Source organism: Clostridioides sp. ZZV15-6388 (genome assembly GCF_020657755.1).
Lineage (GTDB): Bacteria > Bacillota > Clostridia > Peptostreptococcales > Peptostreptococcaceae > Clostridioides.
The window spans coordinates 230,686-346,028 of the sequence record NZ_JAGWCU010000001.1 but is presented as its reverse complement, the minus strand read 5'-3'; the positions used below and the strand labels follow the sequence as shown (position 1 = coordinate 346,028).

Annotated in this window: 105 protein-coding genes, 2 pseudogenes, 1 riboswitch and 2 other annotated features (2 of these 110 only partly in view); of the genes and pseudogenes, 24 read left to right on the top strand and 83 right to left on the bottom strand. The window is 27.3% G+C overall.

The genetic code is table 11. The features are described 5' to 3' along the window. From ilvB to KGF48_RS01545, 10 genes are all read right to left on the bottom strand, one after another. Window positions 1–1,242: the 5' portion of a biosynthetic-type acetolactate synthase large subunit gene (ilvB, locus tag KGF48_RS01590; protein ID WP_227840611.1), read on the bottom strand. 447 nt of this gene lie to the left of the window's left edge; 1,242 of the gene's 1,689 nt are visible here — the first part of the coding sequence; the start codon lies at window positions 1,240–1,242; the stop codon falls past the left edge of the window. Between the two features lie 50 nt (window positions 1,243–1,292). Then, complete coding sequence (gene ilvC / locus KGF48_RS01585; protein ID WP_413840692.1) at window positions 1,293–2,312, bottom strand: ketol-acid reductoisomerase; 1,020 nt, start codon at window positions 2,310–2,312, stop codon at window positions 1,293–1,295. 296 nt (window positions 2,313–2,608) lie between these two features. Further along, complete coding sequence (locus KGF48_RS01580) at window positions 2,609–2,848, bottom strand: ACT domain-containing protein (protein ID WP_227432962.1); 240 nt, start codon at window positions 2,846–2,848, stop codon at window positions 2,609–2,611. A gap of 104 nt (window positions 2,849–2,952) precedes the next feature. Next, window positions 2,953–3,211, bottom strand: a binding site (T-box leader). Between the two features lie 154 nt (window positions 3,212–3,365). Continuing rightward, window positions 3,366–4,127, bottom strand: coding sequence for a SprT family zinc-dependent metalloprotease (locus tag KGF48_RS01575; RefSeq protein WP_227867681.1), 762 nt, complete (start codon window positions 4,125–4,127; stop codon window positions 3,366–3,368). Beyond that, window positions 4,127–4,954, bottom strand: a complete 828-nt coding sequence (locus KGF48_RS01570; RefSeq protein WP_227827415.1) for an XdhC family protein — start codon at window positions 4,952–4,954, stop codon at window positions 4,127–4,129. Before KGF48_RS01570 ends, KGF48_RS01575 begins: the two co-directional genes overlap by 1 nt. A gap of 41 nt (window positions 4,955–4,995) precedes the next feature. Next, on the bottom strand, window positions 4,996–5,751 hold the full coding sequence (locus tag KGF48_RS01565) for a DUF3298 and DUF4163 domain-containing protein (RefSeq protein ID WP_227867680.1): 756 nt from the start codon (window positions 5,749–5,751) through the stop codon (window positions 4,996–4,998). A 42-nt stretch (window positions 5,752–5,793) separates the two neighbouring features. Continuing rightward, window positions 5,794–6,663, bottom strand: coding sequence for an anti-sigma-V factor rsiV (locus KGF48_RS01560; protein ID WP_227840599.1), 870 nt, complete (start codon window positions 6,661–6,663; stop codon window positions 5,794–5,796). Window positions 6,664–6,674: 11 nt separating this feature from the next. Then, on the bottom strand, window positions 6,675–7,157 hold the full coding sequence (locus tag KGF48_RS01555; protein WP_227827412.1) for an RNA polymerase sigma factor: 483 nt from the start codon (window positions 7,155–7,157) through the stop codon (window positions 6,675–6,677). 51 nt (window positions 7,158–7,208) lie between these two features. Then, complete coding sequence (locus tag KGF48_RS01550) at window positions 7,209–8,165, bottom strand: peptidylprolyl isomerase (protein ID WP_227867679.1); 957 nt, start codon at window positions 8,163–8,165, stop codon at window positions 7,209–7,211. Between the two features lie 69 nt (window positions 8,166–8,234). Continuing rightward, window positions 8,235–9,068, bottom strand: coding sequence for a polysaccharide deacetylase family protein (locus KGF48_RS01545; RefSeq protein ID WP_227827410.1), 834 nt, complete (start codon window positions 9,066–9,068; stop codon window positions 8,235–8,237). A 502-nt stretch (window positions 9,069–9,570) separates the two neighbouring features. On the opposite strand from KGF48_RS01545, the gene KGF48_RS01540 reads away from it, so the two are divergent. Next, entirely contained in the window at window positions 9,571–10,419 is an 849-nt protein-coding gene (locus KGF48_RS01540) for an MBL fold metallo-hydrolase (protein WP_227841479.1), read from the top strand. 92 nt (window positions 10,420–10,511) lie between these two features. Here KGF48_RS01540 and KGF48_RS01535 read toward each other — a convergent pair whose 3' ends face one another. From KGF48_RS01535 to KGF48_RS01495, 9 genes are all read right to left on the bottom strand, one after another. Beyond that, on the bottom strand, window positions 10,512–11,849 hold the full coding sequence (locus KGF48_RS01535) for an amino acid permease (protein ID WP_227841480.1): 1,338 nt from the start codon (window positions 11,847–11,849) through the stop codon (window positions 10,512–10,514). An 807-nt stretch (window positions 11,850–12,656) separates the two neighbouring features. Beyond that, a complete protein-coding gene (gene hisIE / locus KGF48_RS01530; protein ID WP_227867678.1) occupies window positions 12,657–13,325 on the bottom strand; it encodes a bifunctional phosphoribosyl-AMP cyclohydrolase/phosphoribosyl-ATP diphosphatase HisIE in 669 nt (222 codons plus the stop codon). A gap of 28 nt (window positions 13,326–13,353) precedes the next feature. Continuing rightward, complete coding sequence (hisF, locus tag KGF48_RS01525) at window positions 13,354–14,112, bottom strand: imidazole glycerol phosphate synthase subunit HisF (RefSeq protein WP_227841363.1); 759 nt, start codon at window positions 14,110–14,112, stop codon at window positions 13,354–13,356. Beyond that, window positions 14,094–14,816 carry a 1-(5-phosphoribosyl)-5-[(5-phosphoribosylamino)methylideneamino]imidazole-4-carboxamide isomerase gene (hisA, locus tag KGF48_RS01520; RefSeq protein ID WP_227867677.1) on the bottom strand — a complete coding sequence of 241 codons (723 nt, stop codon included), beginning with the start codon at window positions 14,814–14,816 and terminating at the stop codon, window positions 14,094–14,096. The genes hisF and hisA overlap by 19 nt, the downstream gene beginning before the upstream one ends. After that, complete coding sequence (gene hisH, locus KGF48_RS01515; protein ID WP_227827404.1) at window positions 14,813–15,418, bottom strand: imidazole glycerol phosphate synthase subunit HisH; 606 nt, start codon at window positions 15,416–15,418, stop codon at window positions 14,813–14,815. Before hisH ends, hisA begins: the two co-directional genes overlap by 4 nt. A 1-nt stretch (window position 15,419) precedes the next feature. Then, window positions 15,420–15,998 carry an imidazoleglycerol-phosphate dehydratase HisB gene (gene hisB, locus KGF48_RS01510; RefSeq protein WP_227827403.1) on the bottom strand — a complete coding sequence of 193 codons (579 nt, stop codon included), beginning with the start codon at window positions 15,996–15,998 and terminating at the stop codon, window positions 15,420–15,422. A gap of 2 nt (window positions 15,999–16,000) precedes the next feature. Then, window positions 16,001–17,050: a histidinol-phosphate transaminase gene (gene hisC / locus KGF48_RS01505; protein WP_227841365.1), complete on the bottom strand. Its 1,050-nt coding sequence runs from the start codon at window positions 17,048–17,050 to the stop codon at window positions 16,001–16,003. A gap of 33 nt (window positions 17,051–17,083) precedes the next feature. After that, window positions 17,084–17,710: an ATP phosphoribosyltransferase gene (gene hisG, locus KGF48_RS01500; RefSeq protein WP_227432938.1), complete on the bottom strand. Its 627-nt coding sequence runs from the start codon at window positions 17,708–17,710 to the stop codon at window positions 17,084–17,086. Window positions 17,711–17,731: 21 nt separating this feature from the next. Next, window positions 17,732–18,676 carry an ATP phosphoribosyltransferase regulatory subunit gene (locus tag KGF48_RS01495; RefSeq protein ID WP_227841366.1) on the bottom strand — a complete coding sequence of 315 codons (945 nt, stop codon included), beginning with the start codon at window positions 18,674–18,676 and terminating at the stop codon, window positions 17,732–17,734. A 527-nt stretch (window positions 18,677–19,203) separates the two neighbouring features. Here KGF48_RS01495 and KGF48_RS01490 point away from each other — a divergent pair. After that, on the top strand, window positions 19,204–19,380 hold the full coding sequence (locus tag KGF48_RS01490) for a hypothetical protein (RefSeq protein WP_003420092.1): 177 nt from the start codon (window positions 19,204–19,206) through the stop codon (window positions 19,378–19,380). 160 nt (window positions 19,381–19,540) lie between these two features. Here the strand turns inward: KGF48_RS01490 and trhA are convergent, their stop codons facing one another. Then, the gene (trhA, locus tag KGF48_RS01485; protein ID WP_227432934.1) at window positions 19,541–20,194 is read right to left on the bottom strand and encodes a PAQR family membrane homeostasis protein TrhA; all 654 of its coding nucleotides are present in this window, start codon (window positions 20,192–20,194) and stop codon (window positions 19,541–19,543) included. A gap of 159 nt (window positions 20,195–20,353) precedes the next feature. Between trhA and KGF48_RS01480 the strand changes: the two genes are divergently transcribed. Then, complete coding sequence (locus tag KGF48_RS01480; RefSeq protein ID WP_413894777.1) at window positions 20,354–20,920, top strand: DUF1836 domain-containing protein; 567 nt, start codon at window positions 20,354–20,356, stop codon at window positions 20,918–20,920. A gap of 139 nt (window positions 20,921–21,059) precedes the next feature. Here the strand turns inward: KGF48_RS01480 and KGF48_RS01475 are convergent, their stop codons facing one another. The 10 genes from KGF48_RS01475 to KGF48_RS01430 all read right to left on the bottom strand — a co-directional run bounded on the left by KGF48_RS01475 (window position 21,060) and on the right by KGF48_RS01430 (window position 32,771). Next, window positions 21,060–21,269, bottom strand: coding sequence for a hypothetical protein (locus KGF48_RS01475; RefSeq protein ID WP_227432931.1), 210 nt, complete (start codon window positions 21,267–21,269; stop codon window positions 21,060–21,062). 80 nt (window positions 21,270–21,349) lie between these two features. Beyond that, on the bottom strand, window positions 21,350–22,003 hold the full coding sequence (locus tag KGF48_RS01470) for an FMN-dependent NADH-azoreductase (protein ID WP_227827399.1): 654 nt from the start codon (window positions 22,001–22,003) through the stop codon (window positions 21,350–21,352). 319 nt (window positions 22,004–22,322) lie between these two features. Further along, entirely contained in the window at window positions 22,323–23,363 is a 1,041-nt protein-coding gene (locus KGF48_RS01465; RefSeq protein ID WP_227827398.1) for a Fic family protein, read from the bottom strand. A 107-nt stretch (window positions 23,364–23,470) separates the two neighbouring features. Further along, complete coding sequence (locus tag KGF48_RS01460) at window positions 23,471–24,844, bottom strand: MATE family efflux transporter (RefSeq protein WP_227827397.1); 1,374 nt, start codon at window positions 24,842–24,844, stop codon at window positions 23,471–23,473. 122 nt (window positions 24,845–24,966) lie between these two features. Then, window positions 24,967–26,847: an FtsX-like permease family protein gene (locus tag KGF48_RS01455; RefSeq protein ID WP_227867676.1), complete on the bottom strand. Its 1,881-nt coding sequence runs from the start codon at window positions 26,845–26,847 to the stop codon at window positions 24,967–24,969. Continuing rightward, window positions 26,847–27,593 (bottom strand): ABC transporter ATP-binding protein, encoded by a 747-nt coding sequence (locus tag KGF48_RS01450; protein ID WP_227827395.1) that lies wholly within the window; start codon window positions 27,591–27,593, stop codon window positions 26,847–26,849. Before KGF48_RS01450 ends, KGF48_RS01455 begins: the two co-directional genes overlap by 1 nt. Window positions 27,594–27,748: 155 nt before the next feature. Then, the gene (locus tag KGF48_RS01445) at window positions 27,749–29,959 is read right to left on the bottom strand and encodes an EAL domain-containing protein (RefSeq protein WP_227867675.1); all 2,211 of its coding nucleotides are present in this window, start codon (window positions 29,957–29,959) and stop codon (window positions 27,749–27,751) included. A gap of 21 nt (window positions 29,960–29,980) precedes the next feature. Beyond that, the gene (locus KGF48_RS01440; RefSeq protein WP_227841035.1) at window positions 29,981–30,313 is read right to left on the bottom strand and encodes a hypothetical protein; all 333 of its coding nucleotides are present in this window, start codon (window positions 30,311–30,313) and stop codon (window positions 29,981–29,983) included. A gap of 170 nt (window positions 30,314–30,483) precedes the next feature. Further along, complete coding sequence (gene gltA, locus KGF48_RS01435) at window positions 30,484–31,878, bottom strand: NADPH-dependent glutamate synthase (RefSeq protein WP_227827392.1); 1,395 nt, start codon at window positions 31,876–31,878, stop codon at window positions 30,484–30,486. After that, window positions 31,878–32,771, bottom strand: coding sequence for a sulfide/dihydroorotate dehydrogenase-like FAD/NAD-binding protein (locus KGF48_RS01430; RefSeq protein WP_227432921.1), 894 nt, complete (start codon window positions 32,769–32,771; stop codon window positions 31,878–31,880). The genes gltA and KGF48_RS01430 overlap by 1 nt, the downstream gene beginning before the upstream one ends. Window positions 32,772–33,399: 628 nt before the next feature. Between KGF48_RS01430 and KGF48_RS01425 the strand changes: the two genes are divergently transcribed. Then, complete coding sequence (locus KGF48_RS01425; protein WP_227841038.1) at window positions 33,400–34,251, top strand: sulfurtransferase; 852 nt, start codon at window positions 33,400–33,402, stop codon at window positions 34,249–34,251. 155 nt (window positions 34,252–34,406) lie between these two features. On the opposite strand, the gene ggt is transcribed toward KGF48_RS01425, so the two are convergent. The 3 genes from ggt to KGF48_RS01410 form a co-directional block, all read right to left on the bottom strand. Next, window positions 34,407–36,020 (bottom strand): gamma-glutamyltransferase, encoded by a 1,614-nt coding sequence (ggt, locus tag KGF48_RS01420; RefSeq protein ID WP_227841039.1) that lies wholly within the window; start codon window positions 36,018–36,020, stop codon window positions 34,407–34,409. A 198-nt stretch (window positions 36,021–36,218) separates the two neighbouring features. Beyond that, window positions 36,219–38,150 (bottom strand): ABC transporter permease, encoded by a 1,932-nt coding sequence (locus KGF48_RS01415; protein ID WP_227841040.1) that lies wholly within the window; start codon window positions 38,148–38,150, stop codon window positions 36,219–36,221. Continuing rightward, window positions 38,137–38,904, bottom strand: coding sequence for an ABC transporter ATP-binding protein (locus KGF48_RS01410; protein ID WP_227841041.1), 768 nt, complete (start codon window positions 38,902–38,904; stop codon window positions 38,137–38,139). Before KGF48_RS01410 ends, KGF48_RS01415 begins: the two co-directional genes overlap by 14 nt. Before the next feature lie 287 nt (window positions 38,905–39,191). On the opposite strand from KGF48_RS01410, the gene KGF48_RS01405 reads away from it, so the two are divergent. From KGF48_RS01405 to KGF48_RS01385, 5 genes are all read left to right on the top strand, one after another. Beyond that, window positions 39,192–39,866 carry a response regulator transcription factor gene (locus tag KGF48_RS01405; protein ID WP_227827387.1) on the top strand — a complete coding sequence of 225 codons (675 nt, stop codon included), beginning with the start codon at window positions 39,192–39,194 and terminating at the stop codon, window positions 39,864–39,866. 23 nt (window positions 39,867–39,889) lie between these two features. Continuing rightward, window positions 39,890–40,894 carry a sensor histidine kinase gene (locus tag KGF48_RS01400; protein WP_227827386.1) on the top strand — a complete coding sequence of 335 codons (1,005 nt, stop codon included), beginning with the start codon at window positions 39,890–39,892 and terminating at the stop codon, window positions 40,892–40,894. A gap of 116 nt (window positions 40,895–41,010) precedes the next feature. Then, window positions 41,011–42,243, top strand: coding sequence for an efflux RND transporter periplasmic adaptor subunit (locus tag KGF48_RS01395; RefSeq protein ID WP_227867674.1), 1,233 nt, complete (start codon window positions 41,011–41,013; stop codon window positions 42,241–42,243). A gap of 7 nt (window positions 42,244–42,250) precedes the next feature. Beyond that, entirely contained in the window at window positions 42,251–42,925 is a 675-nt protein-coding gene (locus KGF48_RS01390) for an ABC transporter ATP-binding protein (RefSeq protein ID WP_227867673.1), read from the top strand. A 2-nt stretch (window positions 42,926–42,927) separates the two neighbouring features. Further along, complete coding sequence (locus KGF48_RS01385) at window positions 42,928–44,163, top strand: ABC transporter permease (protein ID WP_227827383.1); 1,236 nt, start codon at window positions 42,928–42,930, stop codon at window positions 44,161–44,163. 161 nt (window positions 44,164–44,324) lie between these two features. Here the strand turns inward: KGF48_RS01385 and KGF48_RS01380 are convergent, their stop codons facing one another. From KGF48_RS01380 to KGF48_RS01360, 5 genes are all read right to left on the bottom strand, one after another. Then, complete coding sequence (locus KGF48_RS01380; protein ID WP_227841043.1) at window positions 44,325–44,921, bottom strand: GNAT family N-acetyltransferase; 597 nt, start codon at window positions 44,919–44,921, stop codon at window positions 44,325–44,327. Window positions 44,922–44,948: 27 nt separating this feature from the next. Continuing rightward, a complete protein-coding gene (locus KGF48_RS01375; protein ID WP_227867672.1) occupies window positions 44,949–46,214 on the bottom strand; it encodes a dihydroorotase in 1,266 nt (421 codons plus the stop codon). Window positions 46,215–46,266: 52 nt separating this feature from the next. Then, complete coding sequence (locus KGF48_RS01370; protein WP_227841044.1) at window positions 46,267–47,415, bottom strand: DUF362 domain-containing protein; 1,149 nt, start codon at window positions 47,413–47,415, stop codon at window positions 46,267–46,269. Between the two features lie 100 nt (window positions 47,416–47,515). Further along, on the bottom strand, window positions 47,516–48,061 hold the full coding sequence (locus KGF48_RS01365) for an NADH peroxidase (RefSeq protein WP_003420048.1): 546 nt from the start codon (window positions 48,059–48,061) through the stop codon (window positions 47,516–47,518). A gap of 224 nt (window positions 48,062–48,285) precedes the next feature. Further along, a complete protein-coding gene (locus KGF48_RS01360; RefSeq protein ID WP_227841284.1) occupies window positions 48,286–49,230 on the bottom strand; it encodes a DMT family transporter in 945 nt (314 codons plus the stop codon). A 370-nt stretch (window positions 49,231–49,600) separates the two neighbouring features. Here KGF48_RS01360 and KGF48_RS01355 point away from each other — a divergent pair, with 370 nt between their 5' ends. Next, window positions 49,601–50,482 (top strand): polysaccharide deacetylase family protein, encoded by an 882-nt coding sequence (locus KGF48_RS01355; RefSeq protein ID WP_227867671.1) that lies wholly within the window; start codon window positions 49,601–49,603, stop codon window positions 50,480–50,482. A gap of 61 nt (window positions 50,483–50,543) precedes the next feature. Here KGF48_RS01355 and tyrS read toward each other — a convergent pair whose 3' ends face one another. Further along, window positions 50,544–51,752 (bottom strand): tyrosine--tRNA ligase, encoded by a 1,209-nt coding sequence (gene tyrS / locus KGF48_RS01350; RefSeq protein WP_227827377.1) that lies wholly within the window; start codon window positions 51,750–51,752, stop codon window positions 50,544–50,546. 71 nt (window positions 51,753–51,823) lie between these two features. Continuing rightward, window positions 51,824–52,076: a binding site (T-box leader), on the bottom strand. Between the two features lie 151 nt (window positions 52,077–52,227). Next, complete coding sequence (locus tag KGF48_RS01345) at window positions 52,228–53,196, bottom strand: DUF2232 domain-containing protein (protein ID WP_227841282.1); 969 nt, start codon at window positions 53,194–53,196, stop codon at window positions 52,228–52,230. 180 nt (window positions 53,197–53,376) lie between these two features. Here KGF48_RS01345 and KGF48_RS01340 point away from each other — a divergent pair, with 180 nt between their 5' ends. From KGF48_RS01340 to feoB (KGF48_RS01330), 3 genes are all read left to right on the top strand, one after another. After that, window positions 53,377–53,817 carry a GNAT family N-acetyltransferase gene (locus KGF48_RS01340; RefSeq protein WP_227827375.1) on the top strand — a complete coding sequence of 147 codons (441 nt, stop codon included), beginning with the start codon at window positions 53,377–53,379 and terminating at the stop codon, window positions 53,815–53,817. A 326-nt stretch (window positions 53,818–54,143) separates the two neighbouring features. Next, complete coding sequence (locus KGF48_RS01335; protein WP_227827374.1) at window positions 54,144–54,371, top strand: FeoA family protein; 228 nt, start codon at window positions 54,144–54,146, stop codon at window positions 54,369–54,371. A 25-nt stretch (window positions 54,372–54,396) separates the two neighbouring features. Next, window positions 54,397–56,517, top strand: coding sequence for a ferrous iron transport protein B (gene feoB / locus KGF48_RS01330; RefSeq protein WP_227827373.1), 2,121 nt, complete (start codon window positions 54,397–54,399; stop codon window positions 56,515–56,517). 142 nt (window positions 56,518–56,659) lie between these two features. Here feoB (KGF48_RS01330) and KGF48_RS01325 read toward each other — a convergent pair whose 3' ends face one another. Together KGF48_RS01325 and KGF48_RS01320 are read right to left on the bottom strand one after the other, a co-directional pair. Continuing rightward, the gene (locus KGF48_RS01325) at window positions 56,660–57,478 is read right to left on the bottom strand and encodes a MerR family transcriptional regulator (protein WP_227841420.1); all 819 of its coding nucleotides are present in this window, start codon (window positions 57,476–57,478) and stop codon (window positions 56,660–56,662) included. A 190-nt stretch (window positions 57,479–57,668) separates the two neighbouring features. Next, window positions 57,669–59,771, bottom strand: a complete 2,103-nt coding sequence (locus KGF48_RS01320) for a GGDEF and EAL domain-containing protein (protein ID WP_227841419.1) — start codon at window positions 59,769–59,771, stop codon at window positions 57,669–57,671. 420 nt (window positions 59,772–60,191) lie between these two features. On the opposite strand from KGF48_RS01320, the gene KGF48_RS01315 reads away from it, so the two are divergent. From KGF48_RS01315 to KGF48_RS01300, 4 genes are all read left to right on the top strand, one after another. Next, window positions 60,192–60,374: a hypothetical protein gene (locus KGF48_RS01315; protein WP_227432883.1), complete on the top strand. Its 183-nt coding sequence runs from the start codon at window positions 60,192–60,194 to the stop codon at window positions 60,372–60,374. Between the two features lie 233 nt (window positions 60,375–60,607). Further along, window positions 60,608–61,522: a DUF2935 domain-containing protein gene (locus KGF48_RS01310; protein ID WP_227841418.1), complete on the top strand. Its 915-nt coding sequence runs from the start codon at window positions 60,608–60,610 to the stop codon at window positions 61,520–61,522. 576 nt (window positions 61,523–62,098) lie between these two features. Beyond that, window positions 62,099–62,746 (top strand): lactate utilization protein, encoded by a 648-nt coding sequence (locus KGF48_RS01305; RefSeq protein WP_227841440.1) that lies wholly within the window; start codon window positions 62,099–62,101, stop codon window positions 62,744–62,746. A gap of 371 nt (window positions 62,747–63,117) precedes the next feature. After that, entirely contained in the window at window positions 63,118–63,960 is an 843-nt protein-coding gene (locus KGF48_RS01300) for a creatininase family protein (RefSeq protein ID WP_227841439.1), read from the top strand. A gap of 317 nt (window positions 63,961–64,277) precedes the next feature. On the opposite strand, the gene KGF48_RS01295 is transcribed toward KGF48_RS01300, so the two are convergent. Genes KGF48_RS01295 through KGF48_RS01280 form a run of 4 tightly spaced genes read right to left on the bottom strand, consistent with a single transcriptional unit; the run spans window position 64,278 to window position 66,469 of the window. After that, window positions 64,278–64,829, bottom strand: coding sequence for a hypothetical protein (locus tag KGF48_RS01295; protein WP_227867670.1), 552 nt, complete (start codon window positions 64,827–64,829; stop codon window positions 64,278–64,280). 24 nt (window positions 64,830–64,853) lie between these two features. Then, entirely contained in the window at window positions 64,854–65,732 is an 879-nt protein-coding gene (locus KGF48_RS01290) for a 4Fe-4S binding protein (protein ID WP_227867669.1), read from the bottom strand. A 10-nt stretch (window positions 65,733–65,742) separates the two neighbouring features. Then, on the bottom strand, window positions 65,743–65,892 hold the full coding sequence (locus tag KGF48_RS01285; protein WP_227827366.1) for a CD1871A family CXXC motif-containing protein: 150 nt from the start codon (window positions 65,890–65,892) through the stop codon (window positions 65,743–65,745). Then, window positions 65,885–66,469, bottom strand: coding sequence for a TlpA disulfide reductase family protein (locus KGF48_RS01280; protein WP_227867668.1), 585 nt, complete (start codon window positions 66,467–66,469; stop codon window positions 65,885–65,887). The genes KGF48_RS01285 and KGF48_RS01280 overlap by 8 nt, the downstream gene beginning before the upstream one ends. Window positions 66,470–66,889: 420 nt before the next feature. Here KGF48_RS01280 and KGF48_RS01275 point away from each other — a divergent pair, with 420 nt between their 5' ends. Then, window positions 66,890–68,215 carry an MATE family efflux transporter gene (locus KGF48_RS01275; RefSeq protein WP_227841302.1) on the top strand — a complete coding sequence of 442 codons (1,326 nt, stop codon included), beginning with the start codon at window positions 66,890–66,892 and terminating at the stop codon, window positions 68,213–68,215. Window positions 68,216–68,390: 175 nt separating this feature from the next. Here KGF48_RS01275 and KGF48_RS01270 read toward each other — a convergent pair whose 3' ends face one another. The 7 genes from KGF48_RS01270 to KGF48_RS01240 all read right to left on the bottom strand — a co-directional run bounded on the left by KGF48_RS01270 (window position 68,391) and on the right by KGF48_RS01240 (window position 75,205). Continuing rightward, complete coding sequence (locus tag KGF48_RS01270; RefSeq protein ID WP_227841303.1) at window positions 68,391–69,182, bottom strand: ABC transporter permease; 792 nt, start codon at window positions 69,180–69,182, stop codon at window positions 68,391–68,393. After that, window positions 69,183–70,058, bottom strand: a complete 876-nt coding sequence (locus KGF48_RS01265; protein ID WP_227827362.1) for an ATP-binding cassette domain-containing protein — start codon at window positions 70,056–70,058, stop codon at window positions 69,183–69,185. A gap of 3 nt (window positions 70,059–70,061) precedes the next feature. After that, the gene (locus KGF48_RS01260; protein ID WP_227432872.1) at window positions 70,062–70,430 is read right to left on the bottom strand and encodes a GntR family transcriptional regulator; all 369 of its coding nucleotides are present in this window, start codon (window positions 70,428–70,430) and stop codon (window positions 70,062–70,064) included. A gap of 187 nt (window positions 70,431–70,617) precedes the next feature. Continuing rightward, window positions 70,618–71,277 (bottom strand): deoxyribose-phosphate aldolase, encoded by a 660-nt coding sequence (gene deoC, locus KGF48_RS01255; RefSeq protein ID WP_227841304.1) that lies wholly within the window; start codon window positions 71,275–71,277, stop codon window positions 70,618–70,620. 35 nt (window positions 71,278–71,312) lie between these two features. After that, window positions 71,313–72,857 (bottom strand): murein biosynthesis integral membrane protein MurJ, encoded by a 1,545-nt coding sequence (gene murJ / locus KGF48_RS01250; protein ID WP_227827360.1) that lies wholly within the window; start codon window positions 72,855–72,857, stop codon window positions 71,313–71,315. 696 nt (window positions 72,858–73,553) lie between these two features. Further along, window positions 73,554–74,438 (bottom strand): sigma-70 family RNA polymerase sigma factor, encoded by an 885-nt coding sequence (locus tag KGF48_RS01245; RefSeq protein ID WP_227841305.1) that lies wholly within the window; start codon window positions 74,436–74,438, stop codon window positions 73,554–73,556. Between the two features lie 290 nt (window positions 74,439–74,728). Next, the gene (locus tag KGF48_RS01240; protein WP_227827359.1) at window positions 74,729–75,205 is read right to left on the bottom strand and encodes a type I restriction enzyme HsdR N-terminal domain-containing protein; all 477 of its coding nucleotides are present in this window, start codon (window positions 75,203–75,205) and stop codon (window positions 74,729–74,731) included. A 266-nt stretch (window positions 75,206–75,471) separates the two neighbouring features. Here KGF48_RS01240 and KGF48_RS01235 point away from each other — a divergent pair, with 266 nt between their 5' ends. Next, window positions 75,472–76,635 carry a DUF1002 domain-containing protein gene (locus KGF48_RS01235; protein ID WP_227841465.1) on the top strand — a complete coding sequence of 388 codons (1,164 nt, stop codon included), beginning with the start codon at window positions 75,472–75,474 and terminating at the stop codon, window positions 76,633–76,635. A gap of 69 nt (window positions 76,636–76,704) precedes the next feature. On the opposite strand, the gene proC is transcribed toward KGF48_RS01235, so the two are convergent. From proC to KGF48_RS01195, 8 genes are all read right to left on the bottom strand, one after another. Further along, the gene (gene proC / locus KGF48_RS01230; RefSeq protein ID WP_227827357.1) at window positions 76,705–77,508 is read right to left on the bottom strand and encodes a pyrroline-5-carboxylate reductase; all 804 of its coding nucleotides are present in this window, start codon (window positions 77,506–77,508) and stop codon (window positions 76,705–76,707) included. Window positions 77,509–77,544: 36 nt separating this feature from the next. Next, window positions 77,545–78,135: a helix-turn-helix domain-containing protein gene (locus tag KGF48_RS01225; RefSeq protein WP_413840640.1), complete on the bottom strand. Its 591-nt coding sequence runs from the start codon at window positions 78,133–78,135 to the stop codon at window positions 77,545–77,547. Window positions 78,136–79,212: 1,077 nt separating this feature from the next. Further along, window positions 79,213–79,821, bottom strand: coding sequence for a DNA-3-methyladenine glycosylase (locus tag KGF48_RS01220; protein ID WP_227840998.1), 609 nt, complete (start codon window positions 79,819–79,821; stop codon window positions 79,213–79,215). Window positions 79,822–79,935: 114 nt separating this feature from the next. Further along, the gene (locus KGF48_RS01215) at window positions 79,936–82,674 is read right to left on the bottom strand and encodes a PAS domain-containing sensor histidine kinase (RefSeq protein ID WP_227840997.1); all 2,739 of its coding nucleotides are present in this window, start codon (window positions 82,672–82,674) and stop codon (window positions 79,936–79,938) included. A gap of 148 nt (window positions 82,675–82,822) precedes the next feature. Further along, the gene (locus KGF48_RS01210; protein ID WP_227827354.1) at window positions 82,823–83,614 is read right to left on the bottom strand and encodes a MetQ/NlpA family ABC transporter substrate-binding protein; all 792 of its coding nucleotides are present in this window, start codon (window positions 83,612–83,614) and stop codon (window positions 82,823–82,825) included. Between the two features lie 37 nt (window positions 83,615–83,651). Next, window positions 83,652–84,308: a methionine ABC transporter permease gene (locus KGF48_RS01205; protein WP_227432857.1), complete on the bottom strand. Its 657-nt coding sequence runs from the start codon at window positions 84,306–84,308 to the stop codon at window positions 83,652–83,654. Then, the gene (locus KGF48_RS01200) at window positions 84,301–85,266 is read right to left on the bottom strand and encodes a methionine ABC transporter ATP-binding protein (protein ID WP_227827353.1); all 966 of its coding nucleotides are present in this window, start codon (window positions 85,264–85,266) and stop codon (window positions 84,301–84,303) included. Before KGF48_RS01200 ends, KGF48_RS01205 begins: the two co-directional genes overlap by 8 nt. Window positions 85,267–85,384: 118 nt before the next feature. After that, a riboswitch (SAM riboswitch) is annotated at window positions 85,385–85,491 on the bottom strand. Between the two features lie 124 nt (window positions 85,492–85,615). Next, window positions 85,616–86,215 carry a hypothetical protein gene (locus tag KGF48_RS01195; RefSeq protein ID WP_227840996.1) on the bottom strand — a complete coding sequence of 200 codons (600 nt, stop codon included), beginning with the start codon at window positions 86,213–86,215 and terminating at the stop codon, window positions 85,616–85,618. 245 nt (window positions 86,216–86,460) lie between these two features. On the opposite strand from KGF48_RS01195, the gene KGF48_RS01190 reads away from it, so the two are divergent. Further along, window positions 86,461–87,057, top strand: coding sequence for a DUF3793 family protein (locus KGF48_RS01190; RefSeq protein ID WP_227840995.1), 597 nt, complete (start codon window positions 86,461–86,463; stop codon window positions 87,055–87,057). 99 nt (window positions 87,058–87,156) lie between these two features. Here KGF48_RS01190 and KGF48_RS01185 read toward each other — a convergent pair whose 3' ends face one another. The 14 genes and pseudogenes from KGF48_RS01185 to KGF48_RS01120 all read right to left on the bottom strand — a co-directional run bounded on the left by KGF48_RS01185 (window position 87,157) and on the right by KGF48_RS01120 (window position 97,898). Then, complete coding sequence (locus KGF48_RS01185; protein WP_255611362.1) at window positions 87,157–88,119, bottom strand: NrtA/SsuA/CpmA family ABC transporter substrate-binding protein; 963 nt, start codon at window positions 88,117–88,119, stop codon at window positions 87,157–87,159. Window positions 88,120–88,152: 33 nt separating this feature from the next. Then, on the bottom strand, window positions 88,153–88,884 hold the full coding sequence (locus tag KGF48_RS01180; protein ID WP_227840994.1) for an ABC transporter ATP-binding protein: 732 nt from the start codon (window positions 88,882–88,884) through the stop codon (window positions 88,153–88,155). Beyond that, a complete protein-coding gene (locus KGF48_RS01175; protein WP_227827348.1) occupies window positions 88,877–89,647 on the bottom strand; it encodes an ABC transporter permease in 771 nt (256 codons plus the stop codon). The genes KGF48_RS01180 and KGF48_RS01175 overlap by 8 nt, the downstream gene beginning before the upstream one ends. A gap of 88 nt (window positions 89,648–89,735) precedes the next feature. Beyond that, window positions 89,736–90,446 (bottom strand): AIM24 family protein, encoded by a 711-nt coding sequence (locus tag KGF48_RS01170; RefSeq protein ID WP_227827347.1) that lies wholly within the window; start codon window positions 90,444–90,446, stop codon window positions 89,736–89,738. A 180-nt stretch (window positions 90,447–90,626) separates the two neighbouring features. Next, a complete protein-coding gene (locus KGF48_RS01165; RefSeq protein WP_227827346.1) occupies window positions 90,627–90,779 on the bottom strand; it encodes a FeoB-associated Cys-rich membrane protein in 153 nt (50 codons plus the stop codon). A gap of 25 nt (window positions 90,780–90,804) precedes the next feature. Then, window positions 90,805–92,961: a ferrous iron transport protein B gene (gene feoB, locus KGF48_RS01160; RefSeq protein ID WP_227827345.1), complete on the bottom strand. Its 2,157-nt coding sequence runs from the start codon at window positions 92,959–92,961 to the stop codon at window positions 90,805–90,807. 98 nt (window positions 92,962–93,059) lie between these two features. Then, window positions 93,060–93,281 carry a FeoA family protein gene (locus KGF48_RS01155; protein ID WP_227432844.1) on the bottom strand — a complete coding sequence of 74 codons (222 nt, stop codon included), beginning with the start codon at window positions 93,279–93,281 and terminating at the stop codon, window positions 93,060–93,062. 12 nt (window positions 93,282–93,293) lie between these two features. Next, window positions 93,294–93,503: a FeoA family protein gene (locus KGF48_RS01150; RefSeq protein WP_227840993.1), complete on the bottom strand. Its 210-nt coding sequence runs from the start codon at window positions 93,501–93,503 to the stop codon at window positions 93,294–93,296. A gap of 519 nt (window positions 93,504–94,022) precedes the next feature. Then, window positions 94,023–94,631, bottom strand: a complete 609-nt coding sequence (locus KGF48_RS01145) for a dienelactone hydrolase family protein (RefSeq protein WP_227841240.1) — start codon at window positions 94,629–94,631, stop codon at window positions 94,023–94,025. A gap of 335 nt (window positions 94,632–94,966) precedes the next feature. Continuing rightward, a pseudogene (locus tag KGF48_RS01140) lies at window positions 94,967–95,115 on the bottom strand (helix-turn-helix domain-containing protein). A gap of 415 nt (window positions 95,116–95,530) precedes the next feature. Further along, complete coding sequence (locus KGF48_RS01135) at window positions 95,531–96,136, bottom strand: ABC-2 transporter permease (protein ID WP_227867667.1); 606 nt, start codon at window positions 96,134–96,136, stop codon at window positions 95,531–95,533. A gap of 1 nt (window position 96,137) precedes the next feature. Next, window positions 96,138–96,992 (bottom strand): ABC transporter ATP-binding protein, encoded by an 855-nt coding sequence (locus KGF48_RS01130; RefSeq protein ID WP_227841243.1) that lies wholly within the window; start codon window positions 96,990–96,992, stop codon window positions 96,138–96,140. 4 nt (window positions 96,993–96,996) lie between these two features. Further along, window positions 96,997–97,371, bottom strand: coding sequence for a GntR family transcriptional regulator (locus tag KGF48_RS01125; protein WP_227841244.1), 375 nt, complete (start codon window positions 97,369–97,371; stop codon window positions 96,997–96,999). Between the two features lie 212 nt (window positions 97,372–97,583). Further along, on the bottom strand, window positions 97,584–97,898 hold the full coding sequence (locus tag KGF48_RS01120) for a hypothetical protein (protein ID WP_227867666.1): 315 nt from the start codon (window positions 97,896–97,898) through the stop codon (window positions 97,584–97,586). A 436-nt stretch (window positions 97,899–98,334) separates the two neighbouring features. Here KGF48_RS01120 and KGF48_RS01115 point away from each other — a divergent pair. After that, window positions 98,335–98,668: pseudogene (locus KGF48_RS01115) on the top strand (tyrosine-type recombinase/integrase); the annotation flags it as partial. A gap of 174 nt (window positions 98,669–98,842) precedes the next feature. Here the strand turns inward: KGF48_RS01115 and KGF48_RS01110 are convergent. The 3 genes from KGF48_RS01110 to KGF48_RS01100 all read right to left on the bottom strand — a co-directional run bounded on the left by KGF48_RS01110 (window position 98,843) and on the right by KGF48_RS01100 (window position 103,118). Continuing rightward, window positions 98,843–99,388, bottom strand: coding sequence for an NADH peroxidase (locus KGF48_RS01110; RefSeq protein ID WP_107594844.1), 546 nt, complete (start codon window positions 99,386–99,388; stop codon window positions 98,843–98,845). Window positions 99,389–99,506: 118 nt separating this feature from the next. Next, complete coding sequence (locus KGF48_RS01105) at window positions 99,507–101,330, bottom strand: ABC transporter ATP-binding protein (RefSeq protein WP_227841246.1); 1,824 nt, start codon at window positions 101,328–101,330, stop codon at window positions 99,507–99,509. A 12-nt stretch (window positions 101,331–101,342) separates the two neighbouring features. After that, window positions 101,343–103,118: an ABC transporter ATP-binding protein gene (locus KGF48_RS01100; RefSeq protein WP_227841247.1), complete on the bottom strand. Its 1,776-nt coding sequence runs from the start codon at window positions 103,116–103,118 to the stop codon at window positions 101,343–101,345. A 291-nt stretch (window positions 103,119–103,409) separates the two neighbouring features. Between KGF48_RS01100 and KGF48_RS01095 the strand changes: the two genes are divergently transcribed. Both KGF48_RS01095 and KGF48_RS01090 read left to right on the top strand, forming a co-directional pair. After that, entirely contained in the window at window positions 103,410–105,638 is a 2,229-nt protein-coding gene (locus KGF48_RS01095) for a YhgE/Pip domain-containing protein (RefSeq protein ID WP_227840154.1), read from the top strand. Between the two features lie 207 nt (window positions 105,639–105,845). Continuing rightward, window positions 105,846–106,415 (top strand): TetR/AcrR family transcriptional regulator, encoded by a 570-nt coding sequence (locus tag KGF48_RS01090; protein WP_227840153.1) that lies wholly within the window; start codon window positions 105,846–105,848, stop codon window positions 106,413–106,415. A 284-nt stretch (window positions 106,416–106,699) separates the two neighbouring features. Here the strand turns inward: KGF48_RS01090 and KGF48_RS01085 are convergent, their stop codons facing one another. Beyond that, window positions 106,700–106,999 (bottom strand): rhodanese-like domain-containing protein, encoded by a 300-nt coding sequence (locus tag KGF48_RS01085; RefSeq protein WP_227827333.1) that lies wholly within the window; start codon window positions 106,997–106,999, stop codon window positions 106,700–106,702. A gap of 207 nt (window positions 107,000–107,206) precedes the next feature. Between KGF48_RS01085 and KGF48_RS01080 the strand changes: the two genes are divergently transcribed. After that, window positions 107,207–110,251, top strand: a complete 3,045-nt coding sequence (locus tag KGF48_RS01080) for a serine hydrolase (protein ID WP_227840152.1) — start codon at window positions 107,207–107,209, stop codon at window positions 110,249–110,251. 189 nt (window positions 110,252–110,440) lie between these two features. Here the strand turns inward: KGF48_RS01080 and KGF48_RS01075 are convergent, their stop codons facing one another. The 4 genes from KGF48_RS01075 to KGF48_RS01060 all read right to left on the bottom strand — a co-directional run. Then, the gene (locus KGF48_RS01075) at window positions 110,441–111,715 is read right to left on the bottom strand and encodes a 4Fe-4S dicluster-binding protein (protein ID WP_227840151.1); all 1,275 of its coding nucleotides are present in this window, start codon (window positions 111,713–111,715) and stop codon (window positions 110,441–110,443) included. Between the two features lie 224 nt (window positions 111,716–111,939). Continuing rightward, window positions 111,940–114,504 carry an ABC transporter permease gene (locus tag KGF48_RS01070; protein WP_227840150.1) on the bottom strand — a complete coding sequence of 855 codons (2,565 nt, stop codon included), beginning with the start codon at window positions 114,502–114,504 and terminating at the stop codon, window positions 111,940–111,942. After that, window positions 114,505–115,182 carry an ABC transporter ATP-binding protein gene (locus tag KGF48_RS01065; protein WP_227840149.1) on the bottom strand — a complete coding sequence of 226 codons (678 nt, stop codon included), beginning with the start codon at window positions 115,180–115,182 and terminating at the stop codon, window positions 114,505–114,507. Window positions 115,183–115,261: 79 nt separating this feature from the next. Beyond that, window positions 115,262–115,343, bottom strand: partial view of a sensor histidine kinase gene (locus KGF48_RS01060; protein ID WP_227840148.1) — the final stretch only. The gene runs 1,169 nt beyond the window's last position; only the last 82 of its 1,251 coding nucleotides appear in the window; its start codon lies off the right edge, out of view; its stop codon occupies window positions 115,262–115,264.

Sequence of the window (115,343 nt, the reverse complement as noted above, 5' to 3'; positions counted from 1 at the left end):
TGATGTTATAAAACTTTTATTTCCTTTAAAGTCCCAATACTTAGCAGACCACATTTGATGCTGACCAACATCAGTAACAACTACAGTTGGATTTCCCAATTGTTCATATTTCTCGTTTATTTTTCTAAGTATATTTTGTGGATGGAACTCTTTTTCCTCTACACCCTCACCTTTTCTAAAGGTCTTTATTTCCTCTTTCCAATTGCTATTGTCCTTACTTTCAACCCTTTCTAGTAGTAAACTAAGAACCATCTTTACATCTCCAACTAAAGATACATTGGACTTTATATTTTTACTTATTTCAGATGGGTCTATATCTATGTGTATTATTTTTGCATTTTTAGCAAATTCAGAACTTTTACTTATTACTCTATCACTAAATCTTGCACCTATTGCTATCACTAAATCTGAATTAGAAAGTGCCAAATTACTTTCTCTACTTCCATGCATTCCAACCATACCAAGAGATAGTTCATTTTTTCTATCTATATTTCCAAGCCCCATAAGTGTATTTAATACAGGTGTATCTATCTTCGTTGCAAATTTTACAAGAACTTCTTCACTATCTGAAGATTTAACTCCCCCACCAGCATAGATTATAGGTTTTTTGGACTCTTTTATTATATCTACTGCATCTTTTAAAAGCTTAAGGTTGTTTTCATCATCTAAGTCAAAATCATCCTTATAATCCATATACTCATCTATTTGACATAAATCATAATCCTCATCATTAAAATCCATCTCTGCTAAAAATAAATCCTTTGGAACATCTACAAGTACAGGTCCTTTTCTTCCTGAGTTTGCAACTCTAAAAGCTTCTTTTATTGTAGATACTAACTCTTTAGTATTTCTAACTAGATAATTGTGCTTTGTCATAGATAGGGTTGCTCCAGTTATATCAATTTCTTGAAAAGAATCTTTACCCAATAAACTAGTTGGAACTTGACCTGAAATTACAACCATAGGAGAAGAATCCATAAAAGCTGTTGCTATACCAGTTATAGCATTCGTTGCTCCTGGCCCAGACGTTGTAAAACAAACCCCCACTGTATTAGTACTTCTTGCATATCCATCTGCTGCATGAACCAAACCTTGTTCATGTGAAGTCCTTATATGTTTAAAATCATCTAGATAATCATATAGAGCATCATAAAGAGGTATTACTGCTCCACCAGGATATCCAAATATTGTGTCAACGCCCTCTTTCTTCAAACATTCTAAAATTACCTTTGCTCCATTAATACGCACTACTATGCACCACTCTTTCCCTCAAACTAATCCATTTAATATATTTATTTCAAGAATGACATCATACTTCTTAGATTTCTACCAACTTCAGCTATTTCTGTAGTATATTCTGCTTCTCTAGTTTTTAGGAAGTTCTCACGCCCTTCTTCATTTTCTTTAATCCATGCCTTAGCAAATTTTCCATTTTGTATATCTTCTAATACATCTTGCATACCTTGTTTTGCTGCATCAGTTATTACTCTTTTACCAGATACATAATCTCCATATTCTGCTGTATCACTTATACTGTATCTCATTCTTTCAAATCCACCTTCATATATAAGGTCAACTATTAGTTTCATTTCATGTAGACATTCAAAATATGCTACTTCTTTTTGATACCCTGCATCTACAAGTGTCTTATATCCTAACTTTATAAGTTCACTTATACCACCACAAAGTACTGATTGCTCTCCAAATAAGTCAGTTTCTGTTTCTTCTTTAAAAGTAGTTTCTAAAACGCCTGCTCTTGTAGCTCCTATTCCTTTTGCATATGCCAAAACTGTCTCTGTGGCTTTTTTAGTGTAATCTTGATATACTGCAAACAATGCTGGAACTCCACTTCCTTTAGTAAATACATTTCTAACTAGGTGACCAGGTCCTTTAGGAGCTACCATTACAACATCAACAAATTCTGGTGGTTGTACTTGATTATAGTGTATATTGAATCCATGAGCAAATGCTAGTGTCTGACCTTCTTTTAAATTATCTCTAACACTTTCTTCATAAACTTTCTTTTGCTTTTCATCAGGCATTAACAACATTGTTAAATCACTTTCTCTCGTAGCTTCTGCCACACTCTTTACTTCAAATCCATCCTCTTTTGCTTTTTGCGCTGACTTGCTTCCATCATAAAGCCCTATCACTACATCCACACCATTATCTCTAAGGTTTTGTGCATGTGCATGACCTTGACTACCATATCCTAAAACTGCAACCTTTTTATTTTTTAAAACCTCTAAATTTACATCATTTTCATAATACATCTTTGCCATCTTTACTTCCTCCCAATATTTTCTCTTAATTATTTTATGATATTTATTTTTATTAGAAATTTATACTCATTATCATTAGTTCTATATTACTTAACAAACTTTATTTTCTAATTTATAGAATTTTAATCTTTAGAATCTCAATACTTATAATTTTTAATAATCTTAATATTTATAATTTTCAGTTTTTAAAATTTGTAATTACTTTATAATTTCAATGATAATCGTATTTTCAATCTAAGATTTTTCTCATTTAATATTTATCTTTAGTTTTTATTTAAACATTAGTTTCTTCATATTTGTTTTTAATTTTTATAAGTCATGTTTGATTAGTGTCTCACCTGTTCAACAGTTATTTCTCTTATATCATGTAGTTTCTTCATATGATTTAAGACACTATCTAGAGATGTCTTTTCTTCGTTTACTATCAATTTTATACCTGAATTATTCATATTATCTACAGTCATACTTATTGATTGTATATCAACTTCTCTTCTTCTCAGTGTCATTGCCACTCTTAAAAAAGAATCTATCCCTTGGTTTAATTTAGCATATACAGTATTTTCCATAAAAAACTCCTCCTTATTTTTTTATTATTATTTTATATGGATTAATCTTTTATATTGCTTAAATTAAAAAAACTTTCGTCTTTATAAGCAATATAAATATTACTTATAAGGACGAAAGTTAAATTCCGCGGTACCACCTTATTTGTAGATATAAAAAATACATCTACCTCTCTTTTTTCAGGTCGGGTAATTGATTACCTTAACCTTAGCCATATAACGTTGGCAGACGTTTGTACTTACTAAAATATATTCAGTACAAAAGCTCCAGAGTGATCATTATACTACTGTTAACACCAATTCTCAGCAACATTGGTTCTCTGTGGATAACTCCATTAGTATTGTTGTCTCTGTCATTGCTTTTATTTATTTTATTTTTTAACTTTGTTTTGCTGTTAATATAGATTATATTATCTATCTTTTATAATGTCAACGACTTTTTTAAAATTTTCAGATTATTTATTTTCTTCAAAATAATCATTTTTCTATATTTTAAATCCATATTTTGAAATAATCGTTTTCATATTGTTATCTTATACCCATTTTTTTTAAGCCAATTTTCTTTATCTTTATAATCTGGCATAATATTTTTTACCAAATCATAAAATTTTTTTGAGTGATTCATATGTAATAAATGACTAAATTCATGTATTATTATATAATCAATGACATCTAACCTCGCCATAGATATTTTTGAATTTATATAAATATTTTTTTGAGATGTACAACTCCCCCACCTACTTTTTTGTTCTTTTACTTTTACATTAACTGGTGTTAGTTGCTTCATTATATCACAATTCGATTTAAGATAATCTATTCTTTCTGAGACGATTCTTTGACTTTCTTTTTTGTACCAGTACTTCAAAGATTTTTTAATAAAGTCTTTACTTGTATCATTGGTTTGAACAATTATTTTAGATTCATCAATATTTATTTTACAATTACTTTTTTTAACACAAGTCTCCAAAGTTTCATTTATAATTAAACAATACTCTTCACCAAGATAGAGAAATTTATCCCCTGTCATGAATGTTCTTTCTCTATATACTTCTTCTCTATCTTTATATTCAGAAGATTTTTTAAGTATCCAATCTCCTTTTTTAAGTATTATGTCTCTTATTGTTTTTTTAGAAACTTTAGGAGGACTTATTACAATTACTTTACCAAATGAGTCTATTTTTATACAAATATTTTTTCTGTTCTTATAAAATAAAGCTGCTTCTATTTCTTTATTTTTAAAACTAACATTTAGAATCTCATAATCTTTACTTATCATGTTCATTAATTTCTTTTTTCCTTATTTGCCCTGCAATTTATAAGTTCAGCTGCTATACATACAGCTATTTCTGCTGGTGTCTGAGCATCTAATTTTATTCCTATTGGCGCATGTACTTTATTTAGTTCTTCCTTACTGAACCCATTTTTCATAAGTTTTTCATACGTCAATCCAATTTTTGTTCTACTTCCAATCATACCTATATAACAAGGATTCGTTTTAAGAGCCCATTCCAGTGAACTTGAATCATACAAGTGACCTCTTGTTAAAATAATTATATAGCTATTTTCATCAATTGGAAAATCTGGTATATTTTCAAAAGAATCTAAAACTACTACCTCTGAATCTGGAAATCTTTCAGAATTAGCAAATTCCTCTCTATCGTCTATTACTACTGTCCTAAATTCTAAAAGTGATAATATTACTGCTACATCTTTTGAAATATGACCTGCCCCAAATATATATGCTTTACTTATATTTTCTTTTAAGTTTTTATTAAATCTTTCTAAATTACTCTTCAATTTACTATCAATAAAATCTATCTGTATTTCTCCAGTACCACCACATATCATTCCAAGCTTTGCTATATCAGTTTTATTTAGAGTAAATTTATACAACATTGACTCTCTATTTTTTATAACATTAATTGAATGTTTTATGCATGTTGCTTCTACACTTCCTCCACCTACAGAACCAAATATAGAACCATCACTTTTTACAATCATCATTGCTCCAGTTTCACGTGGTGTTGAACCTGAGTGAGAAGTTATTGTAGCAAATGCAAAGTCCTCGTTATTTTCTATTAACTTTATCGCTTGTTCATATATATTCATATATTTCTCCTTACCTGTCTATTTAAAAATCTTCTATATGTCTACTTTAAATTTTTTATTACTTTGTCTGGTATTACAAACTCAACTGGCCCCATATAACCAGGAGCCACTTCATATTCATCAAAACTAATTACAAGGTTTACATCTTTATTAAAATAGAAATCTTGATACTTATTTATAGACTCAAAATTTTTTACTGGGGAATCTTTTTCTTGGTCTATAAAATATGATTTTGTATTGTCTTTCTTAATTTGATTTTTCATCTGTTCTTTTATATTATCACTTATAGCATCTATATATCTACTATCTTTAAAAAATATTGGTAAATTTAGTAGTATTTCTCTATTTTTATCAATAGTATAATGCGTTTTACTTACATATGAAGAAGCTTCTATCTCTTCTTTTTTAACTTCTATAGATAAAAAGTCCTTAGAATTATTTTTTACACTATAACTTACATTTAAGTATCTATGACCTTTATTATTTTCTTTTTTCATTTTATTCTGAAATTCACTATAAAGCTTTTTCCCATTTTCCATAAATTCATTGTTTAATTTATTCTCTAAATCTTTATCTTTTAAACCTTCTATCTTAGGAACTCTAATATTAACTTCATAATTATCCTGTTTTAGACTATAATTTTTAGCATTTATTACTTTTATCTGATTATTTTTTACAAGTTTATTAGAAGAACTTCCTGCAAATATAGGATTTACATTTACTAATGCTACAAGTAGGCACACTGAAATCACAGCAATTTTAAATATAGATTCTTTAAGTTTTTTATATGTATTCATATTAACCTCCTTAATATATTTATATATAAATTACTATTCTATTTACAAATCTTTTATTACTTTATATGGGATTACAAATTCTACTGAACCCATATAACCAGGTGCTACTTCAAACTGGTCAAAACAAATTACAAGGTCTTCATTCTTATTAAGATAGAAATCTTGATATTTATTTATTATTTTAAAATCTTTAACAGGAGAATCTTTTCCTTGGTCTATAAAATATGATTTTGTACTGTCATTTTTCATTTGATTTCGCATTTGTTCTTTTATATTATCACTAATAACTTTTATATATTTATCATCCTTAAAAAGCATAGGTAAAGTTAAAACTATTTGTCTTTTTTTATCAACATTATAATGTATTTTACTCACATATGATGATGCTTCTATTTCATTTTTTGTCATTTCTATTGATAGAAAATCTTTAGAATTATTTTTAACACTGTAACTTAAACTTAAGTATTTATGCCCCTTATTTTTTGATAATTCTATTTTTTCCATTCTATTTTGAAATTCATCATAAAGCCTCTTTCCATCTTCCATAAAACTATTATTTAATCTCTTCTCTAAATTTTTATCTTTTAAACCTTGTATTTTAGGAATATCAATTTTAGCTTCATAGTTTTCGTTCTTTAAACTATAATTTTTTATAGTTACTACTTCTACTAATCCTCCGATTATAGGTAATTTAGAAAAGTTATCTGCAAATACAGGACTTATATTTACTAATACTATAAACATACAGGCTGAAGCCATAATAACTTTAAATCTCCAGCTATTTATCTTTTTATTTTGTTCGCAATATATATCTTTTATTTTCTTATGATTTATTATAGTATCTAGTTTCTTTGGTATTGGAATTTTATGATACTCATCTCTTAACTTATCTAACCTTTCTTTGTTTGTCATTCTTTTTATCCCTACTCTTCAATTTTTAATTTTAATTTTTTTAAAGCAGTATATAACCTAGTTTTAACAGTATTCACATTTTCATCCAATATTATTGCTACTTCTTCAATCTTTAAATCTTCAAAAAATCTCAATATTATAATAGATTTATATTCAATAGGTAATTCTTCTAACGCTTTTTTTAGGTCTAAATCAGTATACTTGTCATATTCTCCTGTCTCATCTATAAGAGTGATATCTGTCATGTTGTTATATTTACGGTTTTTTCTAATAAAATCTATACTCGTTCTAACTAGAATTTTATAAAACCATGTTTTTATATAATTTACTTCTTTAAGGTTTTCTACTGAATATAAAGCCTTATACATGGCTTCTTGAACCACATCTAAGGCGTCTTCCTCATTTTTTGTATAGCTATATGCAATTCTATAAAAAGAGTCTTTATTATCGATAATGTATCTCTCAACTTTCCTTCTCTTTAAACTCTTAAACATTCCTGTAAAATCTCCCTCCGGCTACAGGCTAGGATTGAGTTTTTATAGATTCTATCTCTCTACTTTTGCACTTTCGTTCAATTTTTTTATGTGCTCAATATATTTTTCGTTTAAAATAGATTCTCTTACTAAACTCTGACACTCATTAAGACTTTTTTGTCTTTCTCTTTTATCAGTAACTTTGACTATATGATATCCATAACTAGTTTCAAAAACACCTGAAACCTCATTTTTCTTTAATTTGAATACTTCTTTTGTAAATTCAGCATTTTTATCATTTTTTGAAAAATATCCTAGCTGCCCTCCATTTTTTCCAGTCGCTTTGTCATCGGAATATTTTTTAGCTAATGCTTCAAAACTTTCTCCATTTTTGATTTTAGTCAATATACTCTCGACCTCTTTTTTTAAAGCTTCTTTTTTATCCTTACTTACTTCTTTTTTATTTTTATCTAAAGTTGATATCAATATTTGAGAAGCACTTACTTCTTCTACATTAAAATCTTTTTTATGATTTACATAATAAGATTCCATCTCGGCATCACTTATATTTATTTTATTTTCAAAGGCTTTTTTACTTTTGTCTATGGCTAAATCTCTAGATATTATTTGTTTTAAATATTCCTTATCTACACCTGCTTTGTCCATTTTTTCTTTATAGCTTGTATTCAAATTAATTTCATTTTCTAGTTCTTGATATTTTGAGTCTATATCACTTTTACTTGGAGTTAATCCTTTATCCTTAGCCTCTTGATATAAAAGTTCATTATCCACCATAAACGATATTATAACATTTTCTAGTTTATTTCTACCTTTTTTATCCAAACTTTTTTCCATTTCATCCAAAGATTGACCATTTATATAACTATTAGTAGCAGATAAGACTGCCTTTGTTTTTTCATATTGCGCCTTTGTGATTTCTACATCATTCACTTTAGCTAAACTTTTATTACAACCAACCATCATTAAAGATAGTATTCCGACCATTCCTATACAAAGTTTTTTATTCAAAACACTTACACCTCACTCATTTTTTATTTTCAATTTTTAAAACTCTTAATCAACATTTTTTTATTTTTACTATTCTAAATTGCGTAACCAATAATTTTTTGGTATTTGATTTTGCTCTACTGCTGCAAATTCATAGCCTTCATCTGATAAAAATTTTAAAATTGAATCTAAAGCTTCTGCACTTTGTTTTTTCTCATGCATTAAAACTACAAGTTGATCCTTATCTTCACCTTTTCTATTCTTAATATGAGTTTTTACATTTTGTACAATTTGTGCAGAATTAGATTTCCAGTCTTCAGTATCTAAATCCCAATCCCAAATTTTATACCCTGCATCAACTAAGGCTTGATATGAAGCTTGTGGAGTATATGGTTTACTTCCATAAGGAATTCTTATTACTTTTGAATGTTTACCAGTTATACTATAAAGAGTCTGATCATTCGTATCAAATTCATCTTTTGCTGATGTACTAGTAACATAAAGTTTATGAATATCATGAGATACACTATGAAAACCTGCTGTGTTCCCATTTTTAATTATATTTTTAACTTGCTGTGGATATTCCTTCATATTTCCATCTATCATAAAAAAAGTTGCTTTAACATTATATTTATTTAAAGTTTTTATCATTTGGTCAGTAAATTTAGATGGACCATCATCTATAGTTATGTATGCTACTTTTCCAGAACTTTTACTAGGCCCTTTACTAACTTCTGCTGATGTATTAGATATTATATCTGTAATAGTAGAACTTGATAGTTTAGCATTTCTACTAATTTCATCTTCTTTTATATTCATATAACTAACTCGTATACCAATTATTATAAATGCTAAACAAACTACTATGGCACTTAAAAGCAAATATAATTTCTTTCTATTTATTTTTTTCTTTTTATTTCTCATCGTTCGACCTCCAATATTACTATATTTTTACATTTATATTTTTGTAGTATTTTAGAATCATAATCTTCACTACATATATATAGACGTTGAACTTCGACAAAAAGTTTTACCTAATTTTTAAAATTTGTTATTTTGATGATTATTATGCTGTATAATTTCTGTATAATTGTATAGAATGTTGAAAATTGAGTATTATATAGTGTTTTTTACAATTAATACTAGTTAAAATGTCGTTTCTAATTTTTAAAATTTATAATTTTTTTTCTATAAAATAGAAATTTTAAATAAGAAATATATTACGAAAACACTATTGTTTCTTGTTTTGACTTCATATGTTATATATTCATATACAACTGTTTTTGTTATTAAATAAAAATTTATAAACTTGTCTACAAAGTGTTATACTTTATAGGCAAATTTTTACATTACAACATAATAATTTGTTACAATGTAATTATTAGTTGTATAAAAATTCTAAAAATATTATTGGGAGGTATTGTTTATGAAGGTAATTTCTTTAATTGAAAATATTTCTGGCTCCAAAAACTTAAAATCTGAACATGGTTTATCTTTGTTCTTAGAAATTAATGATAAAAGATATATATTAGATACAGGAAAAAGTGGAGATTTTATAGAAAATGCTAAAAATTTAAATATTGATTTATTAAATTTAGATGCACTTGTAATATCTCATAATCATTCAGACCATATTGGTGGTATAGATAAATTTTTTGAAATTAATAAAGATATTAATGTTTATATAAAATCGCAAGCTAAATTATATGAATATTTCTACCATAACGAAAATCAGCAAGAAAACTACTATATAGGAAATAGAAAAGGCTTGTTTGAAGATTTTAATAAAAACTTCATTTGGATAGATGATTTTTACAAACTTAGTGAAAATCTTTATATCTGCTCTGATAAAAACAATAATAAAGATTTCTTTTGTAGAGACAAAAATCTGTTAAAATTTAAAAACAATATGTTCATTGAAGATGATTTTAAGCATGAATTATTCTTAGTATATGTGGATGGAGACTATGTATCAATAATAAGTAGTTGTAGTCATAGTGGAATTGTAAATATCGCTCATACGGTTAAAAAATACTTTCCAGATAAATCAATTAAGTTTATTATTGGAGGATTTCATATGGATAATTTATCAAAACAAGGTGGACTTAACTGTTCTACAGAATACATAGATGATGTCATAAAGGAACTTAACACAATTGGTTTTCAGAAAATATATACATTCCATTGTACAGGACTAGTTGCATTTGATTACATGAAAGAATTACTTGGAGACAAAATAGAATATTTTAAGACAGGTGACTTTTTAGAAGTGTAATTTTATAAACTAAAAATAAAAAAATAAAATCCCAATATATCTATAGATAGATTGGAATTTTATTTTTCATATAATCATAAAGTATTTATAAACTAGTTAGACTCATTTTTTGTTCTCTTAGTCATATAAGCATACACTGGTAATCCTATAGCTGTTATTATAAGACCTCCAACAGATATCATAGTAGTTTTCATACCTGCAAAGCATAATTGATTAACTACGACAAATATACCACTCACTATAGCTATTATTGGAACAATTGGATATAGTGGTACTTTGTATTCTCTTGGTATATCTGGATGAGTTTTTCTAAGCTTCATTACCCCTATAAATGTCAATACATAGAATATCCAAGTAGCAAATACTGCTAAATCAGTTAATAAATTAAATTGACCTGATAAAGCATAAATAGCTGCAAGAACAGATACTAATACTATAGAATTTGCTGGAACTTGAGCAGAATTTAATTTAGAAAACACCTTATATTTAGGCAAAGTTTTATCTGTTGCCAAAGTATAGGCCACTCTTGAACCAGTTAATAAGAATCCATTTAATGCTCCAAATACTGAAATTAATATACCTACAGATATTATTTTTCCACCTATTGAACCAAATATAACCTCAGCAACTGCTGATGCTGGTGAAGCGTAAGTAGCTAGTTCACTAGCTGGTAATACCCAAAGATATGCCAAGTTTATTACAAAGTAAACAGCCATAACTACTGATAATCCACCTATTATAGCTTTTGGAAGGTCTTTTCCTGGATTTTTCATTTCTCCAGCCAAAGTACCAACATTCATCCATCCATCAAATGCAAATAATATAGCAATTAAAACTTGACCTATTACACTACCTAGACTTAGTCCTTCACCAACCATAGGACTAAGTATTGGATTATCTCCACCACCTTTAATAAATCCAACAATCATTATTAATATAAGTGGTATTAATTTACATATCGTAGAAATCGTTTGTATAGCTCCCCCAGTTTTTGAACCCAACATATTCAACCCTGCAACTATCACTATAATCCCAATTGCTATTGGAAGTAATAATGATGAATTACCAATTAAAGCTGATGCTTGCTCTCCAAATATGACACCTAATGCTGCCATCATCCCAGGATAAAATAATACAATTTGCATCCATCCAGTTAAAAATCCTAATTTATCTCCATAAATCTCTTTTATATATACCATCATTCCACCAGTTTTTGGTATTGCAACTGATACCTCTGCAGCTGTAAGCCCAGCTGTTATAGTTATGATTCCTGCTATTAACCATGCCAATATACCAAGTCCTGGAGCTCCTCCAGTTAATGTATAAACTGCTTGTGGTTTAAAAAATACACCTGCTCCTATTACTGAACCTACAACAGTTGATAACGCTGCAGATACACCAAGAGTCTTTTTTAGCTCACTATTTCCCATTTTTTTCCTCCTACTTCATCTTATTTAATTTTAATTTCATAGTTATATAAGCATCTACTATGCCAATATTATAGAAAAATAGTTTTTATTATTTATTAAAATAAAATAACATATGCTAAGCTTTTGTAAATTTTAATTTTAACTAAAATTAAAATTTTTAAAAAAAATTATAAAAATTAAAAATCCAAATACGATGATACTTTCTTCATAACAGTTAAATTGTTTTACATTTAAATATCCATTTGCCTCTTAGAATAGCTTACATCCATAAGGCAAAATTAATTTAAATCTTTTGCAATAAAATTTCACTGTTTTTCAAAACATTTTATTATATTCATATAATTTGTATTTTATTATTAATGTTTTTGACGGAATAATATCATTTTTATTTATTTTATAGCTTGTTTTATAGTAATAAATAATTTAACAATTTATTATAACCCAAATTAAACCATAAATCAAAACTAATATTTTATTTTTTAGTAAAAAATAAAATATTAGTTTTGAAAACGTTTACTTTTTATTAAAATTTAGTCTATTCCATCTTAAAATATATCCTTTTTAAGCCCATATTATTCAATATGAAAATTAATTTAAAATCATTCTTCTTAAATATTAATTAGATAATGATGTTTTTTCTAAAATAAATAATGTATTATAATCGTTTTGTAGATAAATTGTATACATAATAAACTTAAACAAGAAACCTTCGATTTTACTCTACAAGATAAAAACAAAAATAAGAAAGTATACCATTTTTTCGAAAAAATGGTATACTTTCTTATTTTCTATCAATCTATCTTTATTCTATTTTCTTCTTTTAATTAATTCTTTTTTTATTTCATCAATTTCAACACCTTTTTCTATCATTAAAACCAATGTATGATATACTAAATCACTAATTTCATAAATAAGTTCACTTTTATCTTCATTTTTTGAAGCTATAATTACTTCACTGCTTTCCTCTCCAACTTTTTTAAGAATTTTATCCAAACCTTTATCAAAAAGATAGTTAGTATAAGACCCCTCAATAGGATTATTTTTTCTTTCATTTATTAAATCATATAATTCTTTTAATGTATTTTTTTGTACTTCAAAATCAATTTTATCAGTATCATCAAATAAATCTCTATAGAAACAAGAATAATTACCTGTATGGCAAGCTACACCTGTTTGTTCAACTAAAAGTAATATTGTATCTACATCACAATCATAAGAAATTTTGACTACTTTTTGAATATTTCCAGATGTCTCACCTTTAATCCATAATTCTTGTCTACTTCTGCTAAAGTAACAAGCTATTTTTTCTCTTAAAGTTTTCTTTATAGACTCCTCATTCATATATGCTAACATCAATACATCTTTACTTATTACATCCTGAACAACAGCAGGAACTAATCCTTTATCATCAAATTTTACATTTTTTATAAATTCTTCAAGTTCTTCACTGCACATATTATTACATTTATCATTCATTTTCCCATTCTCCTTATAGATATTTAATTTATAATCTTACTTCTACACCCATTTCTTTTAAATACTTCTTCAAATCCTTTATTTTTATCTCTCCAAAATGAAAAACAGATGCTGCTAAAATTCCATCTACATTAGATTCTTTGACTGCTTCATAGAAATCTTCCATTTTCCCAGCCCCTCCAGATGCTATAACAGGTACATTTACTAAAGATGTTATTTTTGAAAGTAACTCTATATCATATCCATTTTTCATTCCGTCTTCATCCATACTATTTACAACAATCTCTCCAGCTCCAAGTTCAACACCTTTAGCTGCCCATTCAATTACATCTAAATCTGTTTTCTCTCTACCACCTTTTACATATACACTCCATGAACCTTCTTCATTTTTTTTTGCATCTATTGATAAAACTACACATTGTGCACCAAACTTTAATGAGGCTTCTCTTATTAATTCAGGATTTTTTACTGCTGATGAATTTATAGAAACTTTATCAGCACCTTTTCTTAAAATATTAGTAAAGTCTTCTAATTTATTTACTCCTCCACCCACACAAAATGGGATATTTATATTTTCTGCAACTTTAGATACAAATTCTAAAGATGTCTTTCTGTCTTCATTTGATGCAGTTATATCATAAAATACAAGTTCATCTGCACCACAGTCACTATAAAATTTTCCAAGGACTTCTGGACTATCAACATCCACTATATCTGTAAATTTTTTCCCCTTTACAACTCTTCCATTTCGTACATCTAGGCATGGTATTATTCTTCTAGTAAGCATAGTTGTTGAGCCTCCTTAAAGTCTATCTTGTTATCATAAAGTGCTTTACCTATTATTGCTCCATATAAGTTCATATTTTTAAGTTTTTTGATGTCTTCAATAGAAGTCACTCCCCCAGAAGCAATAACATTTAAAGATGTCTCTTTTGATATTTTTTCATATATATCAAAGTTTGGACCTTGAAGCATGCCATCTTTTGATATGTCTGTATAAACAATCGTCTTTACTCCTATTTTTTCAAGTTGTTTACATAAAGTAAGAGAATCTACATTACTTACAACTTCCCAGCCTCTAACCGCTACCTTTCCATCTTTAGCATCAATTGAAACAACAATTTTTTCTTGATATTCATTAACCAACTCTTCAACTAACTCCATATTTTCAATTGCTATACTCCCAAGTATAACTCTAGTAACACCTGCTTTTATTAAATTTTGAACTTTTTCCTTGTCTCTAACCCCTCCACCTACTTGAATAGGTATTTTTATATTGTTTGCTATATTTTCAATTGTTTTTGTATTTACACCAAATTCACTTCTAGCTCCATTTAAATCTACTATATGTATATATTCTGCACCTTCATTTTTCCATTTATATGCTACCTCTAATGGATTATCATAATATACATTTACTTTATCAAAATCACCTTGAGTTAATCGTACACATTTGTTGTCCTTTATATCTATTGCTGGAAATATTATCATTTTATCATCTCCCCATATGCTTTTAATATGTTTAAACCTACTTCTCCACTTTTTTCCGGATGAAATTGTATACCATATACATTATCTTTTCTAACTATAGCTGGAATCTTCTTCTCATACTCTGAAAAAGCAACAAGTTCTTCATTTGATGAATTTGCATAATATGAATGAACAAAGTATACATAGTCATCTTCTTTAATATATTTAAGGATATCATCATTTTTCTTATTAAATTTTAGATTGTTCCATCCCATATGTGGAACTTTTAAACTTATATCCAGCTTATCAATGCTACCTTCTATAAGACCTAACCCTTCATATTCTCCATATTCGTAACTTTTTTCATAAAGTAATTGCATGCCTAGACATATGCCTATTAAAAACTTCCCCTTTGACACATGTTCTTTTATTATTGGTACCAAATCTAGTTTATTTAAGGCATTTATAGAATCTCTAAAAGCTCCAACACCTGGAAGTATTAGTGAATTTGCCTCCTTTATTTCATTTAAATTGTTAGAAATTTTAGTTTCTATTCCAGCCTTTTTAAAACCTCTGGACACAGAATCTATATTTCCTAGACCATAATCTACTATTATATTCATTTTATAAGACCCCCTTTGAAGATGCTATTTCATTAGAAATTACTTCACTACCTTCTTTCAATGCTCTTGCAAATGCTTTAAAAATACTTTCTATTTTGTGATGGTCATTTTCTCCATACAAAAGATTAATATGTAAAGTTACTCTAGATTCGTTTACAAAAGCTCTAAAAAATTCTTTAAAACACTGTGTACTCATACTACCAATCATTTGAGTATCAAACTTTGCATTGAATACAAGATATGGTCTGTTGCTTATATCAATCGATACCATGGATAAAGATTCATCCATAGGTATGTAGATAGTAGAATATCTTCTTATTCCTTTTTTATCCCCTAAAGCATTTTTAAATGCCTCTCCTATAGCTATACCTATATCCTCAACACTATGATGGTCATCTACATATATGTCTCCTTTACAAATAACCTTTAAATCAAACTTACCATGAAATGCCATTAAAGTAAGCATATGGTCTAAAAATCCAATTCCAGTATCTATCTCAACTTTTCCAGTACCATCAATGTTTAGTTCTACTAAAATCTGTGTTTCAAGTGTATTTCTTTCTATCTTCCAAATTCTCATACCTAATTCTCCTTTTGAAAAATATCTTTTATAGCATTTACAAACATAATATTTTCTTCTTTATCACCAATTGTAACTCTATAATAATTTTCTAGTTTTCCACTAAACTTTCTTATTAGTACTCCTCTATCAATCAGCTTTTGTGATAAATTTTCTATCTCAGAATAAAACAATATAAAATTTGCTTGTGATTCATACACTTTGAGACCTATATCAATCATTTCTTTATATAATTTTGCTCTTTCTTTTTTTACTTCCCTTATATAAAACTTCACTACTTCTTTATTTTGCAATGCTCTTGTAGCAATGAAATCTGATAATGAATTTAAGTTATATGGAGGTCTTACCTTCTCAACAGAGTTTATTAAACTACAATTAGATAACATATATCCAGTTCTTATCCCAGCTAATCCAAATGCCTTTGATAGCGTTCTAAGAACGATTAAGTTTTCATACTCAAAAACATTCTCTAACATGCTTTCTTCCCCAAAATCCATATATGCTTCATCTAAAACTACTAAACTGTTAGTTGAGTTTAAAAGTTTTATTATGTCTTCTCTTTTAAGTATTGTCCCTGTTGGATTATTAGGATTACAAACAATTATTATCTTTGGATTATTTTCTTTTACTTTTTCAATTACATCATCTATATTTATAACTAAATTTTCATCACTCTCAACACCTATAAACTTTGAACCATTTATCTGACTGTATATAGAGTACATGCTAAAACTTGGAGAAAAACTTAATATTGTTTCATCTTTATCTACAAAAGTATGTATTATCAAATCAATTATTTCACTTGACCCATTTCCTACTAAAAGGTTTTTCTTACTTACTCCAGAAACATCTATGTAGTTTATTATAGACTCTTTTAAATCGCTATAAGAGTCTTCAGGATATAAATTTAAATCTATATCACTATCTCCAAGCTCTTTAACAAGATACTTAAACAACTTTTTATTTCCTTCATTTGCATCAAGCTTTACCTTACAATTTACACAATTTGGTTCGTATCCCTTTAGCTCTCTTATACTTTCTTTTTCTCTCAATTTAAACCTCTCCTTGTCAATTTTAATTATATTTTAGTTATCAATTTCCTTAAACAAACGAATTATATTTTGAATTTGTTCATACTTAAATCTATAACTAGCTCTATTTGATATAATCCTAGCACTTATATCGCATATATCTTCTAATATTTCAAGTCCATTTGCTTTAAGTGTATTACCCGTTTCAACTATATCAACAATTACATCTGATAAGCCTACTATTGGAGCTAGTTCAACAGAACCATTTAGTTTTATTATTTCAATTTTTTGACCTTTTTCTTTAAAGTATTTTTTTGCTATGTTTGGGTACTTTGTTGCCACTTTTAGATATTCATCTTTTCTATATATACTATCTCCCTTTAGTCCTGCTACTGCAAATTTACACTTTCCAAAACCTAAATCATATATTTCATATACATCTGTTTCATTTTCTAAAATAGTATCTTTACCTGCTATACCGAGGTCAGCAACTCCTTTTTCAACATACGTAACTACATCTGATGGTTTTACATGTATATATATGATTTTATTTTTTTCATCTTTAAAAATTAGCTTTCTTGTATCAGTATCTATACTATCCCCCAACCCCATTTTTTTAAATTTTTTAAATGATTCCCCTTCTATTCTTCCTTTTGCTAATGCTATAGTTAAATAATCCAAAATAATACCTCCTTTTCAATCTTACTTATATACATACTTCATTAATTCATCAACACTTAATGTAAATCCAATAGCTGGAATTTCTTTTCCATACTCTTTAGTTAGAGAATCATATCTTCCACCGCTTAGAATTTCTTTATATGAGTCTGGATAGTATCCTCTAAACATAACTCCTTCATAATAGTCAAGCATTGTAATCATTGATAAGTCAAATCTAGCTTTATCTAAAAAATTACATTCCTCAATTAAATCGTTTATTTGTTTTAACTCTTCAAGTGCTTGTTTCATCTTATCATTACAATAGAATTTTTGTGCCTTTTCAATAACATTATATAGATTACCTTGAAAACTTAAGATATTTGATAATAATTCTTTTACATCATTTTTAATTTTTAAATCTTCAATATATACTTTTAATTCATGGTTATTTTTGGTATACAATAAGTTTTTAATTTGATTTTCACAATTCTTGTTCAATTTTAATTCCTCTAATAGTCCATTAATATATTTACTACTACCAACCTCCAAAATAAAATTATTGTTGTACTTTTCAAGTATCTTAAGAGCCAATTTTACCACTTCTCTATCTGCTTCTAAAGAAGATTCTCCTAAGTACTCACAACCTATCTGTCTTATCTCTTTTATTCCAACTGTATTCTTATTTTTATATATAGATGAATTATAGAAAAGTTTAAGTTTTAAACCCTCTTCCCATCTTGGTATGAGACTTTTTATTATACTTGTAGTTATATCAGCTCTTAGGACCATTACTCTTCCATTTACAACCTTTACCATAGATTCTTTTGGAATTTTACTATTTATATTTGTAAATTCATCATATTCTTCAAATAATTGTGGTTCTATTTGAAAATATTCTTCATCTAAGAAAAGCCTGTCTATTTCTCTTTTTAATTTGTATCTTTTTTTAGAATAAATAACTTCATCTTCAATCCTTAAAAATTTCATACTCTCACCCTTTTCATTAAAATTACTCTTACATTTGCAAATTTAAAACAATAAAAAAGCCATATAGGCTTTATACCTATATGGCTATAATTTTCTTTTAAAATTACTTCCCATCATAGATACAAGACCAATTACACTAAAAACAGGGCTTGTGTCTATGAATCAATTTCATATTACAATCCCTTTAGTCTATGATGATGGTGATGATTTAATTTTATATTTAATTTTTCTACATTTAATCTCACCATGATAATTTCCTCCCAAATATTTTTTATTAATATTCTAAATTTACAGTTTTTTTATTACTATTAATGATAATATACTTTTCAAAAATTGGCAATAGTTATTTAGAAATTTAAATAAAATATTTTATATGATTTTTTATTTGTACAGTTAGATATTTAATCTTTACTTAATTTGGAAATTTTGTGTATAAAAAATGAAATTTCGGGAAAAATTGTAATAATTTAAAAAAACTTATTAAAATATAGTATAATAAGTATATCTTAATGTAAAGGGATGATTTTATGTATAAATATGATGACTATGTAAATTTAACAAATGATTTAGATTTGCCTGTGGAAATTAGAAATAAATGTGTTAGAATTGTTAGTGTGTCAGAGAATTTAGAGGATATAATTATAGTACATAAATTCAAACTATATGTCGTAAATGAGAAGTACATTAAAGGAATTATGGAATAGACATTTTGAATATGCTATTTTTATAAACAAGTTATTATAAATATAATTTGATATTTATAATAAGGAACTGTCTTATAATAGAAGATACATTCTATATAAGACAGTTCTTTTTATTTTCTTCATTGTAGAATTTTTAGTATCAATTAACTGGATTTTTAAACTATAAAACATACAATAAAACAGCCAAAAAGTGGAATAAAGAACCTAACATAATAAAAATATGAAATATCTCATGAAATCCAAATTCAGGACTTATGTTTGGCTTCTTAATAATGTAAATAACTGCACCTATAGAGTAAGATACACCTTCTATTATTAATAAGTTAAGACAATCCTTAGGAATTGAATTAAATGCATTTATATCAAAGACAATTGCCCACCCCATAAGTAAATATAGACTTGTAGACAACCATCTAGGTGCATCCATCCAAAATATTTTTATTACTATGCCAATAAATGCAACTATCCATATTGCTGTAGTAAATATTATTCCCTCTTCTTTTTGCATAAAATACAAGCATATTGGTGTATATGAACCAGCAATCAATACATAAATCATTGCGTGGTCTACTTTTCTGAAAAATAATTCTTGTTCTGGTGTACCTTTTAAAAAATGATAATATGAGCTTGCACTATAAAGAGCAATTAAAGATAATCCAAAGACAGACACAGACACTATCATCAAAAAAGAAGTTTGTTGTAAAGATATAGATTGAAAAATTAAAATTATAGTAGCTATAAGAGATAAACAAGCCCCTATAAAATGAGTTAAACTACTTATTGGGTCTCTACCCTTTAAAAAAAATTGATACATTTCGTCCTCCTACAATTATGTATTTTAAAAATTACATTTTATATATAGTTTTTAATACTATATTATATATTTAATTATACCACTTTATATATCTTTTGCAACCATTAATATTGTTTTATTTTCTAAATTAGTGTATTATAGATATTATGGAGGTAACATATGATGAACAATGAATTAAATACCATAATACTAGAAACGTTAAATAATACAGATATAACTTCAAATGATATTCCATCTATTGACCTATATATGGATCAAATTATTTCTCTAATTGACAATAAACTTTCTGCCAATAAAAGATTTGAGGATGAAAAAATTCTCACTAAAACAATGATAAATAATTATAGTAAAGAAGGATTAATCAAACCTATTAAGGGAAAAAAATATACCAAAGAACAAATCTTACAAATGATAATCATTTATTCTATGAAAAATACACTTACAATACAAGAGATTAAAAGAATCTTAAATGGTGTATACGAAAAAGAGGATTTCAGTGGAGAAGACTTAGTGGCATGTTATGAAAAGTTTATATCAATAAAAGAAAGGCAAAGAAATAATATGCCAAACTTTATAGAGTCTAATTTTGAAAATATCACTATTAATCCAGAAAATAAGGATGATTTATTGATAGCCTTACTAAGCTTAACTTCAATGGCTGACCAATTAAAAAGTATTTCGGAAAAAATAGTAGATACTTTTTTCCAAGATACTCCAAAAAAATAATTTTAATAAAGTAAGACTGAAAATAAATATTAAAATACAATGTAACTTAAATTAATTATTATTGTATACAATATAATTTTCAGTCTAAATATTAATACTTTCTATTTTTAACTCTTTCAAGAATCTCCATATCTAAAGTTTACAAATTTAATTTTATTCTGTTTAAGTTTTGACAATGTGAACAATTCAAATTAACTTGAATTTGTTTATACCCTATGAAAACGGCTTGTTTAAGTATACCAGTGCCATCATCTATCATCACTACATTGTCTTTTATCTCTACATGGAAATTATTTTCTTGATTACACCAATAACAATCATACTTCTCATTACTTTTTTCTTCTCGCATGATTTTCGCCTCCTTCAATATAAGTTTCTACATTAAGAGAGGTTTTTCCTTTATATTTTCAATAAAATAAAATATTATAACTAAAACTTCAAAGAATCAATTATACCTTCTATTTTTTCAGATGCTTTTTCTATTGCACTTTGTCTTTCTTCTTCACTAGTTCCAGTTCCATCTACTAATAATTCATCAAATTTTTTGATTCCTATAAATTTCATGATACTTTCCACATAATTTAATCCTTTATTCATAACTGGCTTTAGTACCCATGGTATATGTCCACCTGAAGATTGTATATATACCATACTTCTATCAATATCATTTAGTATTCCTTGTGGTTTATCATCACCTTCAAAAGATATAGTTTTTCCATCTTGAATTATACAATCTATATATTCTTTAAGTGGGGCTGGAAAAGATAAACTCCACATAGGAGCTGCTATTACATATACACTTGCACTCACAAATTGGTCACAAAGACTTCTAATTTTTGCAAGTTCTTTTCTATCCTTATCATCTAATTGCTTAGCAGCTTCTTCACTAACTATACTATTTCTCTTTTCAAAGTATTGATATTCCAATCTTGGTATATGCTCCTTATAAAGGTCTACTTCTTCAACTTCAAAATCCTTATTTTTTTCCATAAATTTATTGATAAACTTTCTTGCTACAGTTTTACTTGAAGATAAATCTTCTGGTTTTGAATTCACATTTATATATAATAATTTTTTTTTCATAAGCTCACTCCTAAGATTATTTTTATATTATTATTTCACAAAAATAACCATTCTATTCTGTAGTTAAATTATAAAGTTAATAGAAATATATTTCTTAAATAATCTTAAAAAGTAAATTTATAGAATACAAGAATAAAATATAATTAATTATACAATATAATTTTAAATATATTAAAATTCTAATCAAGCAATTACTTATAATATTTTAGATAAAATAAGTATTCTATGAAGTTATGTAAATTCCTCTTAGAATTTCTAACTTCAATAAAAAATGGTATAGTGCTTTGACACTATACCATTAAAATTATTAAAGTATTTTTTAATACTTCTTCTTCCATTTTGCGCTTCTTCCCCTTGCAACAACCTCTATCTTATCTTGTTTTCTTAGATTATTAAAAACTCTATTTATAGTAGGTTCTGGAATATCAGGACATAGGTCCTTTATATCTTCTTTTGTAAAATATCCAAGAGTAGAATTTATTATTTTTTCTATTCTGCTAGTTTTTGTCTGTCTTTTCTTATCAGATACATTTAAACTGTCATCTAACTTCTTATATGCAGTCAATATAGTTTCTAAAAAATATTCAATCCAAGCATTCATATCTGATTTTTCATTCCCTATAGAGGACTTCAAATAGTTTAAGTTACTATAGTACTCATATGAACTGTCATCAAATATTTTTCCTAAACTTATATATCTTCCAACTTCATATCCACTTTTATTTAACAGCAATAATATAAGTACTCTTGCCATTTTTATATTACCTTCTTTAAATGGATGTATCAATATGAAATCTAACACAAATGCAGAAATTAATATTAATATATCAATTTCATCCTCATCTATCAATGTATTATAAGCTTCACATATTTCTTCTACGGCTTTTTCAACCTTATTAACACTTGCGTCACCATTCATGAAGTCACTATTTTTTAAATTGTATTCAAAAAATCCACTCTCTGATTTATAGCTTCCCCCTCTAGTAGATGAAAATTTATATAAGTATCCATGAAGTTCAAGAATTGTTTGTGAGCTTATTGGGATACTCTCATAAGCACTATTAATAGTTTTTACTACATCTCTGTATTCAACAATACTTAACTCTTCTCTACTTTTAGGTGTGACTTCATTACTTATTAATTTTTCTAAATTAAAAGTATTACTTTCTTTTTGATTTCCAATATATGTAGATTCTGAACAATCTACTAAAGATTTTTTTTCTAGACTTTCTAAAATTTCTTTCGGTTGTTTTTTGTAAAGCAGTTGTCTACCCTTATACTCATTTATCTTAGACAACATTCTAGCTACATTCATGTTTACATACATATTTTTTAATTTGCTTTTTTTTGTAAATTCCATAAAATCACTCCATAATTAGAATTTCTCTTCTTTTTGACAGCGGTTTTATTTTATCATATAATTGTATTTTTTACAATTTTTTACTTATTTATCTGAAATTATACTTTTTATTCGGTCGTTATTTCGCTTAATCGTTCACTTTTAGGTGTATATCTTTTCAATTCTCTAAATACTACTACACCTGTAATTACTGTGGCTATAAAGTCAGATACTGGTTGAGCTGTCCATACACCCTTTAAACCTAAGAATGTAGGAAGAATTATTACTGCTGGTATCAATAAAATTACCTGTCTTAGAAGACTTAATAACATTGCCATTTTTGCTTTACCTATAGATTGTATAAAGTTTGTTCCTGTAATTGATAAACCTACTATTGGTAACATAAGTAGATATATTTTTAAACCATCTACAGATATACTCATAAGTTCAGCGTCTTTATTAAATATTCCTATAATTGCCTCTGGGAAAAGCATAATTACTACCATACCCATACATAAAATTATAGTAGCTACTACCAATGAACCTAAGTATGCTTTTTTAACTCTATCGTATTTTTCAGCCCCATAGTTAAAACCTATAATGGGTTGCGCTCCCTGATTTATTCCAAAGATAGGCATTAAAAATACCATTGCTATAGAAGAAATTGTAGCCATAGCTCCTATAGCTAAATCTCCACCATGAGTTTTAAGAGCAATATTTGATATTACTTGAACTAAGCTTGCTGCAAGTTGCATAGCAAATGGTGACATACCTATCGCAAAGACTGCTCTTACTAATCTTTTATCTAATTTTAAATGAGATTTACTGAATTTTAAATTTGATTTTCCACTTATATAGTAGCCTATAGTTAAAATAGCTGTAAGAGCTTGAGAAGTTACTGTAGCAATTGCAGCTCCTTGTATTCCCATATTGAATCCAAATATTAACATCCAATCTAAAACTATATTAGTTAGGCATCCTATTATCATTATTCCTGCTGAAATCTTAGGGCTACCGTCAGCTCTTATTGAGTGATTTAAAGAAAAGGATAGAAGATTTACTACTGTTCCTAATAAGATGATATTTATATATGTCTTTGCATATATTAGTGTATTTTCACTTGCTCCAAATAACGTAAGTATTTTATTTGCAAATAATATCCCAAGTACCATTATTATAATTCCTGTAACTACAGCTAATGTCATTGCATTTCCTATAAGTCTTCTTGCATCTTCTACTTTACCTTGCCCAAGTTTTATTGATATAGTCGTTGTTGTTCCTATTCCTATCAACATACCAAATGCAAGTATTATTGTCATTATTGGCATCGTAACACCAAGACCTGTTATTGCAAGTGGTCCAACCCCTGGTATGTTCCCAATAAAAATTCTGTCTACCACATTATATAGACTATTTACCAGCATACCTATTATTGCTGGTATAGAGTATTTCAGTAGTAATTTACTGATTCGTTCTGTTCCTAATAATTGTTGATTATCCATCAAGTCTCCTCCTTCTTCTAATATTTAATTTTCCACATATTACAAGGGAGGTGCATATGCCCTCCCTTAATATTAACTACTTTTTAAATATTAATTTTCTATAATATATATTATATACCACTTTAATCAAAAAACCAAACTTTTCTAATATAAAATTTCTTTAGCAAATGAAAATAAAGTGAATATATACCTGAGAGCACTAATAATATACCCACATTTTTTAAGTTAAAACTATTATTTAGTACACTATTTAAAAAGAGTAAAGAAAATATGTTATTTGCAATAGCTATAATAAAAGGTACAAAAAATAGTATGCCTATCTCTATACTAACAATCTTATTCATATTTTTAAAAGATAGACCTATTTTTGATAGATTGTGGTATTTAACCTTATCAAAAGGTTCATCTGTATATAGTCTAAAATACAAAAAACTAAGAACTGCCATAAACAGAATAACACCTATGAAAATACCCATAAAGTGAAGAATTTTACTTTGCTGTAACTCAACTAAATACATATCTGGTAAAGTTAAAAAATATGACTTTATATCATTTCTATCTAGGTTAAAATGTTTTTCTTTTAACGCTTCAGTTATATCAGCACTATTTTGCCAGTTTTCATAATCAAATCCATAAAAATTTATTTTTGAAAACTTACTTTGTATATTATTATATAAATTATCATGTATAACTATAATTTTACTAAACATACCTGTAGGAAAAATTATCCTATCTGTTGATTCTTTTATCTTTATGTTTATGTTTACATTTCTTATTTTATAAGATTTAATATCTTTTAAAGAATTTATGTGCTCTTTTGAATTATATCTAGGGACTATAATTCCCTCATTTTTCTTTAGATTAATTTTATCTAATCCCAATTGTTTTGATAATTTATTATAGTTACTTATACTTAATAATACTTCATTATTATATTCAAGCATAGGAAAACTTAATTCCTTATAATCATATTCTTTTATTGTATTTCTAATTTCTTTTAATTCTTCATATTCTTTGTTATTATTATCTTCTGAAAAATATGAGTAAACCATTGGAAAATTCTCTTTAGAGGATTTACCTTGTGAAGTTACAAGCGTTGAAGTTGTTGTAAATGCTACTAAGGTTCCAGATAAAAGTATTGTCATTAAAAACAACAATAGAGAATTATCTTTCATCTTATATACTAAATTACTTATAAGCAACATATTTGTTTTATTTTTATAAAACTTCTCTTTATTTTTCATATGCTTTAATATTAAAATGCTAAACTGAGAAAAAAATAAAAACGTTCCTAGCGTAATCAACAGTGCTATCGTGTACATACCTTCATTTATATTTAACTTATTACCAAATAGTATCATAGCATATCCTATCATAAGACATACTATGCCAAGTATCCCAAAGAATCTTGAAGATTTTATATCTTTTTTAGGTTTTTTTGTACCTACTAAAAGTTCAAAAATATTGTTTTTGTTTAACAATTTTAAGCTAAGTGGTCCTGTTATCAAAAACAACAACATAAAAGATATAATTGTCATTAGTATCGCTTTTATTGGAAAGTAACTTTCTGTCAAGTTCATATAAAATATTTTACCTAAATACAATAAAAATAGATTAGAAATAGATAGCCCTAAAAGTATTCCTAATATTATTGCTAATAATCCTATTATTAAATTTTCAATCAATATCAATCTTTTCAGTTGTTTATTACTCATTCCAACTATCATCATAACTCCAAAATCCCTTAATCTAGATTTTAAGAAATTTCCTAAAGAATACAATATAAAAAGTAGACTAAATCCTAATATTATTAATTCTGAAGTCATAAGAGCCATAAATGCAGTAGAGCCACTTTGGATTCCAGAATCAGTTATAATTGGATGAAACATAGATACTGCAAATACAAAGAATATCATTATAGAAAAAATTGAACTTAAAAAATACGCTAAATATGCTCTAAAGTTTCTAATTATATTATTATAAGCAAATCTTCCAAAATTCACTACCTTACACCTCCTATTTGAGACAATACAGATAGTATTTTATTGTAAAAAGAACTATTTGTGCCTGATTTCTTTATCTCTGTATATATGCATCCGTCCTTTATAAAAACGACTCTATCTGAATGGCTTGCACTATATGCTTCATGAGTTACCATAAGTGTAGTTACATTTTGTTCTTTGTTTATCTTAGTAAATAACTCTAAAACATCATCAGTGGATTTCGAATCAAGATTCCCTGTTGGTTCATCTGCAAGAAGTAATGATGGCTTATTTATAATTGCTCTAGCAATTGCACATCTTTGAGCTTGTCCTCCTGAAATCTCATAAGTTCTTCTATCTAAAATTTTATCAATACCTAAAAATTCAGATATATTTTTAGTTTCCCTGTTCATTTTTTTTACATTTCTACCATCTAGTGTAAGTGGCAACATTATATTTTCACCAACTGTCAAAGTGTCAATCAAATTAAAATTCTGAAATACAAAACCAAGTTGTTTTCTTCTAAATTCAGCTAATTTTTCTCCTTCTAATCTACTTGTATCCTGTCCATTTAATATAACTTGACCTTCACTCTGCTTATCAATTGTAGATATTATATTTAAAAGAGTAGATTTCCCACTTCCAGATAGACCCATAACAGCTACAAATTCACCTTTTTCTATACTTAAATTAATACTATCTAATGCTTTATATGGAACTTTTCCATAATATGTTTTTGATATATTTTTAATACTTAATATGTTCATTTTATATTCTCCATTACTTTTTTATTTTTACTATATTAATATACTATCGTGAATATATCATTTTAACCATAAAAATACTCTAACAATTAACTTACATATTTGTAAGTTAATTGTTAGAGTACCAACAAACTAATTAGTATTAATAATTAATTCAACTAAAATTTTAAAAGCTTTTCAAATTCACTAAGTACCATTGGTTTAGCAAATAAATAACCTTGAGCCTTATCGCATCCTATTTCTTTTAAAAACTCTACTTGCTCATTGGTTTCTACACCTTCACATATAACTTTAATATTAATCGCTTTTGACATTTCTACTATCTTAGAGATAATAATTTTTCCACGTTTTGTATCTGTTGTCTCAATTAGAAAAACTCTATCTAATTTTAAAATATCAAAAGGAAGGTCCTTTAATAGATTCAAAGATGAATATCCTGAGCCAAAATCATCCATTGATATAAGAAATCCTATCTTTTTAAGCCTCTTAATTATATCAATCAATATATTTAAATTATCAAATACAACACTTTCTGTTAATTCAAGTTCTATAAACTTAGGTGATATATTATACTTATTTATCAATTCAGTAATATTTTCTATAAAATTATCTCTGTGTAAATGAACTCTAGATATATTCACAGAGATTGGCACAGGATTATAACCTTTGTTTAGCCACTTTCTCAAGGTCTTACATACTTCTTCAAATACAAACATATCAACATTTACAATGAAACCATTTCTTTCAAATAAAGGTACAAAATCTACAGGTGAAATAAATCCCATATCTGGATTATTCCATCTTATTAGAGCTTCTGCTCCTTCAATTTCATTTCCATCATTTAAACTATATTTTGGTTGATAATATACTACAAACTCTCCTTTTTCCAAAGCTTTATTCATATTATCTTCCAATTTCTTTTCTCTATATAATCGATTTCTTGTATCTTCATTAAAAAATGAATATGAATGCTCATACTTATCTTTTTTTGTTTTTGCAGCAATATTCGCTCTATCAATTAACAAGTCAATTTTTTGTATATCATCACTTTTATTTATCTTATATATACCACTTGACATAACAATTTTATATTTTGAGGAATTACTAGTACTTAAACTGCATATTTCATTATTTATTTTAGATAGTCTATTTAAAAGGTCAACATCAGTATTGCAGGAAATTAATAATATAAAGTGGTCATTATCCATTCTAGCACAAAGTTCATATTTGTTTGTATTGTGTTTTAACACATTTGCAATATGTACTAATATCTTATTTCCTTCAGCATAACCAAACATCTCATTTATGTATTTAAATTTATTAACATCTAATTGAACTAAGTAAAAATCATCTTTATAGTAATTATGTAAAATATATATAGAATCTTTTTTAAATTTTTCTTTGTTTTTTATTCCACTTAAGGAATCATAGTAAGCTAATTTTTTAAGTTGTTCTATTAGTGTAACATTACTTAATTTCCACAATATCAAAAATATTAATATATAGAAAAATAACTTGATTATAAAATCAATTATCAAGCTTTTAAAGTTCTTAAAAACATCACAACTTGAGATTAATGTCCAATCAGTTCCTTTGATACTCATATATCTTGCACTATATAACTTCCAATTATCCCATGATAAAAAACCACCTTGACGTTTCTCATCTATATTTTTTAAAATTTCGTTTTTACTGCTCCCTATAATATTTCCTTCTACACTAAACATATTTGTCTTATTATAGACATAATCTTTATTTTGATGAGAAATAATGGCATAGTTTTTATCTACCATTAAAAATTTAATAGAATCATCAGAATTAGTTCTACTTACTATCTTATTTACATCTTGAAAATAAAAGGAAGCAAAAATAGTTCCACTTACTTCATTATTTTTTATAATAGGTACACATATAATAAATACTTTATCCCCTGTAACCTTACTAACTGTAATATCGGAAATCACCATTTTTTTTGTTTCTAGTACCTTCTGAAAATGCGTTCGGTCTTTTATTGTCCCAACCCTTTCTCTATATGTACTTGAAGTATTTCCTTGTGCATCAGTTATTCCAAGCATAAAAAGATTATATTGTTTTTGATAAGGTCTTAATAACTTACCTTTTTCAATTAGAGAGATTCTGTCATCAGAAAATCTATCGTCTTGACTAAGAGCCTTTAATAAGGATACATTGACGCTTAAATAATTTTCTAATTCTCTTTTTGAGGCTTCAATCATATTTTTAGAAGTAACCTCCATAGAATTACTTGCATATATAATTGTACTTGTAAAATCAATTAAAATTAATAACATCAATAAAATTAATATATACCTAAAAACTAATCCATCAAATATTTTTTCTCTTTTTCTCATATTTAAACACCATTAATTATACTATTGTAATACATACTCAATCGGCTCTTTAATAACTTGTGACATTACTCTATATGAATAATCCAAAAGTATTCTTTCTTTAAATTTATATGAATCCCTTATACAAGATTCATAATTTAAAACTGGCACATTTGATTTTTCAACTTTATATAGGAATGGCCTATATTCTAATGATGGGATATTATTTTTTAAGTAATTTATACTTGCTTCATCTAAAATGCTTACATTTTCAATGTCTGTTGTACCAATATATGCAACAGTTATACCCAAAATATTCTTTTTAGATATAAGTTCTAATGTCAAGTTTGATAACTCTGATTCTGCCAACCACACATTATTCCCCCCTTATAAAATCTTTATTCGATATTATTTTACCATAATTAAACAAAATTATGTTGCTTAGTGATAAATATTACAACAATAACTGTGACTTTATTATATAATTTTCAAAAAAAATATACCAAGCTAGAAATTATTCTAACTTGGTATATTTAATTTACAAATTAAGCATTAACTTTTGCTTTTAAATATTCATCTATTGAAGCTGCTGCAGTTTTACCAGCACCCATTGCAGATATTACTGTTGCTGCTCCAGTAACAGCGTCTCCACCTGCAAACACACCTTCTTTAGAAGTTTGACCGCTTTCATCTGTTATTAAGCATCTTCTCTTATTTATATCAAGACTCTTTGTTGTAGAAGATATTAATGGATTTGGACTTGTTCCAAGTGACATTATAACTGTATCTACATCAAGTACAAATTCAGAACCTTCTATTTCTATAGGTCTTCTTCTTCCAGAATCATCTGGTTCTCCTAATTCCATTCTTATACAAACCATACCTTTAACATATCCATTTTCATCTACTAAAATTTCTTTAGGATTTGTCAATGTATTAAATATAATTCCTTCTTCTTTTGCATGATGTACTTCTTCAGCTCTTGCTGGAAGCTCTTTTTCACTTCTTCTATAAACTATATATGATTCTGAACCTAATCTTAATGCAGTTCTAGCAGCATCCATAGCAACATTTCCACCACCAACTACAGCAACTTTTTTACCAGAACTAATAGGTGTATCATAATCATCTCTATAAGCTTTCATTAAGTTTACTCTAGTTAAAAACTCATTTGCAGAAAATACTCCATTTGCATTTTCTCCTGGTATATTCATAAACATAGGAAGACCAGCTCCTGAGCCTATGAATATAGCTTCAAATCCTTCATCTTCTATAAGTTCATCTACTGTAATTGTTTTACCAACAATTACATTAGTTTCTATTTTCACACCTAATTTTCTTATATTATCTATTTCAGGTTGAACAACAGCTTGTTTTGGAAGTCTAAATTCAGGTATTCCATAAGTTAAAACTCCACCTGGTTCATGCATTGCTTCAAATATTGTTACATCATATCCTTTTTTAGCTAAATCACCAGCACAAGCAAGACCTGCTGGACCACTTCCTATTACAGCTACTTTTTGATTTTTCTTAGGTTCTGTATCAGATAAGTTTATATCATTTTCTTTTGACCAATCTGCTACAAATCTTTCTAATTTCCCTATTGATACTGCATCTGATTTTATTCCAAGTATACATACACCTTCACATTGACTTTCTTGTGGGCATACTCTACCACAAACAGCAGGTAGTGAACTACTCTTAGCTATTACTTTAGCAGCACCTTCTATATCATCTTCTTTAATTTTTGTTATAAATCCTGGGATATCAATTCCTACTGGACATCCACCTACACATTTTGGTTTTTTACATCCTAGACATCTATTAGCTTCTGCCATAGCTTCTTCTTTATTGTATCCTAAACATACTTCATCAAAATTTGTTGCTCTTACAGCAGGTTCTTGTTCTCTAACTGGTACTTTTACTTTTTTAGCATCCATTATTTGTTACCTCCACATCCACAATTACTATGATGATGACTGTCGCCTTCTTCAAGTTTTAGCATAGCTCTTCCTTCTTGAGTTTTATACATAGATTGTCTTCTCATCGCTTGGTCAAAGTCAACTAAATGTCCATCAAATTCAGGTCCATCTACACATGCAAACTTAGTCTCATTTCCAACACTAACTCTACAACCGCCACACATACCTGTTCCATCAATCATTATTGTATTTAAACTTACTATAGTAGGTATGTTTAATTCTTTAGTCAATTGACACATAAATTTCATCATTATCATTGGTCCAATTACTATTGCTTGGTCATATTTTTTACCTTGATTATCAACTAAATCTTTTAATAAATCTGTAACTCTTCCATCAAATCCATATGTCCCATCATCTGTTGATATGTATACATTTTTAGCTACTTTTCTCATATCATCTTCTAATATGATTAATTCTTTAGTTCTTGCACCAATTATTACATCTACATCTAATCCATTATCTTTAAACCATTTAACTTGTGGATACACTGGAGCAGAACCTACTCCACCAGCTACAAATAGGATTTTTTTATTTTTTAATTCTTCTATATCTTCATGTATGAATTCACTTGCTTGTCCTAGTGGCCCTACAAAATCCATTACAAAATCGTTTTCTTCAAACATTGCTAATTTCTTAGTTGAAGCACCAACTGTTTGGAATACGATAGTCACTGTTCCTTTTTCTCTATCATAATCAGCTATTGTAAGAGGAATTCTTTCTCCCTTTTCGTCATTTTTAATTATTATAAATTGACCAGGCTGAGAAGATTTTGCAACTCTAGGAGCCTCTATTTCCATCAAATAAATACTATCTGTTAATTGTCTCTTACTAACTATTTTATTACTCATCTCGCTATTCTCCATTCTAACAAATATATTTTTCCCACTTTAAATTTAATTAAAACATAACCACACAACACTATAACTCTAATTATAATACAATATTAGTTCTCGATTAAATGTTTTGTATTGGACATCCCCCCTGTAAAATAATTATAACTGCCCAAATTACAAATAGTTGATATTAACAAATTACTTTTAAATTCCAACAAATATTAAAACCTATATTATACGTATAATTTGTTATAGATTTAACCTAATACACACTTAAAGTATACTATATTATGCTAAATTTGTAACAAAAATTTTATAAATACATAATAAATTTTTTTTATTCAATTATTTGTTTAATAAATTAACCTAGGTTTTCATAATAACTCAGATTTCTTTAAAAACTAAACGTGTATAAGGCTTTAATCTATTGCAATACCAGCTTTTATATAAACTAAAATATACTCTTATTTTATTATATATCTAAAATTTTTAATATTCATTAATTATTTGAATTTTTATATAAAATTTTTATATTTTCTAAAGATTTATTTACTTATGTAATAATTTATAATAATATTAATTTATAAAGTTAATAATTATTATGAATACACATAAAAATAATTAAAAATAGGAGGTTTGTTTTTTGAAAAATATTATTTCTGCAAAAGAACTTATATCTAAATTAGAACATAATGATAATCTAGTTGTTATAGATTGTAGATTTGACCTTATCAATAGAACCTATGGTATTGATTCTTATAAAAAAGGACATATAAAAGGTAGCTTTATCCTGGATATAGACAAGGATTTATCATCTCCTACAGAAGAACATGGTGGTAAAAATCCTTTACAAGACCCTTTTATATTAAAAGAAAAGTTAGAAAAAATGGGTGTTGATAATGACACTACAATCGTAACTTATGATGATGGAGATTTAAATGGTGCTTGTAGACTATTCTTCCAATTAAAACACTTAGGTCTTGAAAATGTCTATGTATTAGATGGTGGAATAACAGCTTTTGTAAAAGAAGGCGGAGAATTAGAAGAAAAAATAAATATTCCAAACTGTATAGACAAAAAAATTAAGCCTAATGTAAATGACAATTTAGTTGTTCCAATGGAATACGTTAAATCTAAATTATATGACAAAGATACTGTGATTATAGATTGTCGTGCTAATGAAAGATACCAAGGTTTAGTTGAACCTGCATATTCAAAAGCTGGCCATATACCTAGTGCAAAAAATTACTTTTGCAAGGATTTAATAAAAGGTGATTTTGAAAATGGCTCACTTAAAGATATGGAATTTTTAAAAGACTTCTTTAAGGATTTAAATAATTATGATGAAATAATTTTATCTTGTGGTTCAGGAATATCTGCTTGTGTTAACAGTCTTGCACTTAGAGAACTTGACATACCTCATAAGATTTATGTTGGTAGCTTTAGTGATTGGATTAGCTATGGTGACAATGAAGTTAAAACTGGACAAGAATAAAGTCAATAATAAGTAAAACTAGAATATGATATCTTAGTTTTTTATAAAGGCGTTAGTCATTGTAGACTTTCGCCTTTTATTATCGTCATTTCATCTAGATTCCTTTATTCATTAAATATATCTTTAGTTTGCAATATTAAGGAACTGCAACATGATTAGTAAACTGCAACATGACCATCACATCTTGATTCTGTTGCACAAACATAACTTTCTTGCTCTGTTTTGAAGATTATTTGTCCCCTACCCATATCGACATTATCATGAATTACTTTTATCTCATGCCCTTTTTCAATAAGGGCATCTACCACATGTCTTGACATCTCTGATTCAACTTCTATCTCTTTACCTTTTATCCACTGCCATCTTGGAGCATCTAATGCCTCTTGAGGGTTTAAACCAAAGTCTATCATACTCGTTAATACTTGAAGATGTCCCTGTGGTTGCATAAAAGCACCCATTACACCAAATGGACCTATTGCTTTATCATCTTTACCTAAAAAACCAGGTATTATTGTATGATAAGGTTTTTTAAATGGTTTTACTACATTATGGTGTTTAGGGTCTAAGTTAAAATTATTACCTCTACTATGTAACGCAATGCCAGTGTTTGGTATTACTATCCCAGAGCCAAAATTTATATAATTACTCTGTATATATGAAACCATATTACCATCTTTATCAGCGGTACAAAGATATACAGTTCCACCACAATATGGCTCTCCTTCTTTTGGATATAAAGCTTTTTTATTATCAATCAATAAACTTCTCTTTTTTGCATAATCTTGACTTAATAGTTCTTGAACCTTTACTTTCATATGTTCTATATCAGTTACATAAGTTTTAGAATCTGCAAAAGCCAGTTTTAAGCTTTCTATAATCTTATGTATATCATCTACATTTTCTATATCTCCTTTTACGTCCAATTCTTTTAATATATTTAATGCCATTAAGACTGTTATCCCATGTCCATTTGGTGGAATTTCAAATATTTTATATCCTTTATATTCTGTGCTTATAGGTTCTACCCAAGTTGGATAAAAACTCGCTAAATCACTTTTTCTTATAGCTCCATCAAACTTTCTAGAATACTCATCTATTTTATCTGCTAGTCTACCTCTATAAAAACTTTCAGCTTGTGTATTTGCTATCTCTTCTAATGTATTAGCATGCTCTTCACATACAAATATGTCACCAGCTTCTGGAGCTTTACCATCTTTAGAAAATGTCTCAAACCATGACTTAAATTCTTCTCCAACAAATTCTTTTTCATATAGTTCATAGGACTTTTTCCATACTTTTGATACATTAGGAGAAACAACATATCCTTCTCTTGCATATTCAATTGCTGGAGATAAACATTCTAGTAGACTAAGTTTTCCATACTTTTTATTTAATTCTGCCCAAGCTGCAGGTATCCCAGGTACAGTTACTGCTCCAAATCCATACTTTGGCATCTCTTCCATGTTCTTGTAATTTTTTAATTCCATTCTTTCTGGAGCAAAACCACTAGAATTTAGTCCGTACAATCGTTTTTCTTCTTCTATCCAAACAAGAGCATATGCGTCTCCTCCAATTCCATTACTTGTAGGTTCAACTACCGATAATGTAGCAGCAGTTGCAACTGCTGCATCCACAGCATTCCCACCTTTTTTTAGTATTTCAAGCCCAGCTTGAGAAGCTAATGGTGTTGAAGTTGCAACTGCTCCATTTTTAGCATATATAACATTTCTTATTGATGGATATTTATGTTGATGAGCATCAAACCTCATAATTTTCAACTCCTTGTCATTTTTATTTTATATTTTCCTTAAATTTATTATATAACATTAAGTAATACAACTGATACAAAATACAAACTTTTTCCAAAACTTAATTACATTATTATAATATTTTTTTGTTTTGATTAGATAAACTATCTTACTTTTAGTATATATTTAATTCTTATTAAGTAAAAAATACTCTACAGCTTAATCTATTATCATATTTTGAGCGTATTTTAATGTTATAAAATAATATATAAAGTAACCTATATAATAAATGGCTAGTGTTATAATAATTGGTATAAACAAAGACCTAGTTATAAATTTTTGAGCAATTGACATAGCAAATAAATTATGAATTGTACCTATAATTAATGGCAATAAAAATACAACTTTTAATTGTTTTGATATTATTTTCTCAATATCTTGATTGTTTGCCCCAAGTTTTTTTAGCATAATATATCGTTCTTTATCATCATATATATTTGATAGTTGTTTAAATAAAATTATACTTCCTGTACACAAAAGAAATACTACAGATAGAAATATACCTATAAATAACATAAGACCACTTAGTCTAATTAAATTATTATAGTTTTCGATACTTGATGTAAAATTAAAGGGATAAGTTGATTTCATATTTTTATCAACAATATTTTTTAATCTTAAAGACATGTCAAACTCTTTTTTTTCATTTTTTATATCAATTAATCTTAATAATCTTGATTTTCCATCTGATTTTAATCTATTAAATACATTATCTTCTACCACAATTAAATCAAATGTTGATTGTGAATTTATTTCTGGTTCTAAGATATTTTTTTGAACTGTAAATAAACTCATATTCTCTTTTTCTTTAAGATATATATCTATTTTTTGAGTACCAGTATTTTTAAGAAACATTTTCTTATATGAATCTGAAACATAATATACATGCTCTTCTGAAGTTAATTCTTCATAATTACTGTTTTGATATTGTCTTAATTTCTTAAAATCACTTTCTTTAATAAAATCTACAAGCACTGTGTTTTCTCTATAAACTCCTCCTTTTTTATAATACAATTTAAAATTTACATCTCTGTTTATAAGCTCTATTGTCTTATCAAAAAATATCTTATCATCTTCTTTATATTTATATAACAACTTGTCAATTTCCTTATTTACAAGATAATTTTCTGCATTTATAGTATAACTATACTTGTAGTTTTCATTTATATTTCTATCTATATCGTAATAAAGGGATATTGTAAATCCTAACATAGTTACACTTGTAGCTATTAGTATCGCTATTATTGCCAATACTCTGCTATTATTCTTCAATTTGAATCCAAGTTCCGAAAATGCAATTAAATTTCTTCCCTTGTAATAAAAACTTTTTTTCTTCTTAGCAACATCTATAATTATCGACATTATTGATGAAAAAAATAAAAAAGTACCTGGTATTATTGTAATTAATATAAAAACTGAAAACATAATGTTTTCAATAATGAAATAACTGCTGGACATTAAATAAGAAAATACTATTAGTAAAATTCCAAGTATTCCCTTTAGCTTTATAAATCTTTTATTTGTATATTTTTCTGGTGACTTCTTAAATAACTCTACAATTTTTTTATTGCTAATGACTATAATATTTCTTATTCCAATTACTACAAATATTACTACAAATATTACTAATGTTTGAATTAAAGCCTTTATACTTAAAGTCATCTTTACTCCTATAATTTCTTTCATTAATTTTACAAGAATCATTGTCATAAGCTTTGAAAATAAAAAACCTAAAGATATCCCTATTAATATTGCAAATATTCCCATCGAAAAAGTTTCATATAAAAATATTCTTCCTATCTGATTTTTTCTCATTCCAATCAAGCTATAAGTACCTATCTCTTGCCTACGTCTATTAAAAAAAAATGAATTTGAATAATATATAAATAAAAAAACAAATACCACTATTACAATTGAACTTGTATTAATGCCTATTTTAGCCCTTCTACCAAGTAAACTTAAAGCTTCATTGTACTCTATTGATTTGAAACTAAAGAATATAAATACACTAAATACAATTGAAACAAAGTACATAAAATAGCTTAAAAAGTTCTTTTTTACATTTTTTATAGCAATTTTAAATAAACTCATTTTTATTAACTCCTCCAATTAAGGAAACTGTATTTAGTATTTTATTATAAAATTCTTTTGTGCTTTCTCCTTTTATAAGTTCTGTAAAAATTATTCCATCCTTTATAAAGAGTATTCTACTACAAAAACTTGCACTTATAGCATCATGCGTTACCATTAATATTGTTGAATCATTATCTCTATTTAATTTTAGTAGAGAATTTAATAAATCCCTTGCAGATTTAGAATCTAATGCTCCTGTAGGCTCGTCTGCAAGTATTAATGATGGTTTTGTTACTATTGCTCTACAAACAGCTCCTCTTTGTTTTTGACCACCTGAGACTTCATTAGGATATTTATCTAATATTGATTCTATATTTAGTGATTTTGAAACTTCTTTTATTCTACTTTCTATTACTGATACTTTTTCATTTTTTAAAGAAAGAGGTAGCATTATATTTTCTTTTATAGTTAATGTATCTAAAAGGTTAGAATCTTGAAATACAAATCCAAGATTATCACGTCTAAAGTCAGCTAATTTATTTTGTTTCATTTTAATAATATTCTTATCCTCTATATAAACATTTCCTGATGAAGGCAAATCTATTGTAGAAATAATGTTTAAAAGAGTTGATTTTCCAGCTCCAGATGAGCCCATAATACCTACAAATTCACCTTTAGAAACTTTAAAACTTATTCCCCTTAAAGCTTCATATTTTGAGCCTTTTCTACCATACTCTTTTTTTATATTTTCAACAATTAATATTTCTTCCATAATTACTTACCACTCCTCAACATAATTGCTCATTTTCCAATTCTTATAAATATATTATATATATTAAGGTAGTTTTTAACCATTTAATTACATTAATATAATGTTACATTTCTGTAAGTATTAACTATATTTCTTCATTTTTAATGAAATTATGTTTAAAATATAATTTGTCAAGCAAAATATAGTTATATTAATATAATTATTTTAAATTATAAGGTAGAAATGTTTGAACTTATCAAGTAAAATATAGTTATGTTAATATAACTATTCTGGATTAGGAGGTAAAAATGTTCAAAATAATGGTAATTGAAGATGATGTTTCATTAAAGCATCAAATAGCAGACTGTCTTTCTAAATGGGGACATATTGTCTATCAAATAGAAAATCTTGAAAACATAATAGAAGAATTTAAGCATTATAAACCACAATTGGTTTTATTAGATATAAATCTTCCATTTTATGATGGATTTCATTGGTGTAATGAGATAAGAAAAATTTCCAAAGTTCCAATAATCTTTATTTCTTCAAGAAACTCTAATATGGATGTAATAATGGGTGTAAATCTAGGTGCAGATGATTATATACAAAAACCATTTTCTATAGATGTTTTAATAGCTAAGGTAAATGCTCTTTTAAGAAGAACTTATAATTTTGCTGATAATAATTCAAATAAAATTGTCCATAATGAAGTTACTTTAGATTTATCAACTGCAACTATATGTTATAAAGATAATACTATTGAGCTAACAAAAAATGAAATTAAAATTCTTCATGAACTTATGAGGAATAAAAGTAAAATAGTTAGTAGAAATAAACTTATGAAAAAATTATGGGATAATGATTGGTTTGTAGATGATAATACTCTCACTGTTAATGTAAACAGAATACGTTCAAAACTAAGTGAAATTGGATTGGAAGACTTTATAGAAACTAAAAGAGGACTAGGTTATATAATCAGTTAAAATAGCTTTAAGTAGGTGAATTTATGAGTTTTAAAGATTTTCTCAAAGATAAACTCGAATTTTTAGTATACAACTTTGCTTTCTTACTTTTTACGATAGCAGTTATTATATTTTCTCCTATCGATACTCTCTTAGTAGACACTATTGTATACATATTAATTGTAAATATAGTATTTTCATTCATATATATACTTACTGGCTACATTAAGAAAAATAGATTTTTAGAGAAAATTAAAAATAATACATTCAAAGTTAGTACTAATGATATAGAATTAATTAAATGTACAAATGAAGAAAAAATATATTTGGATATAATTAAAGATTATCAAAGCCAATGTGATGATATAATAGATATCAATACTAAGAAATTTGAAGAAAATAAAGAAACTATGAGTATGTGGGTACATGATATAAAAATGCCTATAGCAATAATCAAACTAATCCTTGAGCAAAACGAAAATTTAATTGAAGAAAAAATTTCAGATGATATCGATAAAGAGATATTTAGAATTGAAAATTCTGTTGAAAGGATTTTATATTTATCTAGACTTGAAGATTTTCATAAAGATTTTTTGATTCAAGAAGTAAATATTGAAAAAATTATTAGAAATATTATTAGAAAATATTCGAAATATTTTATCTCAAAAAAAATAATTTTAAACTTAAATAATTTGAATTATACAGTTTTATCAGACGAAAAATGGCTTTACTTCATATTCGAGCAATTATTAAATAATTCCCTAAAATATGCCTCAATAGAAGATAATATATCTATCTATTGCAAAACCCACAAAAATTATTTACAATTAAGGGTGGAAGATACTGGCTGTGGTATAAAAAAGGAAGATTTAAATCGAATATTCAATAAGGGATTTACAGGTAATAATGGAAGAAATAACGCTAAATCTACAGGGCTTGGTCTTTATTTAGTAAAAGAACTTTGTGACAAACTTAGCCATAAAATTGATGTAGATTCAGAGTACAATCAATATACAAAAATTACTATTACATTCAAAGATTATCTATAGTATCTTATATATTGATAGTTTATTTTCATTTGACTTATATTCAACATGCTTCTTATAATGGTTCTATATGTACATCCCAGTATATAATAAGTAGTTTTTATACAAAGGAGGAAAACATGTCTTTTCTAAAAAAATTTAAAAATAAAAGATTTAGAAATAGTAGCTTTAAGAGTAATAGCTTTAAAAATACTAGCTTTGGAAGTAGTAATTTCAAAACTAAAAACAAAGGTTTTAAAAATAATCCTTTTAAAAACAAGAGATTTAAAATCTATGCAGGAATCGTGATAATCATACTTTTAATTTTAGGGGTACTTGCTTATGTCGATTCAAAAAACACTGAGTTACAAGCTAATGAAAACTTCATAGAAACATACACTATTCCAGAAAACGAAAAAATATTTATAAATGGTATGGTTGTACCTAAGCAAACTAAAGACTTTAATATTTCTGGAGATTATGAGTTAAGCGATGTAAATGTTACAAATGGGCAAAAGGTAAATCAGGGAGACCTTCTTTTTACTGCTAAAAATCCAACTATAATAGCAGAAATAGATAGTCTAAAAACACAACTTAGCCAATATAAAAAACAAAAGATATCACTTGCAAATATTGATGAAAATAGAGATGCTATAGCCTCTATAAACGCACAAATAACAACTTTAAACTCTCAGATAGCTTCTTTAGATAAAAAAGCATATGATAGAACTACTGCTCCTTTTGATGGTACTGTATACTTAAATGACCAAACTGGAAATCCAGACCAACCAGCTTCATTTATGACTATTCAAGGTCTAGAGTTTTATATGAAGGGACAAGCAAGTGAACAAGATTTACCTAAGATGAAAATTGACCAAATGGTTAATATATTAGTTTTCTCAACTGACCAAAATCTTACTGGTAGAATAAGTTTTATATCTGATAAGCCCTCTACTCCAAATAGTGAGATGGGAGCTCAACAAAGTACTTTATCTTATTATGATATAAACATAGCATTTGATAACCAAGAAGGGTTGACAAATGGATTCCATCTTCAAGCATCACTTGAAGTAGCTAACTCAAGCTTTAAAATACCAGCATCTTGTGTACTTAAGGATAAAAAACACTCATATGTATTTAAAGACTTAGATGGAATCTTGAAAAAACAAATTGTAGATGTTGCAAGTAAAAACAATGACTTTGCTGTAGTTAGAGGCGGTCTTGAACAAGGTGATATAGTAATAAAATACCCTACTAAAGAAATGAAAGAAGGAGACCCAGTTCAAGGTGATAGTGTAACTGATGGCTCTAATAATAATGGAGATGCTACTCCAGACAAAAAATTAAAAGAAGTTAATATGGATGTGAATTAATTTACATATGTTAATTAAATTAGAAAATATTCAAAAATATTACAAAGTAGGGAAAGATGAATTACATGTTTTAAAATCCTTAAATTTAGAAATTGAATCTGGAGAATTTGTCATGATAATGGGTAAATCTGGTAGTGGTAAAACCACTTTACTTAATATCTTAGGTTTTCTTGATGTATTTGACGAAGGAAGATATATATTTGATGGCACAGATGTAACTAATCTCAGTGAAAATGAGCGTTCTGTTTTTAGAAATGTCAATATTGGTTTTGTTTTTCAGCAATTTAATTTAATAGAAACTTTAAATATATATCAAAATGTAGAGTTACCTCTAATTTACAATAAAATATTAAAAAAATCTGAAAGAGAAGAAATTGTTAAGAGCAAACTAAAATCTGTTGGGATTTTAGATAAAATCAAACAAAAACCTCTTCAACTATCTGGTGGCCAGCAACAACGTGTAGCCATTGCACGTTGTTTGGCAAATGACCCTCAAATAATCTTTGCTGATGAACCAACTGGAGCATTAGATAGTGAAACTAGCAGGGAAATTATGGAGCTTTTGACAGAACTTAATGAACAAGGCAAGACTATAATAATGGTTACACATGATCAGGATTTGACTAAGTATGCAACTAAGGTCATACGACTTAAAGATGGTGTGTTTACTTCGGAGGTGTAATCATGGGCTTATTAAAAAATTCTTTGGCTAATTTAAAGGGGCACAAGCTTCGTGTCTTTGTAGCTTTACTTTGGATTATTATAGGAATAACTTCAGTAATACTTGTTAGTTCTATAGGTAATGGATTTCAAAAAGAAATCAAGAAATCTGTAAATAATGCTAATCCTAATAAAACTACTATTTCATTTGAATCAGCTGATAACACAGGTCTTACTGATGATATGAGTATATTTTTAAAGCCTTTCAATGCAAAAGATTTAGAAGAATTATCATTTGTTGAAGGAGTAGAAAGAATTGCTCCTGCAAGAGATGGATTTAATCTTGATTCAACTTATTCTTCTCAGGCATCTTTTGATAAAAAAACGACTTATGTGGAAGTTGGACCAGTAAAAAAAGATTCTAAAATAAATTTAATCTGTGGTAGAGATTTTTCTTTGGATGATGAAAAAAGAAAGGTAATTATACTTACACAGCAAAGTGCAAGTGAAGTTTTTGAAAATCCAGAAGATGCTTTAGGCCATGGTATTAATGTAAATGGAACTATATTTGAAATAATTGGAGTATTGGATGATTCTTCCAACCAACAACAAACTGGAGGATTTTTGGGAGGTTATCAAGATATGCAATTTGTAACTTCTCTTATACCTAAAAAAGCTTTTGATAGTCTAATGAGTCAAAATTCTTACTCCAATGAAATTTATCAGTTAGACTTAGTTTGTTCTAAAGGATATAACGTGAATGAAGTTGCAAACAATATTATAGCTAAACTGTATGAAATGCACCCTGGTATCAATGGTTCTTATACTACACCAGACCCAACTGAACAAACAGCTTATCTTGAAAGTATCAATTCTAATGTCAATAAATATGTATCTATAATAACTGTAGTTGCAATGTTTGTTGGTGGTATTGGTGTAATGAATATAATGTATGTATCAGTTATGGAAAGACAAAGAGAGATTGGTATAAGACGTGCTATCGGTGCAAAGCCTAGGTCTATATTATTTCAATTTTTAGTTGAAGCTGTTTTTATAACAGTATGTGGAGGAATTTTAGGAACTATAGTTGGATTTATTGCTACTAACTATGTCTCTAAATACATTGGATTTGAAGCAATTCCTAGCTTAAATAGCTTACTTTATGCTATTCTAGCTACTATATTAACTGGAGTTGTATTTGGTTTAATACCAGCCTTTAAAGCCTCTAAACTAGACCCTATAAAGGCAATTTATAAATAGTATTCCTATTAATAAGTTATGATTTTTAAATTGCTTTTCTAAAATATGCTTAAATATTTAATGCACTATTATATATGATAGATTAAGAATTTAATCTTTTTCAAATCAAATATAATAGTGCATTATTACTTTCAAAATTATTATTGTTATTTTTACAATTACTAATTACCTAGAGTCTTTTCTAGTGTAGATTTTAATTTTTCAAACTCGTACTTCCAATTTGGATTATAATCTACTATTTCAACAATTTTTGTAGTTAATCCTGTTACTTTTAATTGGTAGACATCATGTTTCATTGCTTGTCCTCTATAAATCTTATCATACTCAGATATTTTCTTCATACCTAGTCTTTTTGCCACATTTATAGATGCTATATTTTCAGGTCTGATATCTGCTACTAAAGTATCCACATTTAAGTTTCTAATAGCATAATCTATGCATATAGTGGCACCTTCTGTAGCATAACCTTGATTCCAATATTCTTTTTTTACTATATAACCTATTCCCAACCCTATGTCCTGCTTTATAAGACCTATTTGTCCCACTACATCATCTATATACTTATCTATAACAATAAAATATCCATATCCATCATTATTATATCTCTGTATATTTTTATCAATCCATTCTGTAACTTCTTCATCAGAAAAAGTATGTTCCCATGCATACATTACTTCTGAATTTTGTAACATTTTACTTATTTCCTTAAAATCACTATGATTCATTTGTCTAATATATAATCTTTTGCTTTCAATCACTGTATTCACCACCCTTAAAACACAATCTTAAGCGTTGTATACAACTTCTCCATTGCATATAGTATAATTAACTTTACCATATAAAGATTTACCTTTAAATGGTGAATTGTCAGCTTTAGAAACAAAATCTTCAACTATCCATTCTTCTTCAGGATTAAATATAACAATATCTGCTACTGCTCCTTCTTCTATAAAACCAACATTTAAATTGTATAGCTTTGCAGGATTTGTAGACATTTTTTCTATTAACTGCATCATACTAAGATGATTTTTATATATTAAGTTTGTTATTCCAAGAGACAACGAAGTTTCAAGCCCTATAATACCACTTGGAGCTTTTATAAACTCTCTGTCTTTTTCTTCTTTACTATGAGGTGCATGGTCTGTTGCTATTATCTCAATAGTGCCATCATTTAATCCTTCTATAATCTTATCTCTATCCCACTTAGTTCTTAAAGGTGGATTCATTTTTGCATTTGTTCCAAACTCTAACACATCTTCCTCAGTCAGTGTAAAGTGATGTGGTGAAGCTTCTGCAACTACGTTTGCTCCAAGATATTTTGCAAATCTAACTATATCAACAGAAACACCAGAACTTATATGTTGTATATCAATCTTAGCACCAGTTTTTAGTGCTAACATACAATCTCTAGCAACCATTACATCTTCTGCTACATTTGATGCACCTTTTAGACCAAGCTCTGAAGCTATCTTTCCTGCATTTACGCCAGGATTTCCAACTAAAGAAGGGTCTTCTTCATGAAAGCTAAGTGGTACATCTAACTCCTTTGCCTTAATCATTGCTTCCATAATTAAACTGCTATCCATTAAAGGCAATCCGTCATCAGTAAATCCTGGAACTCCAGCCTTTTTAAGATTTTCCATATCCACTAACTCTTTACCTTCAAAACCTTTCGTTATGGCTGCTGCTTGTAAAACATTTATACATGCATTTTTTGCTTTTTCCTTTACATAATTAAAAGTATCTTCATTATCTACAATTGGGTCAGTATTTGCCATACATATAACTGTTGTAAATCCCCCTCTAGCTGCAGATTTAGCTCCACTATCTATATCTTCTTTATATGTAAATCCTGGGTCTCTAAAATGTACATGTACATCTACTAATCCTGGTGCAACTATATTCCCACTAGCATCTATTATTTTTTCAAATTCATCATTTTCATCAAAATTACCTATTTTATAGATTTTATTTTCTTTTATAATTAAATCTATTTTCTCATCTCTTTGACTTTTAGGGTCTATCACTCTACCATTTTTAATTAAAATCATACTATTTCTCCTTTATAATTTACATTTATATAGACTCATATAATATTATACATTATTTTACATACTTAAATACAAAATTACGTTTGACATCAATAGCCTTTTTAGGACAAAGTTCATGACAACAGTAACATCTTATACATTTATTTAAATCTATAAGAGCACCTTTATTCCCCATCTCTATGGTATTTGCAGGACAAGCTTCCTTACACTTTCCACATTTTATGCAGTCTTTAAATCTAACCACTGGCTTTGGTGTTATAAGTTTTGAAATAGGTTCATTTAAAAATTTTGGCAATTTTACAGAAAATAGCCTTAAATCTTTACTTACATTTGGTACCTTATAATCTTTTATAATTAAATCCTTTATATCTTCTCCTACAATCTCAATATCTGAAAAGTCTTCTTTTATATACTCTCTTTTAATAGCTCCTCTAATTGTAGCAACTTTGTTTGGAAGCAAACCTATAATCTTACATGCAACAACATCTATAGCATATGGATTTTGTGATGCTAATAAAACACCTATTTCTTTAGGATTTCCTGCTGAAGGTCCATCCCCTTCCATCCCTACGATTCCATCCATAATTGTCAGTGTTGGATTTACATAATCACAAATATCTAAAAGTACATTTTCACAAAATAATTCCTCTGTAGGAAATCTATAATGTATTTCTGCTTTTTTTAATCCAGCTATACATCCATATAAGTTTTTTGTGCCACCAGTAAAAGTTGCCATTACATGTGTTTTTAATTTACAAAGATTTATTACATAATCAGCATCTATTACTGGTTTGATAATGTCCATATATTTAAGAGCATGTGCTTTTTCACTATGTATCTTAACATCTGAAACATCATAATTCAATTTGATACCTAAATCATTTGCTACCTCTTCAATTCCAGATGTCTTATATATACCTTTAAGAGAACCTTGATTATATGGTCCACCAGGACTATCTGCTACTACTATGTCACAATTTAATTCTAAAAGCTTTTCACATACAACCCTTACTACCATAGGATGGGTAGTTGTAGCTTCTTCAGGCTTTTTTTTCATCAATAGATTTGGTTTTACAAGTACTTTACTTCCTTTTTTTACAAACTTGTTAAGTCCTCCAATGTCATCTAAAATTTTTTCAATAGAAAATCTTACATTTTCATACTCATAATTCTTGCAACTTCTAACAGATACTGATTTCATATTATCTTCACCCTTTTATTACAAAGATTTGTTTATATTTTTTGTATAATTTAAAAAAGGAGAAACCAAAGTTTCTCCTTTTAATCTATATTTTTAATTATTATTTTCCAAAATATCTATTTAATAATCCTAAGAATGCTTTACCATGTCTAGCTTCATCTTTACACATTTCATGTACTGTGTCATGTATAGCATCTAATCCTAATTCTTTAGCTCTCTTAGCTAATTTTAATTTTCCATCAGTTGCACCATATTCAGCGTCAACTCTAACTCTTAAGTTTTCTTTTGTATCTGCAACTACAACTTCTCCAAGAAGTTCTGCAAATTTAGCAGCATGTTCTGCTTCTTCAAAAGCTATTCTCTTATATGCTTCTGCTACTTCTGGGTATCCTTCTCTATCAGCTTGTCTACTCATTGCTAAATACATTCCTACTTCTGTACATTCACCAGTAAAGTTAGCTCTTAATCCTTCGATTATTTCTGCATCCACACCTTGAGCTACTCCTATTCTATGTTCGTCAGCCCAAACCATTTCACCTTTCATTTCTTCGAATTTATCAGCTCCAACTTTACATACTGGACATTGTGCTGGTGCAGCATCTCCTTCATGTATATATCCACATACTGTACAAACAAATTTTTTCATAATTAATTTCCTCCCAATTTTATATTAATTAAATTTTTATTTTTAAAGTTTAATAACTTGCTACAAGAATATATATACCCCCTGTATTATAGTTTAAACACTAAAAATAAAATTTATTTCCTAATTAATTTTATCACTTTGAAACATCGGTATCAACTAAGTTTTGATGTCAAATTTCTACATAATATATACTTTATTTGATTAATTAGGAAACAATTGTCTCTTTAAATACTTTCTAGTGAAGAATCTTTTGACTCTTTAAGTTTTACTTTTTTACTTTTTAAAAATGATAATTTAGTTTCTGCTGTTATAATTGCACCAAATATCAATATACTACCAATAACTAATTTGGCTGTAATAGCTTCTTTTAGAATTATTATAGAAAATATAGTTCCAAATACAGCTTCAGTAGATAGTATTATGGCTGTTCTAGTTCCATCAACTCTCTTTTGACATATAGTTTGGAATAAAAATCCTATTGAAGTACTAAATATAGCTAAATATATAGTTCCCATATATCCAGACAATTCAGCTTCTATTTTCAACTGTCCTGCAAATGTCTGAACTACTAAAGATAGTAAAAATGCTACAGTAAATTGAATAGCTGTTAATGCCATTGGATTGTTATCTTTAGCAAATTCACTAGTAAAGAATATATGAAATGCAAATCCAAATGAACATATAAGCGTTAATAAATCTCCAAAATTAATAGATAAATCAGCCTCTAAAGAAAGTATACCTATACCTACAAGGGCTACTAAACTACTTATTAATCCTATTTTATCAAGTTTTCTTCTATAAAGTATAAATCCTATGAATGGAACTATTACAACATTTGCTGCTGTTATAAATGCATTTTTAGATGGTGTAGTGTACATAAGTCCAATGGTTTGTACTGTAAAGGCTAGAAATAAAAATATTCCTAAAAGCCCTCCTGCTTTTAATAAATTCTTTCCCATATTGGCACGAATTTGTTTAAAAAACAATAAATTCATAATTACAGCTGCCAAGAAAAATCTTATAGTTATTATTTGTAGAGGTGTAAGCCCACCATCTAGTGCAAATTGGGTTGCTACAAAGCCACTTCCCCATATAATTGCTATAAATATTAGTCCTATTTCTCCAAAGTATTTTTTCAATAAAGCCCCCTCCTTTTTATTTTTTTGCAAAATTATAAACCCCCTAAACAGCAAGAGAGTTTTTCTATAAGCATTACTATAAATTTATATAGTTATAGTAAATTTTTTCAGTATTTTAAATCTAGATTTATATCCACTATTTAACATTAATATATTAATCATTTTTTGTAAACACCTTTTTAATAAATTTTTACCTTTTTTATATTTTTTTTACTTATATTAAATTTTTTTATAGATAATTTCAGTATCTAGGATACTTTAATATTATGCAAATAATGTTGTATAAGTTACACTTTAGTTATTTTAGTTACAACTTTGTCGGTTTACTTTTTCTACTTTCTTCGATATAATTATAATATATTTTTGATACAATTCGACAAAAAGGGGGAATGTTGAAATCATGGTAAAAAAAAGAAAAAAGAAAACTATGGCACTTACTATAATTGTCGTAATAGTTATTGGTATTTTTTCTATGGCATGGGCGGATATGTCCAAGAAAAGAGAAATTAAAGAAACTCAAGAAAAGCTTAAAGCTGAAAAATTAGCAAAAGAAAGAATTGAAAAAGAAAAAAATGAACCTATCATTGGTGCAAAAAAAGAAGCTGCAAAAGAATATGGATATGACGCAAAATTAGTTTGGGATAAGCTTAACAAATACGACTATTCAAATAATGGAGAAAAAATAGTATTCCTTACATTTGATGATGGACCATCTACTACTAATACTCCACAAGTTCTAGATATCTTAAAAAGACACGATGTTAAAGGAACTTTCTTTATTAAGGGAGATTCTCTTGAAAGAAAAGGTGCCAACGAAATTTTAAAAAGAACATTTGATGAGGGAAATGCAATAGCTCATCACTCATATTCTCATGACTACAAAAAACTATATCCTGGCAGAAGCCTAAATCTTGATACATTTGTAAATGAGCTTAATAAAACAGATGAAGCCATGAAGAAAGTTCTAGGAAAGAATTTTTCATCACATGTAGTTAGATGCCCAGGTGGGTATATGTCATGGAAAAATATGGAACCTTTGGGCAACTACTTAAAAGAAAAAAATATGGCATCAATCGACTGGAATGCTCTAAATGCTGATGCAGAAGGTAAAAAGAAAAATGCTCAAGAGTTATTTGAACATGCAAAGAAATCTTCTGAAGGTAAAGAAATGGTTGTACTTTTAATGCATGATACTTATGGAAAGCAAGAAACAGTAAATGCACTAGACCAAATTATAACATATTTTAAAGATAATGGTTACCAATTTAAAACCTTAATATAATAAAAAAGCAAGTTCATTGATTGTACTTTTATATAATCAATAAACTTGCTTTTATTTTACTCTATTTTACTAACTCTATTTTTACAAATTTTTTCTTTCCTATTTGAACAACAAGTTCGCTTTCTTTAGCAACTGTACTTAAATCTTCCACTTTTTCACCATTTACTTTTACTCCACCTTGAGATGCTAGTCTTCTAACTTCACTCTTACTTTTAACAAGCTCATTAGAAACTAATACTTCAATTAAATCAAATTCTTCTTGTTTAACTTGAATTGTTTGTATATCTTCAGGTATTTGACCTTTTTGGAATACAGATTTAAATCTTTCCTCAGCTTCTTTAGCAGCTTCTTCTCCATGGTATAAAGTTACTATTTCTCTCGCTAGATTCATTTTTATATCTCTTGGATTTACTGAACCATCTTTTAACTGAGTTTCAATTTTATTAACTTCATCAGGATGAACATCAGTTACTAAATTATAGTATTTAATTATAAGTTCATCAGGAATTTCCATAGATTTTTGGTACATTATTCCAGCTTCTTCATCTATTCCAATATAGTTACCTAAACTCTTACTCATTTTTTCTTTTCCATCTAATCCTTCTATTAAAGGCATCATTATTACTATTTGAGATTCCATACCAAATTCTCTTTGTAATGATCTTCCCATTAATAAGTTAAATCTTTGGTCAGTTCCACCAAGCTCTATATCAGCTTCTAATGCTATTGAATCATATGCTTGCATCAATGGATAGAAAAATTCATGCACTGATATTGGCATTTGTCCTTCATATCTCTTCTTGAAATCTTCTCTTTCTAACATTCTCGCAACAGTAATAGTTGCAGCTAATTTTATTACATCTTCAAAGTTTAATTTAGCTAACCATTCACTATTAAATCTTACAATAGTTTTTTCTTTATCTAAAACCTTAAAAATTTGTTCTTCATAAGTTTTTGCATTTTCAAGAACTTGCTCTGTTGTTAAAGCTTTTCTAGCTTTAGATTTTCCAGTTGGGTCTCCAATTTTACCTGTAAAATCTCCAATTATAATTACTATTTGATGACCTAAATCTTGTAGTTGTTTCATTTTTCTAAGAACTACTGTATGACCTAAATGTATGTCTGGAGCACTTGGATCTAACCCCAATTTTACTATCATAGGTTTTCCTTCTTTTTCTGATTTGATAAGCTTTTCTCTTAACTCTTTTTCGTCTATTAAATCGTCTACACCTTTCATAATTATTCGTATTTGCTCGTCTATCGATTTCATTTTCATACCTCCTAAAATATTTATATAATCTATGATTTTTATTTTTATAATAAAAAAAGCTCTCATCCTGTTAAAAGGACGAAAGCATTGCTTACGTGTTACCACCTTAGTTCATCAATATCTCACGATATTAATCTCTATAGAGTATAATTTATTTACTCATATACTATAACGTGTACTATTCCGATATCTCTTAGTGGTTGTTATCTTTCAGAGACATTGCTCCAAGATGTATTCAAACTAAATCAATTTATTCCATTTCACCAAACTGGAACTCTCTGTTAAATAAAATTCAGCTCTACTTCTTCTCTTCACAGCATTTATATATTCAGATTATTTCATCAATTACAAGAAGTTTTTCTTAACTTACTCATAATATATTATTATTTTTACATTTTGTCAACCTTTTTTATTATTATATACATGTTTTTTTACATTATACTATTTTTTTATATTTTTTACCAATGCATAAAGTTTATTTTTCAATTAAAATATTTATTTGTTTGTTGACAATATTAATTTGAGTCAATCTTACATTCATTTTCTTATTTAAAAATGCATTTATAATTATTAATCCAATAACAGTTATCTTAAACATTAGAAATAAAGATATAACTACTATCAAGAAAGAAATTCTAGCATATGCTACTTTTCTAAATTTAGTTATTATAAAATTTTGCAGTGACATACAAGAATCTCTAATGACAAAATACGTACACAAATACCCAATTGATATAAAACTTGTTTTTAAATAAACTAACTCAGTTTTAATATTCAATATATTTGTAATTTCAAAGATAGTTAAATAAAAGACACACATATAAAAAACTTTCTTTGAACAACATAAAAATTGATTTAAAAGTCTAAAATTTTTAAATACTAAAAACTTTTTTAAAGAATTAGAACTTAAAATATGTAATTTATGTCCTATAACTAAACTTAAAATATATATACAAAAAACCATTCCAAAAGGAAATAGTGCTATCATTAAGTAATAAATAAAATCTGCATATCCATGAAAATAAATCAATTTGCTGTATCCCTGAAATTCGCTCATAAAACTGTATCCTATTAGTGCTGAAGCATATATATCAATAAAAACCATTATAATGACTCCAAGCATTGAACCATATACTAAATCATCCATAACTGTTGATGATTTAGTTATCAAACAACCACATATTATACCAAGTAATACACTCTGACTTGCCCAAATAGCAGTTCCCAAATTTCCAAGCACCAAGGAAATTATTAAAAGTGATGTAATTCCAGATAAAACAGTATACTTTAAATCACACTTTAAACATATTATACAAAAAAATATTGGCACTATAAAATCTAAATAAATGGCATATCCAAATCCAGTACCTACAGCTATAATTGTTATTACTATAAATAAAGACGACAATAAAGCCGCTTCAGTTAATTTTTTAGTAGTATCCAAAACAACGCCTCCACAAACTATAATTTTTCTAACTAATATTTTATTTTTAATACAGTATAACACTTTTTTAAAATATTTTTAACACATACATATTTTAATAAAAGTATTTCTGTTAAAAATTATAAAATGGTATAATATATCTTAATATTAAGTTTTTAATATACTTAGGAGGTAATTATTATGTTTAAAATAAAACACTTTAATGATTTGAGTTTAAATGAATTTTACGAAATAGCCAAATCAAGATATGAAGTATTTGCGTGTGAACAAAAAATATTTTCATTAAATGATTATGATGATATAGACAAAAACTCTTATCATATATTTTTAGAAGACAATGAATTGATTTGTGCTTATGCCAGAATAATTCCTAAAGAATATAGTTCTTATAATGATGTTTCTATTGGTAGGGTTTTAGTTCTTTCTACTCATAGAAAAAAAGGGCTATCAAAGCAAATGATGGACTGTGCTATAGACTTTGTAAAAGTTAATTTGCATGAAAATAATATAACCTTATCAGCACAAGCTTACATAAAAAATCTTTACTTATCTTGTGGTTTTAAAGAAATTTCAGAAGTATATGATGAAGCAGGTATTGAACATATTAAAATGAGATTATAGTGTTGACAAGCTAACATTGTTAATATATAATTAAATCATAAATTAAATATTGAATTGATATCTAGGTATTTGAAAATACCTTATATAAGTCAGAAGGCTTTTGCGCTTTCTGACTTTTTTATTATCAAAATTCAATAATTATATAGATTCAAAATGTTAATTTTTATTCTATATTCTACTTTCCCCAAAAGTAAGAATTATACCCAACTTTGTGATAGGCATATTGCCTATCTTTTTTTTGCGAAAAGTAACAAGGTAATAATGTAATGCATAGTTTAGAATAAGAAGATTAGCTCAGGCTAAATTTCATGCATGGAGGTGCTACTATGAAAAACCTTAATGATATTCAAGTGAAAAAAACTGTTAAAGTTGAAGATATATTATCTAGTGGTAATTTAAGAGAGAGAATGTTGGCACTTGGTCTTACTAGAGGAGCTGTTATAAATGTAGTTAGAAAAGGACCAAAAAATAATTTAACTGTCTACAACATCAGAGGTAGCAAGATAGCTCTACGACAAGAAGAAAGTAGACTAATATTAGTTTCTGACATTTAAAATTTTATATCAGGAGGATATTAATATGGGTTTAACACACAACTCAACTAAAATGAGTTCTTTAAAAGACATGTTTGATATAGATAACAAGGAAGACCAGTTTGTAATTGCACTAGCTGGTAATCCAAATACAGGAAAAAGTACTGTGTTTAATCATCTTACTGGACTTAGACAACACACTGGAAATTGGCCAGGAAAAACTGTAGCTACAGCTCGTGGTAATTTCAAATATCAAAATACAGAATATGCATTAATAGATTTACCAGGAACATATTCTCTATTTGCTTTGTCACAAGAAGAGGTGGTAGCTCGTGATTTTATATGTTTTGGTAATCCAGATGCAGTAATTGTAGTATGTGATGCTACATGTCTTGAAAGAAATTTAAATTTAGTTTTTCAAGTAATGGAACTCACAGATAAAGTCATTTTGTGTATAAATTTGATAGATGAAGCTAGAAAAAAAGGTATTAATATTAATAAAGATTTCTTAGAGGAATCTCTTGGAATTCCAGTTGTTTTAACTGCTGCAAGAAATGGTTCTGGTATGGATGAGCTATTAGAGACTTTAAACGATGTATCTTTTGATAGATATAAATTTAATAATAAGCCAGTAAAATACAGCGAAAATATAGAAAACACAGTAAAATCAATTCAATCAGAGTTAGATGATATCATGCCAAATATAAATTCTAGGTGGTTGGGTCTTAGACTTATTGATGGCGATGAAAGTATTTTTGAATCTATGAGTAATTATATAGATAAAGATTCTATAGATGCTATTAATGAAGTAAAGAAAAAAATTCCAAATGATATAAACAAACAGAAGACTAGAGATGAATTTACTAAAATCAATTATGATTATGCTAAAAAGTTAAGTGATAAGTGCTGTTCTAATAATGCTAAAAAATCAACAGATAGAGAAGAAAAAGTAGATAAAATATTAACATCTAAAATATTTGGATTGCCAATAATGCTCTTATTATTAGGTACTATACTGTGGATTACTATAGAAGGTGCTAACTATCCATCCACTTTATTATCTAATTTATTACTTGGATTTGAGCCAAGTATTTCAAATATATTAAACAGCATTAATTGTCCATCATGGTTAAACGACATGTTAGTGTTGGGATTATATAGGACTTTAGCATGGGTAATCTCTGTAATGTTACCTCCTATGGCAATCTTTTTCCCATTATTCACATTACTTGAGGATTTTGGATATTTGCCAAGAGTTGCATTTAACTTAGACCATCTATTTAAAAAAGCATGTGCTCATGGTAAACAGTGCCTGACTATGTGTATGGGATTTGGATGTAATGCTGCTGGAGTTATTGGTTGTAGAATAATTGACTCTCCAAGAGAAAGACTTATTGCTATACTTACAAATAACTTTGTACCTTGTAATGGTCGTTTTCCTACTTTAATAGCCATATCTACAATATTTTTTAGCTCTGTTATAACTAGCTCTTTTGTATCTAGTATAGCAACTGCATTTTGTATAACATTATTAATAATTTTAGGAGTTATAATAACACTGTTGGTTTCTTATACTCTTTCCAAAACATTATTAAAAGGAGTTCCTTCTACATTTACATTAGAACTTCCTCCTTATAGAGTTCCTCAAATAGGTAGAACTTTATATACTTCTATAATAGATAGAACAATATTTGTTTTAGGAAGAGCTATAATGGTAGCTATACCTGCTGGTGTCATAACTTGGATATTTGCAAATATCTATATAGGAGATTTGAGCATATTATCACATGTTGCAAACTTTTTAGACCCTTTAGCTAAACTAATTGGTCTAGATGGCTTCATATTAATGGCTTTTATTCTTGGATTTCCAGCAAATGAGATAGTTATACCTATACTTTTAATGGCTTATCTAGCAACTGGTTCTATGATAGAATTAGATAGCTTTAGCGCTCTAGGTCAAGTTCTTAGAGAACATGGCTGGACTTATTTAACAGCTTTAAATGTTATGTTATTTAGCTTACTTCATTGGCCTTGTGCAACAACACTTTTGACTATAAAAAGAGAAACTGGAAGTTTAAAATGGACTGCCTTAGGATTTTTAATGCCTACTGTACTTGCTTTTGTTGTTTGTTTTTTAACAACTTTTGTTTATAATTTATTTGTATAACTTAGTATTTAGTTAACATTAAACTTTATCCTATAAGTATTATTTAAAAATTCATATACTTTATTATTAAAATAGAGGTATATTTAAGTGATAAGTAAAATTACTTATTACTTAAATATACCTCTATTTTAATTTTTAATTCTTATATAGATATTTGAATTGAAATCTCAGTCATATAATTTTCTTCATTGCTTTCACAAAAAAAGTCAAGTATACTTTCTTCATATGAATTACCAATAATTTTATAGTTATTATCATATATATATTTTTTTAATTTTTCATAGGACTTATATGAGTCTTCATATCTTCCAATATGCTTTATACATGCATACATTCCTTCTGGCTTTATATATAGCTTTTTATCTTTTATTTTTTTATCTATTTTTAAATAAAAACTTGATATACTTAAATAGTCTCCGTTTTTTATATTTTCATTACTTACTATTGCTCCTAATTCATACCCCTGATACAGATTTTTTGACTTACAGTAATTTGTAAAATCAATTAATTCCATCATAAAATTACCATCATTTATACTACTCAAATCACTTGATAATACTAAGTATTCTTCACATCTATTGGATATATAGATTTCTTCATTATCTATCTTAGAAATACCTTCAACTGTAGTATTTATCCTGTTTTGTATTTTAGAACTTATTTGTTTTAATTTTTTTATTTTCTCTCTTATCTTTTTTTCTTCTTCTTTAAGCATTTCTACACAAAGTTGAGGGCTTCTATTTTTTATATATTCTTTTATCTCTTCTAAACTCATTCCTATTTCTCTTAATGATTGTAATATATCTAATGTATCGTACTGATATACTGAATAATATCTATAATTGTTTCTATCTTTGTATTCGGGTGAAAAAATACCTATTTTATCATAAAAAATCAATGTCTGCTTAGAAATACCACATAGTTTTGCAAATTCACCTGTAGTAAAATACTGTTTTTCCAAGGTTTGTACGCTCCTTATCTTATTGTTATCTAGACAATTACTATATACTTTAATATTTACTGAATCAAGTAATTCTTATTTAATAAAATCAGTATATTTTTAATTTTAAAGGTTAAATGTCAGTTAAAAGTAAAATATATTTACTTGATAGATTATATAAGTAAATGCTAAATTGCAAATTTGACTAGTATCAGATATCTAATTTTAAAATATCTAGAATTTCTCTTGCTGTTTGTGGCTTTCCAAAAAAATATCCCTGTATGTAATCTGGTTTCATTTGCTTAACTAAATCATACTCCTCCTGTGTTTCTACTCCTTCTAAACACACTCTTATTCCTACATCATGACAAATTGCAACAATAAAGCGTATGAAGGTAGCATCAAACTTACTTTTTAATATGTCTTTGACAAATACTCTATCAATTTTAACTATATCTATTGGGGAAAATTTTAAAATTTCTAAAGAAGAGTACCCAGTACCAAAATCATCCATAGCAATACGAATTCCTAAATATTGTAAAACTTCAAACTTATCTTGTAAAATACTCATATTTTGTACTGTATGACTTTCTGTCAACTCTAATACAAGATTTTGATAAGGAAAATTTTCCTCAGATATAATTTTAATTATATCCTCAATAAACATTTCCTCTAATATTTGTACAGCTGAAATATTTACACTTACTGTAAAAAGAGGATTATAATCAATCCAATCACCACAAGTACGTAATGCCATTCGAAGTACCCATGCTCCCACATCATTTATCATATCATTTTCTTCCAAAATTGGAATAAATTCTAAAGGAGAAATTGCTTCACCTTTCTGGTTAGTCCATCTTAAAAGTGCTTCTACACCTATTATTTTATGACTTTGTGTGTCTACTTGTGGCTGAAATCGAAGACTAAATCCCTGAAAATTATCATTAATTGATGCTTTCAACTCCCACATCATTTCCAATGAATACACTTTATTTTTCAAGATTTTTTCAGAGAAAAAAACAAGTTTATTCTTTCCATGCTCTTTAGCATACTGTAAAGAGTAGCTAGCATATTTATAAAGTTCTTTTACTGTATCTCCATGTTTTGGATATATAGCACATCCAGTAGAAATTGTTATATTTAATCCATATTTTCTCCACAATTGAAGATGTATAATCAAATTCTGTATCTGTTCATATAGAATTCGAATGTCATTTTCTTCAACATTATCAACAAGAATTCCCATTTCATCACCATCAAGTTTATAAAGTTCGGCATTACCTGGCAAAATAGACTTTATGGATTGTGCTAAAGTTTTTATTATGTTATCTCCAAAAGATCTATCATACATCTCATTAACATTCTTAAAGTCATCAATATTTAGTAGCATTATGCATAATTTTTCAATCATGGGATTTGAAAGTTTTTCTTCAAATACACTCATAAATTCATAGTAGTTTAATAGCTGTGTTAATGGGTCAATCTTATTTTGCTTACCTAACTGTGTCATAATTCCTGCAAAAATACTTGGCTCTCCAAATTCATCACGCATTAGTTGCCCTCTACACTTTAACCAGATATATTCTCCACTACGATTTTTAGCTCTAAATTCAACTGTATGATAATCCATATAATCTTTACCTATTTCCATATTTGACTTATAAAAACGAGACCAATCTTCTGGATGTACAATTTTTTTCCAATAGACAAGTGGATTTTCCACAATTTCTCCTGGTAAATCAAATAATTCAACTTGTGATGGTGAATATCGAAACACTCCTGTTTTTAAATTACATATATATATATATTCATCTGTACCTCTAATCAGAGCATCATAAAGTAAAGTGGAATCATAATCAAATTTATCTCTTGACGTATTTAAATACTTAAAGTTCTCTTTTTTTTCATTGTTATCTGATACTTTACAAAACTCATCAATCTTAACTTGTTTGTTTAAAGCTATAGAATTTGTAATATCTATAGATTGATGTATATGAACAGTTGTCCCATCATACCATGTAATTAAACTATCATAATTCTCAAAGACTCTATTTAACTTATTACATTTTTCATACCATTTTATTGATACTCCTTTTTTATTGCTCTTTAGTAATTCTGAAATCTTACAACAACTACAAGGAATATTTTTTTCAGGATATAATACTTCCCAGCAAACTTTTCCTTCTGGAACTAAATTATGATACTCTTCTTTCATATTTTTATTCATGAAAATAATTTTATTGGTATGAATATCTGTAATATATATATTAATCTTTATCTGATTTAATATAATTTCAAGGTTATGTTTGTTCATATACATGCCTCCTTCATTGTTACTATTATTTATAACAACATTTCCAAAATTATTTTTTATTACAGAGGATTACTTATCATTTTTATATATACATTAAATAGCCTAATTTACTTGGGAAATTTATCACTTCATATTTTAAATTATAGTTGATTAAAAAAAATACATCAATATCCTATTTACCAATTTAAATGATATATAAAAAATATACTTGATAATGGCTTTGCACAACCTCTTACCGGACTTCTTATTCGTGAAGATATAATAAAACATCTATCCAGTTTTGCAATTATAACAACCAGTTTTACATACTCACTTGTAAAATACTTCTAGACAATATATCATACTATATAGGTTTTCAAATGAAATAATACATGCCATTTACTGAATATTTTAATTTTTCGTTTTTTAGGGGGATTGATTGTGTTTAAAGATAAAATTGATGAATGTGTCCATATAATGACTGCATATATTGCTAATTTAAAAGAATACTATTCATTTATAGAAACTCAAATTGATGATTTTATTAAAAAATATGGCGAAGATACTGTGGAGTCATGTCTCCATAGAATAATGATTTTATTATGTGAATGTGGTTTGGCATAAAATCAAGTATATTAAATAGGCAAAAAGAATTTTATATAAGATTCTTCTTGCCTACTTTTATATATTTTAGTTTTAATAGTTTTATCCAAAAGTTATACATTTAAAACTAAAATTTAATAATAAATATTAAAATTAATAACAAAAGAATTTAATTAATTTATTTCTAATATACATAAAATCAAATATTAAGAATAAAGTATTATAAACAAGATACTTTCTAAAGGGAGGAAATTATGATAGATAATCAAAAATATGTTATTTTATCACTTGAATTACATTTATTTTTTTCAAGAATTATGAAAGAGCATTCTCTTTTTTTAGAAGCAGGATTTACATCTAAAGATTACAATCTTGCTTTAGAAGCTGACCACTATAAAAACCAATTTGAGGAATTATTATCATATGCTGTTAGTGCTAGCAATGGTGTAATTAGACCTGATATATTATACTCAGAAGAAATTGTCACTAGTCACACATTGGATGCAGAAAAAAAGACAGAGGAATTTACAGGAATCGAAATAAATCAAAACATAACCACAAGAGAATTAAATTTACAGAGTGGTGTAAATCCACAAGTTAGTCAAGACTTAGTAAATTATGTGGCTCAGCTTAACTCAGATTCACTAAAATTACTTGATGGACTTATTAATCTAAAAGAAAGAGTTCTAGATGGAGTGCTATCATGCAATCTATTTACCTCAAATTACCCTCTGCTTATTGAACATATAATACATGAAGCTAACTTATATCGTTCCTATGTAATTGACCTAGAAAATAAAATAGATATTGATTCAAAGGATTTTAAAGAGATAGAATTATTTTGGGACCAAATTATGATGGAACATGCATTGTTTATGAGAGGATTACTTGACCCATCTGAAAATGAACTAATCAATACTTCAAATGAGTTTGCTATAAAATTTAAGAAATTAATAGAAGAGACAAATAAAATGAATGATACTACTATAGATAGTATGACAGATAAAACTCTAGATGAAACAGTTGAATTTAAAGATTTTAAAGAGGCTGGAGTATCTGGAATAGAACAATGTAAAATAAAATCTATAATATTGCCACTTTTAGCAGACCATGTGTTAAGAGAAGCCAATCATTATATCAGAATATTGGAGAACTACAAAAATATGTAATTAAAAAAGTGTAAGCAAATTTATATAATATAAAATTATATAAGTATATATTTTAAAATAAGTATATTATTACTTATAAATAACAATATAAAATAGAAAAATATTAATTTAATAATTATAGATTAAAATGACCATTTTTTATAAAACAAAATATTCTTTATGAAATTAATTAAAGTAAAGATGCATCTAGACTGCTTCTTTACTTTTTTATTATTCAATAGAACTTAAGTCATTTATTTACAATAAATATTTGTGACAAAAAATCATATAATCAGCTACAACTTACATATTATTATATATAAGTTTAAAAATAAGAACTCTTAACAGAAATATTTTTCTACTTGATTATTTACTAAAAATTAATAACAGACATCTTATAATAAAAACTTATTTGTGTTATAACTATATTGTAACTATTTTCATAATTTTAGGAAAATGGTAATAATAAAATTGGTTTTATGCAAGCTGATTTTGTATAATCTTTTCTTTATCTCTATTTATACAATCATCTATTAGGTAAATTTAATTAGCATAATAGTTACAACCTTAAAATTTAAATACAGGAGTGATTTTAGTATGATAAGACAAACACCATTAGAAAAACGTTATGATAAGTTAGGTCCAAACATAGTTAAAGCTCTTAAAAAACGCTATTTTGATGCTTATTATTGTAAAACCAAAAACGATGCTTTACAACAAATCTTAGATTTAATTCCTCAAAATCACACAGTCTCATGGGGAGGTTCTGAAACGCTTAAGGAAATGGGAGTGCAAATTGCTGTTAAAAATAAAGGATATGAAGTTATTGATAGAGATTTGGCAAAAAGCCCAGAAGAAAGAACAGAAATTATGCGTCAAGCACTTTTATGTGATACTTTTTTAATGAGTAGTAATGCTATTAGTGAGGATGGTCAGCTTTTTAATATTGATGGAAATGGAAATCGAGTAGCTGCAATGATTTTTGGACCAAAAAATGTTATAGTTGTTGCTGGCATGAATAAGATTGTAAAAAATATTGATGATGCAATACAAAGAGCTAGAACAATTGCTGCACCAGCAGTTGTACAGCGTTTTCAAGATGTTAATACTCCTTGCTATATTAATGGTAGTTGTATAGGTTGTACAAGTCCTGAAAGTATTTGTGCATATATGGTAACTACAAGGATTAGTCGTCCAGCAAATAAGATAAAAGTAATATTAGTTGGAGAAAATCTTGGTCTATAAAATACATCTGTAAACAAAAATAATTACATAAATAATAAAATAATGTTACATAGTCTACTTACATACGTGATAGAGAGAAAATTCTATATGGAATTTTCTCTCTATCACTTTTACCTTATCCTTAAATTTTCTATATTCCAATTTTCTTACATACTATTTACCTTAATAATCAAAATATCTACTACTTTTTTTGTTTAACAATTATTAAAAAATCGTCATTACTTTGAAAAACAAAATTATTTCTTTCTTGACATCATTATGCATATATAGTACTATTTATATAAAGTAGTATATATACATATTAATATCAATTATTATGCCTATAAAAAATAGCATCACTAATAAAATAAATTTTCAGGAGGTTCAAGACTATGAATTATAACTTACTTACTCTTTCATGGGAAGATATTTTAAATTTAGACAAAGAAAAACTAGTAGTATTTGTTGGTATAGCTCCAATTGAGGAACATGGTAGACATTTACCAATAGGAGTGGATATTTATGAAACAGATGAGTGGATTAACCTTGCAATTGATAAACTAGACTCAATTTTACCTAGTTATTGTTATGGAAAACTTCCTATAATACCTTTGGGATTTGCAGATATGGGAACTTTCCCAGGTAATATTCATGTTAGCCGTGAATTAATTTATAAAATAATTTATAGTACATTAGAGAATATAGTTAAATGGGGTGTTAAAAATATCATTGTTATATCTGCTCATGCTGACCCATTACATACAATCGCTGTAGAACAAGCCTGTGAATCAATCAACAAAGAATATGGTATAATTTCCATTGCACCTATGGGCTCAATTTTTAATTATGAGCAAAAAAGAGTTTTGAAAAAACTTTCTAATTCTGTTGAAGAAAAAATCAAATTATTTCCAAACGATTTTCACGCAGGCTGGATTGAAACATCAAATATGTTAGCACTATATCCTGAATTAGTAAGTGATAATTATCAAGAGCGACCTGATATATCTATTCAAGATAATGAAATGATGAACATTCAAAAAGTTATTAATACAATTAAAAATGAAGGTCATATTGGATTTCCTAAAGAAGCGAGTAAAGAATTAGGAATTGAATTAAACAATGATACTGGAGAACAAATATGCATAGCTACACATAAATTTATTCTTCGTTCTAATTATGAAAAATATATGAACCATCCTTTATACCATATATCAAGCCTAAAACTTAAAATCTAAAACTTATAATTACTATAACACTTAATTTTTTAAACCAATACAATCTATTTATAACATATAAAAAAAACTGCATAAACTCTGATAAATAAATATAAATAACATAATAAAAGTGGCACTTAATAAGTGCCACTTTTATTATGTTATTTATATTACATATTTAATTGTTTTGATTTTTATATAATTCAAGTAAATATTTATATTGCCAATCATGTTCTTTATTAGCATCTTTATTTTTATAAGAAACAACTTTTACATAATAAACATCTACATATTGACCATAATTTTAATAAATTATGGAGTATATTTTATCTAGAAATTTAATTTTTTTGTTCTCCATCAAGTTTTTTAAAATAATCTTTATTATATTCATCTAGATAATCTGTACCTCCTCCAGTGATTACATTTAAAAGTTTCATTGCAAACTCAGGACTAGCTTTACATATATAATTATCCCCAGACTTAACGACTTCTAAAGCGATTGTAAACTCTTTTTTATTTGCAGAATCAATATCCTTCATAGTTGGATTAGGCATCATTTCTCCTAGTTTAGGAGGATTCTTTTTTAATATAGAAACCATATCTGTATTATTGACTTTTAAATCTACAATAACTTTATCGTCTTTTTTCTTTATATTTTCAATTTTCCAAGACATATTTTTAGAGTACATTTTAAATCCTTCTTTGTCGCTATATATAAAACTACCTAACCCTGATTCTGGAAAATATTTATCTACTTTATCAGAATCTTGAGTCTTTATTGCATTAAACATATTATCTACTTCACTTTTTATTTTATTGTCATTATTACACCCAGTTAATACTAATACTGAGATTGCAAACATTATAATACATATAGTAATTTTCTTCATTAAATTATTTCTCCTTACATTTTTTTAAAATATTGATTTATCCTTTATATTCTTTGAAAAAGTTGTAGTAATTGCATTTTGAGGGCAAGCTTTTATACAATCACCACATCTAATACATTCTAAACTATTTACATCTTCATATATTGGAATATCAAGTTTACATTTTGCCTGACATGCTGTGCAATTTGTACATTTATCTTTATCAATTTTAAATCTATATATTGAAATAGGATTAAAAAAACTATAAATTGCACCTAAGGGACATAAGTACCTACAAAATGGTCTATAAATCATTATTGACATTAATAAAATCAATATCAAAATACTTAATTTCCAGCTAAATAAGAATCCTATGGATTCTTTTAAACTTTCATTTTCTAAAATAAGAGGTACCCCACCTAATAGTGTTCCTGAAGGACAAATCCACTTACAAAACCAAGGATTCCCACCACCTGCTACATTTACAATAGTAATTGGTAAAATAATTACAAAAACTATTAAAACTATGTATTTTAGATATTTTAAATATTTATCACCATAAACTTTTTTTACTTTTAATGGAAATGGTATTTTATATAATAAATCTTGAATAAGTCCAAAAGGACAAAGCCATCCACAAATAAAACGTCCAAAAAAAGCTCCAAATGCCATTAAAAAACCCACAACATAAAATGAAAATTTATAATCCCTACTTGATAAAACGGCTTGTAGTGAACCTATCGGACATGCACCTAGTGCCCCTGGACAAGAATAACAATTTAATCCAGGTACACACAAGTTTTTGCTTTCTCCACCATAAATAGTCCCTTGCAAAAAACCATTTATATATCCATTTGTTAATGCTGTAAATGCAACCTGAGTAATAAGTCTTATATTATTGTTTATTTTTGATAATAACTTCATAATTGCTCTCCTAACCAATACCAATACATTCAAGGCAAATCATAATTGCCTTAGTTAATACTACATTTGCTTCTCCACGATATACGCCCAATACAATAAATGAAATACCAATTACAATAATAGAAATACCTTTTTTATTTTCTTTAATAAAGTTACTCATTACTTTTTACCATCTTTAATCTTTCGTCTATAATTTTTTTCCATTCTTCTTTGCTATTTGCACCTGCAACTTTATCACCTACAAATTTTCCGTTCTTGTCTACAAAATAAGCTGTTGGAAACTCTATAATTCTTTTAAAATCAGTCTTTTTCAAACCTTCAGATACTGTTAATTGTTGATAGGTAGCATTTGATTTTTTCATAATATCTTTAACTAAGTCTCTCTCTTTATCTGAAAGACCAGTTTTCATATCAGCTCCATCAACTTCTACAACTAATCCCTTTATAGCTACATTTGAATTATTACTTTCATATTCTTTTGATAAAGCTTCAAGTTCTGGCATTTCACCTACACATGGACCACACCAAGTAGTCCAAACATTAATAAGTGTAAGGTCTTTACTTGAAAACACCTCCTTTGTTACCTTATTTCCATCTACATCTTTTGTTTCTAGATTAGAGAACCATTCACTATTCTTTTTGCTTGTGTCTATAGGCTTAGACTCTTTTTTACTACAACCAGAAAGTATACCTAAAGCAAAAACACATCCTAAAACTAATACAAAAAACCTTTTCATACTTCACACTCCTAATATCTATATAATATATAAAATTGTTGATTGAAATAAGAGTAACCCATCCTCTATACTATAGTTATTATATTTAATAAATAATAGCTAACCTAAAGAAAACTATATTGAAGATATATAGTTACTAAAATATATTTCTTATCAAACAAAATCTTATATATATGATAAACTGTAAAACTTAAGATTATATACCTATATTTCTAAAGATTTTCTTAAGATATAATTATCTTTTCAATAGAATATAATTATTCTTTCAATAAAAGTTCATTAATCGCTATTCTATAAATCCTACTTAACATAAGTTATTATTGATTTAAAGCCATTTATAGTATTAACAAAGTTTTTCTTGACTATATAGTTACTATATACCTTATTATATATAGAGAGTAATAAAAGGAGGTAAAATTTATGGAAAATTTATTTACAAGAAAATTCACTACTTTTGAATTTCTAAAATTTGTTTCTCCTGCAATTATATCCATGGTATTTATATCTTTATACACAATAATAGATGGTATATTTGTGTCAACATTAGTTGGCTCAGATGCTCTTGCCAGTATAAATATTGTACTACCCATAATCAACCTTGTTTGTGGTTTTGGAATAATGATGGCAACTGGTGGAGGAGCTATAGTTTCTATACGTATGGGGGAAAATAGACAAGATGAAGCCAATTCTACATTTTCTTTTATAGTTTTATTTTCATTGATTATTGGAATTTTATTCACAGTAATCTCGTATTTTTTTGTCAAAGAAATATCTATTTTACTTGGAGCAACTGATAAACTACTACCTTATTGTATAACTTATGGTAAAGTCATGATTTTATGTACACCTTTTTATATTTTAAAATTTATATTTGAATATTTTACAAGAACTGATGGAAACTCTAAATTTAGTTTATTTCTATCAGTAATTGGAGGTGTAACAAATATAATATTAGATTACGTGTTTATTAAATATTTTGGAATGGGTCTTCTAGGTGCTGCTGTTGCAACTGCTATAGGTATCATTTTAACTTGTATTTTAGGTGTAGCCTACTTCTTATCAAGTAAGTCTACATTAAAACTAAAAAAACCGAAAATTGATTTTAGACTTATAAGAGATACAATGATAAATGGTTCTTCTGAAATGGTTACAGAATTATCTACAGGAATTACAACATTCTTATTTAATATAGTTGCTTTAAGATTAGCAGGAGAAACTGGACTTGCAGCTCTTACTATAGTACTTTATGCTCACTTTTTGATGACATCGGTTTATCTAGGTTTTGCTGCTGGAGTATCACCATTGATAAGTTATAATTTTGGTGCTGAAAATAGCGATAAGTTAAAAGAAACATTTAAACATTCTTTAAAATTTATATTTGTTTCTTCTATTTTAGTTTTTATTGTAGCGTTAGTTTTTGCACCACTTATTGTTAGAGTTTTTGTAAATCCTGATAATGGAGTATTTGGTTTAGCTTTACAAGGTCTAAAAATATTTGCTTTTGCTTTTTTATTTGTTGGCATAAATATATTTGCATCAGGATTTTTCACAGCATTTCACAACGGAAAAATTTCAGCTATTATATCTTTTAGTCGTGCCTTTGTTTTTGTAATTATAGGAATTATAATTCTTCCTCCTATATTGCATCTAAATGGATTGTGGCTTACTGTTCCATTTGCTGAAATTATAACTATATTTATATCTATATTGTTTATAAAAAAATATAAGAGTAAATATAAGTATTAGTAAAATATACTTGTTAAAGTTAATAAAGCTAGCTTAAAGTAACCGTATTCAAATTTCACTTTAGAAACTTTATATTTGCAATGAAATTAAAGCCCTTAAAATCCAAAACAAATGGTTTTTAAGGGCTTTTTACTAGTACTATTTAAATCTACTTTTAAGGTAATTTTTATTTTAACTATAATAAATCATTTGCATAATCCTTGATTGGAGCTCTTCTAAGTAGTAATATTATTAAGGCTATACAAATAAATATGGCTCCTACTTTTAACCTTAATAATACAGAAGGATTTGCAAATAAAATAATAATTTTATCTAAATGTATAAGCATTTTTTGTGTATGTTTAATTGCAAAGTTAACTACATAAATTAATATCAATATTGGTAATCCTATCAATAGAGTAAAGCTAGTAGCTTTTCTAACTCTATATGTAAAAGCACCCAACAAAGCACCTATCAAACCTATACACATTTCACTAATACATAAATTTATAAAATAATTTAAGTAAGCTAGTGGCATATTTGCTGTTGATGATTCTATTATTGTGGGTATAGAAATCCAAAGTAAATCTTGTTTCAGTAAAGATAATATATCCACCTTATAACCTGTTATAAACTCCATAGATAACTTTGATAAAAATATTAAAACTATACTTATAATAGAAAGAACAAAAGCCAAAATAATTAAGGTTAGTATAATAGCTTTTATACAATTCTTTCTATCTGCCCTTATACTTAAAGCCCCTGAAAAATCTTTATTTACTATGGATATTCCATATACAAATATTAGTATGCTTATATAGTTTAAAAGTGGCGTTGTGAAAGATGATAAGTCTTGTTTAGGCAAATTAGCAAAAGTTACAATAATAAGTGGTAAAACATTTAAAAAAGCACCCATTACCAAAAATAAAATTATATATAGTTTTGTATTTTTATTAAAAAATTTCATATATGGTCTTAATTCATTCAATTACAAAACCTCCTTTTTAGTCATACTTACAAACATATCTTGTAATCCTATGTATCCTACATCTATATTTGAATTTTCAATTATATTTTCATCGTTTTTACTAAAGTCACCATAGTAAAAGTAGGCAACTGTATTTCCAAATGATTTCTTAGGCTTTACATTTCTTATTGCTTCTAACTTTTCTACTTCTTCTCTGCTTCCAGTAATATAATGAGCTTTTTGTTTTATAGTATCAATATCTTCATCTATAATAATCTTACCTTCATTTAATATTATTACATGCTCTAATAAATCATCTATTTCATCAATCAAATGAGTTGATATTATTATCGTTCTTGGATTTTTTATATAATTATCTAAGATTACATTATAAAATTCTTGCCTGTTTACTGCATCTAGGCCAATTGTTGGTTCATCAAATATAGTGATGGCTGAATTGGAACAAATTCCTATTATATTTGAAAGTATAGTCTTCATTCCCCTAGACAATTGTCTATACTTTTTCTTTATATTTAAATCAAAATATTTACATAGTTTTTCTTCTAATGCCTTATCATAATTTTTATAGAAGCTAGAAGAAAACTCGAATATTTGACCTACTTTAAAATCTGAATTATAAAATTCTTTTTCTCTTACAATACAAATATCTTCCAATACTTTTAAATCTTCTTTTATATTTTTTCCTGAAATTTCTATCTCTCCTTCATTCTGAATTAATTGATTTACTATTATATTCAATAATGTAGTTTTCCCAGCACCATTTTTTCCTAATAAACCATATATTTTATTTTCTTCAAAATTCAGAGACACGTTATCAAAAATCTTTTGTTTTTTAAAGCTATGAGATAAATTTTTTATCCTAATAGAGCTACTCATACATTACTCCCCCTTAAAATTTATTATAATATCGACTAATTCTTCTCTGTTTATTTCTAATTTATCTGCTTCTTGAAGTAGATTTTTTATAAAATTATTTTTAAAGTTTTCTTTCCTAACTTCTTTTATGATACTTCTTGCTCCCTCTGATACAAACATTCCTATCCCTCTCTTCTTATATAAAATATTCTTATCAACTAATGTATTTATTCCTTTCAAGACTGTAGCAGGATTAATTTTATAAAGCTTTGAAAGTTCAGTTGTTGATGGAACCTGTTCTTCTTCTTTTATACCATCTGATAATATTTCATCTTCAATTGCTCGTGCTATTTGAATAAATATGGGTTCTTCATTATTTAATATTAATTTCATAGATTCCTCCTTTCTAAGTTAGTTAATTACTTAAGTAACTAACTATATGACTATAGTATATTATAAAATCTTCTCTGTCAATACTAAATAAAAAAACAGAGGGAAATTTCCCTCTGTTTTTTTATTTTATAAATTTATAATTAAACTAGTATCTAATTGTTATTGATTTATCCATAAATCAATAGTTTTAATAACCTGTTATATCTTCATTTTTTAATATTTTACATATTGAACTAGTACCTAATCTTTCAGCACCTGCCTCTATAAATTTTTCTGCATCAGAAATCGATTTAACACCTCCAGCAGCCTTTATCTTAACATTTTTTCCAACATGCTCTTTCATAAGCGTTATATCTTCCAAAGTAGCTCCACCTGTTCCCATTCCAGTAGATGTCTTTATAAAATCTGCACCAGACACTGTTACTATCTCACACATCTTTACTTTTTCACATTCCTCTAAATAACATGTCTCTATAATAACCTTTAATATTTTCTCTCCAATAATTGCTTTTATTTCTTTTATCTCATTTTCTATCTTCTCATAGTCTCCATTTTTAATGTCTGAAATATTTACAACCATATCAACTTCATCTGCTCCATTTTTAATTGCATCTTCAGCTTCAAATACCTTTGTTGCAGTAGTTTGATATCCTAGAGGAAATCCTATTACTGTACATACCTTTATTTTACTATTTAAATGTTCTGCTGCTCTTTTTACATATGATGGTGGTATACAAACTGATGCTACATTCATGTTTATAGCCTCATCACACAAAACCTTAATATCTTCCCATGTCGTTGTAGCCTTTAAAATAGTATGGTCTACCGTTTTTAATATGTGTTTCATAAAATCCTCCTAAATATATAATTAATATAGTTAAACTAGTTTTTTAAGTGTAACTTTCTTTTGGCAATATTTAATATCATATCAACTTCTTCAACTTTAAAAATGGTCATTAGTAATGTATAAATTCCACCTCCAACTATTACTGAAATGGTTAATGATACTAACTCGTTAAGTCTACCTACTCCTAAAAGTCCAAATATAAATTTATACGTAAAATATGATAAAATTCCCATAATAACTGATGCTACTAATGATTTTAAGGTTGCTTTTATTATCTTATCTTGTCCAAAATAACCTACTTTCCTTCTTAAATTTAGGAAAAGTAACAATATACATGCAATTGATGATGAACTAGTTGCAAGAGCAAGACCACCATGAGCCATAGGTTTTATTAAAATTAAATCTAGCACTATATTTACACAAACAGATATAATACCATTTACCATAGGTGTTTTTGTATCTTGTAATGAATAAAAAACTTTACCTAATATATCTCTAAGTCCAAATGCAGTCATTCCAACTGCATAGAAAACTAAAGCAGTTGCTGTCATTTGAGTTGCTCTAGCATCAAAAGCTCCTCTTTCAAATATAATTCTAACAACTGGATTTGCAAAAACAATAGACCCAACTGAAATAGGAATCATAGAAATTATTATCATATTTACACTAGATTTAACTGAACTTGTAAATTTTTTTTGATTATTCTCTGCACTTAATTTCGACAGCATGGGATACATAACAGACACTATTGAGGCTGTAAATGTCCCTGTAACAAAACCATTTAACCTATCTGCATAAGTAAGTGCTGGTATGCTACCTTTAACTAATGTAGATGCTAAAGTTGTATCAACTAATGAGTTTACTTGATTAACAGCAACACCTATAAACACTGGTGAAAGTAATGCCAGCAATTTTATAAGACTATCATCTTTAAAGTCTAAGTAAAAGGAATATTTGTAATCTGTTTTTTTAACAAAAAACAGGTAAAAAAGTAGTTGAACTATCATGGCAACTACAGCACCAACTGGAAGTACATATGGTCCAAATACGGTACTTATCATTATTGAAATAATTATTACTATATTATAGGGGATACTACCAAATCCAACTATGATAAAATTTTCTTTTATTTGTAAAAATGCTGACATAACACTAGTGATACCTATAAATATTATTCCTGTTATAAGTACTTTGGTAAATTTTACAGTAAGCTCAAATCTTTCGCCTTCAAATCCTATAGCAAATATACTCACAAGTTGTTTTGAAAAAATCACACCCAGTATAGCTACAATTATGCATATACCAACTATTATATTTAAAACATTGTTTAAAAATTTTACTGCTTGTTTTTCACCTTGTTTACTACTTATATCTTGATACATTGGTATAAAAGTAGTAACTATAGCAGTTCCTATTGCTGCAAATATAATATTTGGTATATTCATAGCTGTCAAATAACTCTCTGTATACAAACCTGTTCCATAAATTGACGATAAAACTAATTCTCTACCCATGCCAAGAATCTTAGATATTACAGTAACTATCATCAAGTAAAAAGTTGCTTTAGCTACCTTGCTCATTTTATCACTCCACTTCTAACACACTTCTTTTAGTTCAGTAAAAGCCAGCCTATTATATATAATTTAATATATTATTCCTACATTTTACAAAGATAATAGTAGTTGTTTATTTTTTAATATATCATAAATAATATTACCTTCATGTTTTTTATTTCTACAACATTTTCTATAATTACAATTTAAATCTAATAGTATAAATTTAATTGAGCTCACAGAAATGGAGTTATTATTTTCTAATCTTGGTAAAACAAAAACACTTATATTGGCTATATATTCAAATTTCATTTTATTCATTTCTTTATAACTTAATAATCTCCACATAAGGAAAATATATAATCATTTTTAAGTTATATTTTAACATATTTTATCTATTTTGAAAAATTTTAATCACTTTTACTAAATAACTATTCATTTAAAGAAAATTTAAAAAAGTATTCTCCTCAATGAAGAATACTTAACAGAAATATATAAGTGCATTTTAAAGAAAATATATCAATATGATTATTAATAATCGTCACTAAGCTAGTAAAAACTCAACTTTTCTACAAGTTAAAGTAATGTAGAAGTAATTTTTATTTTATTAACTTCATATTTTCCTCTTGAAAAACCATTATTGACTATGCGTAAGTATAACAAAAGAAAAAATAAAAGTAGGAGAATCTTTCTCCTACTTTCTTTTATATTAGCTTTAAAATATTAATAAAAATGCTTTAATTGTTTTAATTTACTTGGATGTCTTAATTTTCTTATTGCTTTAGCTTCTATTTGTCTTATTCTTTCTCTAGTAACTCCAAACACTTTTCCAATCTGTTCTAATGTCTTAGGGTCATCATCATCAATGCCAAATCTCATTCTCAAAACCTGCTGTTCTTGTTCTCCAAGACCTGTAAGTAATTCTTCTATTTTTTCTTTTAAATTATGTTGTTCCACTTCATGCATTACAACATCTTTAAAATCAGCATCTGATGGTATAAATTCAACTAAACTACTATCTTCATCTTCTTTTAATGGTGTATCCAAAGATACAACATTTTTATCTCGTTTTAATAATTCCAATACTTTCTCAACCTCAAGACCACAAGCATCTGCAATCTCATCTACAGTTGGTTCTCTTAATAATACATTTAAAAGTTCTTGTTTCTTTTTCTTTACAAAATTTATTCTTTGGTGAAGATGTATAGGTATTCTAATAGTATTTTCGCAATCATCAATATATCTTGTTATGCTTTGTTTTATCCACCATGTAGCATAAGTGCTAAATTTGTATCCTTTTTTATAATCGTACTTCTCTACTGCTTTTATGAGTCCTATATTTCCCGCTTGAATTAAATCTAGCATATCAATACTATCTCTTTTATATCTTTTTGCTATGCTCACTACCAACCTATAATTTGAATTTATAAACTTTTCCTTTGCTACTGAAGATGAGTTGATTATTTCCTTTGCCAGCTCTACCTCTTCTACCGCTGACAACATTTTGTATTCCTCAATTTCCTTTAAATACATTTTCATCGCATTTGATACATTTGATGAACCCACACAAATATAATTTTCATAATTATTTTCTTTTTTAGTATCCATAATCAAACCCCTTCTATTCATAGAATTTGCTAAAACAAAAATAAATAATTTAAAACTACATAATCTGCAATTACATAATATCCTCTTCTTCAAATGAGTTGTTTTGTATATTATGTATACAAAGTTATAAAAACTATACCTATAATATTATTCTACTTCTAACCCTAATATCCTTCTTATATATATAATTTATTTTATTATATATTGTTATATCCTAAGTTTTTAAATTGATATATGTCTAAAAAAAGACTGTTAATTAAACAGTCTTTTTATATATATATGCTTGTTATTTACTTTTCATGATGATTGCATCCACATCCACAATTTTCATCGTGATGATGATGTTCTTCTTCTAAATCTTTAACTTGTTGTTCCATCTCATTAAACTCTTTTACCATTATGTCATAAGTTGGAAGTGCTGCCTCAGTATCATACTCTTCGCCTCTCCAATCAGCATACATCATAGCATCACCATTAGTTAAAACCAATCTACCTGACATAGTTATGTTATCTACTTCTTCTAGAAATTCTATTTGTTTTTGTAAAACTTCCCCTTCTAATTCTACATCTTCATCTAAACACTGTACTATCATTACTGGAGCGTAATAATCCTCATCATCTTTAACATTTACAATAATATCTAAAGTTCCCTCTGCACCTTCTTCAAATTCTGCTAATTCAACATTTGTATCAATCATATCCTGAGGTACTAATAAATCTTCTATTAAATATTTTATTACTCTATCTTTTACTAATTCTTTTGACATTTATTTTTTCTCCTTCCGATTCTATAACATTATCATAATCATTTCTATATTATAGTATACTACATTAATTGTTTTTTCAATCTCTTATAAAAATTATTTTTTTATTATTTACCTTATATTACCTTTTTTATTACAAACTTGTAATCGCATTGATTTAAAAAATAGTTTATATTTAGTATAATAGAAATGTAGCACATATTTTTATTCAATATATTGATAAAATATATATTGAAAATGTAATGTATGTTAAATCTAGGAGGATTATTATGAAGTTTAAAAAACAAATTAGCTCTATTATTATATCTACTATGCTTGTGTTTGGAAGTTTAAACCTTGCTTATGCAGATGGTACAAATGTCGTTACACTTGGAGCTAACTTATCAGAGTCTCAAAAGCAACAAATGCTTAATTATTTTGGAGTTAAAAAAGACCAAGTCTTAGTTTTAGATGTAACAAATGCAGAAGAAAGACAATATTTACAAGGTGTTGCAACAGAGAGCCAACTTGGTAAAGTTACTATTTCTTGCTCATATGTTGAGCCTACAACAAAAGGCAATGGCATTAATGTTAAAACAGCAAATTTAACTTGGGTAACTAGCTCAATGATTGCTTCAACACTTACAACAGCTGGTCTTGAAAATGCAAATGTTATTGCTGCTGCTCCATATCCTGTAAGTGGTACTGGTGCATTGACAGGAATTATGAAAGCATTTGAAGATGCATCAGGAAAAAAACTTGACGAAACAAAAAAGGAAATTGCTTCTGAAGAGTTAGTAGTTACAGGTGATTTAGGAGATGATATAGGTCAAGAAAAAGCAACTGGTGTAATGAATGATATAAAAACAGAAATTGTAAAAAATGGTACAAAGGATACTAATCAAATAGCCAACACAATAAATAATGTTGTAAATAATTACAATATTACTATTACACCAGAACAAAAAGAGCAAATTCAAGGTGTAATGAAAAAAATAGCTGACCAGGATTATGATTACAACAACATGAAAAATACATTAGACAATGTATCAAATAATGTAAATGAACAATTAAAAAAATTAGGTGAAAGTGTTAAGGGCTCTGGAATACTAGATACTATAGGTGGATGGTTTAGTGGAATAGGAGATTGGTTCTCTGGTTTATTCTCAGGAGGAGATAAAAAAGATCTAGGAATCTTAAATAACACTAATGATGAGTCTCTTGGCTCAAATGCTGTGATAAACTCTACAGATGGTGTTCAAATAGATCCACAAGATAATACTAACTCTAATGATAATAGCAATACAAATAATTCAGAAAATAATAGTGAAAATAATGGTAACTCTCAATCAGGTGAAAATAACACAACTAATAATTCTGAAAATCAATCCAATACTGACGACTCAGTTGGTTTCTTTGAAAAAATAAAAAATTGGCTTTCAGGCTTATTTTAAAAATTAAGTAAAAAAAGAATTGCCTAACATAGAAAAAAGGCAATTCTTTTTATTTCCAATAAATTCTTATTACTCACTCATTTTTTGAGATTTTTCTATACATGCACATATAGCTTTTATAACAGATGCTCTAAAACCTTCCTCTTCAAGGACTTTAACTGCTTCTATAGTAGTCCCTCCAGGTGAGCATACCATATCTTTTAGTTCACCAGGATGTTTTCCTGTTTCAAGTACCATTTTTGCAGAACCCATAACTGCTTGTGCTGCAAATTTATATGCTTGTTGTCTTGGCATTCCTGCAATTACTGCTGCATCTGCAATAGCTTCTATAAACAAAAACACATAGGCTGGTGCAGAACCACTCGCTCCAATCACTGCTTCTATAAGATATTCTGGTACGACTTCAGTGTTTCCAAAAGAACTAAATACTTCTACCACTGCTTCTAAGTCTTCATCTTTTATATTTTTATTTATAGATATTGAAGACATAGCCTCATTTACAAGTGCAGGAGTATTAGGCATAGTTCTAACTATTTTTTTATTTTCACCTATAATTGCCTCTATATCTTTTATAGATTTTCCTGCTGCTATTGTAACTATAATTTTACTATCATCTACAAAATCTTTTATCTCTTCTAAAATATCATCATATATGTCTGGCTTAACAGCTACAATTACTATATCAGAAGTTCTAGTAACCTCTTTTGAATCTTTTGTAGTATTTATACCAAAATTTGCATGTATTCTATCAAGAGTTCCTTGAGTATATGCTGATGCTGTTACCATATTAGGTTCAACTAATTTTGAATTTACTATACCACCTATCATAGCACTGGCCATATTTCCTGCACCTATAAATCCAATTTTTTTCACTGTAATACTCCTCCTTAAATAGGTAATAACTAAATTTTAAGCTTCTTTAACTGTATCAGAATTTTCAAATGGATTTGGTATACTTACCACTAAAATTCTTACCATCTTATTAGTATAGTTAACCCAATTGTGATTGTTCTTTTCACTATTGTAGTGTATTGTATCACCTGGATACATTTCAATTTGCTCATCACCCAAAAACACTGTAAGAGTGCCCTCTAAAACATATACAAATTCTTCACCACTATGTACATAGCAACAAATTTCTTCACTACTTTTACTTGGAAGAATTTCAATTAATCTTGGTAACATAGTTTTTTCTTTTAAATTAGATGATAAATGATAATGTATAAATGTTGAATTTTCTACATCAAAAACTTCTTTTTCATAACTTCTTAATACAGGTCTCTTATGCTCCTTTGGTTTCATAAAAAAGTAAGTCAAATCTACATCCAATACATTTGCTATTTTACCCAATGAATCTGTTGCCACACTTGTTAATCCTCTTTCAAGTTGTGACAAAAATCCAATTGATAAGTTTGTTTTCTCACTCATATCTTTCAGTGTCATTTGTTTTTGAGTTCTAAGTTGCTTTATTTTTGCTCCTATGTCCTTATTCAAAACCATCACCCCTAAATAATTTTAATTTTTTCATAATATAAATATAAGAATATAAATATAGGCTATTATATCTATAATATTTCACCTCAAAAAAACTTTATTAGTATAAATATAATTTATTCACTTTCTTTTGTCTACACATTTATCATTATTTATAATTTATTATTGTATATATCTCTACCTAATTTAGCAAAAGTTATTAATTATTTTTCTATTTTTTAATATATCTGATTATGATTACTTTTTTTATATTATAAAACTTAAGTTATTCATATAATTTACTTTATTATTTATATAGTTCATAATATATAAATCTTATTAGTATAATTTTTATCAGATTACTATCTTTAATTTGTGTACATTGCATTATATAGTTTATTTGAATTTAACTATTAAAAATTAAGCTTATTATATTGCTATTTCTACAGATTCTTACATCCTTTATAATAATTATAACATAATTTTACAATTTAATAGTATCTATTCAATGCCTTTTTTTATTTATACAACATCTTATATTTTATAGTCCAAAACTATACATATTTTTCTAATGTTTATACAGATACAGCCTTGTTATTTCCTAATTTAGCAATCGTTATCAAAATATTTATCATCTTTTTAAATTCCATTTTTAATTTTTCTGTCTAACAATAATTTTCATAACAAAGCATATGAAATCATCTTATAACCTCAATCATACGATTTTAAATATATCTCTATTCTAAAGATACTTTCTTTTTTTGTCAAAATTTTTCTATTTTTTATAAATAATTATTCGTTGTAATAAATAATCTGTTTAATATAAAATAAACTAACTTTATGTATAAACACGACTATTCTTAATAAAATGCGTCCAAAAGTTAATATTCATTTATTTTATAGTATAATATTATCATACTTATTTTGTTGAAATATATCTTTGTTTGTATAAACAAAACAATTGAAAATAATTATAAAAATCTACTAAAAATACATCTTCTGCTCTATAAATTTATTTATACTAAAATAAAAATTCTGTAAAAAATAAGATATATATTTATAAAAAATAATTTTTATAAATATATATCTTATTGATATCAGTACTTATTCTATATAAAAACGCCATAAAAAATCTTTTGCTTCTTCTGCATAGTCTATATTTATACGTTTACTAGTTTTTATATCCAATTCACCTTCACTAAATACCTTTTTTCCTTCATTATCATAATAAAAGTCACTTATATATAATTCTTCACCCATTATACTCTTACTATTTAAGCTTCTATCTATTTTTAAAGCCTTACAAAGTTTTCCTGGTCCATTAGTAATATTTTTTATTTGATACTTACTCAAATTATCATACAATTTATTATATCTATTTATAGATATCTCATCTAAAGAAGTTATTGGTTCGACACCTCTTATCAACACACACTCTGGTACATTTTCTATATTCGCTGATAGATTTAGACAATTGTACATACCATAAATTAAATAAACATATATATGTCCACCATCTAAATACAGAGGCTTAGTTCTCTCAGTTCTTTTATCACCATATACATGTGCACCTTTGTCATTTATACCCATGTATGCCTCTGTCTCTACTATCTTGGTAACAATTGTTTTGTTTTCATACTTTCTTATTAAATATTTACCTAATATAGATTTAGCTAAATCAATTCCATTTTTCCTAAAAAAATCCTTTTCCAAAATTTCACCTCATAAAGTTTATTTATAGTCAGTTAAATACAGCTAAAATTATAAGTAAAATTAGTCTGCTTTTAATTGTATATTAATATATAAAATAATGGATTTCAATATTTACTACTTATATATATCAAAAAATTCTATCTCGAATTTTTCAATATTATCATTGTAATTTGATTTATCATAGACTTCTTCAACTACTTCTTTAATTGGGAATATGATTTTCACCTCTGTTCCTTCTCCTAATTTACTATCTATATAAATTTCTCCATTTTGAATTTCAATTAACGATTTTGCAAGACACAATCCTATTCCACTGCCGAATTCATTTGATATACCACTATTTTCAATTTGTTTAAATCTATTAAATATGTCATTTAATTTTTCCTTTTCTATACCTATTCCAGTATCTTTTATAAGTATTTCTACATTTTCACCTTCTTTATATATTCCTACAAGTATTTCTCCACCTTCTAAAGTAAACTTTATAGCATTTGATAATATATTCAATATTATCCTTTCTATAGATTCTGGGTCAAGACCTACTCTCATAGTTTCCTCATTTGTATCAAAAACTAAGTCGATTCCCTTAGATTTTGCATAACTGCTAATGGATGTAACTATTCTTTCTGTTATATCGATAATATCAAAGTTAACTGCTTTAATCTTATATATTTCTGATTTAACTTGAGAAATATTTATTATATTATCTATTAATCTTAATAATCTAAACATGTTTTGTTTAGTTATTTTTATGTGTTCTCTTAATATATCTTGACAGTCAATTATCTTGCTTTTTTTATAAAGATTCTCGATAAGCTGAACTGAGCTATAGATATTATTTAAAGGAGTCTTGAGTTCATGAGATATATTAGCATAGAACTCCATCTTCATCTGGTCATACTGTCTTTGTTTTATTAATGCTTTTTTAAGTCTCTCAGACTCTCTTTGTACACTTAAATCTTTAATGATTCTCACTCTACTTCTCTTCTGTCCAAAGTATAAGGTTCTTGATATCATATTTACTTCTTTAATATGATTGTTTTCATTTACTATATGAATACTTTTTTCTCTTTCACCTATATTTAAATTGTTTATGTATTTTTTTACTAAGATATTTCTATATTTTTGTGTTGTTACTCCTAGTACATCACTTGATATTCCAAATAATTCTCTAAAAGCTCTATTTGTATAAAGTACTCTTGATGTACTTAAATCTTCAAGAAAAATAGCCTCTGGTATAGCATCTAATAATTTTTCATATATTATTTTTTGTTCATTTACTGTTCTAAGTATATTTATTTCTTTGGTTATATCTCTAAATGTAAGTAACTTAAATAATTTATTATTTGACCAATAATCTCCAACTCTCACTTCTTCAACATGTTCTTCACCATCTGAATCAGACATTACAAAATTAACTATACAATTTGCTGTATCATTATAACTTACTATTTCAGCTTTCTTTTCTTTTGTTAGATTTAATCTTTTAAAGTCTCTATTATCAAAGAAATCTATGTTAAAAGTTTCAAAATATTTTTCTAATGTCATATTAACTAGCTCTTTTGATGTACATTTAAAACTCTTTTCATATTTTTTATTTATGCTTATTACTTTATTCTTCTTTATACCACCTTCTGCACTTCTTACAAGTATAGGAGAGGGTATATTTAATATTATATTTTCATAATCTTTATTTATAGCCCTTATCTCTTTATCCATTTTTATTTCATTTGTAATATTATTTAAGCTTATTAAATAATTACTTTCTTCTTCATTATTACTTAAACTTAGCAAATATATTTTATTATTTAGCTCTACTTGTTTATCAATTATACTTATATCCTTATCAAATTTTTTTAGCTTTTCAGCTACACACTCATCTTCTTTTATAAAATTTAATATGTGATAAAAGTTTTTCATGTCCTTTGAAAATTCATCTTTAAATGCATTATTTGTATAACTTATATTAAAATCATAATCTGTTATTATCCATACATTTGGTATAGTATCAAGTGCTTGTCTTAATAACTCTTTTCTTTCATCTATGTAATTTTTTAATGTTTTCTGTATAGTCATATCCTTTTCTATTGCTAGATTTATCTTACTTAATTGTTCTGACTTTTTACTTAACTTCTTATTTATTGAATTTAATTCATAATATGGATATACTATTCTATTACTTAGACTGTATACATACACATAGTAAGTATGATTACATAACAATAAATACACTACTCCTATTAATCTATCTGTATCTACTATACTAATTTGACAAGTTGTTATAAAACCTATAATAGTTGCAAATAAAGCAAAGTATGATAAATTTTTTATTAAGCTATAATGTTCAGCTTCACTATTGATTTTGTTTAATACAAACAATAAATTGAACAAAGATATGACAATATTAATTGACATAATAATCATATTCAAATAAAAGTTATTAAAAATACTTCGTAGAAAATAATCTACTATTACAAAAGTACTGTTGAAAATCAACAAATGACTTATTCTCAGTTTTTTTATTTTAGAAATTGTTAAGTATATAAATGTAGATATATTAATTATACTTAAATTGAGTATCATAACTTGGAATTTTTGAATCTCTAATTCTGCTATGCCTAAAATCCCCACAAAAACTAATACAAGGCATCCTAATTTTAGTATATTTATAAATTCATCTTTTTCAAAACTAGTTATATAAACTATAGAATATCCAAATATCCAAAGTAAAATTATCCTATACATATTTATGGAAACTGTATACAAATTTATATTCAAAAGTGCAATAATTAAAAATAACCCATTAGCCAATATATAGACCTTATTCTTCCTTAAAGTTCCCTTAGATTCCATATTCCCCACCACTTCTTCATTTTTATATAGTTTTATCTATAAATATGTTACCACAATTCTCCCAAAAAATTTGTCACTTTCTAGTTATAAAAAAAAATGAGTAAAGTTTTTAAAATTTTACTCATTTTATAGATTTTGTATATTTAATTTAAAAAGCTGGAACGATACTTCCTTTATATTCATCTTGTATAAACTTTTTAACTTCTTTACTATTCATAGCTTCTGATAAAGCTTTAATCTTATCACTATCCTTATTATCTTCTCTACAAGCAATTATATTTACATATGGAGAATCACTTGATTCTATTACTATTGCATCTTTAGTAGGATTTAAATTAGCTGTTAAAGCATAATTAGAATTTATTACTGCTCCATCAACATCTTTTAATACTGTTGGTAATTGTTCTGCATTCATTTCTTTTATTTGTATATTTTTAGGATTTTTAGTTATATCTTTTTTAGTTATAAGTTCGCCATCTTTTACTTCTATTAATTTATGTTTTGCTAATAATTTAAGTGCTCTAGCTCCATTAGTCGCATCATTTGGTACAGCTATAACTGCTCCATCTTTTACTTCATCTAATGATTTAACTTTTTCTGAATAGAATCCCATTGGCTCTATATGAACTTTAGATGTATAAGTAAGTTTATATCCTTTTTCCTTAACAGTCTCCTCTAGAAATGGAATATGTTGAAAGAAGTTAGCATCCAAAGAACCTTCATCTAATGCTGTATTTGGAAGCACATAATCATCAAATATCTTTACTTCTAAATCATATCCTTTTTCTTTTAATAAAGGTTTTGCAACTTCCAATATTTTTGCATGTGGATTTGATGATGCCCCTACTAATATTTTTTTATCCTCTTTGTTTGAACATCCTACTGCTGATATTGCTATTGCTGACACTAATGCTACTGATAATAATTTTTTTAATTTCATTTTTTACTCCCCCTTTAAAAATGTTTTATTGATTAAATTATTTTAGTTTCTTATACGCTAGATTTCCTAAACCTTGTATTATTTGAACTAGTATTACAAGTGCTATTACTGTATAAACCATTACTGCTGTATCAAATCTTTGGTATCCATAAATAAGTGCTATATTACCTAGTCCACCAGCTCCTACTGCACCTGCCATAGCTGTATAACCAAGTATAGAAATTACTGACAATGTAATTCCAGATACAATTGAAGGCATTGCTTCTTTTATCATAACTTTAAATACTATTTGTTTTTTTGTAGCCCCAAAAGATTTGGCAGCCTCTATTAGTCCCTTATCAACTTCATTTAATGAACTTTCTATAATCCTAGCGATAAATGGTGCTGCACCAATAGTTATTGGTACTATTGCAGCAGTTTCTCCTATACTTGTTCCAACAATTAATCTTGTTATTGGAATCATTGCAACTATAAGTATCATAAACGGGAAACTTCTAAATATGTTTACTATAAATCCTAGTGCACTATTAATCGTGCTATTTGGTTTTAATCCATCTGGTTTTGTCACTACTAATATAATTGCTAGTATAAATCCTAATATTGTTGCCACTACAGTTGGTACTATGACCATATATAAAGTTTGTAGTAATGCATTTGGAAATAGTGTTGTTAAAAAATCAATTAGACTATTCATTTATCATTTCCTCCCATCTTATGTCCTTATCTGTAAGATACTGTTTTACTTTCTCTCCGCTTTTATCTGAAACATTTATAATAAGTGAACCTAAAATATCCTCTTTAAATTGTTCTAATTTCCCAAATATTATAGATACATCTATGTTTAACTCTCTTGCCATTGTTGTAATAATAGCATCATTAGAAATGTCTTTAGGGAATAGTATTTTTATATTTGTTCCTTTTGGTAAAATTATACTTTCTTCACCTATTAATTTTCTAAGTCCCTTAGTATTTCTCAAGAAAATTTCTTCTGTATCTCCTACTTCTAATACCTCTCCATTTTCCATTATTGCCACTCTTCCGCAAATTTGTTTTATAACTTCCATTTGATGAGTTACAACTATTATTGTTATTCCTAGGTTTTTGTTTATATCTTCAAGTAATGAAAGAATTGATTTTGTAGTATTTGGGTCTAGTGCTGAAGTTGCTTCATCACAAAGAAGTACTTGTGGGTTTAGTGCTAAAGCTCTAGCAATTGCAACTCTCTGTTTTTGACCACCACTTAAGTTTCTTGGTTTATCATTTTTCTTTTCAGATATACCAACCACTTCTAGTAACTCTAAAACTCTTTTTTTAATTTCTGCCTTTGTATATCCAAAACACTCTAAAGGTAATGCTACATTATCAAATACTGTTTTTCTTTCAAGTAATGAAAAGTGTTGAAAAATCATTCCTAACTCTTTTCTTAAATCCCTCATTTGCTTTTCATTTAATGACTTTACTTCCTTATCAGATACAAGCACACTACCTTCTTGATATTCTTCTAGCCCATTTATGCATCTAAGTAGTGTTGATTTTCCAGCACCACTATGACCTATTATCCCAAAGATTTCTCCAGATTCTATCTCAATACTTACATCTTTAAGTACTTGAGTCTTTCCATAATACTTATTAACATTTTTTATGCTAACCATAAAATTTCCTCCCCACATATTCTGCTCAATTTGTATGTTTATTTTTATTTATGTATTTTAAATTTGTATCTAACAAAATAAAAGCCTGAGTATAAACTCAGGCTTAAAAAGCTATTTATACTCATCTATCAACTATATCAGTTGCAGGATTTAGCACCAATGTATATAAAATATACTGGTTGCCGGGTTTCAAAGGGCCAGTCCCTCCACCACTCTTGATAAGACGTTATTTAATTTAATTCGATTATCATTTGTTGCTATGTTATATATAATATATTTATTAATAATATTTGTCAATAAATTTATTTAAAATTTTTATTTTTTATTATTCCTAATTAAAGATAAATAACTATTTTTTATTGTTTCCTGTTATTCCTAATCTATCATTCATATCTTTTATCATTTTTCTAAAACCACTACCTATATCATTTCCAACATCTTCTGTTCCATGAACTAATTTCATAAAGTCATTTTGACCTTTTTTCATATCTTCGTCAGATACTTTATCTAATTTTGCTAGTCTAGAATCTATATCCTTTACTAATCTTTCACCTTCAGTTATTAATTCATCATTCATTTTCTTTAATTCAGCATCTTCTGTTTTACCATCTTTTTTAAGAGAATCTACAAATGATTGTATTTTATCTCTACTGTCTTTATATGCTGCCTTTACATCACTTAAATATTTTTCATTTCCTGGATATTCTTTATCCTTAAACTGATTATTTATACTTTCTGGAGTATCATAAATAGAATATCTATTTAAACCTGCTATATAATCATTATAGCTTGTTGAATAATAATTCATATAGCCTTCATTGTTATTTACTGATTCGTTTGGATTTTTTCCTGCATTTTCATCTGGTTGTTCAGTTTTTTTAGTACATGCTGTCATACCTATAGCTAATACTAACGCAAGTCCTACAAATAAAGTTCTTTTTAATTTCATTTTTATTACCCTCCTAGATGTTTTATATTACAAAAAGTTTTAATAATTCTCTTTCTTACATTTAGTATTTCTATATTTTTATTTTTTATTTACTAAAATTAAACAATTTATAATTTATTTTTTGGGAAATTATAATAGATAAGTAATTAAATAAAAAAATATAATTTTATTATTGATATTGATTATCATTCATAGTATAATTTAATTAATTGATATTAGTTTTCATTTGAAGGAGGTTATCTTTTATGCATTGTTGCAGTTCACAATTTTGTTGTAAGAATAAAATTGAATCATCATATATAAAATGGCTTTTAGAAGTTTTAGGTCCAGTTTTTTTAGGCTCTAAACCTGCTGAAATAATAAATATTTCATTTACTGACGTAAATAGAGAGGAAAAAATTAGTGATATTTACAAATATTTATATAAGTGTAAAAAGATAGATTTTATAGTTATTGATAAAGAAAAAAAAGGATTAAAAATATTATTTGTAAATAAAACTGCATTGTCAGAAAGATTAAAATGTAAAAAAACAGTAAATTTTTTGAAGTTTTTAGGATACAAACAAAATACTAATGTAAATGCTTATTTAGAGCATCTAGTTGAAAAACTTAAAACTGATACTTTTCCTGATGAAATAGGTATTTTTTTAGGATATCCCCTTAAAGATGTGATTGGATTTATGGGATATAGTAACTGTGAAGTTTCTATGATTAAATATTGGAAAGTTTACGGTGATCCAAAACAATCAGAAGACACATATTCTAAGTTTTTGCTTCATCGTAAAAAAATGAGAAAATTGCTTGACTACATAAGTGTAGATAAAATAGTAAGCTGTTTCTAATTAGATTTAATTCTATAAAATAATTAAAAATAAAAATACATCCTTTTTTATCATGTTATTACCACAATAACTTAAGGATGTATTTTCTATTTTAATATACTAATTTTGATTATATAACATATCTTTAATATTTATTTTCTTTTCTTGCATTCCATTAGACATCAAGAATTCTTGTGTATCCTCTAACTCTTTTATATCCTTATCTGTTATCTTAGAACTAAAATCATACCAAGAATACATTTCCTTTGTTTCATCTAAAGTTAAACCAACTTCTTTTGATACATCTTCCATTACCTTATCTTTATTTTCATCCATATATTTTAAAGTTTCTTCATGAACTTTCATAAATCTTTTTACTAATTCAGGATATTTTTGAGAAAAATCATCACTTACTGCAGTAACTATTATTCCACTAACTAAACCTTCTCCATTTACTATCATTTTGCTACCTGCATTTATTGTTTTTAGAGCTACTGGACCTGCAAGCATTGCAACATCAGCACTTTTACTTTCTAATGCAGAGGCAGCGCTAGGAATATCCATGTTTACATATTCAACATCATCTATAGTATAACCTTCCTTAGCAAGTGCAGCAATCAATAATTGATGAAGTATAGTCCCTTTTGGCCCTACAATTTTCTTACCTTTTAAATCTTTTATAGATTTGATATTTTCATTGTTAGTTATAAGCATATATCCTTTTGGTGATCTGCTATAGATATTTGTAATTTTAAGCCCAACTCCATTAGAAGCAGCTATTATAGCAGATGTTCCACCTAATGCATGCAAAAAGTCTAATTCTCCAGCAGCTAGTGCCTGAGTTTGTTCTGGACCTGTTGTTAGTTCATGAAAATTAACTTTTATATTATCCTTTTTAAATTCCTTACCAAATGAATCATCCTTCTTTTCCAGTATACTTGGAACATTAAGTGGAGACTTTACATAGGTTAAATTTATTTCCTTAGGTAAACTAGTCTCTTTTTTTGTAGGAACATCTTTATTACCCTCTTCTTTTGTTGAACATCCCACAGTACCAACCAATACCATTACTAAAGATGTCATTACTGCTAAAATTTTTTTGTTTCTTTTAATCACTTAAAACTCCCCCAATTCCCTTAATATTTCTTTTTTTAAGCTTATATAATAGCTTTTAGTTAAATCTCTATTATATTCATCTTCGACACTAAATTGTTTAATCCCTTTATTTTTACTAAAAACAATTATTTTCTTTGCTATTTCCATAGCTTCTTCGATATTATGAGTTACAAATACTACCCCTTTTTTAGTATTTTTATGGATATTTACTACTTCTTTTTGCATTTTTCTTCTTGTAAAATAATCTAATGCCGCAAATGGTTCATCCATCAATAGAATATCTGGGTTAAAAGAAAGAGCTCTTGCAATACTTACTCTATGAGCCATTCCTCCTGAGAGCTCATTTGGATATGAGTTTTTAAACTTTTCAAGTTTCATCATCTTTAAATATCTGTCTAAATCAACCTTATTTATATTATTTTTTTCAGTATGTAAAAGTATATTTTCACTTACATTTAGCCATGGCATTAGTCTACTTTCTTGAAAAACAACCCCTACTTTTGGGATACACTTTTTATCATTATAAAAAAAATATACATTTCCACTAGTAGCACTTTCAAGACCTGCTAAAATTCTAAGCAAAGTTGTCTTCCCACAGCCACTTTCCCCTAATATAACCGTTATTTCTTCGCTAGATATACTCAATGATATATCATCAAGCACTAAATGTTCTTTATTATCAACTAAATACTTTTTATGTATATTCTCTAATAAAAATCCATTTCTAACCATTTAAATCAACCTGCTTCCCTTTGCTAAATTTTGCTATTGCCATTGAAAATAGATAATCTGAAAGTATACCTAAAAAACCAATAACAAAAATTCCAACCAGTACAATATCAGTTCTTGACATATCCTTACCATCAGAAATCAAGTATCCTAAACCAGAAGAAGCCGCAATAAGTTCTGCACCAATTATAGCTCTAAAGCTATACCCAAGACCTAGACTAAGTCCAACAATAATATCTAACATAGAATTAGGAATTATTATTTTGCAAAAAATTCTTTTCTTAGATAAATTAAAAGACTTTCCTACTTCGATTAATTTACTGTCACAATTTTTTATCCCTTTTAGCGTATTTAAAAATATTGGGAAAAACGATGCTAAAACTATAATTATAATTTTAGACTCTTCACCTATACCAAACCATAAAATCAGCATAGGTATTAAAGCTAGTGGAGGTGTACTTCTCATAAATTCAAATAGTGGCTTGAAATACTCATACATTTTTTTATTTACACCAAATACGATTCCAAGTGGTATTGCTATCAATGAACTTATTAAAAAACCTATAAATATCCTCTTAACACTAGCATAAACATTTAAAAAAATAGAACCATCATTTATCATTTTTATAAAAGTTTCGAAAACTCTTTCAGGTGGAGGCAAAATATAGCTACTCCATATACCTAAAACACATACAATTTTCCATAAAATTAAGATTAGTAAGAAAATGTAATATCCTTTAAACTTTTTATGAATTCTCTCCAGCATCTAAAACTCCTTTTTAATATACCTACCCCTGCTACCATTTTTATTCTTTAAATATATTTTAAATCACAATTAAAATGCACTATAAAAATTAATCTATGCCAATTCTTACTCCACCTGACCTCATTCTGTCAGAAGGTGTTGCATCTGTATTCAGACTAGACAATCTCTCCGATGGTTGTATAATAACTATTTGGCCAGGTTCAACAAACTCCATATGATAAGATTCCCCTGAAGTCTGACCAACAAAAGTTTTCCATGATAGTTTTGCTACTTTAGGATATGGTTCCCTTCCAGTCCATGCTACTAACGCATCTGGGTCAACACAACAAGGCCCTTCAAGTATCAGAGGGTTACCATCTGTTATTATGGCAATATCTTGATTTTGGCTTGTTTTATTTATTAAATGTGTAGTAAAAAGTCCTTTTTGAGATATTACTCCTGAACCAATTAATTTTACACTATAATCTAGTTGTTCTGAAAATGCTAATAAGTTTTCGCTCTCAACACAAATCGAGTCACCTGGGTCAATTGATATTACATCTACATGATAAGCATTTTGTGCTAGGTAAATTTCACCTTCACCTTCAACAACCATTATTGGCATTTGTTCTCCTGTCAATGACCTTTGAACATGTCCTAGTAATGCTCTACCTAAACCACCGCCATTGTTTGGGCCTAATATTAATTTTTCAAAGTTAAAATTTCCTTTAAATGCTACCATAGCACCTTTTTTAGCAAAAAATTTACCACTTCCTCTTGCTATACACATAAGTTCGTTTGTCACATCAAATTTAAACATAATAAACATTTATATTGCTGTATTTAGCAATAATCCCTCCTAATCATATATTTGTCTATAATTATACAGTAAAAATATAATATAGTCTAATTGAATTCAAATATGAAATTTATTATTTATATAAAAAATAAAAGCCTGATAATAAAGTAATTTAAACTTTTTATCAGACTCTTATTTTATCTATCTTTTAGTATCATGGCAACTCTTACTACTTGAGCATCCAGAACAACCACATCCACAACTACTGCCATTCTTTTTTTTGTTATTAACCATATGCATCACAGCCAATGCCATTAATATTACCACAATAGCTGCTATAACAAATGTAGCCATAATCATCACTCCTTATTTATATGAACTAATTTTTCATATAGCTCAAATTACCAATTTTATCTTTTTTTATTGTTCGATTTGAATAAGTTAAAACTCCAAATACTACAGCTATTGCTATAACTATAGATATTATTGCCCCAGCAATACTTCCGCCAGTTCCTAAAAGTACACTTCCAACTTGATTGATAAGAAGAGCAACTATATAAGCTGTTAAAGTTTGGAATCCTAATGTAATCCATGTCCATTTCCATGAACCCATTTCTCTTTTTATAGCACCAATAGCTGCAAAACAAGGTGCACAAAGCATGTTAAATGCCATAAATGAAAATGCACTAACTACTGTAAACATACTTGCAACTGAACCAAGAAGTGTTGGGTCTTGTTCTGTTGCATCTGATATACCAAACAAAACACCAAATGTTCCAACTACATTTTCTTTTGCTACTAGACCTGTAACTGTTGCTACTGATGATTGCCAGTTTCCAAATCCAAGAGGCGCAAATATTGGTGCAACTATATTTCCTAGACTAGCCAATATACTATCTCCTGCATCTACCATTTGTAGTGACCAGTTAAATGATTGTAAAAACCATATTACTCCACAAGCAACAAATATAATTGTACCTGCTTTGATTATAAATGCTTTTCCTCTATCCCACATATGAATTAAAACACCTTTTGCACTAGGAACATGATATTGAGGTAGTTCCATAACAAATGGAGATGGCTCTCCAACAAATAAAGAAGTTCTTTTTAATATAATTCCACAAACAATTATCATTACAATTCCTAAGAAATACATTGATGGTGCTACCCATGAAGCCCCTCCAAACAAAGCTCCTGCAAATAAAGCTATTATTGGAATTTTAGCTCCACATGGAATAAATGTAGTTAACATGATAGTCATTTTTCTGTCTCTATCATTTTCTATAGTACGAGTTGACATAACACCTGGAACTCCACAACCTGAACTTATAAGCATTGGTATAAATGACTTTCCTGAAAGACCAAACTTACGGAAGATTCTATCCATTATAAAAGCCACACGTGACATGTATCCACAATCTTCAAGTATTGATAATAGTAAAAATAAAAGCATGATTTGTGGCACAAATCCTAATACAGCTCCAACTCCACCAATTAAGCCATCAACTACAAGACCTTGTAACCAATCAGCTACATTTACGGAAGCTAGGAAATTACTTACATTACCTTGAATAATTTCTCCAAACAATACATCATTTGTCCAATCAGTTGCTATAGCACCCAATGAACTTACTGCTATGTAGTAAACTCCCCACATTATAAGTGCAAAAATAGGTAATGCTAATATACGGTTTGTTACAATCTTATCTATTTTATCTGAGACAGTTTCTTTACCTTTTCTATTTTTCTTTATTATGCTTGAAATTATTGAACTGATAAATTCATAACGATTTGCTGTGATTATACTTTCACTATCATCATCCAATTCATCTTCACAGCTTCTAGTTATTTCTTCTATATCATTTAATATTCCTTTAGAAATATCAAGCTTTTGTATAACATTTTCATCTCTTTCAAATAACTTGATAGCTAACCAACGTGTTTCCATATCTATATATGGAGTTTTTTCCTCTATTATCTTTTCGATTTTTTCTATTGCTCCTTTGCTTTCATCAACAAAAGGTAACTTAAAATCTAATTTATTGTTACAACTTGCAATTTCAATTGCTTTTTGAGCAGCTTCCATAATTCCTTGCCCTTTAACAGCTGTTACTTCTACTACAGGGCAACCTATAACCTCTGATAATTTTTTAATATTTATCTTATCTCCATTTTTCTTAACAACATCCATCATGTTAAGAGCTATAACAGTAGGTATACCTAATTCCAAAACCTGAGTTGTTAAATATAAATTTCTCTCTATATTTGATGCATCTACAATATTTATTACTGCATCTGGTTTATCATCAAGCATAAAATTACGTGTAACAACTTCCTCTAATGTATATGGCGATAGAGAATAAATTCCTGGTAAATCTACTATTTCTACATCTTTATTTCCTTTTAATTTTCCACCTTTTTTTTCAACTGTTACTCCTGGCCAGTTACCAACATATTGCGATGAACCTGTAAGTCCATTAAACATTGTTGTCTTGCCACAATTAGGATTTCCTATGAGACCTATTTTTATTGACATTTCCATTCCCTCCATTAATATTTAGATACATAATTATTTTTGATACAGAAAATCATTCTCACTATATAATTGCATTAACCCTACTATAATTAAGTTTATTATTCCACAATAATTTTTTCTGCATCTGATTTACGAATTGACAGTTCATAATCTCTAACTGTTATTTCAATTGGGTCTCCAAGAGGAGCTACTTTTCTCACAAACACATCAACACCCCTTGTAATCCCCATATCCATTATACGTCTTCGTGTGGCTCCTTCTCCTTCTAATTTTTTAACTTTTACAGTTTCCCCACACTTAATATCCTTTAGCTTGTTCATATTACTACCTCCCTATATTATTATCCTGCTTGCCATTTTTTTATCTAATGCAATTCTAGTATCCTTTACATCTATTATCAAATTGCCATCTATCTTAGAAATTATTTTAACATTTGTTCCTACTACAAATCCTATGCTATTTAAAAAGGTTCTTATCTTATCACTTCCTGAAATCTTCTTTATAACTACTTCTTCTCCTATATTTGATAATACTAATGGCATATGATTTTCCTCCTCCTTATACTAATTTAAATTTATGTGTAGACTTTTCCTTCTATTTAAATTCTAGTATCTTATTTTTAAGTTGTGACTCATTAAAATGATTACCTATTTTTTTCCTTCTTTTTACAATTCTTAATTTTGATTTAAGTCTATCACAATAGTATAAGTTTTGCAAGTGATTATTGTATTCTTTTGATTTTTTTTCTCAATTAAACTTCTTCCTCATATAAATCTTATTCATTTTAGCATAATTTCCATAAAATAAAGATGCTTTTAGATAGTATCTTTGACTATCTAAAAGCATCTTTATTTTTCATCTATTCTATATTTATTTATATATTTAATTCTTCCTTAGAAACATTTTTTTATTATTACTTTCATCTTTTTCTGTAAAAAATGCTCTATCTAATTTTAAAATATCAACAGATAAATATATTTTGACATACTCTTTTCTTCTATGCATGAGTGTGTGACAAACAAAAAAATTTTAAATTCTCTTATAAATAATTATAGTCTCTATTAACTTGAATGTTTAGATAGAAACTCCATTTGTTGAAGATTGAATGTTTGTGCATGAGTATTAGAATAATTTTTTGAATATGTATCAATAAAACCATGATTTGCCTCTGCAATTTCAATTTGAATATTTTGTTTTTTAGCAAGTTGAGAGGCAACAAAATCAACATCAAATGAATCGTATTTTGCAAATACCAATAAAACAGGACATTTTGGAATTACATCTATATAATCTCTAATTCGAGAACCATAACAGCAAATTATTCCATCACACAATGAATTTTCACTGCATCTCCATGCAATTGTTGCACCTACACTATACCCAATAACGAATACATGCTTATATTTTAATTTTAAATCATTTATAAGTTTTTCTACTTTTTCATAAATATTAAATCCTATATTAGTTATAAAAAAATTATATGCATCTTGGGCTTTTAAATAAGAAAAAACTTTTCCACTACCCAAAAGTTCAGGACAGAATACATCATATCCATCTTGATAGTATTTTTGACAAATATCCTTTATAAAGTTGTTAACTCCATAAATTTCATGTAGCACTACAATAGCTATCTTACTTTTATATGTATACTTAATCAGTTTATCCACCACCTTTATTAAACAGTCAATATTTTTATACTTAGTTTAATGTATTCCTATGTGTATGTCAATTTACTATTTTAGAATCTAATTTACTCTTTAATTCCATATTTTTATATTTGAATACTTCCTATTAGCTTTAATTGACATAAGGGAAATTCCTAATACCCTAAAAAAAGCACTCATTTTACCACGAATTTACCACGATTGAATGAGCCTTGACATGACGATAAAGAGACAAGGAAGATAGCACAAAAGCTGTACATTTCCCTTTCTTCATTCATACAACTAGACTATTTCACTTTGATTTCAAACATAAAAATAGCTTTTATCATCTGTGTATGAATTTATCCTTTTAGTTCTTCATCAACTTGCATATTGACCGAACCACTCTCATTGTAACACGGACGTAGGCATAATTTGGATATATAAGTGTTATAGATTTCAAAATTTCCTTGATTGCTTTTTCATCTCCGTCAAATGCCTTACATATCAACTCATAAGATGGATAATCATCATCATTAAAGCATTAAACTGTAATCTGACGATATGCTCAAAAGAAGATAAACTCATGTTTATTCACCTCCTTTCTGCATATAACTGAAATATATAAACGCAAATATTCCTCTTAATTTTGAGTAGGAATTTTATTTATATCTTTTGTATATAGATAGCTGAAAAGATATTGACTATGAAAAAAGCCCACACAAAACATATAGTTTGTATGAGCTAAAGTGTTAGCATATTCAGTTGTAAATGATGTTCCATTAAGATTGCTTCGTCAATAGTTTCTTGTATTCTGCAATGGAAACACCTTGTGCTCTTGCCCCAACTTTTAAGATTGTTTTATATCTCTTTTTTTAAAACTTTCATAGCAGTTATATCTCCCTAACTTCATCATTGCCATTATATCAAATATCTTTAGTTGATACATGTTTGCAAATCAGACACCATGAAATTATAAATATAATAATCGAAACTAGAATACTTATTGCCATTGACAAAGTACCGTTATCAATCAATTTACTCATGCCGAATACAAATCCTGCTGCAAGTGTATATGCTATTATTGCACCAACCACACTTTTTTCTTCATCAAGTAAATAAAAGCATGGAAGCATAATTCCGCCAGAAAAGAATGTCATAACTATACTCAAGCATGTAAACAATGGCAAAAAGCTAAAATTCATATCATTTATAACAAAAGATACCATTGTACTGAAAATTATTCCAAACACTATGCCAAGCAAACATAGTAGCACATACATAAGATATTTACTGCTTATAATTGTTCTTTTAGGTGTTGGAAATGTTACAGCTGTTTTTAACCAGCCACATTTTTTGTCAATATTAATTATCGTTGCTACACTCATACCTAGTACAGTTGTTGCTATAACAATCAAAACTTGTGGAGTTGCAAAAAAAGATACTCCAAACCCAATAACAGCAAAAGTAATCAGTAGTGTAATAATTGATGACTTGATAATGTAATAATCTTTTAAAAGCAAACCTTTCATACTATTTATCCCCCTTTACATACATAAGCATAATTTCATCTATACTCGCTGGTACAATCATAATTTTCGGATATTTTCTTTCTGTATGCTGCCTATTAGAAATCAATATTTGCCATTCATAATCTTGTTTTCTATATGCAATAATATCAGCTTTATCTATTTCATTAAATTGCTTTGAATTACATTTTATAATTCCATATTTTTCTAATAACTCGTCTTTTGGTTTTGAAAATAATACTTTTCCTTTATGTATGAATACAATATAATCTGCAATTTTTTCTAAATCACTGGTAATATGAGATGAAACCAGTATTGAGTGTTCTTCATCTTGAATAAAATCTAAAAACATTTCTAAAATATCATCTCTTATTATTGGGTCAAGACCACTTGTAGCCTCATCAAGAATTAGCAATTTTGAATTATGAGATAATGCTACCGAAATAGAATACTTCATTTTCATTCCTTTAGAATACTCTTTAAGTTTTTTATTAACTGGAAGTTCAAATTTATTAAGTAGTTCTAAATATTTTTGGCTATCCCATTCTTTGTAAATGTTTTGAAATACCTTTCCTAACTTTTTAGGAGTTAAACTGTCTGGATAATTACTTCCGTCAAAAACAACACCTATATGTTCTTTTGTTTCGGCATTTACACTTTTTCCGTTAAATACAGATACTTCTCCTTGTTCGGTAACAGTCAATCCTAGAATAGCATTGATTGTAGTGCTTTTTCCAGCACCATTTTCGCCAATCAGACCTACGATACTTCCTTGTGGTACTTTAAAAGAAATGTTATCCAGTTTAAAATCCTTGTATTGTTTCGTTATTCCTTTAAGCTCTAATGCAATTTTTTCCATAGTATCATTCCTCCTCGTACAATAATGTTAATAGCAATTGTAATTTATTAAGTTTAATTCCACTTACTTTAGCTATTTCAATGGCTTCTGAAAAATGGCTTTCTATTTTTTTCTGTTGTTCTTCTAAATAAAAATCTTGATTTTGAGCAGAAACAAAGCACCCCTTTCCAGCCGTTGTTTCTATAAAACCGTCTGTTTGAAGTACATCATAAGACTTTTGTACTGTCAAAACACTTATATGCAGAGATTTAGCCAGCCCTCTTATGGATGGCAAAGCTTCTCCAGCTTTCAATTCTCCATTGATAATCAGTGCTTTTATCTGTGAAGAAATTTGTTCATAAATAGGAACACTAGCATGATTATTGATAAATATTTCCACTATTTTTCTCCTTTCGTATTATACCGTATTACTTATGCAAGTACAGTATAATACGAAATAGTACAGTTGTCAATAAATTAAAGACTTGCATAATACTTTATGTTATACAAGCCTTTTATTATTTATCCTATATTATTCTAGTTGCTATCCTTATGCAGTAATAAGCTCAAACTATAATCCATTGTAAAAGAACTGTACAACATACTTTCCCTTTATTCCTCTTGATACCCCTTTAACAGTTCATCACAACGGTCAATACTATGCCATACCTTATAGCATTTCATCAGCCTGTCCATTTTTTGACGCTGAATTAACTTCTTTATCTCCAATAATTCATAAATAGATATTTTTATATCGCTCATATAATTGTTGATATATTCCGACATCTTGACTTTCATATAAAACTTCCACTCCTCATGACTTTGGAAAAATTCATCATAGGCATATTTTCCAGCGACACATTGAAATCTTCTTCCCGTTCTACTACTTCCATGATGAACTGTTCCATATGGTAAGTATGTTTCCATTCTCCTGATAACAATTCATTTGGTGTAACATCTAATACATTTGTTATCTTTTTCAGCGTTTCATAAGGTAGGAAAATTCAATCCTCCTTCAATCTTGGAATGGCTCTGCATATTGATACTGATAGCATCTGCAAATTCCTGCTGTTTCATTTTTCTGTGCTTTCTGATTATCTGGATATTCTCTCCCAAAAGTTTGTATTTCATGGCATAACCCTCCACATTGTTTCGTTACTTGTTATTTATAAGCCTGTCGTACTTAATTATTTGTGCAAAATCAAGAAAAATTCATTAACAGATAAGCGTGTAATGATTATTATGTATTCGTAAATATAAATAATCACAATAGATTGAAATATACAATCATTTTAAGCTCTATTTGTTGATTATTAAACTTATGAGAATGAATAATGGTTGAAATGGGTGCTGGATAGATACTAAGAATCGCCCTAAGACAGAGCCAATAGTAATAGACGAATGGGGAAATTTCCTATTTGTCAATCAGAATGGTAATCCAAAGGTTGCGATTGATTACAATGGGTTATTTAACCATATTGTGAAGAAATACAACAAGCAACATGGATACAGCCTTACCACATATCACACCATATATATTACGCCATACATTCTGTGCGAAACTGGCACAACGGAACATGAACCCGAAAGATTTACAGTATTTCATGGGACATTCGAGTATCGGTATCACAACAAACTGGTGCGCTCATTCGTCCATTGACAGTGCCAAGACAGAGGTTAAGCATCTGATTGCATAAAAGTATTTACCACGATATTTACCACGTTTGATGGGAAAAATATAAGAAGATAAACCTAGAAACATGAGTATTGATATAAAGTAAAATGCCCAAATAGCTTATAAAATAAGGCTATTCGGACATATAAGAAGATTAAAAAGATAATCAAAAATCTATATATAATTTTTTATAAATTTATTTTCCAAAATATCTATTTAATAATCCTAAGAATGCTTTACCATGTCTAGCTTCATCTTTACACATTTCATGTACTGTATCATGTATAGCATCTAATCCTAATTCTTTAGCTTTTTTAGCTAATTTTAATTTTCCATCAGTTGCACCATATTCAGCATCAACTCTAACTCTTAAGTTTTCTTTTGTATCTGCAACTACAACTTCTCCAAGAAGTTCTGCAAATTTAGCAGCATGTTCTGCTTCTTCAAAAGCTATTCTCTTATAAGCTTCTCCAACTTCTGGATATCCTTCTCTATCAGCTTGTCTACTCATTGCTAAATACATTCCTACTTCTGTACACTCTCCAACAAAATTAGCTCTTAATCCTTCGATTACTTCTTCATCTACACCTTGAGCTACTCCTATTCTGTGCTCATCAGCCCAATTCTTTTCGCCTTTCATTTCTTCAAACTTATCAGCTCCAACTTTACATACTGGACATTGTGCTGGTGCAGCATCCCCTTCATGTATATATCCACATACTGTACAAACAAATTTTTTCATAATTAATTTCCTCCTAATATTTTATATATCAAATTAAATTTTTTATTTTCTAAGTTAGTCTATATATACCCGCGTCATATACCTTTAAACAATTTTTTTTAAATTTTTTTATTAATTTTTAATTTCGATTTGTTAACAGTATATTTCTGTGATAATGACCTTTTAGTTTTATTAGTTCTTTATGGTTTCCAGACTCTACAATTCGCCCATTTTCTAAAACTATTATATTGTCACAATTTGATATAGTACTTAGTCTATGAGCTATAATTATACTAGTCTTTCCATAAGTTATATTATTTATTGCCTCTTGAATCTTAGCTTCAGTTGCTATATCTATATTACTTGTAGCTTCATCTAAAATAAGTATTGGTGCATTTTTTAATACCGCCCTAGCAATACTAATTAGTTGTTTTTGCCCCTCACTTAAATCCTCACCCCTATCCGATAAAACAGTCTCATATCCTTCACGCATCTTAATTATAAACTTATGTAAATTTGCTATTTTACTAGCAGATATAACCTGTTCATCAGTTGCTGTTAGATTTCCATATCTTATATTTTCCATAACAGTGTCATTAAATATATAACTTTCTTGTGGAACTACTCCAAAATAATTTCTTAAACAATTCCTATCAACTGAATATATATCATTCCCATCTAAAAATATCTTCCCTTTTTCTACTTGATAGAAATTTGTAATCAGATTTATAATTGTCGTTTTTCCACTACCAGTTTCTCCTATTATGGCATTTGATGTTCCAGCCTTGATTTTTAAGTTTATATCACTTAAAATATTCTTTTTTGAGTCATAAGAAAAACTTACATCTTTAAATTCAATATCTCCATTTATAAAAGATTTTTTTAAATTATTATTTTTATTGTTGTAAATATCACTTTTAGTGCTACTATTTATTTGTGCTTCTTCTTGCTCATCCATAATTTCAAAGACTCTTTCACATCCTGCTACAGCTGAAAGCAGTGTATTAAATAAGTTAGCTAATTCATTTAAAGGTCTTGTAAATTGTCTTACATAACTTAAAAAACTTGCTATAACTCCTATAGTTATAACGTCTTTAGACGCAAGTACTCCACCTATAATACATATAATTGCAAACCCTATGTTACTAATTACGTTCATAATAGGCATTAAAAGAGATGTATAAATCTGTGATTTAAGTGAAATACTCAAAAGCCTATCATTGATTTCTTTGAAGTCACTTACAGATTTTTTCTCATAATTAAAAGCTTTTACTACATTTATATTTGATATCATTTCCTCAATATGAGAATTTAGCTTTCCTAGCTCCACTTGTTGTTGCTTAAAAAAAACTCTAGTCCTCTTTGCAATAAAATTACTCAGAAGCATTACTACTGGTATTAATACAATACTACAAAAAGTTAAAATAGGGCTTAATATAAACATCATAATGAAAGTTAGCAATATGTTTAAAATTCCTGTAATTAATTGTACTAATGAAGTTGAAATACCTGTACTAATATTATCAACATCATTTGTTACTCTACTCATAATATCTCCAGTGGGACTCTTATCAAAGAAAGTTATTGGTAAATTCCTAAATTTTAGAAATAAATTACTTCTCATATCTCTAACTATACTTTGAGATAATCTAGCTGTAAATACCCCCTTAGACAGCTTAACTAAAAATTCAATTATATAAAATAAAAGTAAAATAAGTATTCCTTTTAAGAAAACAGACTTTGAATATATATCAATATTTATTATGTCAACTACTTTTCCAAGAGTATATGGTATTATAGTTGATATAATTGAATCAATTATTACTAGTAAAAAAATCAATCTAGTAATTTTTTTATCTTTTTTAAAGTACATAAAAACTCTTTTAAATGTTTTTTTAAAATCTTTAGGCTTTGCTTTTTTCTTTAGTCTACTCACCTTTTGATTTCCAGTACTCAAATTCAATACACTTCCTCCTTAATTTACATCTTCATTTACTAGATTTTGCAACTCAAAAATCTTTTTATAAGTTGGAGAACTAACCAGTAAATCTTCATGTGCAGCAAATCCAACCACCTCTCCCTCATCTAAAACTAAAATCTTATCACAGTCAATTATAGAACTAATTTTTTGTGAAATAGTTATAATAGTACATTTCTTGTTTTCATTTTCTCTTAAATTATTTATATAATCTTTTATATTTTTCCTTATAACTGTTTCTGTATTGATGTCCATCGCACTAAAACAATCGTCAAGAATTAATATTTGTGGTTTTTTTGCTATAGCTCTAGCTATTGTAACTCTTTGTCTTTGTCCTCCTGATAGGTTTTTACCCCTTTGAAACAAAACTTCATCATAAGAATTTTCAAGCTTTGTTATAAATTGATTTGCATTTGCTATTTCGCATGCTTTTACAACATCTTCCTCACTTATATCTTTATTTCCCATAATTATATTTTCTGATATACTCTTTCCAAACACACTGCTATTTTGAAAAACTACACCTATTTTTTCTCTTAAACTTTCTTTAGATATACTATATATGCTATGCTCTCCTATCTTAATATCTCCTTTATCAACCATATATAATTTTTGGATTAAATTGATTAAAGAAGTCTTTCCTGAACCAGTTTGGCCAATCACGCCAATATTTTGCCCTTCTTTTATTTTAAAAGATATGTCTTTTAATATCTTCTCATCTATATTTTTATTATACGAAAAGTCTACATTTTCAAAAATTATATCACCATTTATAAATTCTAATTCTCTTTCTTTACCATCTAAATCAGTATTTTTGATAATCACTTCTTCATTCTCATCAAGCAAGACTTCACTTATTCTTTCATAAGAAGCTTTTGCTCTCACAAAAACATTAAAAACATGTGAAATCATTATAAGTGATGTTAATATTCTAGTCATGTAGTTTACATAGGCAACTATAATTCCAATTTTAATTTCTCCAGAATAAATTAAATATCTTCCAATCAGCAATATTATTATTATAGCAATATTAATAATTATTGTAATTGTTGGTCTAAAAAATGACATCATTGTTGTAGCTTTTCTACTATTTTGAAAAAGTTCATTATTTAATTCTTCAAAACGTTTATTCTCATAATCATACCTACAAAATAATTTAACTACCTTTATTCCACCTAAAAACTGTCTCAATTTTGAGTTTATTTTATCTGTACTTTCTTGTACTTTTTTAAATAACTTATATCCAATCTTCATATTAAACAATATTATAATAAATATAATTGAAACTGCAATTAAAATAATTATTGACATTTTTAAATTTAATTTTATTGCTATAATTAAACTTCCTATACACATAATTGGTGATTTTATAAAAACTCTCATCATTCCATGAACAAATAATTGTATCTGATTAATATCATTAGTAATTCTTGTTATTAGTGAGGCTCTACCAAACTTATCTACTTGCTTCAACGAATATGTATTTATCTTTTCAAATACATCCTGTCTTAAATCATAAGAAAAACACTGAGAAACTCTTGCTGAGATTATACTCCTTATTATTGAAAATACTGCTCCTAAAAAAGTTATACCTATCATTAAAGCTCCTGTTGATAATATGTAGTCTAAGTCCTTATTTAAAACCCCTATATCAATTATTTTAGCCATTATAGTTGGTTGTGCCAAATCACAAAAAGCTTCCAATGTTAAGAAAAATATTGCTGTTAAAAACAACACTATATATTTTTTTATATATTTTTTAAAATACCTCATTCAATCATCCCTTCATAGCATTTTCTCACTATTAAAAGTATATCACAATCAATAATTTAATTGATTATATCAATTATAAATATTTGATTTATTCTTAATTTTTATACTATATATTTTATAAATTATTTGTTTTTATTTCCCATATTTATATATATTTATAGCATACTATTATATATAATATATATGTATTAAAATTAAGACAAAACTTTAACTTTACTATTTGTGTAAAAAGTAATATAATTTAAAATTGATTATAAATCTAACTTTTTTATCTATTAAAATATTCAGGAGGTGAGACATTTGAAAAAAACAAATGGTTTAAAAGAAGTTTTAAACTGGAATAATATGAAAAATTTAAGACCTTCAAAGGGTTTAAAAAATATATTAGAAATTTTTAAAAGCGACCTAAAAGATATACGTGGAAATTATGCAGTACTTATAATAGTTGTAGGACTTGCTTTTTTACCATCTTTATATGCTTGGTTTAATATAAAAGCATCTTGGGACCCATATGGGAGTACTGCTAATATGCTTGTAGCAGTAACAAATGAAGATAAAGGTAATGAGATAGCAGGACAGAAAATTAATATCGGAGACCAGTTAATTGAACAACTTAAAGATAATAAAAGTTTAGGTTGGCAGTTTGTAGATGAGAAAACGGCTCTTGAAGGTGTTAAAAAAGGTACTTATTATGCATCACTTAAGATTCCAAAAAATTTCACAAAAGATTTAACTTCCCTAATTACAGATGATGTTAAAAAGGGTGAACTTATCTATACAGTAAATGAAAAGATAAATGCAGTTGCACCAAAGATTACTGACAAAGGAGCTTCTGCAATACAGTTACAAGTTAATCAAACAATAATAAAGACAGTGAGTGAAATAGTTCTTGGTGTATCAAATGGAGTTGGTGCAGGAATTGAACATGGACTTCCAAAACTAACAAAGGTTGAAAGTTCTCTTATCGACCTTCAAAAAAGATTTGACCATATAAATAAGACTGTCGATTTAGCTGCTGATGCTACTTCAAAGCTATCAGGTACAGTTAAAGATATTAAAGCTGATTTACCTACAATTAAAAAGACTTTAAATGATACAAAATTATTATCAAGTGATGTAAAAAAATTCTTAGAGGATACAAATAACAATGTAGACGAACTTTCTCCACTTATAAAGTCTGATTTAAATTTAATGGTTGACCTTTCATCTTCTGCATCTTCTCTTACATTAAATTTAATTGATGCAGTGAACAGTGGAAGTGAAGATGTACCTAAATTGATAGACAATTTATCAGAAAAACTTTCTAACTTACAATCTTTAAATGATACTTTAGAAGATTTTTTAAGTAAATTGAATCAGCTTACATCAAACAATAGACTGGATGATGTAATAAATAGCCTTGAAGATTCCAGCAATAAAATAGATTCTTCTATATCAACATTAAATGATATTAAAGATAAGGTTATATCTGGACAACAGCCATCTATAAGTGCCTTAAATAACGTTTTAAGCTTATCAAATGGTATAGGAAGAATTAATTTAAATCTTTTAAATAATTTTGACTCAAAAATATCAAAACCTATAAACAGTATATTTGAAAAAAGCATAAATGTAGCAAATGATATAATTACTGTTTTAGATAAAGCAGAAGCAAAACTTCCAAAGGTTGAAGAGATTCTTACTACTTCTTTAAGTCTTTCAGGAAATGCACAAGAAAGTATATCATTAATAAGAGAAAAACTTCCTTTGGCAAAAGGAATGTTAGATGACTTAGTTGATACTTTAAGTAAAATTAGCAATGGTGAAGATATGAAAAAGCTAGTTAACTTACTTGAAAGTGATATATTGACAAAATCAAACTTTTTAAAGGAACCTGTTGAAGTAAAGACAGAAAAATTATATCCAATTGCCAACTATGGTTCTGCAATGACACCATTTTATAGTGTTCTTTCTACATGGGTAGGTATATTACTGCTTTCAGCATTATTATCTACATCTGTACATGGAAACTATAAACCTTATGAGATTTATTTTGGAAGAGGACTTACTTTTTTAAGTATAGCTCTCGTTCAAGGATTTATAATTGGAACTGGAGATATATTATTATTAGGAGTAACAGCAGAACATCCAATTTTACTAATAATTCTACTCATGTTTACTAGTATGGTGTTTAATTTTATAGTTTACTCTTTAGTGTCTGTATTTGGAAATATAGGAAAGGCAATTGCAATAGTACTACTAGTCGTACAAATTGGCTCTTCTGGTGGTACATTCCCTATACAAGTTACACCTACATTCTTCCAAAGAATAAATCCTATAATGCCATTTACTTACGCAATAGGTGCCACAAGGGAAGCTGTTGGTGGTATATATCCTCCAAATTTAATTAAAGATATATTAGTATTACTATTATTTATGATTTTGTTCATCTGCTTAAATGTACTTCTAAAAGGTCCTATAAATAGAGTTATAAAACCATTTAACAAAAAATTTGGTGATAGTAATTTAACTGGACATTAGACACTTTATTATATATTTAAAAATCCTATAAAAATAATCTATAGTTTAAGTTTATATTAAAGGTAGTAGCTTCTCAGTTACTACCTTTTTCTAGTTTCTAGTTAATAAGCTATCCCTCATAATTACTTATAAATGACTGATATTCATTCATTGACTTTCAAAATGCCATATGCTATTATGTACTTGAAATCAGAAGGAGGATGCTATATGCCACGTATTACTAAAGAACCTAATGAGCGTAGACAAGAAATTTTAGATACTGCAATGAAGTTATTTTATGAAAATGGATATGAAAAAACTTCTATTACTGATATTGCAAAATATATGAATGTTGCACAAGGTTTGTGTTATCGTTATTTTCCATCAAAAGAAATCTTATTTGATAGTGCTATAGACCAGTATGCACAAACTTTAGTAGATAAAATGCTACCTATACTAAACAATAAAAATAAAACATTGAAACAAATAATTGAAGAAGCACCAACATTTATTGATATAGAAACTGATGATAATCTTTATTACAAAGTATGTCATGGAGAACAAAACAAAAAAATTCACGACCAGTTATCTTTGAGAGTCTGCGAGAAGCTTGTGCCAATTGTAAAAAAACAAATTGAACTAGCTAATTCTCGAGGAGAAATTAATATTCCTGATTCCGATACAACAGCATATTTTTGTGTATATGGTCAACAAGGTATATTACTATGTAATGACATTTCTAATGATGAAAAAATAGAAAGAATTCGTTCTTTCCTAACTCATCTTATGAATGTTTAAATATATATCTGCTCAACAATCAGAGATACATATATTTTACAAACATAATTTAGCATTACATTCTATCTTTTACTTCTATTCTAAAGATATACAGATTGACACTTTTTATATCACTCTGTATATCTTTAGATGAACTTGCAGTTACATTAATCCTTTGTAGTTCTCTTCCTCTAAAAAATAAATATCACTTTTACAGATATTCTAGCTTTATTTTCTTTATAATTTATAAAAGCATATCATAAAAATTTAATATTAAATTACTTCACCTAACACAACCTAAGCATTTAATTCATATAATCAGTTATTCCAGATTTTAAGTTATACAAATTCTTAAAACCTTCTTCAGCTAACAAATTACATGCAGTAACACTTCTATGGCCACTTCTACAATAAACTATTACCTTTTTATCCTTATAGTCATAAATTTCATCTATACTATTAATTAACTCTTGTAAAGATATGTTTATCGCATTTTCTATTTTACTTTCATTAAATTCATCTTTAGTTCTTACATCTAACAATAAAATATCTTTTTCATTTTTCATCATTTCCTCAAGTTGATTTTTATTTATAGTCTTGTACATAATTTAAGATTCCTCCATTTTATTTATATATTACTTATACCCTTTATTTTTTATCAGATAACAAAATATTATATTTTTATTTTTCTCATATATATAAAATGTATACTTATCATAAATACACTTTTCTCAAACAATAATCTGTTGATTAAAACAATTAAGAATGTTATGCTAATTATAATTATTAAAAGGGAAAAGAGGTAATTTAATATGTTTAAGCAAAGATTATGTAAGTTATTATCTAGCACATTAGTACTTAGTATGCTATTTACAGCCGCTCCAAGTATTACTTTTGCTGATAATGATACACAAAATAGCTCCGATAAGTATCAAAGCTCTGATATAGAGTTAAATGATTATAGTAAAGGTTCGGAGTCTTACACAAAAACTAGAGCTCTTGCTAAAGAAAAAATTCAAACTTTATTATCTAAATACGGCGCTGTAAGTGCTCAATATGCTTTAATTGATAATGGTAAAATTGAGATTTCTGGAAATGGTGGAGTATACAGCAAACAAGATAATAAAAATTTAACTAAGGATAATATGTACAATATTGCATCTATCAGTAAAGTATTTACTACAACAGCTGTTATGAAGTTGGTTGAAGAGGGAAAATTAAATTTAGACACTCCTGTAGTAAATTATATACCTGAATTTAAAATGGCTGATGATAGATACAAAGAAATCACTCCAAGAATGTTATTAAATCACTCATCAGGGTTAATGGGAAGTAGTTTAAAAAATGCCCTTTTATTAGGAGACAATGATTCTTATGGCCATGATAGTTTCTTAGAAGAATTAAAGAAACAAAGATTAAAAGCTAAGCCAGGAGCTTTTTCTGTTTATTGTAATGATGGATTTACTTTAGCTGAAATTTTAGTAGAAAAAGTATCTGGTATGTCATTTACTAATTTTCTTGATAAGTACATAAATAATCCACTTAACTTACAAAATACAAAAACTCCAGAAAATAGTTTTGATAGTTCAAAACTTGCAAAAGCCTATGTGCCTTATTGGGAAGATGCTGTTCCACAAGATAACTTTAATACTATAGGTGCAGGCGGTTTATATTCAAGTGCAGAAAACCTATGTACATTTGCACAAACATTTATGAAAAAATCAAATGGAATTCTTTCTCCTGCTTCAGTAAAAGCTATGGAAAATAAAGAATATTTAAATGGTCTATGGCCTGAGGGAGAAGACTCTATACTTGGATATGGTTTAGGATGGGATTGTGTCAACACTTATCCATTTAATCAATATAATCTAAAAGCACTTACAAAAGGTGGGGATTCCTTATTATTCCATAGTAATCTTACAGTGCTTCCAGATGAAAATATGGCAGTTGCAGTTGTTTCTTCTGGTGGAAGTAGTCAACTTAACGAAGTAATTGGGCAAGAAATTTTACTATCTGCATTAAAAGAGAAAGGTAAAATTAAGGAAATAAAACCTGATAAAACATTTAGTAAGCCACAACAAGTCAAAATGCCAAGTTACTTAAAGGAAAATAGCGGTCTTTATGCTTCTTCAAATATGCTAAAAGTTGATGTTAATGATAATGGTACTCTAACAGTATCTTCTCCTTACATAGAAAATGGACCTGAAGATAAATATGTATACATAGGTCAAGATAGATTTGTATCTGAAAAAGGTAATAGTTGCCTAAAATTTGTAAAAGAAAAAAATAATATCACATATTTAAATATGAGCTCTTATGATGATGTTCCTGGATTAGGTCAGACAGCAAGTTTATACTATGTAGCTCAAAAGGTAGATAGCAATAATATATCAAATAGTGTCAAAGAAGCCTGGGAAAAAAGAGGTGAAAAAGGTTACTATCTAGTAGATGAAAAATATACTTCTCAACACTATATGTTTGGTTCTGTTAAAGCAATTCTTGGTATTTCTGATAAAACTCCAGGTTTTTTAGCTAATACTAAAATAGTAGATGAGAATAATTCAAATGCTTTTATAGAAATCCCTGGTGTAATGGGTCGTGACTTGAGTGATATTAAACTGTATAAAGAAAATGGTACAGAATACTTAAAATTCGCAACACAAACATATGTAAGTGAAGATTCCCTAACTAGTTTATCATCAGAAAAATCTTCCACATATCAAATAGATTCAAATGGCTATGCAAAATGGTATAAAATTGGTGATGATATAGCAAATAAAAAAATAGAAGTTAATCTTCCTCAAAATTCATCTTTTGCAGTTTATGATGATAAAGGAACTCCTGTAAACTACTCTTTAGTGACAAAGAATAATAGAGTTAGATTGCCAAAAGGAGGAGTAATAGTTTTCTTAGGAAGTCCAAATGCTAGATTTGAAGTTACATACCAAAATGAAGTAAATGCAAATGCGCTAACAGGAACTGATAGATATGAAACTTCTATTAAGATAAGCCAAGCAGGTTGGGAAAATGCTGAAAACGCCGTTTTAATAAATGACTCTGCAATTGCAGATGCTTTGGCTGCAACACCATTCGCATATAAAAAAGATGCTCCTATATTATTGACTGGAAGCTCTCAAATAAATGAAAAGACTTTAGCTGAATTAAAGAGATTAAAAGTTAAAAATGTATATGTAATTGGTGGTGAAGCTTCTGTAAACGAAAAATCTTTAGATACTATAAAGTCAGATAATATCTCTGTATCTAGAATTTCAGGAAATGATAGATATGAGACTTCTCTAAATCTTGCTAAAGAATTAAAAGGAATTAGTAATATATCAAAAATATCAGTAGTTAATGGTGAAAAAGGATTAGCAGATGCAGTAAGTATTGGTGCAACATCAGCTCAAAATGATATGCCTATAATACTTACTAATGACAATAGCAATATAACTGAAATAAATAATTTATTCAAAGATAAAAAAATAGATAAGTCTTATATAATTGGTGGAGAATACACAGTTTCTAAAAATATAGAAAGTAAACTTAAAAATCCACAAAGAATATCAGGTAGCACTAGAAATGAAACAAATGCAAAAGTAATAAAAGAGTTTTACAAAGATTCTAATATAAGCAATCTATATGTTGCTAAAAATGGAATCAACAAACAAGATGATTTAATAGACGGTTTATCTGTTGGGGTTTTAGCTGGAAAAACTAAATCACCTGTAATACTAGTAGGAAATTTACTAGACTATAGTCAAAAAGAACTATTTAAAACAATGAGATTTAAATCAATAACACAAATCGGTGGAAATGGAAATGAAAATTCATTTAAACAAATTAAAGAAATAGCTTAACATTTTAAAACGGGCTATATTCAAATAAAATTATTTGAATATAGCCCGTTTTTATTTCAATTATAAAATGTATATCTATAAAAATAAAGCTTAAATATTTCATTCTTTTTACTACTGATAATATACCTCATGATAAGTTTCTTTAGTCATAGATAAGTCAAAATACTTTGAGTATTTTTAAATTAATCTTTATTTATCATTCATACTTAGTAATTTATCTAAGTATACTGACTTTAATTGCTTACTAGCCAAAACTTTTTTAGCTGGTTCAAGTTTTAATATGGCTGATAGTATCGCTCCCATAGCTCTGTGACTAGCTAAGGCATTATTATCAAAAATTAAATTTTGTAATTGGCCTTTCTCGATTGCCATGAGAACTGCTCTATGTACTGAATTTGCAGGAGTTATTATTTTTTCATCTCTCTTTAATAGCATAATACTATTTTTGTGACAATTTCTAACACAAACTCCACAACCTAGACATCTATCCTCATCAATTTTTATATATTCTTTATCATTTTCTTTTACTTTATTTATTGCATCTATTGGACATGCAGTTATACATTTACCACACTTTACACAGCTTTCATGGTTTATATTTGGTATAAAACTAGTTGTTTGCACTGGATGAAGATTTCCAAATCTTTTTGCTGCTACTAATGCCTCACAACAGCAACCACAACAATTGCATATAAATGTAACTCCTTTTCGAACATTTTCTCCACATTGAACTAAATTATGTTCATATGCTTGATGAAGTAATTCCTTACATTCTACTTTATCTACACGTCTTGCAAATTTATTGTTTATTAAAGAATTAGCTACATTGTCAAATGTCATACATATATCCATAGGAGCATCACAGGCTTTTCCAACATGTTGCATTCTATGTCTACAATAACACATACTTATACCTATATGAGTCGATTCATCAATTATATGAGTGGCTCTTTCATAATCTAAAATACTTACTTCATTATCATTAGTCAATACTTCTTCTTGAACATAAACTCTTCCAAGTTTTGTTTCTGTTGAATAAAATAAATCTTTAATAAAGTCTTCTTCCACATTCATATACTGATAGTAAAGTTCTGATAAAAGTTTTTGGTCTATATCATGTCTTGTTCTCATCATGGCAAACTCAAAAAAACCAGCCATTGGAGGAGGCATTATATATTTTTTACCTTTTTTATCTTCTATATCTAGTATTAGTGCCCTGCTAGCTAGCTTATCTAACACCCTATATGCTTCACTTTCACTTATACTCCAAATTTTAGCTGCTGTTTTTACTCTAAAAGGCTTTATTGGAAGTTGTGCCACTAATTTTGCCTCTTGCTCTGTAAAAAGTACATTTAATATTTTGTATAATGTATCGGATGGTGGAGCACCCTGTGGAAATTTATTTATTCTTTCCTCTAAGCTTTTATACATGTTTTTAGCAGTTATATGAGAAATAGTAATCACCTTCTTTTTCTTTTGTTTTCCAATAGAATCAAATATCTTTCCTTATTATCTAAACTCCTACTTTATATAATACCAATTCTTTCTAAATAGTTAAATACCTCTAGCAATTTATTTATTAGATTTCTTATATAAATAAAAACCGTTTAATCAGCATAATTATAGTTTATACCAATTAAACGGTTTTAATAATAATTTATATATCTATAAATTATTTTTATAGTATTTTATATACTTTCTTTTCTTATATTATCTATTATATTCTCCTTATTTAATTTATTCATAGGTATATATGCTGCTATAAAGGTTATTATAAAAACACTCACTATACATATGCCAATTGCTGCCCATGGTATAACTGTAGAAAATTCAATTACACCTGAAACTAATTTATTCATAATTAATATCATCCCAATACCAATTGGTACGCCAAACAATAAAGATAAAATACCATAGATAAAACTTTCTAAGTATATCATTTTTCTAAAGCCTACAGGAGTAACACCTATTGATTGTATTATCGCTAGTTCTCTTTTTCTTAGATTTATACTTGTACTTACTGTATTTAGTATATTTGTAACACTTACTAGAGATATCACTACTATAAACCCATATACAAAAACTTTAATAGCTTTTAAATTTTGCTTTGCACTTTTGTCACTTGTATTTTCATCATGGAAATTGACATTATTTTTCTTAGCCAAAGACTCTATACTCTTCCTAGTCTGAGCACTCCCCCCTGAGTCAATAAAGACAATACCTTTCTCTAACTTTAAATCCATATTTTCAGCAACCTCATCATAAGTTATAAATTGCAACCCCATATTTTGATAACCCATTCCTAGACGTTCTTCATCTGTTATACCAAGAATTTTTATGTTTACTTTTTTCTTTGAATCATTTTCGCCAGTATATTCACAAATTATAGTATCTCCAACTTTGTAATTAGTTAGCTCTACTACTCCTTTCTTACCCTTTGTTTCAAAGTAACTTTTTCTAACAAATATCACTCCATTTTCTTTAATCGCTCTTTCTTTGTCAAAAGAACCTTTTATTAAGTTTTTTGTTTTATTTTGTATCGCAGTTTCTCCAGGAAAAATTAATTCGTTGTTGTTAAACTCATATTCATAACTATCTCCAACCTTACGTTGTTGATAATAATCCTTAATTAGATTTTCTTTAGATTTATTTATTTTATCCTTATCTACTCCTATAGAAATATACTCTCCTACAGCTACTTCAAAGTTTTTTATTCCAGATATATTTTTTAGTTTATTTATAGTATCATCCATAGACTTGGATATTTGTCTTGAACTTAAATATAAATCGTAGTTTCTTTGAGAATTTCTGATTTCTTCACCTTTTAAGAAATTCGCCATAAATCCGCTAAAAGATATAAATATTACTATACTTACTATTAAAGAAAAAAGTGTCACAATAAATTTCTTTCTATTTCTTCTTACACTTTTATATGCAAGTACACCTTCTGTTCCAAAAACTAATCTAATAAGTTTCGAATTTTTAACCTTACCTACTTTGTAATCTCCACTGCTCCTTATTACACTAAGAGGAGAAATATTAGAAGCTGTTATTGCAGGTAGGAGAATTGATATGAAAATTGTAAGCAAAACAATTATTATACTGATAATTATTATTAATGGATTATATACTATTTGTAAACCCATCTGTGATACAACTGATTCCGTAAGATATTTATTTATAGCTTTAAATACTAAATCTATAGCTACTGTTCCAGACAATAGACCTATTGGTATACCAATACAGCTAATTATAATACCTTCAATAAAAACTAATCTTTTAATTTGGTTAGTTGTAGCTCCTATAGAATTTAATATTCCAAACTGCTTTTTTCGTTCAGTTATAGAAATACTAAAAGAATTATATACTGTAGCAATTGTACATATAATTACTAAAATAGTTACCATAGTAATTATAGCTTTTATAGAACTATTTATATTTGCATACTTACTAGCTCCTTGTAATCTCAATAAATGTTCATTGTATTTTATCATTTCAGAGTTTGATGCTTTATCTTTATTTGTATATATATTATTACTTATTTTTCTTGTTATTTCATATATATCTTTAGGATTTTTTGCTGTTATTGATATATTCACTGTCTCTTTCTTATTATCTATAGGATTAAAGTAAGTTAAACCAGTAGCAATTTGGTCAGTGAGTTCAAATCCTGGTCTTTTAATTATACCTACAATTTTAAACGTCTTTTCTTTTTCATTTGCAATATAATCTCCTTCATGAAATACACTCATATCATCAATTTTTTTGTTATTTCTATCAAGCACGTCACCTACTTTTAAGGTTATCTTATCTCCTATTTTTAGCTTTTTCTCCATAAGATTAACTATATTTTCACTTAAAATAATTTCTCCACCTTTAGCTGGGAATCTACCTTCTTTTATAGAAACTCTATATCCTTCCATAGCATTTTTATCATATTGTTTAATGCTTAATATACCGTTTACAGTATCTTCTATTCTAGAGTATCCAAGTTGATTAGTAAGTGCATAACTTTTTATCTCAGCTGATTTTGTTACATAGTCTATATTTTTTTTGTTTACATTGTAGAATTTAGCATGATAACTTCCATCATTTTTTATGGTCTCTCTTATTTGATAATCCATAAAACTTTCAAATATGTTACCTATACCACAAATTAATGCAGTTGAAAGTATTATTCCAATTATAGTCACAATAGTTCGTCTTTTATTTTGTTTTAGGTATCTAACAGTTAGGGATGTATATAGATTCATTTACATCACCTCATCACTTTTTATAATTCCATCTTCTATGCCTATAATTCTATCCGCCTGAAGTGCTATGTTTTTGTCATGAGTTATCATTATTAATGTCTGATTGTATTTTTTTACTGATACTTTTAATAGTTCTAGTATTTCTTTTGAGTTTTTGCTATCTAGATTACCTGTTGGTTCATCTGCTAATACTATAGATGGTCTATTAATTAAGGCACGCCCTATAGATGTTCTTTGTTGTTGACCTCCTGATAATTGATTAGGAAGATGATTTTCTCTATCGCTTAGACCCAATGTTTTCATTAAATCATTCAAGTATTCTTTATCAATCTTTCTATTATCAAGTTCTGCTGGAAGTAATATATTTTCCTTAAGATTTAACACAGGAATTAAATTATAGAATTGATATATAAGACCTATATTTCTTCTTCTAAAGATTGCCAAATCCTTAGTTTTTAGATTATATATATCTACATCATTTATATAAACCTTACCACTAGTAGGTCTATCAACACCTCCCAATAAGTGTAATAATGTACTCTTTCCGCTTCCACTTGGCCCTGTTATTGCTATGAACTCACCTTTTTCAATAGACAAGCTTACATTTTTTATTGCATCAACTTTTGTTTCATTTTTACCATAGCTTTTAGTTAAATTTTCTACTCTTAAAATTTCCATAACAACCTCCAATATTTATCTTCTATACTTCATATATTAGACTCAAGCTATTACTATAAAGTGAATTAAATATTACAGATTAGTCACTATTATCACCATATATCTTATGAAATACTATATGAAATTCCGTTCCTTTACCTTTTTCACTATTTACATAAATA

Bases quoted from the DNA above. Each gene is read 5' to 3' on its own strand.
- KGF48_RS01580 (WP_227432962.1), bottom strand. From the start codon at position 2,848: ATGGAAAATACTGTATATGCTAAATTAAACCAAGGGATAGATTCTTTT.
- KGF48_RS01575 (WP_227867681.1), bottom strand. From the start codon at position 4,127: ATGAACATGATAAGTAAAGATTATGAGATTCTAAATGTTAGTTTTAAA.
- KGF48_RS01570 (WP_227827415.1), bottom strand. From the start codon at position 4,954: ATGAATATATATGAACAAGCGATAAAGTTAATAGAAAATAACGAGGAC.
- KGF48_RS01565 (WP_227867680.1), bottom strand. From the start codon at position 5,751: ATGAATACATATAAAAAACTTAAAGAATCTATATTTAAAATTGCTGTG.
- KGF48_RS01560 (WP_227840599.1), bottom strand. From the start codon at position 6,663: ATGACAAACAAAGAAAGGTTAGATAAGTTAAGAGATGAGTATCATAAA.
- KGF48_RS01555 (WP_227827412.1), bottom strand. From the start codon at position 7,157: ATGTTTAAGAGTTTAAAGAGAAGGAAAGTTGAGAGATACATTATCGAT.
- KGF48_RS01545 (WP_227827410.1), bottom strand. From the start codon at position 9,068: ATGAGAAATAAAAAGAAAAAAATAAATAGAAAGAAATTATATTTGCTT.
- KGF48_RS01540 (WP_227841479.1), top strand. From the start codon at position 9,571: ATGAAGGTAATTTCTTTAATTGAAAATATTTCTGGCTCCAAAAACTTA.
- KGF48_RS01535 (WP_227841480.1), bottom strand. From the start codon at position 11,849: ATGGGAAATAGTGAGCTAAAAAAGACTCTTGGTGTATCTGCAGCGTTA.
- hisIE (WP_227867678.1), bottom strand. From the start codon at position 13,325: ATGAATGATAAATGTAATAATATGTGCAGTGAAGAACTTGAAGAATTT.
- hisF (WP_227841363.1), bottom strand. From the start codon at position 14,112: ATGCTTACTAGAAGAATAATACCATGCCTAGATGTACGAAATGGAAGA.
- hisA (WP_227867677.1), bottom strand. From the start codon at position 14,816: ATGATAATATTTCCAGCAATAGATATAAAGGACAACAAATGTGTACGA.
- hisH (WP_227827404.1), bottom strand. From the start codon at position 15,418: ATGAATATAATAGTAGATTATGGTCTAGGAAATATAGATTCTGTGTCC.
- hisB (WP_227827403.1), bottom strand. From the start codon at position 15,998: ATGAGAATTTGGAAGATAGAAAGAAATACACTTGAAACACAGATTTTA.
- KGF48_RS01495 (WP_227841366.1), bottom strand. From the start codon at position 18,676: ATGAAATTTTTAAGGATTGAAGATGAAGTTATTTATTCTAAAAAAAGA.
- KGF48_RS01490 (WP_003420092.1), top strand. From the start codon at position 19,204: ATGTATAAATATGATGACTATGTAAATTTAACAAATGATTTAGATTTG.
- trhA (WP_227432934.1), bottom strand. From the start codon at position 20,194: ATGTATCAATTTTTTTTAAAGGGTAGAGACCCAATAAGTAGTTTAACT.
- KGF48_RS01480 (WP_413894777.1), top strand. From the start codon at position 20,354: ATGATGAACAATGAATTAAATACCATAATACTAGAAACGTTAAATAAT.
- KGF48_RS01475 (WP_227432931.1), bottom strand. From the start codon at position 21,269: ATGCGAGAAGAAAAAAGTAATGAGAAGTATGATTGTTATTGGTGTAAT.
- KGF48_RS01470 (WP_227827399.1), bottom strand. From the start codon at position 22,003: ATGAAAAAAAAATTATTATATATAAATGTGAATTCAAAACCAGAAGAT.
- KGF48_RS01465 (WP_227827398.1), bottom strand. From the start codon at position 23,363: ATGGAATTTACAAAAAAAAGCAAATTAAAAAATATGTATGTAAACATG.
- KGF48_RS01460 (WP_227827397.1), bottom strand. From the start codon at position 24,844: ATGGATAATCAACAATTATTAGGAACAGAACGAATCAGTAAATTACTA.
- KGF48_RS01450 (WP_227827395.1), bottom strand. From the start codon at position 27,593: ATGAACATATTAAGTATTAAAAATATATCAAAAACATATTATGGAAAA.
- KGF48_RS01445 (WP_227867675.1), bottom strand. From the start codon at position 29,959: ATGAGAAAAAGAGAAAAAATATTTGATGGATTAGTTTTTAGGTATATA.
- gltA (WP_227827392.1), bottom strand. From the start codon at position 31,878: ATGGATGCTAAAAAAGTAAAAGTACCAGTTAGAGAACAAGAACCTGCT.
- KGF48_RS01430 (WP_227432921.1), bottom strand. From the start codon at position 32,771: ATGAGTAATAAAATAGTTAGTAAGAGACAATTAACAGATAGTATTTAT.
- ggt (WP_227841039.1), bottom strand. From the start codon at position 36,020: ATGAGGTTTGATGCTCATCAACATAAATATCCATCAATAAGAAATGTT.
- KGF48_RS01415 (WP_227841040.1), bottom strand. From the start codon at position 38,150: ATGAGTTTATTTAAAATTGCTATAAAAAATGTAAAAAAGAACTTTTTA.
- KGF48_RS01410 (WP_227841041.1), bottom strand. From the start codon at position 38,904: ATGGAAGAAATATTAATTGTTGAAAATATAAAAAAAGAGTATGGTAGA.
- KGF48_RS01405 (WP_227827387.1), top strand. From the start codon at position 39,192: ATGTTCAAAATAATGGTAATTGAAGATGATGTTTCATTAAAGCATCAA.
- KGF48_RS01400 (WP_227827386.1), top strand. From the start codon at position 39,890: ATGAGTTTTAAAGATTTTCTCAAAGATAAACTCGAATTTTTAGTATAC.
- KGF48_RS01395 (WP_227867674.1), top strand. From the start codon at position 41,011: ATGTCTTTTCTAAAAAAATTTAAAAATAAAAGATTTAGAAATAGTAGC.
- KGF48_RS01390 (WP_227867673.1), top strand. From the start codon at position 42,251: ATGTTAATTAAATTAGAAAATATTCAAAAATATTACAAAGTAGGGAAA.
- KGF48_RS01385 (WP_227827383.1), top strand. From the start codon at position 42,928: ATGGGCTTATTAAAAAATTCTTTGGCTAATTTAAAGGGGCACAAGCTT.
- KGF48_RS01375 (WP_227867672.1), bottom strand. From the start codon at position 46,214: ATGATTTTAATTAAAAATGGTAGAGTGATAGACCCTAAAAGTCAAAGA.
- KGF48_RS01370 (WP_227841044.1), bottom strand. From the start codon at position 47,415: ATGAAATCAGTATCTGTTAGAAGTTGCAAGAATTATGAGTATGAAAAT.
- KGF48_RS01365 (WP_003420048.1), bottom strand. From the start codon at position 48,061: ATGAAAAAATTTGTTTGTACAGTATGTGGATATATACATGAAGGAGAT.
- KGF48_RS01355 (WP_227867671.1), top strand. From the start codon at position 49,601: ATGGTAAAAAAAAGAAAAAAGAAAACTATGGCACTTACTATAATTGTC.
- tyrS (WP_227827377.1), bottom strand. From the start codon at position 51,752: ATGAAATCGATAGACGAGCAAATACGAATAATTATGAAAGGTGTAGAC.
- KGF48_RS01340 (WP_227827375.1), top strand. From the start codon at position 53,377: ATGTTTAAAATAAAACACTTTAATGATTTGAGTTTAAATGAATTTTAC.
- KGF48_RS01335 (WP_227827374.1), top strand. From the start codon at position 54,144: ATGAAAAACCTTAATGATATTCAAGTGAAAAAAACTGTTAAAGTTGAA.
- feoB (WP_227827373.1), top strand. From the start codon at position 54,397: ATGGGTTTAACACACAACTCAACTAAAATGAGTTCTTTAAAAGACATG.
- KGF48_RS01320 (WP_227841419.1), bottom strand. From the start codon at position 59,771: ATGAACAAACATAACCTTGAAATTATATTAAATCAGATAAAGATTAAT.
- KGF48_RS01310 (WP_227841418.1), top strand. From the start codon at position 60,608: ATGATAGATAATCAAAAATATGTTATTTTATCACTTGAATTACATTTA.
- KGF48_RS01305 (WP_227841440.1), top strand. From the start codon at position 62,099: ATGATAAGACAAACACCATTAGAAAAACGTTATGATAAGTTAGGTCCA.
- KGF48_RS01300 (WP_227841439.1), top strand. From the start codon at position 63,118: ATGAATTATAACTTACTTACTCTTTCATGGGAAGATATTTTAAATTTA.
- KGF48_RS01295 (WP_227867670.1), bottom strand. From the start codon at position 64,829: ATGAAGAAAATTACTATATGTATTATAATGTTTGCAATCTCAGTATTA.
- KGF48_RS01290 (WP_227867669.1), bottom strand. From the start codon at position 65,732: ATGAAGTTATTATCAAAAATAAACAATAATATAAGACTTATTACTCAG.
- KGF48_RS01285 (WP_227827366.1), bottom strand. From the start codon at position 65,892: ATGAGTAACTTTATTAAAGAAAATAAAAAAGGTATTTCTATTATTGTA.
- KGF48_RS01280 (WP_227867668.1), bottom strand. From the start codon at position 66,469: ATGAAAAGGTTTTTTGTATTAGTTTTAGGATGTGTTTTTGCTTTAGGT.
- KGF48_RS01275 (WP_227841302.1), top strand. From the start codon at position 66,890: ATGGAAAATTTATTTACAAGAAAATTCACTACTTTTGAATTTCTAAAA.
- KGF48_RS01265 (WP_227827362.1), bottom strand. From the start codon at position 70,058: ATGAGTAGCTCTATTAGGATAAAAAATTTATCTCATAGCTTTAAAAAA.
- KGF48_RS01260 (WP_227432872.1), bottom strand. From the start codon at position 70,430: ATGAAATTAATATTAAATAATGAAGAACCCATATTTATTCAAATAGCA.
- deoC (WP_227841304.1), bottom strand. From the start codon at position 71,277: ATGAAACACATATTAAAAACGGTAGACCATACTATTTTAAAGGCTACA.
- murJ (WP_227827360.1), bottom strand. From the start codon at position 72,857: ATGAGCAAGGTAGCTAAAGCAACTTTTTACTTGATGATAGTTACTGTA.
- KGF48_RS01245 (WP_227841305.1), bottom strand. From the start codon at position 74,438: ATGGATACTAAAAAAGAAAATAATTATGAAAATTATATTTGTGTGGGT.
- KGF48_RS01240 (WP_227827359.1), bottom strand. From the start codon at position 75,205: ATGTCAAAAGAATTAGTAAAAGATAGAGTAATAAAATATTTAATAGAA.
- KGF48_RS01235 (WP_227841465.1), top strand. From the start codon at position 75,472: ATGAAGTTTAAAAAACAAATTAGCTCTATTATTATATCTACTATGCTT.
- KGF48_RS01225 (WP_413840640.1), bottom strand. From the start codon at position 78,135: ATGGTTTTGAATAAGGACATAGGAGCAAAAATAAAGCAACTTAGAACT.
- KGF48_RS01215 (WP_227840997.1), bottom strand. From the start codon at position 82,674: ATGGAATCTAAGGGAACTTTAAGGAAGAATAAGGTCTATATATTGGCT.
- KGF48_RS01210 (WP_227827354.1), bottom strand. From the start codon at position 83,614: ATGAAATTAAAAAAATTATTATCAGTAGCATTAGTGTCAGCAATAGCA.
- KGF48_RS01205 (WP_227432857.1), bottom strand. From the start codon at position 84,308: ATGAATAGTCTAATTGATTTTTTAACAACACTATTTCCAAATGCATTA.
- KGF48_RS01200 (WP_227827353.1), bottom strand. From the start codon at position 85,266: ATGGTTAGCATAAAAAATGTTAATAAGTATTATGGAAAGACTCAAGTA.
- KGF48_RS01195 (WP_227840996.1), bottom strand. From the start codon at position 86,215: ATGAAATTAAAAAGAACTTTATTTGTAGGACTTGCGTTAGTATTAGCT.
- KGF48_RS01190 (WP_227840995.1), top strand. From the start codon at position 86,461: ATGCATTGTTGCAGTTCACAATTTTGTTGTAAGAATAAAATTGAATCA.
- KGF48_RS01185 (WP_255611362.1), bottom strand. From the start codon at position 88,119: ATGACATCTTTAGTAATGGTATTGGTTGGTACTGTGGGATGTTCAACA.
- KGF48_RS01180 (WP_227840994.1), bottom strand. From the start codon at position 88,884: ATGGTTAGAAATGGATTTTTATTAGAGAATATACATAAAAAGTATTTA.
- KGF48_RS01175 (WP_227827348.1), bottom strand. From the start codon at position 89,647: ATGCTGGAGAGAATTCATAAAAAGTTTAAAGGATATTACATTTTCTTA.
- KGF48_RS01170 (WP_227827347.1), bottom strand. From the start codon at position 90,446: ATGTTTAAATTTGATGTGACAAACGAACTTATGTGTATAGCAAGAGGA.
- KGF48_RS01165 (WP_227827346.1), bottom strand. From the start codon at position 90,779: ATGGCTACATTTGTTATAGCAGCTATTGTGGTAATATTAATGGCATTG.
- feoB (WP_227827345.1), bottom strand. From the start codon at position 92,961: ATGTCAATAAAAATAGGTCTCATAGGAAATCCTAATTGTGGCAAGACA.
- KGF48_RS01155 (WP_227432844.1), bottom strand. From the start codon at position 93,281: ATGAACAAGCTAAAGGATATTAAGTGTGGGGAAACTGTAAAAGTTAAA.
- KGF48_RS01150 (WP_227840993.1), bottom strand. From the start codon at position 93,503: ATGCCATTAGTATTATCAAATATAGGAGAAGAAGTAGTTATAAAGAAG.
- KGF48_RS01135 (WP_227867667.1), bottom strand. From the start codon at position 96,136: ATGAAAGGTTTGCTTTTAAAAGATTATTACATTATCAAGTCATCAATT.
- KGF48_RS01130 (WP_227841243.1), bottom strand. From the start codon at position 96,992: ATGGAAAAAATTGCATTAGAGCTTAAAGGAATAACGAAACAATACAAG.
- KGF48_RS01120 (WP_227867666.1), bottom strand. From the start codon at position 97,898: ATGGAAACATACTTACCATATGGAACAGTTCATCATGGAAGTAGTAGA.
- KGF48_RS01110 (WP_107594844.1), bottom strand. From the start codon at position 99,388: ATGAAAAAATTTGTTTGTACAGTATGTGGATATATACATGAAGGGGAT.
- KGF48_RS01100 (WP_227841247.1), bottom strand. From the start codon at position 103,118: ATGAGGTATTTTAAAAAATATATAAAAAAATATATAGTGTTGTTTTTA.
- KGF48_RS01090 (WP_227840153.1), top strand. From the start codon at position 105,846: ATGCCACGTATTACTAAAGAACCTAATGAGCGTAGACAAGAAATTTTA.
- KGF48_RS01085 (WP_227827333.1), bottom strand. From the start codon at position 106,999: ATGTACAAGACTATAAATAAAAATCAACTTGAGGAAATGATGAAAAAT.
- KGF48_RS01080 (WP_227840152.1), top strand. From the start codon at position 107,207: ATGTTTAAGCAAAGATTATGTAAGTTATTATCTAGCACATTAGTACTT.
- KGF48_RS01070 (WP_227840150.1), bottom strand. From the start codon at position 114,504: ATGAATCTATATACATCCCTAACTGTTAGATACCTAAAACAAAATAAA.
- KGF48_RS01065 (WP_227840149.1), bottom strand. From the start codon at position 115,182: ATGGAAATTTTAAGAGTAGAAAATTTAACTAAAAGCTATGGTAAAAAT.